Annotated in this window: 104 protein-coding genes and 5 pseudogenes (1 of these 109 only partly in view); 49 read left to right on the top strand and 60 right to left on the bottom strand. The window is 63.0% G+C overall.

Annotated features, from left to right (window positions below; all coding sequences use genetic code 11):
* Window positions 1-494: the 3' portion of a LysR family transcriptional regulator gene (locus AC1DRO_RS14350; protein WP_476951318.1), read on the top strand. 7 nt of this gene lie to the left of the window's left edge; 494 of the gene's 501 nt are visible here — the last part of the coding sequence; its start codon lies off the left edge, out of view; it ends in the stop codon at window positions 492-494.
* An 826-nt stretch (window positions 495-1,320) separates the two neighbouring features.
* The gene (locus tag AC1DRO_RS14345; protein WP_476951317.1) at window positions 1,321-1,503 is read left to right on the top strand and encodes a recombinase family protein; all 183 of its coding nucleotides are present in this window, start codon (window positions 1,321-1,323) and stop codon (window positions 1,501-1,503) included.
* Between the two features lie 168 nt (window positions 1,504-1,671).
* Here the strand turns inward: AC1DRO_RS14345 and AC1DRO_RS14340 are convergent, their stop codons facing one another.
* From AC1DRO_RS14340 to AC1DRO_RS14300, 9 genes are all read right to left on the bottom strand, one after another.
* A complete protein-coding gene (locus AC1DRO_RS14340; RefSeq protein WP_476951316.1) occupies window positions 1,672-2,100 on the bottom strand; it encodes a nuclear transport factor 2 family protein in 429 nt (142 codons plus the stop codon).
* Window positions 2,091-2,897 carry an MBL fold metallo-hydrolase gene (locus tag AC1DRO_RS14335; protein ID WP_476951315.1) on the bottom strand — a complete coding sequence of 269 codons (807 nt, stop codon included), beginning with the start codon at window positions 2,895-2,897 and terminating at the stop codon, window positions 2,091-2,093. The genes AC1DRO_RS14340 and AC1DRO_RS14335 overlap by 10 nt, the downstream gene beginning before the upstream one ends.
* A 115-nt stretch (window positions 2,898-3,012) precedes the next feature.
* A complete protein-coding gene (locus AC1DRO_RS14330) occupies window positions 3,013-3,507 on the bottom strand; it encodes a MarR family winged helix-turn-helix transcriptional regulator (RefSeq protein WP_476951314.1) in 495 nt (164 codons plus the stop codon).
* A gap of 319 nt (window positions 3,508-3,826) precedes the next feature.
* On the bottom strand, window positions 3,827-4,657 hold the full coding sequence (locus tag AC1DRO_RS14325; protein ID WP_476951313.1) for an SDR family oxidoreductase: 831 nt from the start codon (window positions 4,655-4,657) through the stop codon (window positions 3,827-3,829).
* Window positions 4,654-6,006: an MFS transporter gene (locus tag AC1DRO_RS14320; protein WP_476951312.1), complete on the bottom strand. Its 1,353-nt coding sequence runs from the start codon at window positions 6,004-6,006 to the stop codon at window positions 4,654-4,656. Before AC1DRO_RS14320 ends, AC1DRO_RS14325 begins: the two co-directional genes overlap by 4 nt.
* Window positions 6,007-6,081: 75 nt before the next feature.
* Window positions 6,082-7,083 carry an alcohol dehydrogenase catalytic domain-containing protein gene (locus AC1DRO_RS14315; RefSeq protein WP_476951311.1) on the bottom strand — a complete coding sequence of 334 codons (1,002 nt, stop codon included), beginning with the start codon at window positions 7,081-7,083 and terminating at the stop codon, window positions 6,082-6,084.
* A 251-nt stretch (window positions 7,084-7,334) separates the two neighbouring features.
* Window positions 7,335-7,877, bottom strand: a complete 543-nt coding sequence (locus AC1DRO_RS14310; protein WP_243178529.1) for a 2,4'-dihydroxyacetophenone dioxygenase family protein — start codon at window positions 7,875-7,877, stop codon at window positions 7,335-7,337.
* Window positions 7,878-8,060: 183 nt separating this feature from the next.
* Window positions 8,061-9,095: a LacI family DNA-binding transcriptional regulator gene (locus AC1DRO_RS14305; protein ID WP_476951310.1), complete on the bottom strand. Its 1,035-nt coding sequence runs from the start codon at window positions 9,093-9,095 to the stop codon at window positions 8,061-8,063.
* A 622-nt stretch (window positions 9,096-9,717) separates the two neighbouring features.
* Window positions 9,718-10,644: an alpha/beta hydrolase gene (locus tag AC1DRO_RS14300; protein WP_243178519.1), complete on the bottom strand. Its 927-nt coding sequence runs from the start codon at window positions 10,642-10,644 to the stop codon at window positions 9,718-9,720.
* Between the two features lie 86 nt (window positions 10,645-10,730).
* Between AC1DRO_RS14300 and AC1DRO_RS14295 the strand changes: the two genes are divergently transcribed.
* A complete protein-coding gene (locus AC1DRO_RS14295) occupies window positions 10,731-11,069 on the top strand; it encodes an ArsR/SmtB family transcription factor (protein WP_476951309.1) in 339 nt (112 codons plus the stop codon).
* Window positions 11,070-11,116: 47 nt separating this feature from the next.
* Window positions 11,117-11,446 carry a hypothetical protein gene (locus AC1DRO_RS14290; RefSeq protein ID WP_476951308.1) on the top strand — a complete coding sequence of 110 codons (330 nt, stop codon included), beginning with the start codon at window positions 11,117-11,119 and terminating at the stop codon, window positions 11,444-11,446.
* A gap of 1,673 nt (window positions 11,447-13,119) precedes the next feature.
* Here AC1DRO_RS14290 and bsaP read toward each other — a convergent pair.
* A complete protein-coding gene (gene bsaP, locus AC1DRO_RS14285; RefSeq protein ID WP_084476061.1) occupies window positions 13,120-13,380 on the bottom strand; it encodes a biotin synthase auxiliary protein BsaP in 261 nt (86 codons plus the stop codon).
* Window positions 13,377-14,402 (bottom strand): biotin synthase BioB, encoded by a 1,026-nt coding sequence (bioB, locus tag AC1DRO_RS14280; protein WP_476951307.1) that lies wholly within the window; start codon window positions 14,400-14,402, stop codon window positions 13,377-13,379. The genes bsaP and bioB overlap by 4 nt, the downstream gene beginning before the upstream one ends.
* A gap of 167 nt (window positions 14,403-14,569) precedes the next feature.
* Between bioB and AC1DRO_RS14275 the strand changes: the two are divergent.
* Together AC1DRO_RS14275 and AC1DRO_RS14270 are read left to right on the top strand one after the other, a co-directional pair.
* A pseudogene (locus AC1DRO_RS14275) lies at window positions 14,570-14,802 on the top strand (recombinase family protein); the annotation flags it as partial.
* Window positions 14,803-14,866: 64 nt separating this feature from the next.
* Window positions 14,867-15,340: a GNAT family N-acetyltransferase gene (locus AC1DRO_RS14270; protein ID WP_476951306.1), complete on the top strand. Its 474-nt coding sequence runs from the start codon at window positions 14,867-14,869 to the stop codon at window positions 15,338-15,340.
* 118 nt (window positions 15,341-15,458) lie between these two features.
* Here AC1DRO_RS14270 and AC1DRO_RS14265 read toward each other — a convergent pair whose 3' ends face one another.
* Together AC1DRO_RS14265 and AC1DRO_RS14260 are read right to left on the bottom strand one after the other, a co-directional pair.
* The gene (locus AC1DRO_RS14265) at window positions 15,459-15,656 is read right to left on the bottom strand and encodes an antibiotic biosynthesis monooxygenase family protein (protein WP_084476063.1); all 198 of its coding nucleotides are present in this window, start codon (window positions 15,654-15,656) and stop codon (window positions 15,459-15,461) included.
* A 183-nt stretch (window positions 15,657-15,839) separates the two neighbouring features.
* Window positions 15,840-16,394 carry a CGNR zinc finger domain-containing protein gene (locus AC1DRO_RS14260; RefSeq protein ID WP_476951305.1) on the bottom strand — a complete coding sequence of 185 codons (555 nt, stop codon included), beginning with the start codon at window positions 16,392-16,394 and terminating at the stop codon, window positions 15,840-15,842.
* A 97-nt stretch (window positions 16,395-16,491) separates the two neighbouring features.
* Here AC1DRO_RS14260 and AC1DRO_RS14255 point away from each other — a divergent pair, with 97 nt between their 5' ends.
* Window positions 16,492-17,163, top strand: coding sequence for a LysE family translocator (locus AC1DRO_RS14255; protein ID WP_476951304.1), 672 nt, complete (start codon window positions 16,492-16,494; stop codon window positions 17,161-17,163).
* 286 nt (window positions 17,164-17,449) lie between these two features.
* Here AC1DRO_RS14255 and AC1DRO_RS14250 read toward each other — a convergent pair whose 3' ends face one another.
* Entirely contained in the window at window positions 17,450-18,307 is an 858-nt protein-coding gene (locus AC1DRO_RS14250; RefSeq protein ID WP_476951303.1) for a PhzF family phenazine biosynthesis protein, read from the bottom strand.
* A gap of 77 nt (window positions 18,308-18,384) precedes the next feature.
* Window positions 18,385-19,173: an SDR family NAD(P)-dependent oxidoreductase gene (locus AC1DRO_RS14245; RefSeq protein WP_476951302.1), complete on the bottom strand. Its 789-nt coding sequence runs from the start codon at window positions 19,171-19,173 to the stop codon at window positions 18,385-18,387.
* Window positions 19,174-19,276: 103 nt separating this feature from the next.
* Here AC1DRO_RS14245 and AC1DRO_RS14240 point away from each other — a divergent pair, with 103 nt between their 5' ends.
* Window positions 19,277-19,903 carry a TetR/AcrR family transcriptional regulator gene (locus AC1DRO_RS14240; RefSeq protein WP_476951301.1) on the top strand — a complete coding sequence of 209 codons (627 nt, stop codon included), beginning with the start codon at window positions 19,277-19,279 and terminating at the stop codon, window positions 19,901-19,903.
* A gap of 323 nt (window positions 19,904-20,226) precedes the next feature.
* Here AC1DRO_RS14240 and AC1DRO_RS14235 read toward each other — a convergent pair whose 3' ends face one another.
* From AC1DRO_RS14235 to AC1DRO_RS14155, 17 genes are all read right to left on the bottom strand, one after another.
* Window positions 20,227-20,481 carry a hypothetical protein gene (locus tag AC1DRO_RS14235; protein WP_476951300.1) on the bottom strand — a complete coding sequence of 85 codons (255 nt, stop codon included), beginning with the start codon at window positions 20,479-20,481 and terminating at the stop codon, window positions 20,227-20,229.
* Between the two features lie 371 nt (window positions 20,482-20,852).
* A complete protein-coding gene (gene tcuA / locus AC1DRO_RS14230; protein WP_476951299.1) occupies window positions 20,853-22,346 on the bottom strand; it encodes an FAD-dependent tricarballylate dehydrogenase TcuA in 1,494 nt (497 codons plus the stop codon).
* A gap of 93 nt (window positions 22,347-22,439) precedes the next feature.
* Window positions 22,440-23,303: an amino acid ABC transporter permease gene (locus AC1DRO_RS14225; protein ID WP_476951298.1), complete on the bottom strand. Its 864-nt coding sequence runs from the start codon at window positions 23,301-23,303 to the stop codon at window positions 22,440-22,442.
* Window positions 23,300-23,944: an amino acid ABC transporter permease gene (locus AC1DRO_RS14220; protein ID WP_476951297.1), complete on the bottom strand. Its 645-nt coding sequence runs from the start codon at window positions 23,942-23,944 to the stop codon at window positions 23,300-23,302. Before AC1DRO_RS14220 ends, AC1DRO_RS14225 begins: the two co-directional genes overlap by 4 nt.
* Before the next feature lie 10 nt (window positions 23,945-23,954).
* Window positions 23,955-24,824: a glutamate ABC transporter substrate-binding protein gene (locus AC1DRO_RS14215; RefSeq protein ID WP_476951296.1), complete on the bottom strand. Its 870-nt coding sequence runs from the start codon at window positions 24,822-24,824 to the stop codon at window positions 23,955-23,957.
* 40 nt (window positions 24,825-24,864) lie between these two features.
* A complete protein-coding gene (locus AC1DRO_RS14210; protein ID WP_476951295.1) occupies window positions 24,865-25,614 on the bottom strand; it encodes an amino acid ABC transporter ATP-binding protein in 750 nt (249 codons plus the stop codon).
* Between the two features lie 238 nt (window positions 25,615-25,852).
* Window positions 25,853-26,515, bottom strand: a complete 663-nt coding sequence (locus tag AC1DRO_RS14205) for a GntR family transcriptional regulator (RefSeq protein WP_243178471.1) — start codon at window positions 26,513-26,515, stop codon at window positions 25,853-25,855.
* 416 nt (window positions 26,516-26,931) lie between these two features.
* Window positions 26,932-27,516, bottom strand: coding sequence for a flavin reductase family protein (locus tag AC1DRO_RS14200; RefSeq protein WP_476951294.1), 585 nt, complete (start codon window positions 27,514-27,516; stop codon window positions 26,932-26,934).
* A gap of 38 nt (window positions 27,517-27,554) precedes the next feature.
* On the bottom strand, window positions 27,555-28,328 hold the full coding sequence (locus tag AC1DRO_RS14195; RefSeq protein ID WP_476951293.1) for a 1,6-dihydroxycyclohexa-2,4-diene-1-carboxylate dehydrogenase: 774 nt from the start codon (window positions 28,326-28,328) through the stop codon (window positions 27,555-27,557).
* A 73-nt stretch (window positions 28,329-28,401) separates the two neighbouring features.
* Window positions 28,402-29,721 carry an MFS transporter gene (locus AC1DRO_RS14190; protein WP_476951292.1) on the bottom strand — a complete coding sequence of 440 codons (1,320 nt, stop codon included), beginning with the start codon at window positions 29,719-29,721 and terminating at the stop codon, window positions 28,402-28,404.
* Window positions 29,722-29,931: 210 nt separating this feature from the next.
* Window positions 29,932-30,780 (bottom strand): catechol 1,2-dioxygenase, encoded by an 849-nt coding sequence (gene catA, locus AC1DRO_RS14185; RefSeq protein WP_476850855.1) that lies wholly within the window; start codon window positions 30,778-30,780, stop codon window positions 29,932-29,934.
* 193 nt (window positions 30,781-30,973) lie between these two features.
* The gene (catC, locus tag AC1DRO_RS14180) at window positions 30,974-31,252 is read right to left on the bottom strand and encodes a muconolactone Delta-isomerase (protein ID WP_476951291.1); all 279 of its coding nucleotides are present in this window, start codon (window positions 31,250-31,252) and stop codon (window positions 30,974-30,976) included.
* A 67-nt stretch (window positions 31,253-31,319) separates the two neighbouring features.
* Complete coding sequence (locus AC1DRO_RS14175) at window positions 31,320-32,420, bottom strand: mandelate racemase/muconate lactonizing enzyme family protein (RefSeq protein WP_476951290.1); 1,101 nt, start codon at window positions 32,418-32,420, stop codon at window positions 31,320-31,322.
* Window positions 32,410-33,393 carry a LysR substrate-binding domain-containing protein gene (locus AC1DRO_RS14170; protein WP_476951289.1) on the bottom strand — a complete coding sequence of 328 codons (984 nt, stop codon included), beginning with the start codon at window positions 33,391-33,393 and terminating at the stop codon, window positions 32,410-32,412. Before AC1DRO_RS14170 ends, AC1DRO_RS14175 begins: the two co-directional genes overlap by 11 nt.
* Window positions 33,394-33,537: 144 nt before the next feature.
* On the bottom strand, window positions 33,538-33,732 hold the full coding sequence (locus AC1DRO_RS14165; protein ID WP_476951288.1) for a hypothetical protein: 195 nt from the start codon (window positions 33,730-33,732) through the stop codon (window positions 33,538-33,540).
* Between the two features lie 837 nt (window positions 33,733-34,569).
* Window positions 34,570-34,875, bottom strand: coding sequence for a recombinase family protein (locus AC1DRO_RS14160; protein WP_476951287.1), 306 nt, complete (start codon window positions 34,873-34,875; stop codon window positions 34,570-34,572).
* Between the two features lie 495 nt (window positions 34,876-35,370).
* On the bottom strand, window positions 35,371-36,195 hold the full coding sequence (locus AC1DRO_RS14155) for an alpha/beta fold hydrolase (protein WP_476951286.1): 825 nt from the start codon (window positions 36,193-36,195) through the stop codon (window positions 35,371-35,373).
* A 113-nt stretch (window positions 36,196-36,308) separates the two neighbouring features.
* Between AC1DRO_RS14155 and AC1DRO_RS14150 the strand changes: the two genes are divergently transcribed.
* The 13 genes and pseudogenes from AC1DRO_RS14150 to dprA all read left to right on the top strand — a co-directional run bounded on the left by AC1DRO_RS14150 (window position 36,309) and on the right by dprA (window position 47,506).
* The gene (locus AC1DRO_RS14150; protein ID WP_476951285.1) at window positions 36,309-37,205 is read left to right on the top strand and encodes a LysR family transcriptional regulator; all 897 of its coding nucleotides are present in this window, start codon (window positions 36,309-36,311) and stop codon (window positions 37,203-37,205) included.
* Window positions 37,206-37,623: 418 nt separating this feature from the next.
* On the top strand, window positions 37,624-38,031 hold the full coding sequence (locus tag AC1DRO_RS14145) for a YybH family protein (RefSeq protein WP_476951284.1): 408 nt from the start codon (window positions 37,624-37,626) through the stop codon (window positions 38,029-38,031).
* Window positions 38,032-38,266: 235 nt separating this feature from the next.
* Window positions 38,267-38,420 (top strand): annotated as a pseudogene (locus AC1DRO_RS14140) (ParB/RepB/Spo0J family partition protein); the annotation flags it as partial.
* A gap of 19 nt (window positions 38,421-38,439) precedes the next feature.
* A complete protein-coding gene (locus AC1DRO_RS14135; protein ID WP_414645509.1) occupies window positions 38,440-38,628 on the top strand; it encodes a hypothetical protein in 189 nt (62 codons plus the stop codon).
* A gap of 116 nt (window positions 38,629-38,744) precedes the next feature.
* Window positions 38,745-39,251 carry a MepB family protein gene (locus AC1DRO_RS14130; protein WP_476951283.1) on the top strand — a complete coding sequence of 169 codons (507 nt, stop codon included), beginning with the start codon at window positions 38,745-38,747 and terminating at the stop codon, window positions 39,249-39,251.
* Between the two features lie 78 nt (window positions 39,252-39,329).
* On the top strand, window positions 39,330-39,698 hold the full coding sequence (locus AC1DRO_RS14125; RefSeq protein ID WP_090582409.1) for a VOC family protein: 369 nt from the start codon (window positions 39,330-39,332) through the stop codon (window positions 39,696-39,698).
* A 121-nt stretch (window positions 39,699-39,819) separates the two neighbouring features.
* A complete protein-coding gene (locus AC1DRO_RS14120) occupies window positions 39,820-40,458 on the top strand; it encodes a DinB family protein (protein WP_476951282.1) in 639 nt (212 codons plus the stop codon).
* A gap of 274 nt (window positions 40,459-40,732) precedes the next feature.
* Window positions 40,733-41,305 (top strand): annotated as a pseudogene (locus AC1DRO_RS14115) (recombinase family protein).
* A 547-nt stretch (window positions 41,306-41,852) separates the two neighbouring features.
* A complete protein-coding gene (locus AC1DRO_RS14110) occupies window positions 41,853-43,046 on the top strand; it encodes an IS110 family RNA-guided transposase (RefSeq protein ID WP_476951281.1) in 1,194 nt (397 codons plus the stop codon).
* Between the two features lie 1,275 nt (window positions 43,047-44,321).
* Complete coding sequence (locus tag AC1DRO_RS14105) at window positions 44,322-44,843, top strand: HNH endonuclease (protein ID WP_476951280.1); 522 nt, start codon at window positions 44,322-44,324, stop codon at window positions 44,841-44,843.
* The gene (locus tag AC1DRO_RS14100; protein WP_476951279.1) at window positions 44,840-45,127 is read left to right on the top strand and encodes a hypothetical protein; all 288 of its coding nucleotides are present in this window, start codon (window positions 44,840-44,842) and stop codon (window positions 45,125-45,127) included. Before AC1DRO_RS14105 ends, AC1DRO_RS14100 begins: the two co-directional genes overlap by 4 nt.
* 713 nt (window positions 45,128-45,840) lie before the next feature.
* Window positions 45,841-46,269: a hypothetical protein gene (locus AC1DRO_RS14095; RefSeq protein WP_476951278.1), complete on the top strand. Its 429-nt coding sequence runs from the start codon at window positions 45,841-45,843 to the stop codon at window positions 46,267-46,269.
* Window positions 46,270-46,597: 328 nt separating this feature from the next.
* On the top strand, window positions 46,598-47,506 hold the full coding sequence (gene dprA, locus AC1DRO_RS14090) for a DNA-processing protein DprA (protein WP_476951277.1): 909 nt from the start codon (window positions 46,598-46,600) through the stop codon (window positions 47,504-47,506).
* 1,517 nt (window positions 47,507-49,023) lie between these two features.
* Here dprA and AC1DRO_RS14085 read toward each other — a convergent pair.
* Entirely contained in the window at window positions 49,024-49,320 is a 297-nt protein-coding gene (locus AC1DRO_RS14085) for a hypothetical protein (RefSeq protein WP_476951276.1), read from the bottom strand.
* On the opposite strand from AC1DRO_RS14085, the gene AC1DRO_RS14080 reads away from it, so the two are divergent.
* The 3 genes from AC1DRO_RS14080 (at window position 49,319) to AC1DRO_RS14070 (ending at window position 51,455) form a co-directional block, all read left to right on the top strand.
* Window positions 49,319-49,525: a ribbon-helix-helix protein, CopG family gene (locus AC1DRO_RS14080; protein ID WP_476951275.1), complete on the top strand. Its 207-nt coding sequence runs from the start codon at window positions 49,319-49,321 to the stop codon at window positions 49,523-49,525. The genes AC1DRO_RS14085 and AC1DRO_RS14080 overlap by 2 nt on opposite strands.
* Complete coding sequence (locus AC1DRO_RS14075) at window positions 49,522-49,782, top strand: hypothetical protein (protein ID WP_476951274.1); 261 nt, start codon at window positions 49,522-49,524, stop codon at window positions 49,780-49,782. Before AC1DRO_RS14080 ends, AC1DRO_RS14075 begins: the two co-directional genes overlap by 4 nt.
* 983 nt (window positions 49,783-50,765) lie before the next feature.
* Entirely contained in the window at window positions 50,766-51,455 is a 690-nt protein-coding gene (locus tag AC1DRO_RS14070) for a nucleoside/nucleotide kinase family protein (RefSeq protein WP_476951273.1), read from the top strand.
* Between the two features lie 363 nt (window positions 51,456-51,818).
* On the opposite strand, the gene AC1DRO_RS14065 is transcribed toward AC1DRO_RS14070, so the two are convergent.
* Both AC1DRO_RS14065 and AC1DRO_RS14060 read right to left on the bottom strand, forming a co-directional pair.
* Entirely contained in the window at window positions 51,819-53,105 is a 1,287-nt protein-coding gene (locus tag AC1DRO_RS14065; RefSeq protein WP_476951272.1) for an amidohydrolase, read from the bottom strand.
* 69 nt (window positions 53,106-53,174) lie between these two features.
* Window positions 53,175-53,525 carry a TRIC cation channel family protein gene (locus tag AC1DRO_RS14060; protein WP_476951271.1) on the bottom strand — a complete coding sequence of 117 codons (351 nt, stop codon included), beginning with the start codon at window positions 53,523-53,525 and terminating at the stop codon, window positions 53,175-53,177.
* A 255-nt stretch (window positions 53,526-53,780) separates the two neighbouring features.
* On the opposite strand from AC1DRO_RS14060, the gene AC1DRO_RS14055 reads away from it, so the two are divergent.
* The 3 genes from AC1DRO_RS14055 to AC1DRO_RS14045 all read left to right on the top strand — a co-directional run bounded on the left by AC1DRO_RS14055 (window position 53,781) and on the right by AC1DRO_RS14045 (window position 55,879).
* Window positions 53,781-54,056, top strand: coding sequence for a hypothetical protein (locus tag AC1DRO_RS14055; RefSeq protein ID WP_476951270.1), 276 nt, complete (start codon window positions 53,781-53,783; stop codon window positions 54,054-54,056).
* Window positions 54,057-54,332: 276 nt separating this feature from the next.
* The gene (locus tag AC1DRO_RS14050; RefSeq protein WP_476951269.1) at window positions 54,333-54,671 is read left to right on the top strand and encodes a family 43 glycosylhydrolase; all 339 of its coding nucleotides are present in this window, start codon (window positions 54,333-54,335) and stop codon (window positions 54,669-54,671) included.
* A complete protein-coding gene (locus tag AC1DRO_RS14045; RefSeq protein ID WP_476951268.1) occupies window positions 54,668-55,879 on the top strand; it encodes a family 43 glycosylhydrolase in 1,212 nt (403 codons plus the stop codon). Before AC1DRO_RS14050 ends, AC1DRO_RS14045 begins: the two co-directional genes overlap by 4 nt.
* Here AC1DRO_RS14045 and AC1DRO_RS14040 read toward each other — a convergent pair.
* The gene (locus AC1DRO_RS14040; protein ID WP_476951267.1) at window positions 55,845-56,645 is read right to left on the bottom strand and encodes an HAD hydrolase-like protein; all 801 of its coding nucleotides are present in this window, start codon (window positions 56,643-56,645) and stop codon (window positions 55,845-55,847) included. The genes AC1DRO_RS14045 and AC1DRO_RS14040 overlap by 35 nt on opposite strands.
* 75 nt (window positions 56,646-56,720) lie before the next feature.
* Here AC1DRO_RS14040 and AC1DRO_RS14035 point away from each other — a divergent pair, with 75 nt between their 5' ends.
* Window positions 56,721-57,188, top strand: coding sequence for an Lrp/AsnC family transcriptional regulator (locus tag AC1DRO_RS14035; RefSeq protein WP_476951266.1), 468 nt, complete (start codon window positions 56,721-56,723; stop codon window positions 57,186-57,188).
* A gap of 215 nt (window positions 57,189-57,403) precedes the next feature.
* Here AC1DRO_RS14035 and AC1DRO_RS14030 read toward each other — a convergent pair whose 3' ends face one another.
* Window positions 57,404-58,816 carry an aldehyde dehydrogenase family protein gene (locus tag AC1DRO_RS14030; protein WP_476951265.1) on the bottom strand — a complete coding sequence of 471 codons (1,413 nt, stop codon included), beginning with the start codon at window positions 58,814-58,816 and terminating at the stop codon, window positions 57,404-57,406.
* Window positions 58,809-59,861 (bottom strand): homoserine dehydrogenase, encoded by a 1,053-nt coding sequence (locus AC1DRO_RS14025; RefSeq protein WP_476951264.1) that lies wholly within the window; start codon window positions 59,859-59,861, stop codon window positions 58,809-58,811. Before AC1DRO_RS14025 ends, AC1DRO_RS14030 begins: the two co-directional genes overlap by 8 nt.
* A 301-nt stretch (window positions 59,862-60,162) precedes the next feature.
* On the opposite strand from AC1DRO_RS14025, the gene AC1DRO_RS14020 reads away from it, so the two are divergent.
* The 3 genes from AC1DRO_RS14020 (at window position 60,163) to AC1DRO_RS14010 (ending at window position 63,685) form a co-directional block, all read left to right on the top strand.
* Window positions 60,163-61,593 (top strand): amino acid permease, encoded by a 1,431-nt coding sequence (locus tag AC1DRO_RS14020; RefSeq protein ID WP_476951263.1) that lies wholly within the window; start codon window positions 60,163-60,165, stop codon window positions 61,591-61,593.
* Window positions 61,594-61,683: 90 nt separating this feature from the next.
* Window positions 61,684-62,847, top strand: coding sequence for an alanine racemase (gene alr / locus AC1DRO_RS14015; protein ID WP_476951262.1), 1,164 nt, complete (start codon window positions 61,684-61,686; stop codon window positions 62,845-62,847).
* A 37-nt stretch (window positions 62,848-62,884) separates the two neighbouring features.
* On the top strand, window positions 62,885-63,685 hold the full coding sequence (locus AC1DRO_RS14010; RefSeq protein WP_476951261.1) for an IclR family transcriptional regulator: 801 nt from the start codon (window positions 62,885-62,887) through the stop codon (window positions 63,683-63,685).
* Here AC1DRO_RS14010 and AC1DRO_RS14005 read toward each other — a convergent pair.
* Genes AC1DRO_RS14005 through AC1DRO_RS13995 form a run of 3 tightly spaced genes read right to left on the bottom strand, consistent with a single transcriptional unit; the run spans window position 63,682 to window position 65,688 of the window.
* On the bottom strand, window positions 63,682-64,458 hold the full coding sequence (locus AC1DRO_RS14005) for an IclR family transcriptional regulator (protein WP_476951260.1): 777 nt from the start codon (window positions 64,456-64,458) through the stop codon (window positions 63,682-63,684). The two genes, AC1DRO_RS14010 and AC1DRO_RS14005, sit on opposite strands and share 4 nt — an antisense overlap.
* 31 nt (window positions 64,459-64,489) lie before the next feature.
* Window positions 64,490-65,242 (bottom strand): cyclase family protein, encoded by a 753-nt coding sequence (locus tag AC1DRO_RS14000; RefSeq protein WP_476951259.1) that lies wholly within the window; start codon window positions 65,240-65,242, stop codon window positions 64,490-64,492.
* Complete coding sequence (locus tag AC1DRO_RS13995; RefSeq protein ID WP_476951258.1) at window positions 65,239-65,688, bottom strand: hypothetical protein; 450 nt, start codon at window positions 65,686-65,688, stop codon at window positions 65,239-65,241. The genes AC1DRO_RS14000 and AC1DRO_RS13995 overlap by 4 nt, the downstream gene beginning before the upstream one ends.
* A gap of 323 nt (window positions 65,689-66,011) precedes the next feature.
* Between AC1DRO_RS13995 and mmuM the strand changes: the two genes are divergently transcribed.
* Window positions 66,012-67,019 carry a homocysteine S-methyltransferase gene (mmuM, locus tag AC1DRO_RS13990; RefSeq protein ID WP_476951257.1) on the top strand — a complete coding sequence of 336 codons (1,008 nt, stop codon included), beginning with the start codon at window positions 66,012-66,014 and terminating at the stop codon, window positions 67,017-67,019.
* A 382-nt stretch (window positions 67,020-67,401) separates the two neighbouring features.
* On the opposite strand, the gene AC1DRO_RS13985 is transcribed toward mmuM, so the two are convergent.
* From AC1DRO_RS13985 to AC1DRO_RS13970, 4 genes are all read right to left on the bottom strand, one after another.
* Complete coding sequence (locus tag AC1DRO_RS13985; protein WP_476944998.1) at window positions 67,402-68,361, bottom strand: carbohydrate kinase family protein; 960 nt, start codon at window positions 68,359-68,361, stop codon at window positions 67,402-67,404.
* 120 nt (window positions 68,362-68,481) lie between these two features.
* Entirely contained in the window at window positions 68,482-69,276 is a 795-nt protein-coding gene (locus tag AC1DRO_RS13980; RefSeq protein WP_476951256.1) for an ATP-binding cassette domain-containing protein, read from the bottom strand.
* Window positions 69,273-70,319 carry an ABC transporter permease gene (locus AC1DRO_RS13975; RefSeq protein ID WP_028275204.1) on the bottom strand — a complete coding sequence of 349 codons (1,047 nt, stop codon included), beginning with the start codon at window positions 70,317-70,319 and terminating at the stop codon, window positions 69,273-69,275. Before AC1DRO_RS13975 ends, AC1DRO_RS13980 begins: the two co-directional genes overlap by 4 nt.
* Before the next feature lie 115 nt (window positions 70,320-70,434).
* A complete protein-coding gene (locus AC1DRO_RS13970; RefSeq protein ID WP_476951255.1) occupies window positions 70,435-71,553 on the bottom strand; it encodes a substrate-binding domain-containing protein in 1,119 nt (372 codons plus the stop codon).
* A gap of 165 nt (window positions 71,554-71,718) precedes the next feature.
* On the opposite strand from AC1DRO_RS13970, the gene AC1DRO_RS13965 reads away from it, so the two are divergent.
* From AC1DRO_RS13965 to AC1DRO_RS13950, 4 genes are all read left to right on the top strand, one after another.
* Window positions 71,719-72,717: a LacI family DNA-binding transcriptional regulator gene (locus AC1DRO_RS13965; protein ID WP_476951254.1), complete on the top strand. Its 999-nt coding sequence runs from the start codon at window positions 71,719-71,721 to the stop codon at window positions 72,715-72,717.
* Between the two features lie 54 nt (window positions 72,718-72,771).
* Window positions 72,772-73,065, top strand: a complete 294-nt coding sequence (locus tag AC1DRO_RS13960; RefSeq protein WP_028275207.1) for a putative quinol monooxygenase — start codon at window positions 72,772-72,774, stop codon at window positions 73,063-73,065.
* Window positions 73,066-73,351: 286 nt separating this feature from the next.
* A complete protein-coding gene (locus AC1DRO_RS13955; RefSeq protein ID WP_476951253.1) occupies window positions 73,352-75,976 on the top strand; it encodes a GH32 C-terminal domain-containing protein in 2,625 nt (874 codons plus the stop codon).
* A gap of 1,025 nt (window positions 75,977-77,001) precedes the next feature.
* Window positions 77,002-77,766 (top strand): DUF6994 family protein, encoded by a 765-nt coding sequence (locus tag AC1DRO_RS13950; RefSeq protein WP_476951252.1) that lies wholly within the window; start codon window positions 77,002-77,004, stop codon window positions 77,764-77,766.
* 353 nt (window positions 77,767-78,119) lie between these two features.
* Here AC1DRO_RS13950 and AC1DRO_RS13945 read toward each other — a convergent pair whose 3' ends face one another.
* Window positions 78,120-79,382, bottom strand: a complete 1,263-nt coding sequence (locus AC1DRO_RS13945; protein ID WP_476951251.1) for an MFS transporter — start codon at window positions 79,380-79,382, stop codon at window positions 78,120-78,122.
* A gap of 142 nt (window positions 79,383-79,524) precedes the next feature.
* Here AC1DRO_RS13945 and AC1DRO_RS13940 point away from each other — a divergent pair, with 142 nt between their 5' ends.
* From AC1DRO_RS13940 to AC1DRO_RS13930, 3 genes and pseudogenes are all read left to right on the top strand, one after another.
* Window positions 79,525-79,890, top strand: coding sequence for a ClpX C4-type zinc finger protein (locus tag AC1DRO_RS13940; RefSeq protein ID WP_476951250.1), 366 nt, complete (start codon window positions 79,525-79,527; stop codon window positions 79,888-79,890).
* A gap of 846 nt (window positions 79,891-80,736) precedes the next feature.
* Window positions 80,737-81,600, top strand: a complete 864-nt coding sequence (locus AC1DRO_RS13935) for a hypothetical protein (protein ID WP_476951249.1) — start codon at window positions 80,737-80,739, stop codon at window positions 81,598-81,600.
* 77 nt (window positions 81,601-81,677) lie between these two features.
* Window positions 81,678-81,977 (top strand): annotated as a pseudogene (locus AC1DRO_RS13930) (transposase); the annotation flags it as partial.
* Between the two features lie 145 nt (window positions 81,978-82,122).
* On the opposite strand, the gene AC1DRO_RS13925 reads toward AC1DRO_RS13930, so the two are convergent.
* Complete coding sequence (locus tag AC1DRO_RS13925) at window positions 82,123-82,413, bottom strand: hypothetical protein (RefSeq protein ID WP_243178729.1); 291 nt, start codon at window positions 82,411-82,413, stop codon at window positions 82,123-82,125.
* Between the two features lie 702 nt (window positions 82,414-83,115).
* On the opposite strand from AC1DRO_RS13925, the gene AC1DRO_RS13920 reads away from it, so the two are divergent.
* On the top strand, window positions 83,116-83,238 hold the full coding sequence (locus tag AC1DRO_RS13920; protein ID WP_476951248.1) for a hypothetical protein: 123 nt from the start codon (window positions 83,116-83,118) through the stop codon (window positions 83,236-83,238).
* A gap of 1,106 nt (window positions 83,239-84,344) precedes the next feature.
* Window positions 84,345-85,424, top strand: coding sequence for a TRAP transporter substrate-binding protein (locus AC1DRO_RS13915; protein ID WP_476951247.1), 1,080 nt, complete (start codon window positions 84,345-84,347; stop codon window positions 85,422-85,424).
* Window positions 85,425-85,973: 549 nt separating this feature from the next.
* Here AC1DRO_RS13915 and AC1DRO_RS13910 read toward each other — a convergent pair.
* From AC1DRO_RS13910 to AC1DRO_RS13900, 3 genes are all read right to left on the bottom strand, one after another.
* Complete coding sequence (locus tag AC1DRO_RS13910) at window positions 85,974-86,552, bottom strand: GNAT family N-acetyltransferase (RefSeq protein WP_476951246.1); 579 nt, start codon at window positions 86,550-86,552, stop codon at window positions 85,974-85,976.
* A gap of 523 nt (window positions 86,553-87,075) precedes the next feature.
* Window positions 87,076-88,440 carry an MFS transporter gene (locus AC1DRO_RS13905; RefSeq protein ID WP_476951245.1) on the bottom strand — a complete coding sequence of 455 codons (1,365 nt, stop codon included), beginning with the start codon at window positions 88,438-88,440 and terminating at the stop codon, window positions 87,076-87,078.
* 117 nt (window positions 88,441-88,557) lie between these two features.
* On the bottom strand, window positions 88,558-92,424 hold the full coding sequence (locus AC1DRO_RS13900) for a hydantoinase B/oxoprolinase family protein (protein WP_476951244.1): 3,867 nt from the start codon (window positions 92,422-92,424) through the stop codon (window positions 88,558-88,560).
* 498 nt (window positions 92,425-92,922) lie between these two features.
* Between AC1DRO_RS13900 and AC1DRO_RS13895 the strand changes: the two genes are divergently transcribed.
* Together AC1DRO_RS13895 and AC1DRO_RS13890 are read left to right on the top strand one after the other, a co-directional pair.
* The gene (locus tag AC1DRO_RS13895; protein ID WP_476951243.1) at window positions 92,923-93,120 is read left to right on the top strand and encodes a hypothetical protein; all 198 of its coding nucleotides are present in this window, start codon (window positions 92,923-92,925) and stop codon (window positions 93,118-93,120) included.
* Window positions 93,121-93,140: 20 nt separating this feature from the next.
* Window positions 93,141-93,968: an IclR family transcriptional regulator gene (locus AC1DRO_RS13890; RefSeq protein ID WP_476951242.1), complete on the top strand. Its 828-nt coding sequence runs from the start codon at window positions 93,141-93,143 to the stop codon at window positions 93,966-93,968.
* Between the two features lie 214 nt (window positions 93,969-94,182).
* Here the strand turns inward: AC1DRO_RS13890 and AC1DRO_RS13885 are convergent, their stop codons facing one another.
* Window positions 94,183-94,992 carry an IclR family transcriptional regulator gene (locus AC1DRO_RS13885; RefSeq protein WP_476951241.1) on the bottom strand — a complete coding sequence of 270 codons (810 nt, stop codon included), beginning with the start codon at window positions 94,990-94,992 and terminating at the stop codon, window positions 94,183-94,185.
* Window positions 94,993-95,609: 617 nt separating this feature from the next.
* Between AC1DRO_RS13885 and AC1DRO_RS13880 the strand changes: the two genes are divergently transcribed.
* Entirely contained in the window at window positions 95,610-96,389 is a 780-nt protein-coding gene (locus tag AC1DRO_RS13880; RefSeq protein ID WP_476951240.1) for an N-carbamoylsarcosine amidohydrolase, read from the top strand.
* A 677-nt stretch (window positions 96,390-97,066) separates the two neighbouring features.
* On the opposite strand, the gene AC1DRO_RS13875 is transcribed toward AC1DRO_RS13880, so the two are convergent.
* Complete coding sequence (locus AC1DRO_RS13875) at window positions 97,067-97,759, bottom strand: DUF4386 family protein (RefSeq protein WP_476951239.1); 693 nt, start codon at window positions 97,757-97,759, stop codon at window positions 97,067-97,069.
* Between the two features lie 764 nt (window positions 97,760-98,523).
* Window positions 98,524-98,874 carry a DUF3846 domain-containing protein gene (locus AC1DRO_RS13870; RefSeq protein ID WP_476951238.1) on the bottom strand — a complete coding sequence of 117 codons (351 nt, stop codon included), beginning with the start codon at window positions 98,872-98,874 and terminating at the stop codon, window positions 98,524-98,526.
* An 838-nt stretch (window positions 98,875-99,712) separates the two neighbouring features.
* On the opposite strand from AC1DRO_RS13870, the gene AC1DRO_RS13865 reads away from it, so the two are divergent.
* The 5 genes from AC1DRO_RS13865 to AC1DRO_RS13845 all read left to right on the top strand — a co-directional run bounded on the left by AC1DRO_RS13865 (window position 99,713) and on the right by AC1DRO_RS13845 (window position 104,378).
* A complete protein-coding gene (locus AC1DRO_RS13865) occupies window positions 99,713-100,114 on the top strand; it encodes an FtsX-like permease family protein (protein ID WP_476951237.1) in 402 nt (133 codons plus the stop codon).
* Window positions 100,114-100,776, top strand: a complete 663-nt coding sequence (locus AC1DRO_RS13860) for an ABC transporter ATP-binding protein (RefSeq protein ID WP_476951236.1) — start codon at window positions 100,114-100,116, stop codon at window positions 100,774-100,776. The genes AC1DRO_RS13865 and AC1DRO_RS13860 overlap by 1 nt, the downstream gene beginning before the upstream one ends.
* A gap of 196 nt (window positions 100,777-100,972) precedes the next feature.
* On the top strand, window positions 100,973-101,194 hold the full coding sequence (locus tag AC1DRO_RS13855) for a hypothetical protein (RefSeq protein ID WP_476951235.1): 222 nt from the start codon (window positions 100,973-100,975) through the stop codon (window positions 101,192-101,194).
* Between the two features lie 193 nt (window positions 101,195-101,387).
* Complete coding sequence (locus AC1DRO_RS13850; RefSeq protein ID WP_476951339.1) at window positions 101,388-103,802, top strand: HAD-IC family P-type ATPase; 2,415 nt, start codon at window positions 101,388-101,390, stop codon at window positions 103,800-103,802.
* 231 nt (window positions 103,803-104,033) lie between these two features.
* Entirely contained in the window at window positions 104,034-104,378 is a 345-nt protein-coding gene (locus AC1DRO_RS13845) for a DUF302 domain-containing protein (RefSeq protein WP_476951234.1), read from the top strand.
* 247 nt (window positions 104,379-104,625) lie between these two features.
* Here the strand turns inward: AC1DRO_RS13845 and AC1DRO_RS13840 are convergent, their stop codons facing one another.
* The 7 genes and pseudogenes from AC1DRO_RS13840 to aspA all read right to left on the bottom strand — a co-directional run.
* Window positions 104,626-105,399 carry an integrase core domain-containing protein gene (locus AC1DRO_RS13840; protein WP_476951233.1) on the bottom strand — a complete coding sequence of 258 codons (774 nt, stop codon included), beginning with the start codon at window positions 105,397-105,399 and terminating at the stop codon, window positions 104,626-104,628.
* 830 nt (window positions 105,400-106,229) lie between these two features.
* The gene (locus AC1DRO_RS13835; protein WP_459384572.1) at window positions 106,230-107,636 is read right to left on the bottom strand and encodes an FAD-binding oxidoreductase; all 1,407 of its coding nucleotides are present in this window, start codon (window positions 107,634-107,636) and stop codon (window positions 106,230-106,232) included.
* A gap of 75 nt (window positions 107,637-107,711) precedes the next feature.
* Window positions 107,712-110,978: a BTAD domain-containing putative transcriptional regulator gene (locus tag AC1DRO_RS13830; RefSeq protein WP_476951232.1), complete on the bottom strand. Its 3,267-nt coding sequence runs from the start codon at window positions 110,976-110,978 to the stop codon at window positions 107,712-107,714.
* A gap of 219 nt (window positions 110,979-111,197) precedes the next feature.
* Complete coding sequence (locus AC1DRO_RS13825) at window positions 111,198-111,686, bottom strand: DUF1003 domain-containing protein (protein ID WP_476951231.1); 489 nt, start codon at window positions 111,684-111,686, stop codon at window positions 111,198-111,200.
* A gap of 217 nt (window positions 111,687-111,903) precedes the next feature.
* The gene (locus AC1DRO_RS13820) at window positions 111,904-112,167 is read right to left on the bottom strand and encodes a winged helix-turn-helix domain-containing protein (RefSeq protein ID WP_476951338.1); all 264 of its coding nucleotides are present in this window, start codon (window positions 112,165-112,167) and stop codon (window positions 111,904-111,906) included.
* Between the two features lie 101 nt (window positions 112,168-112,268).
* Window positions 112,269-113,570, bottom strand: a complete 1,302-nt coding sequence (locus AC1DRO_RS13815) for a dicarboxylate/amino acid:cation symporter (RefSeq protein ID WP_476951230.1) — start codon at window positions 113,568-113,570, stop codon at window positions 112,269-112,271.
* 207 nt (window positions 113,571-113,777) lie between these two features.
* Window positions 113,778-113,991: pseudogene (gene aspA / locus AC1DRO_RS13810) on the bottom strand (aspartate ammonia-lyase); the annotation flags it as partial.

Genomic DNA, 113,991 nt, shown 5'->3' with positions numbered 1-113,991 from the left:
TCACCCGTGCCGCGGAGAGTCTGTACATTTCGCAGCAGGGCATCAGCCGGAGCATTGCTGAGCTGGAGCGGGACGTTGGAGTCGCCCTGCTGGAACGGACGACGCGCAACGTGGCACTCACGGAGGCAGGTGAAGAGTTCCTGCCTGCAACCCGACGTGCTCTCGTTGAGCTCGACGCCGGCGTGGAGGCCGCCCGGCGTGTGCAAAGGAGACAGCTGGGCGTGCTAAAGATGGGTTTCACTGTTTCCTCTGCGCTCGAACTCATGCCACCGATCGTCGATACGTTCCGGTCCCGCTATCCAGACTTGACCATCGAACTGGAGAGTTTCAACCTGAACGATCCTTCATGCGGCCTGCTATCCGGGGAGTCTGACGCCGCCTTCGTACGACTCCCCATCGACCTCCCGGATCTGCACATCGAGCACATCTTCGTTGAGTCCCGAGGGGCGGCTTACCACGTGGACCTTCTGTCCGCCGCGGCAGAGGGCGCCTGATGCTGCGGCTGACCGGAATTTCGTTCCGGAAGGCTCCTGGCCCAGAATACAGAACAGCCGCACCCGGCGTGGGTGCGGCTGGTGGCTGCGATGCTCTGAGTTGGCCAATTTGGCGTGTGTACATTGTGCACATTTTGGGCTGTGGATCGGGTCGTACTGGTCCCGGACTGGCCCGGATTCGTTATGTTTCCGGGAGTTGCCAGTGTTTGCAGGGGAGGGAATGCAGTTCGAGTCCCACCTCGGGCACGTGTTTTCCCTGTTCAGGGGCTTTTTGGTGTTTTTTCGTGTGCACATTGTGCACACTCTCGCCTCTGATCTGATGTTCCGGGTGTGTGGGGTCCCGGATAGACCTATTCGGTTGTGGGGAGTGGCTGACTACGGCGGACCGCGTACCGCCCCGCGGGGTCCCTTATGGGTGTTCATCCTCGTTCGTCCTTCCGTTGGGTTTCGCGTTCACCACTTCATGGTGGCCGGGGCCGCTTACAACATGACTTGCTGATTATTCTTTCGATCGGGCTCGTGTTGGGGCCGGTCCGGAATTTCCGCTCTGATGCCTGTTCATGCAGGGATGCAGAGGGAACGGCATGACCTGGCAACCGATCCGGAGCTGATCATGAGGTCGCTGAGCGTGGCCAGTCGGCGGGCGGGGCCGGCCTCGGGGGCGAGTTCTAGGAGTTGTCCCCACTCAAATTGCCATAATCACACGGGACATCACGTCTTGAAGATCGAAGGAATCGACGTCGTCCCGGGCCTCACCGTGTCTTGGAAATATGTCTCACCGTGAATCGTCTCAGACCGGGACACGACCGGGCCTACGGGCCCGGCGATGTTGACCATTATGGCCGCCTTCGCGCAGATGGAGCGCGACACGATGATCGAACTCACCAGGGCAGGCCTCGCTGCGGCCGCGGCCAACAACCGCCACGGCGGAAGGGCCCGCAAGGTGGAGGACGCTGCTGCTGCCCGGGCCAGGACCTCAAAGGTAAAGAGATCAGTGCCTCGGACATAGGAAATATCCTTGGAGTCTCCCTCGCTACTGTCTACCGGTACCTTCTCTAGGCGGGGCGGGGCGTCAGAGTATCTTCGCGCGCGAAGATGCGCTCATTGGTTTCATATGCGGGATTCGTGGGGGCTCCCTTCAGCCGGCCTTGAGGGTGAAACGAAAGTCGTCGCAGACTTATACCAACAGGCTTGCTTCGACGACTTTCGCGGTGTCGACGAATTGTTCGAAGCGGACGATGAGTCCGCCGCGGACGATGAAATGGTGGGCCACCCGGACGTTCAATGGGTTCCCCGTTGCCCGGTGCGTGGCGGTGTACCTGGCGAGGACCACTACGTTTTCACCTTCGACGATGTATGTGTCGTCGTGGGCTGCCCAGCCGTCCCAGTCCCGGCCGAGAATTTCCATGACATTTGAAGTGACCCCGTCGGGGGTGCGGTAGGTCCCTGCGAGGGGGAAGCCGGCCATCTCAGTCCATTCAACATCCGGGGCCATCGTGGCGCGGAGCGCTCCGAGGTCACCTGCTGCTGAAGCCAGATACTGCCGGCGGACGACATCGCGCGGGGCGGTTGAGCGGGCAAATTCGGTGATGTCACTCAGCCCCATGTCATTTCCCCCTTGGCGACCTTGGGTCCGATTTGCGCCGCGATCAACATCCCGGAGTTTGGGTAGGTTTCGATCAGGGCAGCCGTAACGGCCGCGGCATTCGCTGAGCGGGCGAGGATCCGTTCGAATTCCTGGAGGTAGGACCGTGTGTAGTCGATGGCTGTGGAATCGTTGGCCGTTCCCGGCAGCCGGTGGCCTGCGATGACGAGAGCCGGGTTCAAGGCCCGCATCTGGTCAAGGAGTTCGATCCAGGCCGAGCGCTGTTCGGGGGTGGCCGTGTCTGCGGTCCAGACGTGTTCTTCCTGGAAGACAAGGACTCCACCGACGACTGCATTCTGATCGACGTTGTAGAGGTAGTGCCTGTCAGGTAGCAGGTCAGAGCCGCCGCGGAGTTCGAAGCGGTACCCGTCGAGTTCGATCGCGTCTGCGCTCAGGGGCGCGATCGTTGCCAAGCGGGTCGGAAGGTTGGCACCCAGTGCTGCCCACGACTGGAGTTTGCCTTCGTAGGTTGTCTGGATGTGCTCGATGACGATCGGTGTCGCCAGGACTGTGGCATTTGGGAACGCATCGACGATGACTTCCAGGCCGAAGTAGTAGTCAGGGTCAGCGTGGCTGATGAAAACGGTGTCCAGTTCTTTACCGGAGTCCAGGATGGCCGCGACGAGACGATGACCGTCGGCCCGGGTGAAGCCGGCGTCCACGAGGAGGGCCTTTGTCGGGCCGGTGATCAATGTTGCTGACTTGTTGGGTGAACCTGCGGGAAAGTCGAGATCAAAGACCTCAAAATGCAGCGACATGCTGGTGAACCTTTCTCGGATGCCCGGAGTGTCCGAAGCGAGTCGCGCAGATGCGCTCACTCAAATCCAACAATAGCTGACTAGTCAGCTATTCCCAGGGGTGTAACCCGTTCGATCATGGCATGATCGGCAGGTGCTGTGCAGCGTTCTTGCTGATCTTCTTCACGGCCGCCGAGAAAACCTCGGCCTCTGAAGGTGAGAGCAGGTCGAGCATGTACCGCTCAATATTTTCCACGTGGCGGGTGCTTGCCCGGAGGAGGACGGCTTCGCCATGTGTGGTGAGGCGGATGAGCTGGACCCGGCCATCGACAGCAGAGCTCCCGCGTTCAATAAGGCCCAGCGCTGCCGCCCTCTGCACTAGTCGGGTGGCTCCGCCGGACGTCAATACCCGCGCCTGCGCGATGTCACGCACTGGAATTCCCTTGTTGCCGCCCCTTGCGGCCAGGAGGAGAAGTTCGAAGAGTGAATGACTGAGCCCAAACTCCTGTTCCAGGGCGCGGCCGAGGAGAAACTCCAGCCGGTTCGCCGTACCCAGTAGGCGCCCGAAGACCAAGATGCGATGATCGTTGGCAGCCTCTTGGCCTGATCCAAATTCCGTTGCATTGTTCACCGTCCAACACTAAGCGGAACCAATGGGGTGTCGCTGGCCAGGGAACCCCGTAGCCCGTTTTGCCACGCGCATGGGACCACCTGTGAGCACCTTCGTCTAATTCGTGGGGGAAGAATCAGGAACATCACCAATGTCTATATCCGCGATTTCCCCGGTGCGGGAAGTCCATGAGTAATTCGGGCCGCCGTTCCGGCGGCCCGACCCCTCGCAGGGCGTGCACCCCGGCACAAAAGCTGGCCCATCTGAAGGCCTGTCAGCGGGCCTGGTCGGAGGGTCGAATCGAGCCGGCGGTCCCGTGGTGGACAGCTTGGCGGCAGACTTAGCGGGAGAGCCATCCCCCGTCGACGTTAATGACGGTTCCCGATAGATAGGTGGAGGCCGCGGACGCGAGGTAGACCGCGGCGCCGCCGATTTCGTCGGGTTGTCCCCAGCGGCCTATAGGCATGCGGCTGCGCATGGCTTGGTACCTTGCGGGGTCTTCGCGGTGGGCTGCGGTGAGCTCCGTTTCCATGTATCCGGGCGCTATACCGTTGACTCTGATTCCATGGGGGGCCCACTCGTTGGCGAGGGCACGGGTCACTCCCAGGAGTCCGTGTTTGGATGCCGCGTAGGAGGGTACTTCGAGGCCTCCTTGGAAGGCATTGATGGAGAGGATGTTGATGATGCTGCCAGGCCGGTCCTCGTCGATCAGGGAGCGGGTGAACGCTTGGGAGAGCACGAAAGGTGTAGTCAGGTTCAAACCGATCACGGATTCCCAGTCTTCGAGGGTTGTCGTGAGCGCAGGTCCGCGCCGGATCAGCCCGGCGTTGTTGACGAGAATGTCGGGCCCTCTTCCGGTTTCCTTGGCCCAGGTGATGATTTCGGCGGCCTGGTCCTGCGAGAGATTGGCCAGGTTTTGCGACCGGATCCGGCACTTGACGCCCTGCGCTTCCAGTTCGTCCTTGAAGTCGTTCAGAGGCGAGAGGTCCAGCGCTATGACTTCTGCTCCGGCAAGTCCCAGGGCAGTGGCGACCGCACGGCCCAGTCCTCTGCCGGCGCCCGTGACGAGTGCGGTTTTGTTGTGTAGGGAGAAGGGGTTCGTCGCGAGGGGCTGTCCGGCCGCAGGGGTTGCGGTGTTTCCCGCTGCTGAACCGGGTCCGGCGGGATTCATTTCGTGGTCTCCGGTTCGAGTACGCGGTCGTGCCGCAGTGATGATTTGGCGGTTTCCTTTGCCACAAGTGCTGCAATAAAGGTGATCGTTGCCGCTATACCGAGGTAGATGCTGACACCGAGGGTGTTTCTCTGGTCCACGCTGCCGAGAATGGCGATGGAGATGAGGGGTGCCAGCCCGCCGGCGAAAACCGAAGCCAGCTGGTAGCCGAGGGAGGCGCCGCTGTAGCGGACGCTGGTGCCGAACAGTTCAGAGAAGAACGCTGCCTGGGGAGCGTACATGAACGTGGTGCAGACGAGGCCGACGACGATGGCAAGGATAATAAGTCCGTCGTTACGGGTGTCGATGAGCGGGAAAAAGACGAAGCCCCAAATACCCGTGCCTGCCGCTCCGGCCAGGTAAAGGGGCCGGCGGCCCACGCGGTCGGAGAAGGATCCGATGATCGGAGTAAGCACGAACTGGGCCACAGAGCCGATCAGCACGCCGGCGATAGCAACGTCCTTGCGCATTCCCAGATACGTGACCATGTAGGTGATGACGACAATGCTGAAAATGTAGTAGGCGATGTTTTCGGCCAAACGCATGCCCATGGCAATGGCAACCTCACGAGGGTATTTGCGCAGGACCTCGAAGATCGGGGCCTTGGACTTCTCGCGCATGGATGCGGCCTTCTTGGCTTCGGCAAAGACGGGCGACTCCTCGATACTCAGGCGAACCCAGAGCCCGACAAGCACCAGCAGGGCGCTCAGGAGGAAGGGGACGCGCCAGCCCCACGCCAAGAAATCGCTGTCTGACTGCACTGCGGCCAGCACCCACAGCACGACTGCGGCCATCAGGTTGCCCAGCGGTACGCCGGCCTGGACCCAGGAGGACCAGAATCCGCGGTGCCGGTCGTCTCCGTGTTCGGCCGCCATGAGAACAGCGCCGCCCCATTCACCGCCCACTGCGAAGCCTTGGAGCAACCGGCAGAAGACGAGAAGCATTGGAGCGGCAACTCCGATCATGGCGTAGGTGGGCAGCAGGCCGATGGCGAAAGTGGCCGCCCCCATGAGCACCAGGCTGATGACGAGCATCTTCTTGCGGCTTACACGATCTCCGAAGTGACCGAAGATGATGCCGCCCAGGGGCCGGGCGACGAAGCCGACAGCATAGGTGCCGAAGGCCAGCAGCACTCCGGTTGCCGGGTCCTGGCTGGGAAAAAATACCGCTCCGAAGACCAGCGCTGCGGCTGATCCGTAGAGGAAGAAGTCATACCATTCGATGGCCGTGCCGATAAGGCTGGCAAATACGACCTTGTGGATGGGTGTCCGTGCGGCGGTGACGGACGTCTGGGTGTGTGCGTTAACCATGGGGGTCTCCGTTGGATGTGTCACGATGCTTGATGATGGCGTCTGGTTTGGGGTCAGCGTTGACCTGCAGGCGCTTTAGGGAAGGAGCACGACCTTGACTGCTTCGGCGTCGGCCGCGGCTTGGAGTGCGCGAGTGCCTTCGGTCAGCGGGAATGTGGTCACCAGTGACGCCCACATGTCAGGCGCTGCCTCCAGCGCTGTCAGCGCGTTGCGGTAGTCGAGGGCGACTGAGCCGTAGCTCCCGATGAGTTGGATCTCGTTTCTGGCCAGCACATTGATGTCTACGGCCGGGATCGACGGGAACAGGCCGGCGACGACGATGGTTCCGCCCGGGCCGATATTTGCCACCGCAGATGACAATGCCTGGGCCGCGCCCGATGCTTCCAGCCACCCGTGCAGCCCTGCCGGGGTCACGTCCTCTGCCTGGATGGTTTCCAGACCAAGTAGCCGGGCCAGGGGCAGGCGATGCTCTTCGTCGCGTGCTGCGCCGAGGAGCGTAACCCGATGCCCGCGCTGGTTAAGGAGCAACGCGGCCATGAGGCCGATCGGCCCGGGACCGCTGACGATGACACGGGCCTGGGCCGGTATCGATTGCTCCAGGCGTGTCACCGCGCGCAGGGCCACGGACAGCGGCTCCGTGAGGGCGAGAACCGCAGCGGGCAGGTCATTGTTCACCGGCACGGCGCGGTATTCAGGGATGGAGAAGAGATCTGCGGCGGCTCCGTCAAAGGAGAGCCCCAGCACGGTTCGGTCCAGGCAAAGTTGACGAGTACCTCGACGGCACAGATCGCAGGATCCGCAGCCATCGATGGCAATGGGCACAATGCGTTGACCGATCCATTGGCTGTCCGTTCCCGCTCCGGTACCTACAACGACGCCGACCGCTTCATGACCCAGTGTCACCGGGCAATGGACCCATTCGTAACCCGTGTCCTGACGCCATGCATGCACATCGCTGCCGCAGAGGCCGCAGGCCAGTGTCTGGACCAGGAGCTCTCCGGGAGCCGGGTCGGGCTTGGGATGCTCCTGCACCCGCACGTCTTTCGGTGAGGTGCTTTGTTTTCTAAGGGCTTTCACGGTCAGCCCTGTACGAATTTGTTCATCGGTTCTTCTCCTTCGAAGTTCCGCAGTCAGTGGTAGCGGCTGGTCCGTCGGCGCCCGACAGCGCCGGGGCAGGTTGACAGCCTCATTGGTGTATCCGGATGCCGCCCGGCGCCGCTCCTGGCTGCAGTGGTCGCAGGAGCAGCACCGGACTCGGCCCCGGGTTGCGGCCGGTCAGTGTCGACTCCGGGGAATCGCGGTCCGGCCCCGAAGGGAGAGGAGGCCTCTTAGCGGATGAATTGATCGACGTAGTCGGCGCCAAGGCCTACTGCTTCGTAATGTGCCCTCGCCAGGGCAATCTTGGTGAAGACATCCTCAATGCCCGTCGGGTTGCCGTCGGGATCCACGTAGATGTAGGTGCCGGTGACGTGGAACAGCGTGGCCATTTCCTCCACCCCGTCAGGGACGACGAGCGTGTGGATATCGCCCGGTGTTTCGAAGGCGTACGTGCCTTCTTCGGCCCACCACTCGTGCTCCAGGTAGTGCCAGCGGCCCTTAAGGGTGACCGCGTGAACCGGCCCGGCGTGCCTGTGCCGGGAAAGGATCCCGGATTTGCGCACGCGCAGGATGTTCACGAAATATCCCTGGCTCGCCGACAGAATCAGCGGGCGGAAGGACACGTCCTTGGACTGGGGCACCCACAGGCGCTCGTCCGCGTCCAGGTCGAGAGCGCCGGGCACGATGACGTCATCGATGATGCCATAGGGCTGCTCGCCGCGGTAAGGAACGGCAGCCTCATCCATGGTTGCTTCAGCAGCATTCGCAGTCATTCTTCTCCTTCGAAGTTTAGGAACCGATGTGGATGTCACATCACTTGTGGAACTGAATCGATTAAGTTCGAACGTGGCCAAAACCAGGTTCCTGAATCGATTAAGTTAAGTATTCATGCCGTCGGTCCGGTGCGCAAGAGCTTTGGAGGATTTTTTGTTGTCCGGGTCACATTCGGGGGTGGCTTAGCCCGTTGTCTCCCTGACTTGAAGGACGTGGGGGAGCACTATGCGCTCGCGGGGCCCGTCATATCCCTGGATTCTGCGCAGCAGCAGTTCGAAGCCGCGCCGTCCCATCATTTCGCGGGGAACCGTCACTGTGGTCAGCTGCAGCGGGCCGGCGCTGGAGAAGCTCATGTCGTCGAATCCGGCGACCGCCAAATCCTCAGGCACCCGGAGCCCCCGTTCCCGGCAGACGTCGAGGACGCCCACCGCGATCATGTCGTTGCCGCACAACACGGCCTCAACCTGCTGCCCGGCGCTCAAGAGCGTCCGGGCCCGGGCGGCCCCGGATTCCCGGGTCAGCGCACCCCAAAGCCCGTCCTCGTTCACAACGGTCGCGCCCTCCATTGCCAGGCCTTCCCGGAAGCCCCGCTCACGGTCTCGGGAAACACTGGACGCGCCGGCGCCGCCGAGCACCGCGACCCTTTTTCGACCTGTCCCCGCCACATGTTGTGCCAGCTCCCGGGCCGCAGCCAGATTGTCGACTACCACCGAATCGGCAGCAGCTCCCTCGAGCACTCGGTGCAACTGTACGAAGGGAACACCGCGTCGGGTGAGGCTTTCAAGCAAGTCGCGGTCCTGATCGGCTACAGAAGTGAAGAGCAGGCCGGCCGAATTCCGGTCAAGCTGTGCCATTGCCGCTTCGGTCTGTCGCTCCCCATTAATGCCGACGTTGGAGACGAATACCTCGAAGCCCTCCAGAGTGGCCGCGGCGATCACTCCGCTGGCAAGATCAGGGTAAAACGGGTTTGCTATGTCGGCGAAAAGCAGGCCGACGGCATCTGTCCGCCCGCGGCGCAATTGCTGGGCTACCTTGTTGGGGCGGTACCCCAGGTCTTCCGCAGCAGCGAGGACACGATCACGTAAATCCTCACTAACCCCGGGCCGCCCGCTCATTGCATAGGACACTGCCGCGGATGAAACACCCACCCGCTGTGCAACGTCGCGGATGGTGACTCGCACACTCTTATCTGGGCCTGAACGCTCTTCCGTCACCATAAACGACAGCTTATCCGTTTAAGAAGATTCGAGCGTCGCGCTTTCTCCTTCGGCCGCGCTTAGCCATTTAGCCGTCTCTCATGAGGTGAGCGCCGATGCGGCTTTCCTCTCCACGGAAGCCGGCCACCTGCTAGCCCGTTGCCGAGTTAGGACTCCGCGTACAGCAACTCGTCGGCTGCCATCTCATCAAAGAATCCCCCTGCGGCAAGCCCTGGGCGCGGACCTCCTGGGCGACCGGTGGGCCCACAAACTCAGCCGCACCCTGGCGGCGGCGAGCACTCACTCGAGGAAGACGGCGGACTCTCGTGTCGCTGGCGGACGTGTTTCGTTTAATCCAAAGGACGCCTCTGCCGGCTCGCGGAAGTGGGGCTGGAGGTAACCGCTAGGACTTACTTTCGGGCTTCCTCCGACCCTCCGGATGGAAGCAGCAGGGGCTGGAAGGCCAGTAGTTGGTCAATCTTGGAGGCGTGGACATCGTGCTGCTATCCATTACTGCATGGGCAGGTGGGGCTCGTCGTCGCTCACGACGTCGAACACGTCAGCCCGACCCTTTATTGGATCGGGCTGACGATCTGGGGTTGCTCATCTTGCAGGGCGCCTCAACGGCGCCCGGTTGATGTCCCTACCGGGCGGGCAGCGCCTCGAGCAGGAACCGGGCCGCGTCGTCGAGGGCCTTGCGCCCCTCGGGGAGCCGGTCTTGGTGCATGTGCCAGACGTGGAACATCTCGGGCCAGACGTCCAGGCTCACTCGCACGCGATTCTCGGCCAGGTGCCCGGCGAGCCGGACTGCGTCGCTGAGCATGAGTTCATTCTCCCCGATTGTGACCAGGATCGGGGGCAGTCCGCGGACGTCGGCGAAGACCGGGGATGCGTCCGGGTCATTCGGCAGTGCCCCGCCTAGGAAGCTGCGTGCCAGCAGGTCCAGGACGGCCTTGCTGTTCAGCGGGTCGAGGCCTTCCCGGTTGGTCATCGACGCGCCTGTGTGCTCCAGGTTCGCCCAGGGTGACAGGGCAACCCCGGCTGCCGGCAGCGGCAACCCCAGATTGCGAGCCTTGATCATCACCGTGACTGTCATGGCGCCGCCGGCCGAATCACCTGCGACCATCAGACGCTTCGGGTCCTGACCCTGCTCCAGCAGCCAACGGTATGCGTCGACGGTGTCGTTGATCGGCGTGGGGAAGGGGTGTTCCGGAGCCAGCCGGTAGTGCGGCAGGAACACCCGGGCGTTTAGTCGGACTGCAAAGTTTCCGGCGAGGCCGTGGTAGCCCGCCGGGCTGCCGACGATGTAAGCACCGCCGTGGATGTAGAAAAGGGCCCGGTTGTCCTCCACGGTCTCGGGCGTCACCACGATCCCTGGGATCCCTCCCATGTCCACCTCTTCGATGGTGACCCCTTCCGGGGTGGGATGGGCGGCCAGCATCTCGTCGTATGCGGTGCGCAGTTCATCGAGGGTCGTGTCCGACGGTTCTCCGCGGAGCAGTGGGGGAAGGGCGGCCAGGCTGGAGCTCCAGTTGTGAACAGCGGTGGAAACTTCAGTGGTGATAGGCATGTTCGTTCCTTTCGAGGGGGTTGGTTTAAGTTTTAGCACGTTCATCGGGAAATTGCGATATGACGATTTTGAGGTAGCCTTATGGAGTGCCTACAGATGAGAACCCCGGAACCCAGCTCCAGCAGGATGAGCTGCTTGCAGCACTGCGCGCGCTCTCCAACCCACACCGCCTGGCGATCCTGCAGTGGCTCCGCGACCCCGTGAAGAATTTCGAAGAACAGAAAGTCGACGCCACACGCTACGGGGTGTGCGTCTCAAGCATCAGGAAGCGTTGCGAGGTCTCCCAGTCCACCGCCTCGCAGTTCATGGCTACCCTCGCAGACGCCGACCTCGTGCAGACCACCCGCATTGGACAGTGGACGTACTTCGCCCGCAACGAGGCGGGCATCGACCGGTTCCGGTCCTCCGTGGCCACGTCCCTCTAAGCCTTCCCAACCTCCTGTCGCGGGAAAAGTGAGTGAAGGCAAGAAGCTTGCCCGGCATCCCAGCCCAGGAATCCGGCATCGCGTCAGCGCAACTGAACTCCGCCCAGCAGATCGGCGTCGCCCTTGGCGTTGCAGTGCTCACCACAATCTCCGTAAGCATCACCGAATACAGGCTCCCCGACGCACTGACAGCGCTGTACACCTCACGCGCCTCTAGAGACGCTGCAGCAAACGCAACAGCCAGCGCTGCACTCACGAGTGGCTACACGACGGCGCTTTTCTTCGCGGCCATCCTTCTCGCGGCATCGGCGCTTATCACCGCGCTGATCATCAACGCCGGCCGCCAAAAGGAAACCACCCAAGCGGCCACTCCCTAGGCAAGCCCTAAAAGCAAACAGCCAGCTACGCAAACCTCCACCGGCGGGATGCGCAAGGAATAGGGCACGGCAGGGATCGGTATCACAAACGATCGATTACTGAGACCGTCGGGCGGTTTTCGGGGCGGGTCAGGACTGTCGAGGTAATGAGACGCGGCAAATTGTCCTCGCGGGAACGTTGCGGGTCTCCTTTCGCCGACGTAGCCTCGGCCAGGTGAACGGCGAAGGAAAGCCCATGTCGGCGTCGAACGGCCGAGCGAAGAGAAGCAGGGGCGCGGCTTTCCTGCCGATCGGATCGTTTTCGTTGCCGTTGCGATCGCAATGATATTTCTGGGAACCACGGCCTGGATGGCGTTCTTCACGATGGGCATCACGTTCCTCATCCTCGGGATGCAGAAGCCCGCAGACAACGATGAGCGTCCACCCAGCGAGTCTTCACGAGGCTGACCGCGACCGCATCATCGCGCTGAATACTTTTGTGTCCCTGTTTCTGGGGAAGGGACGGGGTCAGGCGGCCCGTGAACGCCGCCTCGGACCGCAGGCTCCCGGCACATAAGAAAGCCCCTCGACGGAGGGGCTTTCGCGGATGAAGCAGTGGGTTGGTGGTGTTGGTCAGCGGTGATGTGCGCCCCCTTCCCGGACTTCGTGTCCGTCTGACTGCATTCGATACCGAAAGACTTTAATAGCTGATCCGCGGATCGTCCAGCCGCAATGCGGCGTGTCATCCCGCACACGGGATCGCCGCCCAGCTTCGGTGCCCCCGGGCAGGAACCCTGCGCACCGGTGGTTCCGCAGCGGCCAGTGCCTGCCCAACGGTTCTTCGGGAGACCCGGTACTCCCGGACAAGGCAGCGGATGGATAAGCCCTTAACCCCGGCATCCCGGCGGATCCTCGCGAATAGCTCCACTCTCGACTCCATCACTGCCTTCCACCGTTGGGAAAAACTCTGATGGAATCAACCGTGGGGTGGGCGCAACTGAAACTGCGATTCATCAACCGGCGAGCCGCGAAGTGGGCCCAACTCAGACTGCAAAACCGATCCCCACTCAAACTGCCATAATCACCGCCGTCTAAGCAGCCCGGCTGGTGCCGAACCGGGAAAAGAGAAGGTGTGCACAATGTGCACACCCGCGGCTTCGGATCGGGTCGTATATCGGCCGGACTGGGCCGGATTGCGGAGGATTTCGGGGGAGTGGCGGAAATTCAAGTGCCGGAACCCGGTTCGAGTCCCACCTCGGGCACAGCAACCCCCTCGTCAGAGGGGTTTTTGCTTTAACGTGTGTACGTCGACCGGAGTGGGTCCCTCTGACGCTTGTCGCGGCTGGTGCCTGGCCGCCGCGGTGACCTGTTCGGTTATTTGGGTTGGGGGTTCAGAGCCCTGGCTGGTCAGTCCTACGCCTGCTGGGAAGTGGGGTCATCCGGGTCTCTTTTCTGGCTGGTTGTGCTGGGCGTGGTTGGTCCTGCACCTATTCATGTCGCGCGGTCCTGCTGACGACATGACCTGCAGGGATTTCTTGAAGATTTTTTCTCCGGACGCCTTGTTTACCGGCGGCGTGGGGGAGAGCTGGCCGCCTCGACCTCCCACAACGGAAGATCCGGGGACGCCGGGGCATAAGGGTGCCACAGGCATGCGCGATCCCGCCGGATCAGGCCCATCTGCGCCGAACCCTGCGTCATCGGACCAGAACCCCGTGGCGGGAGCACTCCGCGCTCCAGCCCGTCGGTGTGACCTGGACTTTCATCCGCCGCCCGCAGGCGGCGCAATAACGCGGGGGTTCCAGTACCAGGAGTTCCCGGCAGGGAAGGTGAGGGTCCGACGGCGGCCGGGAGCCGCCGTCGTCCGGCTCGCCGCAGTGGCCGCAAAAGTTAGGGGTGGAGTCGGTGGTTGAGCTCGCTGCATCGCCGGTGGTTGAGCTCGTCGAAGCCCGGTTCATAGTGTCTTCTGGAGTTCCTTGATGGGCATGTTCAGCTCGACCAGCAGGTTCAGGTCAGCGTCCGCCGGACGGCCCAAGGTGGTGAGGTAGTTGCCGACGATGACGGCGTTGATGCCGCCCATGAGGCCTTCGCGGGTGCCGAGGTCCCCGAGGGTCAGTTCCCGGCCGCCGGCGTAGCGCAGCACGGTGCGGGGCATCGCCAGGCGGAACGCGGCGATCGCCCGGAGGGCGTCCTTGCCGTCCATGATGCCCTGGTTTTCCAGCGGTGTCCCGGGCCGGGGGTTCAGGAAGTTCAGCGGGACCTCATGCGGTTCCAGGGCTGCCAGCTGGGCGGCGAGTTCTGCGCGCTGCTCGATGGATTCGCCCATACCAATGAGGGCACCGCAGCACAGTTCCATCCCGGCGGCCTTGACCATGTTGCAGGTCTCAAGCCGTTCTTCGTAGCTGTGGGTGGTGACTACCTCGGGGAAGTAGCTGCGTGCGGTTTCGAGGTTGTGGTTGTAGCGGTGCACGCCCCATTCTTTGAGCTGGTCGACCTGGCGCTGAGTGAGCATGCCCAGCGAGCAGGCGATGTTGATCTCCACTTCTTCGTTGATGCGGTCGATTGCGAATTTGATCTGGTTCATCAGTTTGATGTCGGGTCCGCGGACCGCCGCCACGATGCAGAACTCAGTGGCTCCGGTGGTGGCCGTTTCCTTGGCCGCCTTGACCAGTTCCGGGATGTCCAGCCACACGCCGCGTACGGGGGAGTCGAACAGGCCGGACTGGCTGCAGAAGTGGCAGTCCTCGGGACAGCCGCCGGTCTTGATGGAGACGATGCCCTCAACCTCCACGTCCTCGCCGCAATGCCTGAGCCTGACCTCATGGGCCAGCTGCAGCGCCGCCGGAAGGGCAACATCGGGCAGTCGCAAAACCTCCACCAGCTGCTCCTGCGTCAGCCCGCGTCCTTCCTCGAGGACCTGCCGGCGGGCGGTTTCGAGAGTCTCATACCCGGTGGTCGCCGGATCTTCCTGCATCGTCATTGATAGTCCTTTGCGCTGATTAGCTGCGGATATTCCTCCAAGCAGACGCTAGTTTTCCAATGGCGGCAGGATTTTGTCGGGTGTCTACAAGCAGGCGGCTGCCGGATTGGTCCCGATCGTATATTTCATAAGTCGGCGTGCACCCGTGGGTTTGTTCCGACCCCAGACAGCTTGAGGAGCTCTTGCGCTTCATTCGTGACGGTGACACCCTGGGCGTGCACAGCATGGACCGGCTCGCCCGGAACCTGGACGACCTGCGGTCCCTGGTGCAGAAGCTCACCCGGAAGGGTGTCAGGATCGAGTTTCTCAAGGAAAACCTGACTTTCACGGGGGAGGATTCGCCCCTGGCAAACCTGATGCTTTCGGCGTCGTGGGAGCCTTCGCCGAATTGGAACGTGCCCACAGCTACCGGGGCGGGATCCTGCGGGATTTCGTCGTCGAGTAGTTTCAGCTTCAATGAGTACATGCCGCCCGTCTGGTCTTTGCGCCCAAGCCTTCCCTCTGACGCTTCATGGATTGCCGAGCTCCGCGCTCAAGTCATGCGTCCCGATCTCGAGCGGCTCGGACGCTGGGATCCGGTGCACGTCAGAGAGCGCTTCGTCACGGGTTTTCACCCAGCGCACACGTTTGTTATCGAAGTTGAGGCCTCCGCGGTGGGTGTCATTGCTGTCCGCCCCGAATCGGATGAGAAATGGATTGAACACTTCTATCTAGCTCCGGAGTACCAAGGGCAGGGTCTGGGGGGCGCTGTGCTGCGCCATGTATTGATGGCGCAGCACGATCATCGGCCTTTCCGGCTAAATGTCCTCCAAGGCAGCCCGGCGAGACGTCTCTACGAACGCAACGGATTCGTCCACGAGCACGAGGATTCGATCGATGTCTTCCTCGTCGCCGAAACGGACCAGAAGTTTGTACCCGGGACAACCTGTTCCCTCTGAACGTTCGCCAAAGGCGACAGTAGCTGCGAGGCTCCCGGGTCCTGCTGGTAATCGTAAATCGCGACTTGGATGGCCGACTTGGAAGAAAGGGCGGACGGCCTTTGGCCACGGTTCGACCTCATAGAAGTCGTGCAGTAGGGCGCGGCAATCCGTCAACGAGTAGCAAATAGGTGCTCGGCGACTCGACCGAACGCGAGAACGAAAAATTCCGGAAGCCAGCCATCGAAGCGGTGATGGACCGCGCCTCGCTAAACGCCAGCTCGAAGGCATGTTCTTGACCGGGGCTGACAGGCAAAAGCGCGTGTTCGGTAATCACTGGGCGAGTCTCCGACACAGGAACCCCAGGCGCGCCTGCCCGTGCTCCGCAGGATTCCGAAACGGAACGGGAAGCCGGTATTTCTGCTGCGCTTCACCCGCCAGTGAAGTTAACGGTCACGCCACCATTTGTAGGGGACTTGGCTCGGCGGGGAGCGGCCCAACGGCGGCGTGGGGGACCGTCTTACAGCGCGTTGCGGTCTTGTTTCGCGCGGGCGCGGTGATTGCGGACGGTGTCACGGTTTGCGCAGCGCACGGAGCAGTAGCGCTGGCGACCGTTGCGCGTGACATCGACCACGACCGCCCTGCAGGGATCACCCGATGACATCCCGGCGGCGCACCGGCTGAGCCTATGTGCGCCGCGAGTGCTCAGGTGCAGTGCAGTTCCGACACTGATCACGGCGAGCAATACCTGTGGAAGAGCCTGGTCGAGGTCGCGGTAGTGAAGATGCCATCCTTCACCGTCGTGATCGGTGAGGCGCGGATAGGCGGCGGCAGCAGCCATCTGGGCGTTCAACAGAGCAGCCCTGTTCCGTGGATCGCGTTCATCGACGACTGAGAGCCACGCGTCAAGGACGGCGCGGGTTTGCTCATGATCGTCTCCGGCGGAGAGCCTGTAGTCCATCGTCATACCGAACTCCCGAGTCCGCTGCACGAGGCCGTCCCTATCGGCTGGCCAATCGTTGGCCAACGAGGCGGCAAGGAGTACCGCGTATTCACCGTAAGGGTTGAGATGCATAAGGGTATTACATCATTGTTGGGGTCATGATGATTTTTCCTTGGGCTGCCGATTCGCAGACGCGATATATGTATCCAGCGGGCAGGACGGTGCGCTCGTGATCGCGGCCACGGACCTCGGATCAGGGGTTTCGATGGCCGCGGCAAGCGGGATGGCTCTAACGGCACTGGGCATGGTGCTCACGCCGGGTCCGAACATGGTCTACCTGGTTTCGCGCAGTGTGAGTCAAGGGCCAGTGGCTGGAATGATTTCGCTCGCAGGTACCTGTGCTGGCTTCCTCGTCTACATGACGATGGCGAACCTCGGGCTCGCGTTGGTGTTCGTAGCGGTGCCGTGGCTCTACGCCGGAATGAAAGCCGCGGGAGTCCTCTACTTGGCCTACCTCGCGTGGCAGGCACTCAAGCCCGGCGGTCGCGGCGTCTTCGACGTTCGCGCCCTCTCTCGCGATTCGGCACGCAAGCTCTTCCGCATGGGCCTCCTCACGAACCTTCTGAACCCAAAAACAGCCGTGATGTACCTTGCGCTCATTCCGCAGTTCATCGATACGGGCCGTGGAGGAACAACTGTCCAGGGCTTTTCCCTCGGAGCGATCCAGATCGCGGTGAGCATACTCGTGAACGCACTGATCGTCCTCGGTGCCGGGTCGATCTCTGCATTCCTCTCCGGCCGGCCGAACTGGACGAAGTGGCAGCGGCGCGTCACCGGTTCGGCGCTCGGCCTGGTAGCGGTCCTCCTCGCGCGGGAAGTACCAGAAAAAGCAGGCGTATAGCGATTCTGAGGATGAGAGCTGGCCGGGACCGCGTGCCACACCGCCCCGGCGCGGCCGGCCTTAGCGTGTGCCCCGCCTATGGGGCTGTAGCCCTAGGCATCCGGATATTCGACCGGAGAATCCCGGCATGACTGACCGCTGCGCCCTCCGCCCACGAAATCACGCAGCATCCGAAGGTACTGTCGGCTGGTTACGAATGCCTAACCTCTCTGTCCCTGAAAGCGTCCGCTCAGGATTCCCCAAACGCGACAGCAGCACCGCACCGCGGTATGGAGTCCCGCACGGCTCAAGCGATTTCGACGGCTTCTCCGTGCACGATGATCCCGCCGGACGGAGGCATGTCGACGGTGAGCACGCTCGGGCGGCCGACATGGCTTCCCTGGCGCACCACCACGCGGCTTGGCGCTTCCACGAGTGAGAGCAGGCGCAGGTATCCGCCGAAGGCAGCGGCAGCCGAGCCGGTCGCCGGATCTTCGGTGATGGTGCCCACCGGGAAGATGTTGCGCGAGTCGAATTCGTCCGGCCCCATCCCGTAGAGCGTCGTGACGGTGCCGGCCCAGTTCTGGGCATCCATCAGAGTGCGCATGGGATCGGGGTCGAAAACGAACGAGTCAAAAGTCTTTCGTTCCGCGAAGACGAGAATGGGGTGCCAGTTTCCGGCAAAAGCGATCATCGGAGGGTACCCGGGGTGCAGCTCGTCCCGGTCCACGCCGAGCAACCCGAGCAGAGTGCTCAGGACGCCATCGGGGAACTCGGCCACTCGCGGCTCCACGCTCGTGAAGCTTGCCGTCACCGCTGCGACCTGGCCCGCAGTCTCGATAACGACGGGCCCCACCGGGGTCTCGAAAACAAAGGTCCCCGCGCCATCTCGCCCTGACAGCGCGACGGCCAAAGCAATTGTGGCATGGCCGCAAAACGGCACCTCGGCGATCGGGGAGAAGTACCGAACACGGTTCCGGCGGGGGTCTCCGTCAACCGTCGCCTCGGTGATAAAGACCGTTTCCGCATACCCGACGTCGGCCGCGATGGCCTGCATCCGGGCGTCGTCGAGGCGGGTTGCGTCCAGGACTACTCCCGCTGGATTTCCGCCGTCGGGGGTGGTGGTAAAGGCGGCGTAACGAAGTACGTCGGGTGTCTGATTCATTGCTACATCCTCGGTGGGTTGTGAAGATACGGGCGTGGCGAAGACCAACAGGGCGAAGCGAAATGCGGCTAGTAGCACTAGTCCCGTACGGCTCTGCCGGCCATGGCGAGGGAGATGTTTCGGGGGAGGCGCTGGGCGATGCCGGCCAGCAGGCGATTTCCCAAGCCTGAGACGACGCTTACGGGTGTAGTGCGGCGATCGAGAGCGCGCAGGGCAGTGTCGATGACCTCGCTGGCGCCCTGCAGCCGGCCGACCGCTGCGGCCTGGCTCCCGAGTACATCGAAGAACTCGGTGCGGGTAGCCCCCGGGCAGAGCGCGAGCACGCGAAGGCCGGATTCCTTCGTCTCATGTGCCACGGCTTCGGTGAAGCTCAGGACGAATGCCTTGGTTGCTCCGTAAACCGCCATCCCAGGTACCGGCTGAAAAGCTGCGGTACTGGCCACGTTGATGAGTGCGCCCCTCCCGGCGGCGAGCATCTCGGGAAGGAATGCCCGCGTGGTCTCAACGAGAGAGGCCACGTTGAGGGAGATCTCCGAGGCGATGACCGCGGGGTCTTCCTTGACCAAAGGGCCGCTCGTGGCGAAGCCCGCGTTGTTGATCAGGGTGTCGATGCGGATGGCCCGGCCGGCGAGCTCCTCGCGGAGTTCCGCTCCGGCTCCCGCACGGCTTAGGTCCTTCGAGAGCGTAGTCACTGAAATGCCGCCCGAGTCGCGCAGCTTCCGGGCGAGATCCTCAAGCCTGTCGGTCCGCCGTGCGACCAGCACAAGGTTGGCCCCGCGCGCTGCAAATCGTGCGGCAAACTCCGCGCCGAGCCCGGAGCTCGCTCCAGTGATGAGTGCCGTGGTTCCGCTGTAGCTCATGGTCATGTCGAATCCATTCCGTGTGGCGGCCACTCTATGTAGCCAATGCCTACATAGTAGACAGTGGCACCATTGTAGTCAATGACTACTTTGCGGCTATACTGATCACATGACCGATCAGCCCTACCATCACGGCAAGCTCCGCGAGGCGTTGCTCGCCCGTGCAAGGGAAGTCATCGAAGAAGCAGGAGTCGAGGGACTTTCCCTACGGCAGCTCGCGCGTGACCTGGGTGTGAGCCACGCGGCACCCGGCAAGCATTTCCGTGACAAGCAGGCGCTTCTCGATGCCCTCGCCCTTGACGGTTTCCGCAGCATGAATGCGAGGATCACAGGAGCGTCCGAAGCCGCCGGAGACCATCGGTCACGCTTTGTCCGGATCGCCAGGGCCTATGTGGACTTCGCGGTCGCCCATCCGGTCCTGTTGGCCGTGATGCACTCCACCAAGCACCATCCTGATGCCAGCGATGAACTGCGCAGCATCGGTGAAGACGGCATAACGGTCGCCAGGGCGATCATCGCTGAAGCCCAGGAGGCCGGGGAGCTCGCGCCAGGGGACCGCGAGTTGCTCGCTCTCGTCTGCTTCGTGAGCCTGCACGGAGCCGCTGTGCTGGCGGCGGGCAACCTCTTGGATGGAACTTCTATCGGCGCCCTGACGGTTGCCACAACAGACCTGTTGTGGGCGGGAATGGTCGCAGGTATTCCCGCACCCCAGGGAGCCTCGGGAATCGGCCCATGAGCCGCTCTCTTAGATGAACTCGGCGTCATAAACCCCCCGTTGAGCCCGAACCAGCCGTCAGGCATCCTTCGTTCAACGCAACGGATTCGAAAACAACGCTTATTGACGTTCTCCAGAAGGCCTCCCTGTGCGTTGAGGTTTGTCGGCCTGCGGTCCAGCGGGGCACCAGCAGTCGCGGCACGGAATGTCAGAAGTCCTCTGCACTCTGAACTGGTCATCGTGACGTTAGCCGAATGTCTGGTGGCCGGGTTCCATGATCCGGTTCAGCTGTTGTCGGGCCGCGCGTTGCAGCACCAGCACGGTCCTGGGATGAAGCTGTTCCGTCAGTTGGCTGCGCTGCGGTGGCTTCGGTAGATTCTTAGCCCGTCACTCTGGAGAAAGATGGCGCGTTCGTTGCCGCCCGCCAGATGGAGCCAAAGCACGCTGGCGTCAGCTGCCAGCATGTCGATGCGCCCGGTAGCGATGACTTCCCCGTGTTGGTGGATTTGCACGTAGTCTGCCCGTGAGAGCTTGGACCAGTTGGCAATGGGGGCGGGTTTCCGGTTTTCTGTATGAGATCCGGACGATCGGGGCGTCATGGCTTGTCCTTGGGTTGGGGCGACTGCGGTGTCGGAATCGTTTGAGCGTCGGGGGAGGTGGCAGGGCGGCGTTTCCGCCACCCTGCCTCCTCCTTATGGGCTCTCTTCCCACGCCCGACTATCGGGCTGCCTGTTGCGATGGAGTGCGGGAAGAGCGCCCATCTGTGCCGGGCATTGGGCCGGCAGTCGGTGGTGATGGTCCGCTCGGGAGACCCGTTTTGGTCCGGAACATCAGGGCAAATCTCCCGGGGAGCTTTCGCCGTCAAGAGCTGGCTCTCCCTCAGTCCCCGTCACTGCGACGAGCGTCGGAGCGAGTGAGGCCGGCGGTGGCCAGCCCGGGTTTTTGAGGAGAAGTGCAGTGGATCCGTGCCCTACGCCAGGACGCCCGCCCGCCGCCCAAAGACGCACCCGGCAGCAAGTCCGGTGCCTCCCGGGTAGTTGACGCTGAATAGTCCGCCGAGCATTTCACCTGCCACGAACAGGCCTTCGATGTGCTTGCCCTCTGCGTCCAGGACGCGGCCGTGGGTGTCGGATTTGATGCCACCGAAGGTGAACGTGATTCCGCAGGTGACGCCGTAGGCGTAGAAGGGGCCGGTTTCGATCGGGGCGGCCCAGTTGCTCTTGACCGGTTCGGTTGCGGCCTTCCGGCCATCCTTAACGTTGGGGTCGAACGGGGTGGAGCGCTCGATCGAGCTGTTGAAGTCCGTCACGGTTTTGGACAAGCTTTCCGGGTCTATGCCGATTTTGACGGCCAGGTCCTCGAGGGTGTCGGCGACCTCGACAGAGATGCCGGGCATCTCGTATTCTTCGCTGCGCAGCATGGGCCGAAGGCCGGCGTCGAAGATCTGGTACGCAACCGAGCCGGGCTGCTTGAGGATTTCCTTGCCGTACTTGGCGTAGGTGTAGTTCCGGAAGTCGGCACCTTCGTCCAGGAAACGCTTGCCGTCGGTGTTGACGATGATTCCAAACGGGTAGCTTTGCCGGGTGAGGCGGTTGGTGAGTTCGCGGTTGCTTTCGTTGGTGGCGGTAAAGGCATCCCACTGGACGCTGTGGCAGCTGCCCCAGTCTCCGCCCTTGGTGGCGCCGATCTCCAACGCTGCGGCGATCATGTCGCCGGTGTTATAGGGAGTGCCGCGTACCTTCGCGTTTTCCCAGCCTTCGCCCAAGTACTCCCGCCGCCGCTTCGGGTCCGCCTCGAAGCCTCCGGCGGCGAGGATCACGGATTCTGCCCTCAGGCGCAGCTCCCCTTCAGCGGTGTTGACGACGACGCCGGCTACACGGCCGTTCTCAACGATCAGGCTTTGTGCCGCGTGGCCGTACCTGATTTCGATGCCCAGCTCTGCAGCGACCCGGGTGTGGTCTTCGATCAGGCCTTCGCCGCCGCCCACGTTTCCCACGTGCAGGCCGCCCCAGAAGAGGTAGGACCCGTCGGCACGCTCGAAGGCCTGACGCTCGTACATCAGGCGGTACTTCAGGCCCAGGCTGTTGAGCCACCGAAGGGTGGACTGGCTCTCGGCAATGAGGACTTCCGTCAGTGCCGGGTCGTTCCGGCCTTCGGTGACCTTTTCCAGGTCAGACGCGTATTCCTCAGCGCTGTAGGGCGGAACGACGGTCCGGCTGTGCCGTTCGTCCGGTTCCACGAGCCCCTGGAGGTCATCCAGGCCGTTGTGGACGATGCGGGTGGCGCCGGCGGTGTAGAAGCTGTTGCCGCCGGCCATGTCTTTAGTGCCCTTTTCGAGCAGGATGACTTTTCGTCCGCGGACGGCAGCGGCGTGGGCCGCCGTGAATCCGGCATTTCCGCCGCCAACGACGATCACGTCGGCCTTGGTGAGGTTTCCCGCTGCAGGTTCGTTCTGATCAGCCATTGTTTTCCGTCTCCTTCATGTTGAATTCATAAGTATTCGACTGTATACACAGTCGCACAGGGGTGATTTGGGGGTAGAGGCGGCCCGGGGGTGTTAGCGGTGGGCCGGCACGGGGGCTGGCTCTGCCGCTGTCACGGGGAGCGGTTCCTGGGCGGCGAGGCGGTTTTGGCGGCGCTCCAGGGCCACGGCGAGGGCGCCGAGGGCGATGTTGACGACCAGGAATCCCAGCGCGGCAACAAACTGGGCCTGCAGCAGGGACCGGGTGTAGTACTGGCCGATGACGGTGGCGGACCTCAGCAGTTCCATGTAGCCGCCGAGCACAAAGGCCAGTGCTGTTCCCTTGAAGAGGATGATGAGCTGGCTCACGAGGGCAGGACTCATGGACCGCAGGGCCTGCGGGAGCAGGACCAGGCGCAGCGTCCCGACGTGGGAGAAACCCAGTGCGAGGGAGGCCTCGGCCTGACCGGGCGGCAGCGCGAGGATCCCGGAGCGCAGCAGGTCACCGATGACGGCCCCGCTGTACAGGGTCAGCGCGATGACCAGGAACCAGAAGTCCCCGAGTTTGAGGCCGTAGTTGGGCAGCACCAGGGACGTGAAGTAGAGCAGCAGGAGCAGGGGGATGCTGCTGAAGACGTCCGTGTAGACCCGGCAGGTCCGGCGCAGAGGTGCGTGTGTGGAGACGAGTCCGAAGGCCAGGAGGCATCCGGTGATCATGGACAGCACCATGCCGACGGCTGCGGCCGCAATGTTGTTCCACAGCCCCTGGCCGAGAAGCGCCCAGAGTCCGGGCTCGGCGAACGGGGCCCACGCCGCGGCGCTCAGCTCGCCTTTGTCGTAGAGGACGCGGAAGGCCAGATAGGCGCCGGCGATCACGATGAGGGCCGTGAGGATTTCCAGGAGCAGGTGGTGGCGTTTGGCGCGCGGACCGGCCGGGTCAAAAAGCGATACGGTACTCATCGGCTGAACGCCACCTTCTGATCGACTGCGGATACGAGCCGGCCGATGACCAGCCCGATGGCGAGGTAGCAGAGGGCGGCCCCGCCGAAGATAATGAATGGTTGTGCCTCATCCACCGCGATCTTGTCCGAAAGGAACGTCAGTTCGGATACCCCCACCAGGGCAGCGACCGAGGTGTTCTTGACCATGGTGATGAAGACGTTGCCAAGCGGTCTGGTCACCGTGGCGAAGGCCTGCGGGAGGACGATGAGCTTCAATGAGGCCATCGGCCCGAAGCCCAGGGCGCGTCCGGCTTCCAGCTCGCCGCGGTCCACGGTGTTCAGGCCCGCGCGCAGGGTTTCGGCAACGAACGGCGCGGTGTAGAGCACCAGGACGATGGCGGCCGAGGCGTAGAGCGAGAACTGGATGCCCAGGACCGGCAGTCCGAAGACAAACAGCACCATCTGCACGGGAAGCGGCACGTTCCGGAAAATCAGCACGTAGGCCGAGGAAACAGCCCGGGCCGTCCTGATGGGGCTGGTCCGCAGTGCGGCGAGCAGTGTCCCCAGGAGCACCGAACCGGCGGCACCCAGGAGAACGAGTCCCAGAGTCACCATCACGCCCTGGCCGAAAGCGCCGAGGTGATTGAGAAGGAATGACATCAGCGGATCCCTACAGCGTTACTTTGGGCGGGGTAACGTCGCCGGGCTTGACCTGGCCGATCGTGGCGTCGTAGGCCTTCTTCCAGTCCCCGTCCGCGATGGCCTTGGTCAGGAGCTGATCGAGGTAGTCATGAAATGCTGCATCGTCCTTGGCCACGCCGATGGCAAATTCCTCGGCGTCGGCCAAATGGCCGTCCGCAATGCGGTAGGCATCCGGATTCTGGGACTGGACACCGAGCAGGATCGCCTCGGTCGTGGTCACCGCGTCGACTCTCTTATCCTTCAGTGCCTGCGCGCATTCACTGTAGGTGCTGAACAGGACCACGTTGGCCGCGGGCACGGCCGCACCGATGAGCTGGGCCGCGCGGGCCCCGGTGGTGGAACACACGGTCTTTCCGACCAGGTCCTCGGGTTTGTTCACTGAGCTGTCGTCCTTGCGTACCAGCAGGGCCACGTTGCTCTCAAGGTAGGGTCCGGCGAAACTGACGACTTTCTTCCGTTCGTCCGTCACTGCATAGGAGGCGATCACGGCGTCGACCTTGTTCTGCTGCAGGAACGCCTCACGGTTTTTGGTGACCGCCTCAACGAACTCGACATTCTCCGCACTGCCGGTAAGGTCCCTGGCCAGGATTCTGGCCATCTCAATGTCCAGGCCTTCCATCTTGCCGGTGATCGGATTCTTCACGCCAAAGAGCGGCTGGTCGAATTTGACCCCGACGATCACTTTGCCGCGTTTCTGGATCTTGTCCATCGTGCTGTTGGCCGGGAAGCTCCGGGCCGGTTGGGTCTCGGCGGCCGGGGTGCTGCCGCCGCAGGCTGTGGTGCCCAGGACCAATGCGCCGGCGATGGCCAGGGCCGGCAGGAAGTGCTCGCGTTTCATGGTGACTCCTTAGGGTGGGTGCGTCGTTGCACAGGTGCTGTTAATGGACCGAGGAGAGGAAGGCTTTGGCCCGGTCGGAGGAAGGAGAGGTGAAAAACGTTTCAGGGTCGGCAATTTCCACGATGGCTCCGGAGGCCATGAACACGATCCGGTCCGCGAAGGCCCGCGCGAACGACATCTCGTGCGTCACGACGATCATCGTCGTGCCGCTCTGCGCGAGGCTCCGCATGGTTGCCAGAACCTCGCGGGTGGATTCCGGGTCGAGCGCCGACGTCGGTTCATCAAAGAGCAGGACCTTGGGTTCCATGGCCAGTGCGCGGGCGATGGCTGCGCGCTGTTTCTGGCCTCCGGAGAGCTGGGACGGCCGGCTGTGTGCCTTGTCGGCGATGCCGACCATGGCGAGCAGTTCGTGGGCCCGTGTCTCCGCCGCCTGTTTGTCCAGGCCGAGAATTTTCCGTGGGGCGACGGTGATGTTCTCCAGGATGGTTTTGTGGGAGAAGAGGTTGAAGGACTGAAAGACCATCCCCACCTCGGTACGGAACTTGTACAGATCCCTGCCCTCCACCGGCTGTTCGTGGCCGTCGATGAGAATGTGGCCCTCGTCGATGGCTTCGAGCCGGTTGATGCACCGGCACAGCGTCGATTTGCCCGACCCTGAGGGGCCGAGGATGACGACCACCTCGCCACGGCGCACCGACAGATCGATGCCGGTCAGGGCCTGCATGCTGCCAAAGCGCTTGCCGACTCCGCGGAACTCAACGACGGTGTCCGTCTCCGTGATGGCTGTCATGATCTATCTCCTTTGATGAATACGACTGTATACAGTGAAGTACAGTGTGGCATGGTGACCGCAATCACGGCAAGTCATTACGAGTCTTCGATGGGTGCGAACGCTTCGCCACCACCGCGGCAGTTACCAACGGCAGCGGTCTGCGCAACCGTGGCAGCACCGGGCTGATGCCCGGGAGAGGGCAGAAAAGCTGGCGCTTCGGGGCCCGGAGAGCTAGCCGGAGAGCCCGGCAGTGATCTTAGTGGGAGGCCGATTTCCGCAGCAGGTCGAGCCTGATCCGACGGGCTGTCTCCATGTGTTCGCGTGCGGTGTTCCGCGCAGCAGTTTCGTCGCCGGCGGTGATGGCCGCGACCAGCTTAGAATGCTCGGCCAGGGCCTCGTCCCAACGCTCTCCCACAGACAGAGTCGAGTGCGGCGTGCGGATCAGGTGGGTGGACAGCCGCTGCAGGAGATCCTGGAGCACGGGATTGTGCGCAGCCGCCCAGACGGCTGCGTGGAATTCCAGGTTCGTCGACGCCCGGGTGTTGTCATCCGGCTCCGAAAGTGCGCGGTCACGTTCCACTAGGCCTTCGAGCTGCATAATGTCAGTGATGTCGTGGGACAGGGCCGCCTGCCCGGCCGCCTCCTGTTCCAAAAGAATCCGCACGTCATAGACCTGGATGACTTCCTGGGGTGTTGCCTGATGGACCTGCAGTCCACGGGCGCCGCGGTCCAGAAGACGGTCGTGCTGGAGGCGGCGAAGAGCCTCGCGCACCGGCGTGCGGGAGACACCGAAGCGTTCCCCCAAGGTAACTTCCCGCAAGGGAGTGGCGGGAGCAATTGCACCGGCCAGGATTTCAGAGCGCAGCTGGGCGTAGATAGAATCCCCGTCGTGCCGCATCGTTTCAGAACCAGGTGACACAACGTTCCTTCCACAGTGGCGACTCGGAAGGGAGGCTTACGCCGCCACTCGGTCCCGCCAGTTCGCAGACCCGAAGCCATCGCCCGGACACCCATAGTATTCCAGTGGATACGCAAGTGTCCAAGATGTGTTGTCCTTTCCATCCGGATGGTGCATGAGTCGGAGTTGTTCGGCCGCCGCGGCTTGGTTCGGCGTCAGTAACTTTTCGCCGTCCGGGCGGAGCTCGCCCGTCGGTGATACGTGCCGGTAAAGGGTCTGGCGGGTGATGCCGAGTTCGGTGCAGAGATCGCCGACTTTGGTTCCGGGCTTGCCCAGGGAGGCCGTGGCGAGCCTGAGTTTGGCCGAGGTCATTTACTCGGGAGACTGAGTCGCATAGCCCGACATGTAGATCGCTGCCCCCTGCAGGGCCGGTCAGATTAGACAGATGTCCGGTCGTGAAACGGCCTGAAGGAGCTGGAGCCGGCGAACCAGTCCGATTCGGGAGCATCGCCGGAGTTATCCCGCCGGGCACCCTCGATCCGTCCTCCTGGGTTGTGGAACTCACCGCCGAACAACACGAGGGGTTCCCGCTTGGTGATGTCCAGTGCGATGACCTCGCCGACGACGATGATGTGGTCGCCGCCGTCGTAAATATTCCACGGCCGGCACTTAAGCGTCGCGGCGTTCCCCGTCAGCACCGGGACGTTGCCGTCCAGCGTCCATTCCGGTTCCGCGTCAAGGACTTTGCCAGCGAAGTGCAGGGCCACATCCTTTTGTTCTACCGACAGGATATTGATAGCGAACGGCGCAGCTTCCAGATACCGGGCGCCGCGCGAGGACCGGGTCAGTGTGACCTGGGCAAGCGGCGGGTCGAGGGATACCGCGGTGAAGGCGCTGACGGTGGCGCCGTGCGGAACGCCGTCGTCCGTCCGGGTGGTGACCACCGTGATACCGGTGGCGAACCTGCCAAAGGCGTGGCGCAATTCTCGTTCTTCGATGCATCCCATGGCTTCCTGAGTCATCGACTTCTCCTTTCTGCTGTTGTTCAGGCCGCGCTGAATTACCCAAGGTCCCCGCCGCCCACGGGCAGCACCGCGCCAGTGATGTAACTGGCGTCGTCAGAGGCCATGAACAAGATCGGAGCTGCCTGTTCTTCCAGCGTGCCGTACCGCTTGAAGAGGGTGCTTTCGGTGGTCTGGTCCACGATCTGCTGGTACCACGTCTCTTCCTGGGCGGACTGCGTGTTCGGGTTGCGCGGGACCTTCCGCGGCGGAGCTTCGGTGCCGCCGGGCGCGGTGGCCACTACCCGGATACCCTTTGGAGCGGCTTCGAACGCCAGCGACGCGGTCAGAGCGTTGACCCCGCCCTTGGACGACGCGTATGGAACGCGATTGATGCTTCGGGTGGCTATCGAGGAGACGTTCACGATGACCCCGGCCGTCCGTTCCACCATGTGCGGCAGCACTGCGCGGCAGCACCACAGCGTGGGGAAGAGGGAGCGCCGTACTTCGGCCTCGATCTCGTCCTCCTCGTAGTGCTCGTAGGGCTTGGCCCAGATCGTACCGCCGACATTGTTGATCAGGATGTCGATGCGTCCAAACTCTGCCACGGCGTAGGCCATCAGCTTCACGGCGCCCGCATAAGTTTCCAGATCGCAAAGGAAATATCGTGCAGGTGCATCACTGGCCGTCAGCTCCGCACACACTTCAATGACCAGCTCGGACCGGTCCGCCAGCACCAAGGTGCCTCCCTCGGCCGCAATCCTACGGGCGACGACGGCCCCAATCCCTTGGGCAGCGCCGGTCACCACAACAACCTTGTCGGTAAAACGCATTGCTGTGCGTCCTCTCATATTGGGATTTTTCAGCCGTTGAGGCCAGTTCGATATCTGCGTAGGTGCCCCGGCGTCAGCTGATGGCTTCACGTTCCCGTGGCGCCGGCTCCGTCGAAGCAATCTGGGCTTTAGCTGTCGAGCTTCGCACCATCAGGGTGGCCAGTCCGGCCAGGACCAGGGGTACCGCGAGTGCCATGAAGTAACCGGAGACGCCGAGTCCCGTGAGAATGAGCCCGCCGAGGGCGGAGCCCACGATGGAACCGAGGCGGCCAATTCCGATGCCCCAGCCGGTAGCCGTGGCACGAAGTTGAGTGGGGTAGGCGTTGGCGATCAGGTAGTTCAGGGCCAACTGCTGGCCGCCAATGCCGAAGCCTGCCAGCCCGATAAGCACGAAGACCAGCGCAAAGTTGGAGCCGGCCAGGGCCAGGCCCAGCGCGATGACGATCCCCGCCGCAAACATGACCAGCAGCAATTTTCTGGGGTTGACCTTGGGCAGGATGATGGACAGAGGGATGGCGAAGAGGATAAAGGCGCCGTTGACGGTCACGGTTCCCATCGCGGCCTGCGAGCCGGCCAGCCCCAACATCTTGAGCGCGGTTGGCATCCAGAGCAGCAGCAGGAACCACGCGATCCAATTGAGCAGGTAGGTGGCGAAGACTGCGATGGTGACCATCCGGTACTTAGCGGAGAAAAGTACGGCGACGGAGCTGCGCTCCTGCATTTTGTCGTTGGTTGCGAGCACGGCGTCCGGGCTGACTGGGCTCCCGGAAATTGAGGCCATGATCTGACGCGCCTGTGCGTCGGCTGCGGAGGTGCCCTTGGCCGCCAGGAAGATCGGCGATTCGGAGAGAATCTTGCTGCAGACCAAAACCATGGCAAGTGGCAGCACGCCGCCGGCCAGGAAGATGCCACGCCAGCCCATCACTGGCAGCCATGCCGCCGCCACAAGCCCACCGAGTAGCGCGCCACCGGGCAGGCCAAGCAACACCAATGTCATGAACGTGCCGCGGCGCGATTTGGGACTGTACTCGGCGGTCAGTGCCAGCAGCGCCGGGGTGGCCCCGCCCATGCCGAGGCCAATGAGGAAGCGCAGAATGACAATCTGCTCCAGGGATTGAGCAAAAGCACCGGCAAGGGAGAACACACCAAAAAGGGCCAGTGCGAGCAGGATGGTCTTCTTCCGACCGATCCTGTCCCCGAAGGTGCCAAGGGACATTGCGCCCACGCACATGCCAACGGTGCTGGCGGTGATCACCCAGGTCATGTCAGTGGCCTGCAGGCCGAAGTCTTCGGCGATTGCCGGTCCGATGAATGCAATCGACTGGGTGTCGAATCCGTCCAGCAGTGCGATCACGAAACAGAGGACGACGATGGACCATCGTTTGATTCCCATGGGCGTGTTGTCGATAACGTCTTGGACGTTATAGGCGAGTTTAGTCACCGGTAACTCACTTTCGTGTGATGTTCTGACCCGACTGATCCGGGGGCCGGGCGGCTGCGGCCACTTCATTTTGGGCACGCGGCATTACGGCAGGTGGTGGGGATGATATTGGGGTTGGGCCCGGGGCCGGGCGGTTCCGGCCCCGGCGCCGAAAAGGGGTGCTTAGCCCCGGGGGTCGAGCACGAAGTTATAGGTGACTTCGCGGCCCTTGCCGTCGGCGCGCTCGGTGGGGGCCAGGACGAGTTCGGGCTTCACGGCCGAGGCGATGTCGTCGGCGACATGCTCGTCGCCTTCGAAGTAGAGCTGGGTGGTGATGAGCTCGTGCTTCGGGGCCGAAACCTTCAGGTGCAGGTGGGCCGGCCGCCAGGCGTGCCAGCCGGCCGCGGCGATGAGGGCACCGCAGGCACCGTCGGTGGGGATCTGGTACGGCGCGGGCTGCATGGTGTTGATCTGGAAGTTGCCCTGAGCGTCGGCGATGATGGAGCCGCGGAGGTTCCATTCGGGCAACCCGGGGGCGAACTGGGAGTAGAAACCGAGGTCATCGGCGTGCCACAGTTCGATCAGTGCTCCGGCGAGCGGCTGGCCGGCGACGTTCGTGACCTGGCCCTGGAACAGCAACGGTGTGCCGGGTTCGTCGTCGCGCATCGGCAGGGTGGCCGGGGTGTTGAGCGTGGGGGCGTTCGGGATGTAGTACGGTCCCTCGATGCTGCCCTTGGAACCGTGGCGACTGGAGTTGGCGACCTCCTCGACGGAGTGCTCCACCCATACGTCCAGGAACAGCGGCCACTCCCCGTCCTCGCCGACCTGGATGAGCCAGGCCTTGAAAGCGTTGTATTCGTCGTAGGTGACCTTCTCGTCCAGGACGGTGTCGTTGATCGCCTTGATGACGCGGCCGGCAAGCGTGCTGACCCGCTCCTGGCTGGTGCCGGCCGCGAGGTGCTTGTTCTCCCGGAAGCGGGCGGTTGCCCCTGCGCCCGAGGAAGCTGCTGTGGCTTCGGTTTCCATTGTCATGGTGACTCCCTTGTCAAAAAAGAAGGATGGTAAAAACGGTCGGCGGTTCCGGACTGGCAAATTTCGCTCAGTGCCGTGCCGCACATCACATCCGGTGTTGATTCAACGGTAGGCCCGTAATTGGTCGAGGGGAAATACCTATTTCCGGCCCATTGAAAGCTTTTGGGTATGAATGTTCGAGTGAGGGGCCGGGCTATTCGACAGCGGACGGGTGCTTGGCCAGCGGCGTCACCTTGATGTCCATGTAGGGGAAGAGCGGCAGTTCGGAGAGCAGGGTGTGCAACTCGTCGTTGTCCGCGACGTCGAACACCGAGTAGTTGGAGTATTCGCCCACGACCCGCCACAAATGCGCCCAGCGTCCGTCGCGCTGCAGCTGCTGGGAATACTCCCGCTCTTCCACCTTGATGGCGTCGGCGCGTTCCTTGGGCATGTCCAGCGGAATATTGACGTCCATGCGGACCAGATACAGCATGTGGTTCTCCTTGCGTGGTGGGGAGCGGTGTGCCGGCGTTCTGAAGCAGGATGCGGGCCGGGCCGGGCTAGTCCTGCCGGTATTTCTGCAGCTTGTCGGCGTCGATGGCCGCGCCGACGCCGGGGACCTCGCGGACCCGGATGGCACCGTCCATGATTTTTAGCGGCTCCGCGAGCAGGTCATCCGTCATGTCCAGGTAGTTGGAGAGCTCCCCGGCCCGCCGGGAGCTGGCCTCGAACGCCGCACCAAAGGTGACCGTGGCGAGGCTGCCGATCTGGGTGTCGATCTGGTTGCCCATCGTGACGTCCACGCCGAGGCCCACGCAGAGGCCGAGGATCTGCTGGGCTTCGGTGAAACCGCTGCGCGCAGTCTTAATGCAGATCGCGGTGCTGCCGCCGGAAAGCAATTCGCGGGAGACATCGCCCAGGGTGGGGACACTTTCGTCGCCCACGATCGGGATGCTCGAGCTCTGCACCAGCCGGCGCCGGCCCATCGCCTCGCCGGCATCGCACGGCTCCTCCAGCATGGACAGGCCCAGGCCCTCGGTCCTGCGCAGGACCTCCATGGCCTCGTTCGCCGTCCAGCCACGGTTGGCGTCGAGGTAGATCTCGGCGTCCTCGCCAAGGCCCTCCCGCAAAACATGGCAGGCCTCGACGTCGAGGGAGAGGGGCCGCCGCCCGGTCTTGAGCTTGAAGGTGTTGATGCCGTACGTTTCACGGAACCGCAGCGCTTCTTCCAGAAGCTCGGCGGCGGGCTTGAAGCCCAACATGTGCGAGACCCGCATGCTGTCGGTGAAGCCGCCCAGCAGTTTGTGCACCGGGGTGCCCAGCGAGATCCCGATGACATCCCAGAGCGCGATGTCCAGGGCCCCCTTGGCCGTGGGGTTGTTGACCGTGCGCCGGAGCAGCTGCTGGACCTTGGAGCGGTCCAGCGGGTCCAGCCCGATGAGTTGCGGGGCAAAGACCTTGGTCACCACCGAGACGATCGAATCCTGGGTTTCGCCGTAGGTGTAGGGCCGCGGCGGGGTGTCCGCGATACCGCAGATGCCGGTGTCCGTGTAGATCCGGACCAGCACGTGTTCCGCGGAAGTCACCTCGCCGCTGGCGAACTTCAGCGGCCGCGCGTAAGGAATGGCGTAGGGAATGGCCTCTATGCGGTCAATTTTCACGGGGTGGTTCCTTTGTTGCGGATGCGGGTTGTGACTGTGGCGGGGACTGGGCCGGCGACTCCGCGGGGCGAAGCGGGGGCTGTTGCTGGCCAGGGCCCGATGTGGGAGGTAAATCGAAGAGCTGCAGGAAGCTGCGCAGCAGGGGTGTCTCAGCGTCGCGGATCCAGGCAACGGCGAGGTCGACCGGCGGCGGGTTATGCAACGGTCGGAAGACGACACCCTGAAAGGAAAACATCCGGGAAGTCATCGGCACTAGGGCGATCCCCATCCCCGCCGCGACGAGCGAGAGCAGGGTGGAGGTTTCCCTGGCCTCCTGGACGAGCCGCGGCTGGAACCCGGCTTTGCGGCAGGCGTCCACGACGATGCTGGTTACCGCGGAGTAGCTCGGATAACCGACGAAGTCCTGGCCGGCGAGCTCCGCCAGTTCCAGGGTGCCCTTTTCCGCCAGCGGCGAATCTGCCGGGAGTGCCGCGACCAGCTGATCCTGTTCGAGGAGTTTGAGGGCCACAGTTCCGGAGCGGACTGGGGGTCGGAGGACGGCGACGTCGAGCCTTCCGTCCTCGAGTGCGGACTCCATCTGCGGCGTCAGCATTTCGCCCTGAACGGTGATGCGGAGCCCGGGAAAAGTGCGTCGGGCGGCCTGGACGATGCTGGGCATCAGCCGGTAGGTGGCTGTTCCGGTGAAGCCGACGCGGAGGACGCCAGTGGCACCTGCGCCGACCTGCCGGACGTCCTCCTCCAGAGCTTCCAGTTCCTGCATCAGCAGCCGTCCTCGATCCAACAGGACCTGTCCGGCTGGGGTGAGATCCACCTTGCGCGTAGTGCGCAACAGCAAGGGTGTGCCGAGCTGTTCCTCCAGCTGCCGGATCTGTTGGGACAACGGCGGCTGGGCCATGTGCAGCCGCTGGGCTGCGCGGCCGAAGTGACGTTCCTCGGCCACTGCAATGAAGTACTTGAGGTGGCGCGTCTCCATTAGAAGCTCCCGGGCAGCTCGAAGCAGGCGATATGCCGTACTCCGACCAGCTTAGGAGGGCGGATTAGTTAGGGGAAATACCTATTTCGGAGCTATTGGGACGTTTCGCATACCAATCTCCGCCTGTGGGCGGCCAAGCGCGGATCAGGCAGGCCAGCGGCAAGGAGGGTTACATTGTTCGAAAGGCAAGCTGGCCAAGATGTAGGCCCAGCCGAAGTGCTTGAAGACATAGCCGCCCGGCGATGCCGCGGTGACGACCCGGTAGATGAAGTCTGCAAGGAAGATCACGCTGAAAACGGCGTTCATCACCGTGATCACGGTGTCGAGCGATTTGCCCACTTGTTGCCTCACATGAAAACCTCCGAGCGACAGCTGTCACGCGCGGGCAGCAACCATAACCCACGCTCCGGGCACCGCTTCGGCTGGTGACCGCACTCACCGACCCACTGTTGAAATCAGGCGGACTGGTACTTGGACCAACGTGGACGGGATCGCTTGATTATGCGGGCGTGCACCAGTCACGCGCCAAATAGCACCACCAAATAGCTCTGTCATTCACACGGCTGAGCAAGGCAGGCCCGGGCTCGCCCCCGCACCCCGGGTCCGGCAACCACCACCGCCCCCGCCGCCGGGGTTCCGTTGTTTCGTGTGGCTCGGTTAATCCGCGATCAGCGTCTGAAGGGGCGCTGCCCGTCGTGCAGTGGTGCGCCGACGGGATCATGAACGGCTTGAAGGGAGGTGACCTTGTGATTGGAGAGTCGAGTACTAAGAAGTCCCGCGCCCCTTCGATTGGGGGGCTGCTGGCGGCTGCGAAGCTTGGAGCTGGCCGCTTTGGGGTGTGTACAAAGTACACAATTTCGGCTTCGGATCGGGCCGTACCAGTCCCGGATTGGGCCGGATTCCGCATGTTTCCGCGGGAGTCTAGTGTTTGCAGGGGAGGGAATGCAGTTCGAGTCCCACCTCGGGCACGTGTTTTCCCTGTTCAGGGGCTTGTGGGCCGCTGACTGTGTACAAATCTCCTTTATGGGCCCCTGCGGGGGCCCATTTTGGTTGGTGGTGTCTGGTCTGGCGGCTCCTTCTCTTGGCTTGGACAGCAGTGTTGCTGCGTACTCCTTCATGGCCGGTAGCGCTTGGAACTGCATGACTTGCTGAGACTTGGGGATCAAATCCTCTTGTTCATCCCTGTCGCCAGCCGGAACCCGTGGGATACACGTCCTCGTGGCCTCGATGATGTTCTCGAGCATCGGGTAGGGGCCAGTAGAACCCATCGAGTTTGGTGACGACCAGGGCGCCGGCGGCCCGGACAGCCGCCAGGGCTTCGTTCAGTCCCGGCCGTTGCTTGTTCCTTCCGGTCGCGCCGTGGTCACCATTGATCAGGCCCTTGCGGTCGCCCAGACCCGTAAGCGCCTTGCGCGGCGTTGCCAGGTCCTGTTCGTTGGTGCAGACCCGGGCGTAGCCGCTGATCTGCGCGGGCGGGTGCAACTGTCGCGATTGTCCAACCTGAGCGGGACAGTTTTGCGGCCGGGGTACACGCGATTCCAGGATTCCGGTATCTGTATCGGATTTTCTCGCAGCGGCAGTGCGGGCGGATGGTGTCGCGGTGGGGGACCGGCTTGCGGGCGGCAGATTCAGCTGGAGGAGGCAGGCTGGTCAGGGCGACCCAAGTCGGCCCGGAGCGCGCGGATGATCGAGGCGAGGATTCCGGACGCGAGAAGTCCTGACCCAGCGGACCGGCGGAATTTCCCCCCAGCGGTGGCAAGCGCCGAAGCGCGGACCGGGCTTCGGCACTCATGTGCTCTAGTTGCCAGTGGACCTCGTCGTCGACCGTCTGGGACCGATAGGCGCCGCCAGTCCGGCCGCTTTCGCGGCATACGCGGCTGCCCCCAAGGCGTGCGCGCCCATGATGCTTCTATAGGCGTTAAATCCTGATTTTGGTGAGTATGGCAGTTTGATTCAGGACGGTACCCCGGACCCCCTTTAACCGGCCGCATTTGCGGACTGCCTAAATATCGCGTCGATTTCCTTAGCCAGTTCCCCGGCGTGGTTGAGGAAGCCCATGTGGCCGCCCGTTACCGTCCGGCGGTTGACTCCCGCATGGGAAGCTACCCACTCGGCGGCCTCCACGAAGAATGGCGCTGTCTGCTCGGCACTGAGTACGGCCAGCGGCACGCTCATTCCTGACAATGCCACCGGCTCGGGCCGCCAGGACGCGAATGCTCCGAACTCCGCTTCCAGCAGGACCCTGGCGTTTGTCCGGAGTCCGTCGAGAAACTCTGGCGGCAACAACGGGGCGGCATCTCCTGCCGCGAACTGGACGAAGGCCTCGGCACCGCCGGCAAGTCCGCCGGCCTCCACGCCTGCCGCAATCACCGGCTGCACGGTGGCCATTGCGTCGTCGGGATTGGACAGAATGCCCAGCAGCGCCGGCTCGTGCAGCACGGCTCCGGTAAAACGCCCGGGGGCCTTCAGGGCAGCGGCCAGCGCTATCAACGCCCCGGTGCTGTTGCCGAACATGACGCATGGCACGGTCCCGAGCGTTTCCAACAGGGCAACAACGTCGCCGGCATGCTGGTCCACTGACGTTTCCGCCCAGTCCGGTTGCTGTGAACTGCGTCCGTTGTTCCGACGGTCATAGGCGATGACTGCGTGGTTTTGGGCCAACACCTGGGCCAGTTCGGCGTATTGCCGGGCGTCGCCTCCAGCGCCGGGGACCAGAAGCACCGGCGTCCCATGACCGGTCACTTCAACGTGAAACGTGGTGCCGTTGGCCTCCACCAGAGCGGCCCCGTCAATTGTGCTCATTGCCTTCACCTTTCCGAGAGCGGTATACCTTTCCCTTTCATTGGACGCCCGTGCGGGACCTGCCGTCCAAGACCGCTATGGACTCGGACGATCACAAATTCTTATGATGGGCCATGGAGATCCGCCAACTCCGGCGATTCCTTGTCCTGGCTGAGGAACTGCACTTTGGCAAAGCCGCTGCCCGGCTCCACATCGCCCAGCCTGCACTGAGCCAGGAGCTCAAAGCCTTGGAAAGAGCCTTGGGACTCCGCCTCTTGGACCGGACCCACAATCACGTTGCGCTCACGGACGCGGGTCGGCGTCTCCGGGAGGAAGCTGTCCAAATCATTCAGGCCCACGACGCCGCAGCGGCAGCCATGGACGAACTACGCAGTCCTCCGAGCGGCACGCTCAAACTGGGTGTGGCTGTTGGGGTGGCGTACCCGCTTCTGGCGGAACTGCTCAGCGGTCTGGGTCCAGGCGAAACTGCACCGGAGGTAGACGTCAAACCTGCGGCAGCAAGGGAAGGAGTCCAAAAACTTCTTGAGGGCGAGTTTGACGCTGTTTTCATTCACGCCGTGCCACCCTCCGACGAACGGCTCGGTGTGCTGACCCTAGAAACCGAGCCGATGGGGGTTGCCCTTCCATCCGGCAGCCGGCTGGCAAAGCTGGCAGCAATCAGTCCCCTGGATCTGAATGGCCAGGCTCTGATCTGGTTACAGCGCGACGGCGACCCGGATGTTCGCGAGCGGGTACTGGGTTTGCTGGTGGATGAAGGGATGATTCCGGGCCCGCACCGCTGGTCGCCGAGCATAGCCACCACCATGAGCCTGGTGGCTGCCGGCCTTGGCGTGTCGTTCAAAACGCCGCATCAGGTGGTACCAGGTGATCCTCCCGGCGTCGTGTGGCGCCCGTTTGTTGGGGTGTCTCTCCCCATGCCGACCGTACTGGTCTGGCTCCGGAACGGCGCCTCGCCATTGACCACCCAGTTGGTCGCTCACGCCCGGTGGTACGTCGCGGAAAAATTGTAAGGCGTCGCTGCGGTGGGCCCGTTGGTTGCCCCCAGCAACCAGACGTAAACGGATCCTAATGTTCAGCCAGTCAACAATGCCGGTCCAACGTTTCCTGCGTCCCCATGGGGCGAATCTAGGCGCCTTTGCCATCAATGGACACGAAATCACGCATCTTGGCTGCATACGGCTGCGGTGAAGGAGGTTGCTTGTGTCAGGCATTTGTGGGCTGGCGTGGTCGCTGTGCGGAGTTGTCGCTAGCTTCCTAGGCGCGGCCTGTGCCAGCGCTTCTGCATTCCTGATCGGTCTCGGCGCCAGGAAATCGTACGTAGACATCATTCGTGAACGGTGCCACGATGGCCGAATACAGGGCCTGGCGCGCCGCGCCGGCGCAGATGCGAGGCTGGAGGAACCAATGTCGGGGTCCGATCTAGATCGTGTGGTTGAGCAGTACCACCGAGCGCTCGATGCGTTCGTCAGGGGAGACCCGGAGCTGCAGAAGAAGCTGTTTTCGAGGCGGGACGACGTCTCACTGGCCAATCCGCTCGGCCTGCCGGCTCGGGGCTGGAGTGCAGTTGAGCAGACGATGGAGCGGGCGGTTTCTCAACTGAGGGAGGGCGAGYCCATCAACTTCGAGCGAATCTCGGGGTACGTCGGGACGGAACTCGCATACACTGTCGAAATTGAACGTGCCCGGGCCAAGGTTGGCGGATCCGATGAAGTATCCCCGATTTCTCTTCGCGTGACGACGATTTTCCGCCTGGAGGACGGACAGTGGAAAGTTCTCCATCGTCACGCAGATCCGATCACTTCCCCGCGGCCAATCGAGTCCATCGTCCAGGTTTAGGTCCGGGATCCGTGCCGCACCGGACAGGTCCGGTCGGCGTCCCGCCACTCGTGTTCCACGTCTAAGGAACTGGGACGGATCCGCTCTGCTGCGTCCGCGGCCAGGAGGGAATCATCGTCATGGTCGCAGAGCGGATCAGCCGAACCTCCGGTCGGCCGCCGCCCGATTCGAATGACGCTGCGGTAGCAATGTTGCTACTCCAGCCGGCCGAGGTTGAAAAGTGCAGAGAAGCTCTGTGGTCCGCCGTGAATTCGTGAAGTCGCTGCTGGCGACGAAGCAGCCGCCCAAGGGTTGGCAGCACTTCACCGTCCACGCCATCACCCATCACCCCGAAACGGCCAGCGGGTACGAGGGAACCGTCGCCGCCGAGATGGCCGGAGCCAAGACGGGGGGAGAGACCGGACCCGGATGGCCCACGACCCCGGAACACGGGACTACGTCACCAAACGCACCCAAGAAGGCCGCAGCTACCGCGAAATCCGCAGATCCCTCAAGCGCTACATCGCCCGAACGCTCTACCGCCAGCTCAACGCCCTTTATGCCACCGCAGAACCGGCCCGATCCCAGGTTGCCGGGGCAGACCCTTACCCGGAATAGGAGCACCGGTTGAGCATGCCGGGCTTCGGTTTGATTACGGTTCAGGTGGTGTCCGGTAAAGGATCGTCAACCGGACAGGTTTCAGGCCCGGATTCTTGAGCGATTACAGTTTGAGAGTGAATTTCCACGCATTCAAACGCTTCATCGATCTTGCGCCTGCTCCTGCCGATGCACAGCCTGTCATCCAGGTTGAAGAACAGAACAGCGACTACGAATCTGGGGTTGCACGCATCGGGAAGGAGCAGTGGCGAATCCGCACCGCCCGGATCACACCGACGAAGCCGGGCGCCTTCGTCGCGGTCTGGAAGCGCGACGAAGGCGGATCGACCAGGCCCTTCACGGCTGACGAGTCGATGTCTGGACTGCTCGTCTTCGCAGAGGAGCAGGAACGGTTCGGGGTCTTCCAATTCACCACGGCGCACCTGATCTCGCTCGGATGCGTCAGCTCCGAGCTGCATCCTGGCAAGCGCGGTTTCCGCGTCTATCCCGCATGGTGCACCGACCTGAATCCTCAAGCGTCACGCACTCAGGGCGCGCAGGGGGCTGCGTTCTCCGAGCTTTCTCCGAGTAACGCGTCGCGGACCGTGACTGAAAACGATCGTGCCCTTCAACGGCGCCCGTAAGCCGGTGGTTCAGCGGACGCCCTGGTGACCGCAGGGATTCTTCACCGGGCAGGGGTCCGGCTCAGTAGAGTGGAACGCATGAGTCTTGAATGGGAACAAGTAATTGTCGATTCGGCACGACCGGCCGAGCTTGGACTTTGGTGGGCCAAAGCTTTGGGTTGGGTCGTGACTTTGGAAGCTGACGATGAGTTCGAAATTCGTTCTGCACCGGACCGGTTGCCAGGGTTGGTCTTCGTGCCGGTGGCAGATTCGAAGGTAACAAAGAATCGTCTTCACCTCGATTTTCGGCCGGACGATCCAGCGGCCGAGGTCGAGCGGATGGTCGCTCTGGGTGCCCGCAGGGTCGATGTTGGTCAAGGCGAGCGGCCGTGGACTGTACTTGAGGATCCAGAAGGCAACGAGTTCTGCGTTCTGGGAGCCCGAAAGAAGGCCAGTACCGACAGTTGAAAGTTCGGACAGACCACGGGGCGCCCGTCAGCGGATCCCTTGGCGGGCACTTGGTCGTGGACAGCCAGCGGATGCTCCGAAGTACGAACATCGACCGCGCGTAGGCGTCTAACGGCATCTCGTGGAGTATAGGCTACATGCCATGATGACCAACGAGCGCCTCAAGCCCCTGCTCGATCAGTACGACTGGGCGACGGAACGACTTCTCACTCGCCTCGCCGGGCCCACCAGCAACTCGGGTGATGACAGCGACGTCGACGTACCGGTACTGACGGACGCCGAGTACCTCTGGGAACCGGTCGACGCGTGTTGGTCGGTACGGAGGCGCGCCGATGGGCCCGGACCGGGCGCCATCAAGCTCATCGGCGCGGGTGAGTGGGGGCGAGACGGCGCCCCCGAAAGTCCGTGGCCTCCGCCCCTCACGACGATCGCCTGGCGGCTTGACCACATCTCCGAAACGCTGTTGGGCCGAGCCAACCACCTCGGGGGCGACCGAACGTTCGATCGAGCGACGTACGAATCACGACCAGATGCAGCCGGCGCTATCGAGAGGTTCCGTCAGGCCGCAGCCGACTGGCGCCGGGTACTACTCAGTGTCGATGAGTCCGACTATGACCGGACCGGGCTAAGCAGCTACCCATACGGCAGCGATGCCGAGGAGACGTTTCCGTCGATCGTGTGGTGGGAGAACCAGGAGATCCTGCACCACGGAGCCGAGATCGCGCTGCTCCGCGACCTCTACGTTCACCACGCTCAGTAGCGACGAGCACGCACCGCGGACAGCTCAGCTGGCGGAGTCTCTACGAAGTCGGCAATTCCATGAATGTGTCCCGCGTCATAATTTAACGTCATCTCGTGCACGAGATGATAAAGAGGATTACGTCCGCATCGGTGCATAGTGCCCGCAAGCCGGTCGATCACCGTGCCCAGGAAACGTGCCGCACGTCCCTTGCAGTTACTGGCCTAGGCCATGTACGTAAGACCCGCACGATCAAATGCACGGTGACGGGGGGATTACTGCAACCCTGTTCCTCATGACTGGAATGAAGATCGGTTATGCCAGAGTCTCGACAAACGACCAAGACCTTACCGGACAACGAAACGCTCTCCTTGCCCTTGGTGTTGAAGAGAAGCAGATCTTCGTCGATCACGGACTGACGGGATCTAACCGGGTTCGCCCTGGACTCCGTGAAGCGATGGCGGCATGCCGAGCCGGCGATACGCTGGTGGTGACCAAGCTGGACCGTTTGGCGCGTTCCCTTTCCGATGCCCGGGGTATAGCTGACGAGCTGACGGCCAAAGGGGTAGTCCTCAGTCTCGGCGGCAGCACCCACGATCGGACTGACCCCGTAGGCCGGCTGCTGTTCAACGTCCTGAACGGTGGCGGAGTTTGAGGCAGATCTGATCCGGGCGCGCACGCGCGAGGGCATGGCGGTCGCAAAAGCGAAGGGGCGACTGAAGGCAAGCAGCCAAAATTGTCCAAGACGCAGCGGAAGCATCTCCTGACACTGCACGACGCCGGCGAGCATACGCAGGCCGAACTGGCCGAACTGTTCCGGGTATCCCGGACGACGGTGTACCGCGAGCTCCAAAGGCGCATCAGGTGAAGACCGATGCGGCGCCCCCTGCTAAGAGTGCCACTTAGCGCTGCAAAAAGACCGCCATTCCCAGGACGCCCGCGCCAAGGGGCGCACCGCCGAGGACGCCGCGCGTCTCGCTGGCTGGAGCCGCACAACGTCTACCGCCACCAGCAAGCCCGTGCTGCAAGCGAGAGCACAACAACCTCGCCCGGAAACCACGCGCTGCCTGGAGACTCCGGTTTCCGGCCCTCGCCCAGCTAGCGCCCAGGTCTACTGCACGGACCTCGCTTCGCTCGGGCTGTAGAAGCGCTTTTCTGTTTTTGCTGCGGTCCTTATGTTGTTGCCGGGTAGTTTTCCGCGGCCGTTGTAGGGTCGTGGCTACCCGGGGGAGGCGGGTATGGCTTTGTTGCTGTGGCCGGACGTCCCGTGTCGTGACGGCTCCGTAGGATTGGCCGCCCGCGCTCCCCGCGATGACTCGACCGCTCATTGAGAGACGCGACTTGAATCGCCAGATAAGGACACGACGGCGCGGTTATCTGCCGGGTTCCAACCATCCGACAGACTGGAGGCTGTTTTGGCGAAATTGTGGGCCGGCATCGACGCCGGCAAAGCCCACCACCACTGCGTCGTGATCGACGCCGACGGAAACCGTCTGCTCTCGCAGAAAATCCCCAACGACGAACCGGCCCTGCTCGAACTCATCGCCAACGTCCTGAAACTCGGGGACGGGGACGAGGTGGTCTGGGCGACGGACCTGAACCACGGCGGACCGGCGCTGCTGATCGCGATGCTCGTCGGCCACGGCCAGAACATCCCGTACATCCCGGGCCGGATCGTCCACCACGCCTCCAAGCTCTACCGCGGCGACGGCAAGACAGATGCCAAAGACGCTGCTGTGATCGCCGATCAGGCCAGGATGCGCCGGGACCTGCAGCCGCTGCGGGCAGGGGATGAGATCAGCACCGGGCTGCGGCTCCTGACCGCACGCCGGGCGGACAAATCCGCGGACCGGGTCAGGGCGATCAACCGGCTGCAGGCCCAGCTGCTCGAATACTTCCCCGCGCTGGAACGGGCCTTTGACTACAGCCGTTCCAAAGCCGCCCTGTTCCTGCTCACCCGACACCGGACCCCGGACGGGATCCGCCGTGCCGGCCAGGCGCGGATCCATGCCTGGCTGAAGAAGCACGGCGCCCGTTCCTCTGCCGCTGTCGCCGCAGCGGCAGTGGAAGCGGCGAAATCCCAGCACACCACCGTCCCCGCCCAGCACATGGGCGAGCAGATCGTCGCCGCCCTTGCCCGGGAAATCCTCTCCCTGAACGAGGAACTGGCCAGCCTCGATGCGCTGATCGGTGAGAAGGTCACCGAACACCGGCACGCACAGGTGCTGCTGAGCATGCCCGGATTCGCGCCCGTCCTGGCCGCCGAGTTCCTTGGCGCCACCGGCGGAGACCTCACAGTCTTCGAGTCCGCGGACCGCTTCGCCGGACTCGCCCCCGCCCCCAGGGACTCCGGCAGGATCACCGGCAACCACCACCGCCCCCGCCGCTACGACCGCAGGCTCCTGCGCGTCTTCTACCTCTCCGGGCTCTCGGCGCTGAAAAGCTGCCCGGCCTCCCGGGCCTACTACGACCGCAAACGCGCCGAAGGCAAAACCCACATCCAGGCCATGCTCTCCCTGGCCCGGCGCCGACTGAATGTCCTCTGGGCCATGCTCCGCGACGGAACCACCTACACCCCGGTCCCCGCGCTTGCACCGATAATCGCCTGACTAGGCAAAGGCGAGGACGCGGCGCAAGTACGAGTGATGTGCTGCGCCTTGGTCGCGGTTAGGCGGCGGACTGACTCCAGCGCCACCGCCTACCGAGTCGTCCTCAGTCCTCGACGATGGACATAGGCAAGCCGCCCCATGAACGGAAGGGGCGATGCTGTCCAGCTGCCATCCATCCGCGGATGCCTGGAACGTAGCGGTCTGCGGCACCGAGTAGCCCGACGGGACGTTGCTGGGCCCATTCGCCGCCGAGGCCTGGTGTTCTTCGGTCAATTCCTTGAAATGGACGCTTGCCGTCGGCCGGGTCACCTCCACAGTCTCCACGGTGATCGTCGTCGAAAAGTCCGTGTACCAGAAGCCCATTGACTTGAACCCGGCCTTTGACCGGGCCACCACCGGAAGGTCCCGCGCGCGCTTGGCTAGGTAGGCCGCCGTCCCCTGCCCTTCGGCCAGGCGTGGAGTCGGGGGATTGTCGAGGACGGTGTCGTTTCGGTCTCGACAGCAGTCTGGATGATGGCCGTGAGCTCGGCGGACGACGGGCTGGGCACAGCTGCTGCGGAGGATTCGACCGGGAGCGGCCCGGCAGCAGGCTGGCACCCGTAAAGGGCCAACCCAAGCAGGACCGCTATGGCGGCCGACGTGCGGCGGTAAGTCATGATGCTCCCCCTGGTCATCGATGGTCCCTCAGCCTGCCCTGCCGGCTCCACACGGTCAACGAGGCTCGCCATGTCCCGATCCAGGATCGCGCGGGATAAGCCCACCTGAGAATGTCAATCTGTTTTGAGCCCGCTTGGCGTTTAATAGCAGCCTGATTCGGGACCACCTTGTGTCGGGGGCGTTGTCCTACGGCCCGGTACCCGCGTGGGAGTGCCGCTCACTCCGAGCGCCCTCATCCGCCGTCTCGCCGCCGTCGGGGTCAACATAGCGCCAGCCCCGCGCGACGGCATTCACATCCCTCGCCCAGCAACTCCGTGGTGCTCTCCGACCTGACCGGCATCCATATAGGGACTACTGGCGACGCGTCGTGGCCGCCGGCAACGCCTACTACGCCGGGCTCCTGCGCGGCAGCCCCGAGGACGCTCAAGACTGCGGGGCCAAGGCAAGCCAACACAGTTGCCTGGATATTGCCGCTTCAACTGGGCTATTCATCGTCTGCGGCATCACGACATCGTAGGCTGGCTGGCTGGCTTCGGCTGTGCGGTGTCTTTGTGGTCCATGGCTGGCCGTCGAACGTCCCGCAGCCTCAGCAGGCGTACGTTGCCGTCATTCGTCCTCTTGCGTCGTCAGACTCGACGGCCGGACCTGCTCTGCGCCGAAGTCGACGTCATCACAGCCCCGATCACGCTCATCGCCGGGGCCGTCGCCGGGGGAACCTCCGACAACATCCGGCAGTGCATCTCCGGCAAGGGCGGATGCGCCGGAGCCGTCCTCGAAGGCGCCCTGCTTGTCGCTGGCGGAACTTTCGGCCTCGGCGCGATGAGCAGAATTGCCGCCAAGTCGGCAGACGAGGTGGTCGACAGTCTCAGTGTCGTGTCCAGCGTTGGGCGGCGGCCCACTGCGGCGGTCCGGCAGGCCGCGGACGAAGCTGCTACGGACGCGAACGGTGTCTTACGATGCCAAGCCTGCGACACTATGATGATCCCTCGCTCGGGTGCAACAAACTCGCGGGAGTTCGACCACATATTCCCGCTCTCCCGCGGTGGCGGCCGCGACATCGACAACATCTGGGACCTCTGTCGAACGTGCAACCGTCAGAAGGGCGCGCAAACCCTCGACGAATGGAATGGATACCCGTGACGATTCCGACATCGCAGCCCGAACTCCCATACGAGACGAAGTTGTATGTGTGCATCCACGTCTTCGATCGGATCCGGCCGGTGCTGTATGTGACTCGCCCGGACGGTGATTGGTGCGCACTTTGCGGTGGCGATCATCCAGACGACGCGAGCTCTTTCCGTGTCGTCGGGATCGGACACGTTATCGATTACGACCCGTCGGTGGCGGAGGTGCTTGATCTTCGCCCGAATCAAGAAGCCGAGCGTGAAGCGGTTGGGGAGCCATGGCTGCGGTCCGACTTCTAGGACGCCTGCTCTTCGTCGCGCTCAACGGTCGTGCTCTTCGAGTACGACCATTGCCAGCGTTGAGTTGATCGACGGAGATCTATCGTCTCGTCACCAACGCTTGCCTGACCGTCCTCCTCGAGACCCGGTATTCCCGGGCAAGAGTCCGGATCGAGAAGCCCTTGACCCTGGCATCCCGGCGGATCCTCGCGAATAGCTCCACGCTTGACTCCATCACTGCCTTCCACCGTCGGGAAAAACACTCTGATGGAATCAACGGTGGGGTGGGCTCAACTGAAACTGCGATTCATCAACCGGCGAGCAGCGAAGTGGGCCCAACTCAGACTGCAGAACCGGTCCCAACTCAAACTGCCATAATCACCCACCCTGCGGCGAATCTGCCCGGGTAAGGGTTCCGGAACTAGACCAAAAAGGGCCTCGCTGCGCTCGGACAGCACAAGCATTCTTCTATTCTTTTTTGCTGCTGTCCGTTGGATCATACGTGCCCGCTCCACCGACTCAACCGTCCTGCGGACGGCCGCGCACCGGATGCCTTGGGTCGGCGCTGCGCTTATTTCCTCCCACAACGCATCCGGTGCTTGCCCTTCGGGTTGCCCCGGTTCCGTCGGGCACAGCTACGCGATGCTCCGCCAGCAGGCAAAAAACATGGTGGGGGAGAGGGAAGCCGGTACTTTCGGAGCCCGCCCCGCCCGAGCGAAACGGAGCATCACCTCATGAGCACAGAAACCATGACCCGCACGGCCACGGCCGACACCGCGGAACCGGTGACCGCCCCGGTCCTTCCCGCCGACGACCGGGCCGGGGACGGGTACGACTGGATGGATACCCTCGACGGCACCGCCTGGTCCGTGCTGCCGAACTGGGGCAGCGAGGGCTGGGACGCCGGATCCTGGCCCTACATCATCTTCGCCGTCGCCCGTACCCGCGATCGGAACGGGGAACTGTTCGGCTACGGCACTTACGTCGAGGGCGACACCGCCATGCACTGGTTCCGGTCCCAGGACGCCTGCTTCGAAGCGATCACTGCCGAGGCCTTCTTCCACTGGGCCTCAGGCCAGTCCGACGGCCCGGACAACCTCCCAGCCGCCGCCGCCGAACTGCCGGCCAAGGACCGGAAGCCTTACCCCGGCTGGACGGACTAGAAACACCCCCGGGTGTCCCGGCCGCCACTGGCCCGGACACCCGCCAACATCCGTTGACAACATCATTGAGATTCCTCCGGATCGTACGTGCCCGCTCCACCGGCTCAACCGTCCTGCGGACGGCTGCGCAGCCGATGCCTTGTGTCGGCGCTTCGCATATTTCCTCCCACAAGCCATCCACTGCTGGCCCTGCGGGTTGCCCCGGCTCCGTCGGGCACAGCTAAGCGCTGCTCCGCCAGCAGGCAAAAACAACCGGGGGAGAGGGAAAGCTGGCCGGTCACCAAAGCCGCCCCACCCGCCGGATCCTCAGCAAAGGACGAGAGAAACCATGAACGATCGCATTGCACGCGCAGCCCTGACCCGACTCTTCGAACCCGGCGATCGTGTCGGTCGGACCCTCGCGGGCAGGCTCGGCGCGTACGCCGCGTTGAGGCTTGCCACCGGCGCCCAGCCCGTACACGCCATTCCGGAGGCCATAGTCGAAGAACTGTCAGAAGGGTTGAGACGGTGGGCTCCGCGGGTTCCGGAGGTCGACCCGGAGAAGGACCTGGCCACCATCGAACGCCTGGGCAGCGGGTTCCTCATCCGAGGAGATGAACGCTGGCCGGAAGGCTTGGACGATCTGCCCGACGCCCCGTACGAACTGTGGTACCAGGGCAACATCGACAACGGCATCCCAGCGCCTTCGAAGTGTGTCGCCCTGACCGGATCCCGGGACACGACCAGCTACGGCGCCTCCGTTACGGGAGATATGGCATACGGGTTGGCCCAACGCGGAATCTGCGTGATCTCAGGGCTGGCCTACGGCATCGATGCGCACGCGCACCGGGCCGCTTTAGCCGGAAGCCAGGGAGAAGGACTGGCAACCTTCGCGGTACTGGCCGGAGGCCTTGACCGTGACTACCCGTCAGGTAACACTGACCTTGCGGCCGCGATCCGCGGCAACGGCCTGACGCTCTCAGAGCTCCCGCCCGGTTCCGCCCCGACCCGGCACAGGTTCCTGCAGAGAAACCGCATCATCGCCGCCCTCGCAGGCGTTACCTGTGTCGTGGAAGCCCGCTGGCGCTCAGGGGCGCTGAACACCGCACACCACGCCGAAACCATTGCCCGGCCTGTCGCGGCCGTCCCCGGGAGCGTAAAAAGCGCCAACTCGGAAGGATGCCACCGGCTCCTGAAAGAAGGCGCGGCGGTGCTGGTGTCCGATGCGGCCGAACTGGCCGAACTTCTCGCAGACTAGTCCCTAGGCGCTGGTCACAACGCCTTCAAGAGTCTGCTCCGGAAAAGCTGCGCACTTTTCGGCCGAGCTAGACGAAGGACCCTTGCCAACGCATCCGAAATGGCAATTCGCTCTATTGGCCACAGCTTCGGCTGGTATTCGACACGGTGGGACAGGAATGCAGTAGCGGAGCAGGCATTTATTCAGAATAATTATTGTATAAATCGATTTTGAAATGATGTCAGAAGAATTATCCGAATTCCAGTCACATTGTTTTGCTGTTGCGACTCAGTATTTTTGAAATTACTAAGTAATAACGATTTCCGAGTGCGTTTGGTTAGCTTCCTGAGTCTGAGCTTGAATATCTACGTACAATCCGAAAAAATTGGGGCAAGTTATTTTGTTGAAACATATTAAAATCGGTCTTATGGCCGTTTCGCTGTCAACCCTGATGGTTGCTGGTACAGTCGCTCCTTCATACGCCGATGCGCCTGCTGAAACCTCTGCGAACCGGGTAAGTGCTCCCACGGGTGCGGCGGCAGAGCGGCAGAGCGGCAGGTCTTGGCTGAGCTACGGCAGAAGATTGCTTCTGCGGCGCACGCCGGCGACAGCGCTGCCAAGAGCTCGTTGGATGCTCTTGACCTTCTCAGGAAAGACAAGAAATCAGAACTAGCCAGAATCATCCTGGGTGAAGGAGTCATTGAAGCCTCTCAGCGTCCTGGCAGCGGCGTCGAGGTCCTGCGAAGCGGCGACTGCCTGTCACCCGCTAAGGGAGTGAGTGCGATGGCTGCAGTTCAGGCCACGTACAACGTGACTGCCAACTGCGACGCAGACTTCACTTTCGCCGGAGTCAGTGTGACCAAGGTCCGCCTGACCGGCTCGTATGTCACGGGAAGCGGTGTGGTGCTGGGCACCAACAATGCGAGTGCATACGTCATGTACTCCTACGAACCCGGGACAAGCGCCTCCTTCAGCAACTTCAGCCACTACGTTTCTGGCGGGAGGGGCTATTTTCAGACTACAGTCATAGTGACTCGGACTATCTTTGGCTGGAACCACTCCACTAGGTCCGGGAATCTCCGGCTCGTAACAAGCGGCCCCGGAGTAGTCTCCTGCGGATGCGTGTGATTTACCGTTATGAACCCTCTAGTCCCAACGTTTTCGGAAGCGGTGCTTTCTTTCGGGCCGCTCGTCCTACTCCTCCTCGCTGCCTTGGGAATAGTTTATTACTATGCCTCCAAGGCATACCGAAATGTGAGGTCTAAGGCTCTCCTTTCGGGTGCTCATGGAAAGAGTGCATTGAAAGACGACCAAAATCTGAAATAGTCCGCTTTCGGTTCAATAATTCCAAATCCGGCAAGGACCCACCGTCCAATGGGTGGGATCCTTGCCGGATTTCTGCATGGGCTCAGGCGATCACTGAGTTCGCCGCGATTCCGCTCAACCTTCCCTAGCCCGAGAATCCTCGACACTCTTCGCTGACGGCAGTCGCTTAGTTGGGGCTCTCATCTTTTGCGGCGGGGCAGACAGGGATAGCGCTATGTTCCGGTGGCTGGGGCGCGTTTGCGGAAGGTTCCGGCGATGGAGAGTTTGCTCGAGTATTGGATGGACCCGTAGCGGAAGAGGTGCACGGCGAGCCGGAGGATGAGGAATCCGATGATGAAGAGTTCGGCGATGACGATGGTTGCCTCGAGCGGGCTGAGGGTGCCGAAGCCGTTGCGGAGCATGGCGGTGACGGGGGCGGAGAGCGGGAAGTAGGTGAAGATCTGCACGATAAGGGCGCGCGGGTCCGAGACGTGATGGCGTGATCGTCCCCAGTATTTCCCAGAACGCATGGCTATGAATCTGCGTGTTCCTGAAGAGCTGGACCGGCGCCTGGACCAGCTGGCTGCCGAGGAACACACCTCCAAGTCTGCGTTGCTGCTTCAGGGTGCATTGCTTGTGCTCCAGCGTCACCGGCGCAGCCGTCACATCGGCGAGGGTCTGGAGTTCGTCATGAGCCATGACGCGGAGCTCCTGAACCGCCTTGAGGATGCATGACCGCGTACTTCGAAATCGAGGATGCACTGCAGATTTTAGACCGGTACGGGATCCATATCCGCGACATCGGACTCCTGGCCGCGGCATTGGCCCGGCCGGCAGCAACGGTCTTGGGCGGAAGCCCATCCGCAGTTGCCGATGAAGGCAGCTGCCTTACTGGAGTCGGTGGCGCGGTTCCATCCTCGGATCGACGGCAACAAACAAAGGGCGTGAACGCTGATGGTTCTGATGCTCTGGATCAACGGCTACCGGCATGACTTCAGCACGGATGCGGCATTTGATCTCGTCGTGGGGTGGCCGCCGGCGATGTCTCGCTTGAAGTCAGCGCCGGGCTTATTGCCACGCATCTCGTCCGGCGCTAGCTGGACGCCGGGTCCGTGGGCTTTGCCGGTTGGCTGCTTTCCTGACCCGTCATGTGAATCTGTGCCGGCTGGGTCATGAGGTGGCTGAAGGGAGGTGGCAGCGATCATGAAGATCCGGGAAGCTGGGCAATCGTCTGGCTCTTTTGCGGCGTCCCGTCGACCTCGGATTTTGAAACCCCAGAACTGCCTCAAGCTGAGCAGAATCTGCCAGGACAAAGAAGGACCGCATGCCTTTGTTGCGGGGTGCGGTCGTTGGACTGAGAGCTTCGAAGCGGCCAATTTGCGGTGTGTACAAAGTACACGCTTTGGACTTCGGATCGGGCCGTATGTGGGTCGGATCGGGCGGGATTCCGCATGTTTCCGGGAGTTCCCAGTGTTTGCAGGGGCAGGAATGCAGTTCGAGTCCCACCTCGGGCACGTGTTTTCCCTGTTCAGGGGCTTGTGGGCCGCTGAACGTGTACAAATCTTTTCTGGGCCCCTGCGGGGGCCCATTTTTGTTGGTGGCCGTTGCGGTCTGGCGGCTCCTTCCCTGGACTTGGACAGCGGTGCTGCATGCTCCTTCATGGGCGGGAGCGCTTGGAACTGCATGACCTGCTGCGACTTGGGATCACTCGGGCCTCCCGTCTTGCTGTTGGTGTCGGACCTGGTCGGCCTTGTACCTATTCGTGTCCCGGAGTTGTGGTGACGGCATGACCTGAGGGAAGTTTCTGGGAGATTTTCTGGTCCTCGATTCGTTCCATATTCTTGGGCCGGGGAGAGGTGGACGGGTGTTTGTCCGGCAAAGGTTGTGTGGACATTGTCCACGCCGATGTAACGTGATGCCGTAGAACACCGGTGACCTCCTGCCTGGTCCAGGCGAGAGCCGGAAAGGAGAAGCGATGAACACCCCTCCATACCTGCGCTGGGACGAATCAGGCCAGCAGCAGCTCCTCGCCCGGGCCGAAGCGCTGCTCCAGCGGCAAAGACGGTGCCTGCTCGGAATCGCCGGGGCGCCCGGTGCCGGAAAATCCACCATCTCCGAATGGCTGCTGGAGCACCTGCACACCGACCATCCCCGGCAGGTCGCCCTGGTCCCCATGGACGGATATCACCTGGCGCAGTCGCTGCTCGAGTCCCGCGGGCTGGAGCACCGCAAAGGCGCTCCGGACACCTTCGACGGTGCCGGGTACGTCGCGTTGCTCCGCCGGCTGCGCACAGAGACCTCGCGGGAGACCTTCGCACCGGTGTTCCGCCGTGAAGTCAACGACGCGATCGCCGGGGCCATCGCCGTCCCGCCAGAAACACGCCTGATCATCACCGAGGGCAACTACCTGCTTCTTGACGAGGCCCCATGGAACGAGGTCGCAGCCCTCCTGGATGAAACCTGGTTCGTGGAACTCGAACAGGGCGAACGCCAGCGCCGGCTCACCGCCCGGCACCTGAAGTTCGACAACGACGCCGCCATCGCCGAATGGCGCGCAACCGGCAATGACGAACGCAATGCCCGCCTGGTAGCACCAGGAAGTCTCCGGAGCACACTCGTCATCAAGCACACACCCGCAACCGTCTCGGCGCCCGGCCGCGAGTAAGCGGCCAGAAACCCAGCCGCGGCTTCAGCGGGACTGCGGCGTTACTCACTGCCTGGAACACAGAATGCCCCCGAGTTTCTTTGATGAGTGCCCACCCTAACGTGCCTTCGTAGCCCCTTCTGAGCGGCGGCTTGTCATAGTCTCGGGTATCGGCGGCGTAGGCAGACTCTCAGGCTGCGGTAGTGACAGACTTCCGGTGTTGTGAACGCATTCCTCCCGTCTTGCGAAATGCAGGCAAGCCGCAGTTCTGTGCACGGGTTGGTGCTGGTGTTTTGGGTCTTGCTGTCAGGGCCGACGGGGGATTGGACGGTTTATTGAATACGCAACATCTGCCACGGACGCGGCTGTCCCGTCCTCGTCTGATTAGGAGGCCGCCGCGTTGGCCGGTGGTGAATTATCCGGGCCCAGCCAGGCCATGGCTGCGGTGACGAGGGCTTCGGTGCCGGTCTGCAGGGTCGGCTGGAGGACGGGTAGGAACATCGGCGAGTGGTTGGCCGGAACGTCCTCCAGCACCCGGCCGTCCCGTACGGCAGCCCTGTAGGTCTGCGGGTCCGTTCCGCCGATGCCCCAGTAGGTGTAGGGGATGTTGCCGGTCCGCGGAATATCGCCAAAGTCCTCGCTGGCGGTCTGGAGCTCGAGGCTGCCGGCCCGGTCACCGAAGTAGGTGCTGAAGGCCCCGGCCACGCGCGTGGTTGTTGCCTCGTCGTTGACGGTGAGCGGAAAACTGTCGAAGGTTTCGAAGTCCGGTTCTTTGGGGGAGCCGCTGGCGGCGCACTCGGCTTGGACGGCACGTCGGACAGAGTCGAGAATCCGCTGCCGGGTGGCGTCGGTGTAGGTGCGCAGGTTCAGTTCCATGACCGCGTGGTCGGGGATGATGTTGCTCTTGGTCCCGGCGTGAAGGCTCCCGACGGTGAGGACGGCAGGTTCGGTGGGCGGGGTTTCGCGGGAAATGATTGCCTGCAGGCGAAGGACGATCATGGCGGCTAGCACGACAGGATCAATAGTGTTCTGCGGCATTGAGCCGTGGCCGCCGCGGCCGTGGACTGTGATGCGGAGGCTGTCGGCGCTGGATAAGACCGGGCCGGACCGGGTGGCGACGTGGCCCGAGACTCCGGGCAGCACGTGCTGGGCGAGTGCGACGTCGGGCGGGGGGATGCGATCAAGGAGAGCGTCGGCGAGCATGCCGCGGGCGCCGTCGCCGGTTTCCTCGGCTGGCTGGAACAGGGCAACGAGCGTGCCTCGCCACTTGTCCTGGTGCTCGGCGAGCAGTCTGGAGGCGCCCAGCAGGCATGCGACGTGAACGTCGTGTCCGCAGGCGTGCATGACGGGCACACGGTCCCCGCCCTGGTCCTGGGCTGTGATGGTGCTTGCGTAGTCCGCGCCGGTCCGTTCCTGCAGGGGCAGCGCGTCCATGTCGGCCCGGAGTAAAACCGTTGGCCCGTTGCCGTTTTGCAGCACCGCAGTGACTCCTGTTCCCCCGATCCCGGTCTCCGTTTGGAAGCCGTAGGAATCCATGCTGCGCGCCACGTTGGCGGCGGTGCGGTGTTCTTGGTGTGAGAGCTCAGGGTTTTGGTGGAGGTCCTTGTAGAAGTCCTCCTGTTCCGGGCGGATTGACTCGTAGTGTTGCAATATCTGTTCGGTCGCGGCCACAAGGTCTCCTTTCCTCCGGCTCGAGCGTCCTGCCCTGCCCCCCAACCTACGCCGGGCCGGTCCGACCTGCTAGGTCTTGCCCGGTCGCGCGCCGTGCCGGGACCGGGCAGCGTGGGGAACCCGCCACCGCAACTGCAGGGAGAGCACCCGCAGGGTGAAGACCACGGCCGCGACGCAGAGTTCTGTCACGGCGTTGAACAGGCTCAGCTGCCACAGGGCAGTGATCAGGGCCGCTCCCAGTAGGGCCGGGACGGCGTAGATGTCCCGGGGGTTGAAGAGCTGCGGGCCCCGGTTGGCGACGACGTCACGCAGCAACCCCCCGCCGACCCCTGTGGTGACGCCCAGCAGGGCGGCCGAAACGGGGTTGATGCCCGCGTCCAGGGCCGTGACTGCCTGAGCGGCGGCTCCGTCTTTGGCCATCAGTCTCCTCGCTCCCGAAGTTGACCTAAAGCGGTTGGGATTTCGTATGCCCGAGGACAGACCAAATAGGTGGAAGCTTTACATAAGATCCGCTATCAACTCTCGCCCTGCAGAGTGGCCCATGGCCGATAGCGGAGGTGCCATCCCGGCGCCGTGATGCTGGACTCCTTGGCTGCTTCGGGGGAATAGCGGGGGCTGCGGCGGTCTTGTTCTAACCGGGGCGTCGACAACCGGCTGCCTCGTGAAAGGACCTCATTGCCCACTCCCTTTATCCCGTTCACCGTGCGCGCTACTGTCCGCGACGACCACAAGCGCTCTTTCCGCACGGACATAGAACGTCTTACCGGCGGTCATCGCGGGTGGGCGCCGCTGGATGTCGTCAAATCCACCGACACCCAGGCGCTGCTGCGAGGAGCGATCGCTCAAAGCGTTCACACCGCTACGGACGCGAGCCTCGCCCGCTACCTCCAGGATCGCTTTGTCGCTGATAACGATATTTATTTGGATCTCACCGTCTGCATCGGACGCTAGCAGACGCCCACGCAAGCCCCGGACCACGCTGGTCCGGGGCGTTTCCATGTGATCGAAAGGCAGCCGGGCACATACCGTCGCGCCCCTTGAAGGCATCGTGGCCAATTAGTGCAACGCTCTGGACCATGCAGCGGCAGCGCTGAATGACGTGGCGTCCCCGGCTGTGATGCGGGTGTGAGGCAGGGAAGGTGTTCCAACCAGTGAAAGTCCAGGTGGGACTGCAAGCCGGGACATCCTAGGGTTGAAATTCCTCTACTCCCGCAGACCGGGTAGTCAATGCCAGCAACGGACGGAGCCCCATTGGTTGACATTGCAGTCGAGCAGGTTCGGCAAGTAACATCTCCTGCAGCCATCACACCGGTTATTCCGGGTTTCCACCCTGACCCCACAATCTGTCGGGTCGGCTTCGACTATTTCCTGGCAACGTCGAGCTTTGAGTACTTCCCCGGAGCGCCGATCTTCCACAGCCGGGACCTCGTAACTTGGGATCAGATCGGGAACATCCTCACCCGGCGGAGCCAGTTCGCTGTTGGGGACGGCGTCCTTCAGGCGGGATCTTCGGCTCAACGCTCAGGCATCACAACGGTGAATTCTGGTTCGTCACCACGAACATGAGCGACTTCGGTGGCGGTCATTTGCTGTTGCGGTCCAAGGAGGCTGCCGGCCCGTGGAGCGACCCAGTACAGATACCGGGAACGCTGGGCATCGACCCGGATATCGCGTGGGACAGCGACGGAAGTTGTTACCTCACCTGGGTGGGGTTCGGCCCCGGCGAGAATGAGTCCGGTATCGTCCAGGCGCGGCTGGATCCCGACGCTGGCCGCCTCTTGGAATCTCCCAGGAAGGTGTGGCAGGGAACAGGGTTGGCCTACCCGGAGGGGCCGCACCTGTATGAGGCGGGCGGCTGCTGGTATCTGGTTTTGGCCGAAGGCGGCACGGAACGCGGTCATGCCGTCTCTGTCAGCCGTGGCAGCAGTCCCGCAGGTCTTTTCGAACCGCATCCGAACAACCCCATCCTCAGTCATCGCAGCATGGCGGCGCCCGTCCAGAGTGTCGGCCACGCGGACCTGGTCGAAACGGTCGATGGTGATTGGGCCGCGGTTTACCTCGGTGTTCGTCCCCGAGGCGTTGTTCCCGGCTTTCACGTCCTGGGTCGAGAAACTTATGTTGCGGGTATCTCCTGGGACCAGGGTTGGCCGCGGTTCGATGAGGACCGTTATCAGGTTCCCGTCGTCGGGTCTTCGTTTATTGACGATTTCTCTTCAGACAGCCTTCACCCGCGGTGGATTTCACCCGGCCAGGACCCGGCTTCGTTTACGGCCGAAACCCCCGAAGGTCTCCTTATCAGGCAGAGCCAGACTGGCAGCGTTCCCATCTTGGCAACCAGGGTCCTCGGACACGTTTGGGATGCACGCGCGTCAGTTCTACTCTCGGGTGACGAGGCGGTCAGGTTCCTCCTGAGGATGGACGACTTCCATTGGTATGGCATCGAAGCCTCCGGACGCCAAATCCGGGTCGTGGCCCAGATCGGCCCCCTTCAACAGGTGGTAGCGACAGCGGAAATCGACCCAGCCCCTGGACCATTTCAGCTGGAAATCGCATGCAACGACTCACCCTTGGCGGGCCAACCGGGCATAAATACTGGGCCGGACGAAGTCACATTGGGCTTTCGAGAGCACGGCGAGCTGACGACGCTCGCGCGGATGGACGGCCGGTATCTGTCCACAGAGGTCGCCGGCGGGTTCACCGGCCGCGTTGTCGGACTGGCGGCAACCAGCGGCAGCATTGTCATCGAACGGTTCGAATACAACCATCACGATTAGCGCCGCTCGAGTTCGTCCATCCCTGAGAGTCTCCGGCCCCATTTAAGGCACGATTGCGCTCTCCCAGCCAGTGCGACCGCCGGCGGTTCTCCAGGATCAGTGGCAGAAGGGCCGCAGGGGAGGCAGCAACGGCGGCGGCCTGCGAGGCTTCCTCGGCCTCCCCGTATCCCCAGAGTGCGAATATTGTGGGGATTCCGTGTATAGCTGCTCCCGCGACGTCGTAGCTTCGGTCTCCGACCATTGCGGGACTGGAGATGTCTACGCCTGTGGAATGGAGCCGAAGCAGTAATTCGGCGATGACGTCTGCCTTGCTCGCTCTTCCCTCGCTATCTGACGCTCCGCATACGGTGATGAAGTGGCAATCAATTCCGAACATTCGTGCCAGTCGTATTGCTTGATCTTCAACCTTGGATGTGGCTACGGCCATCGGAATGCCGGCCGAATGTAGGCGTTCGAGTAGATCGATGATCCCGTCGTAGGGGCTGGACTGTTCGGCGCCATGATCGGCGTACGCTTTGCGATAATGTTGGAGGGCCTTTTGGGCCGTCTTTTCGTCCAGTTGTGAGACTGATCTGAAGGACTCGATCATGGGCGGACCAACGAATCGGCGCAGTATGTCCATGCTGGGGACCGGCGCGCCCACAGCTGCCAATGCCTGTGCAGCACTTGTTGTAACGCCCGGTGCCGAATCCAGGAGCGTGCCGTCCATGTCGAACAAGATGCAGCTAATGCCAGTGAGAGACGGCCGGGCTTGATGAAGTGTCATTTTTTCGAGGCTTTCGGTCTTGAAGTTGTTTCCGTACCGGTTGGGTCCGGGGGATTATTGCTGTGAAGGGCAGGCATGGATCGAGTGAGTCTTGATCAGATTGATCAGAGGATTCTTGCGGAGCTTACGAAGAACGCTCGCATGAGCCATGCAGAGCTGGCGACCAAAGTCCTCCTTTCGAGGAACGCTGTGCGCCAGCGGATCGAGCGGATGGAACGGCAAGGGTATATCCAGGGGTACACGATTGTTGCCGGCCCTCCGGGCCAGGGCCCGGTGTCCGCCTTCCTGATGGTTTACAGGAAGGACCGGGTGCGGGGGGCGGACGTCATCTCCGTGTTGCGGTCGATTCCCGAGGTGGTTCTGTGCGATGTCGTGAGCGGTGACTTTGATCTTCTGGTGAGGGTCGAGGCCCGGTCGCTGGAGAGGGTTCAGGAGATCTGGGAGCAGATCGCTGCTATTCCCGGCGTCGCGGACACGGTGACGGCCATGACGCTTTCCAGTTTCATCAGGCGGGGCGCCGGAGGTGCCCGCGCCACGGAGTGAAAGTGATCAGACTCCGGTCATGTTTGGATTTCTGACAGGCAGCACGGCGGAGTCCAGCAGTGACCGAGCTGCGTCCCGAGCCAAGAGGTTCTTTCTGGTGACGATGTCCAGAATGGTTGATCCGTCCTGGAGGGCTTCCGTGGTGCGCAGTTTTGTGCCGGCTGCTCCGAGGAACTGGAGGGGCGCAGTCCGTCGGCCGCGCCCCTCCAGTTCGATCAGTTCTTGATGCAGATGACTTTGGGCTGGGTCATCTCCTCATACGCGAAATGGACGCCCTCCCTGCCCATGCTCCCGTACTTAGCCCCGCCGAATGGCATGCCGTCGAACCGGTAATCAGAGGAATCATTGATCATGACGCCGCCTGCTTCGAGCTGGCGGGCCGCATCCATGGCCCTGGCCAGGGAGTCGGTGAATATGCCCGCATGAAGACTGAACTCGATGGCATTGGCGACGTCGATGGCCTCTTCGAAGGTGTTGAATTTACGAAGCATGACCACAGGGCCGAAGACCTCATCCCTCCACAGGCTGCTGTCCGCCGGGACGGCTTCCAGGACGGTCGGCTGAAGCACATTGCCGTCCGTGACGTTGCCTGAGAGCAGGACGGCGCCGGCGCCGAGGGCCACGTCCAGTTTGGACTGGAGCTCCTGCAATGCTGTGGGGCTGATCATGGGTCCGACATCCGTCTGTTCATCCGATGGATCTCCGGCAACCAACCGCGCCGTTGCCTCCAGGAAGCGCTGGCGGAACGCGCCGTACACGGGGGCGGCCACGAGGATCCGCTGCACCCCCACGCAGTTCTGGCCGGCGGCCCAAAACGCTCCGGAGACGCAGGATTCCACGGCTTTCTCGATGTGGGCATCGTCCAGGACGATCACGGGTGCGTTTCCGCCGAGATCCATGGAAAGCTTCTTCAGGCCTGCCGTGCGGGCGATACTCTCCCCAGTGGAGAACCCCCCGGTGAAGGACACCATTCGTACGTCCCGGGACCGAATGATTTTTTCGGCCACTTCCCGGTCGCCGTGAACAATCGTGAGGGCTTCCGGCGGGAGGCCGGAGCTCACGAGGGCGTCCGTGAGCAGCTGGGCTGACAGGGGAGTCAGCGCAGAGGGTTTGAGGATCACGGCGTTTCCTCCGGCGATTGCCGGGCCGATCTTGTGTGCCACCAGGTTGAGGGGGTCGTTGAAAGGAGTGATCGCGGCAATGATGCCTAGTGGTTCGCGGGAGTACCATCCTGTGCGGTCCTCTGAGCCCTCGTAGGAGTCAAAGGGTATGACTTCACCGGCGTTCCGGCGTGCTTCGGCAGCCGAGAGGCGGAGCGTGTTGACCGCGCGCAGTACTTCCTTCCGCGCCTGGCGGATCGTTTTACCGGCCTCGGACACAATTGTTTGCGCGAACTCCTCGTTGCGCTGCTCGATCTCCGTTGCGGCGCCGTCCAGTATCTTCCCGCGTGCGTTGCGGGACAGAGCCCGTGCCTTCCGGGCGCCGACGCGGGCCGTTTCGATCACGGCATTGCCGGCGGTGGCTTCGGTCAGCGAAACCGCGCCGACCACTCTGCCGTCGTAGGGGCTCATCACGTCGCGGAACTGCGGCAGCGCCGTTTCCGTCGAGCACAGCGTTGATTCAGACATTTGCGGCTACTTCCATGCTGGCTGCGTGCATTGCGATGATGTCAGAGAGCAGGGCGTAGGCGGTCTCCACACGGCCGGCTCCCGGTCCGGAGACGGTTACGGGGCCCAGAAGGTCGGTGTCGAAGGACACGGCATTGGTTGCGCCGGAAACTCCGGCCAGCCCATGGCCGAGGGGGAGCGCTACGGGGGAGACGCCTGCGGTCACTGACCCGTCCGGGTTCCGCCGCGCTGAACCCACGAGCTTCCAGCGGCGTCCCTCGCGGGTTGCCTTCTGGATATTCTCCGGCGTCACTGTCGAAATCCCCTCCCGCTGAACGTCCTTTAGTTCGATGCCTGCGTCGAGCAGCTCGTTGGCGAGGATCAGTACCTTGAGCTGAACGTCGTATCCCTCGATGTCTGCTGCGGGATTGGCTTCGGCGTAGCCGAGTTCCTTTGCCTCGCTGATGGCCTCTTCGAAGCCCAGTCCGGATTCCATCCGCCCGAGCACATAGTTGCTGGTGCCGTTGAGGATGCCTTCGAACCCGTTCAGCTTCAGCCCCGCGAACATTTTCTTGGCCAGGCGGATGACAGGAGTGCCGCTCATGACGGCACCCTCGAATTCGAAGTGCACGCCGTTCTGTTCGGCCAAGGCGGTCAGTTCGGCGCCGCGGAGGGCAACCGGGCCCTTGTTCGTCGTGCAAACGCTCTTGCCGGATTCGAGGCCCCAGCGTACGTGCGAAACTGCTGGCTCGCCGTCGTCGGGATTCGTGAACGTGGCCTCGCAGATGATGTCGGCGGTGCAGTCACGAATAACTAATTCGTTATTGGTGTCCGCGGACCCGCCATGGGCGGCGAAGGTTTCGCTTCCACCGTCCAAATTGAGTGCGATGCCGAGGTCGATCCCCTCGGGCTGGACCAGCGAGCCGAGACGCAGGTCGGTAATGGCCACGACACGCAGGCCGAAGCCCAGCTCGGAACGAAGTGTGTCACCGCGTGTTGCGACCAGTTCGGCCAGCGTCCTGTTGACGCCCCCGAAGCCGATCAGCGCAATGTCATAGGTGGTCATGGTGCTCCTTAAGTCAGATACATCGGTCCTCCAATGCTCACCGCATTCCATGTCCGTCAGTGCATGTCATTGTGACCGAACAACCGGGCGAACTGACCATCTGTGTGCCGATTCGGCAGCAGAGTCACGAGGTAACTTAGGTGCAACATAAGCATGTTGAAATGTTTTTAATGACCCAAAAGCCGTTTTCGTGTTACTTTCATCACTACCGCCACTGCACAGCCCGAGGCGCCCTGCCCCCAAGCCGGGGCGATGTGTCGCATCTTTCGCATCAGACCTATCCACTCACCTGGGAGAAACCATGGAACCGTCATCACCTGTCCAGCTAGACACACAGCCCACGTTTCCCCCGTCGACCGACACTGGGCTCCGGCGGTCCATGGGGGCACGCCATCTGGTCATGATCGCCATGGGCGGGGTGATCGGCTCAGGGCTGTTCCTGAGCTCGGGCTACACCATTTCCCAGGCCGGACCGCTCGGCGCGGTCATCGCCTATCTGGTCGGCGCCTTCGTTGTGTACCTGGTTATGGCCTGCCTCGGCGAGCTTGCCATCGCGTATCCGGTCTCAGGCGCCTTCCACATTTACGCGGCGAGGTCGATCGGGCCGGCCACAGGGTTCGCCACGGCCTGGCTGTACTGGCTCTGCTGGGCAGTGGCCATCGGATCGGAGTTCACTGCCTCCGGTCTCCTCATGCAGCGCTGGTTCCCGGATGTTGACGTCTGGGTCTGGTGCGTCATCTTCGCCTCGATCCTCTTCGGATTCAATGCAGTTTCCTCGAAGTTTTTCGGCGAGTCCGAGTTCTGGTTTGCCATCGTTAAAGTCGGCGCCATCGTGGTCCTCATCGTTCTTGGTGGCGCGGCGTTGTTCGGCATCCACCCGCTCAGTGAGGGAGGCAGCCACCCGTTCATGTTTGAGAATTTCAACACCTCCAGCGGTCTCTTCCCCAACGGTTTCAGCGGCGTCCTAGTCACTGCACTTGCAGTGTTTTACGCCTTCTCCGGCTCGGAACTCATCGGTGTGGCAGCGGGGGAAACAGCTGACCCCGCCACCAGCATCCCCAAAGCGATGCGCAGCACAGTCATCCGCCTGCTGATCTTCTTCGTCGGAGCAATCGCTGTCATCGCAGCTACCATCCCGTTTGATCAGGTAGGCCTGGATGAAAGCCCGTTCGTGACTGTCTTCTCATCCATAGGCATTCCTTTTGCCGCCGACATCATGAACTTCGTCATCATCACCGCCCTCCTCTCCGCTGGAAACAGCGGCCTCTTCTCCTGCGCACGGATGCTCTACTCCCTTGCCGATGAGGGGCACGCCCCCCGGGCGCTGAAGAAACTGACCCGGGGCGGTATCCCCCTAATCGCGCTTTCAGTCAGCATGCTCGGAGGCCTTGCGTCGCTCATCAGCAGCGTCGTTGCGCCCGAAACGGTCTACCTGGCTCTCGTTTCAGTGGCAGGTTTCGCCGTCGTCGGGGTCTGGATGTCCATCACGGCCTCGCACTTTTTCCACCGGAGGTCCTTCGTCAGGAACGGCGGCGATGTCGCCGCCCTTGCCTACAAAGCCCCGCTGTTCCCGCTGGTGCCCATCCTGGCCTTTTCGCTCTGCCTAATTTCGCTCATCGGCATCGCTTATGACCCCAACCAAGTAGCAGCCCTCTATTTCGGAGTTACCTTTGTTGGCGCCTGCTACGCCTTCTTCTACTTCAAGTACGGACGCAAGGCGCGCGCAAACTAACTGTCCTAATGCCGCCATCAACCATCGCCTACCCAGCTACTCGGCCGGGGACTTTCGTCCCCGGCCGAGAAGCCGTCCAACGGATAAACCATGAATTCACAAGACCTGAGGCAACGCGTACGCAGTTCGGGCCTCGACGCCGGCAGCTGGCTGGAGATTGACGCAGCAGCTTTCGAGTCAAACGTCCGGAACCTCCTGTCTATGATCGATAACCGGGCGCTCCTGTGCGCAGTGGTCAAGTCCCATGCATACGGACACGGAGCTGACCTTTTACTCCCTTCCCTTGTTCGTCTAGGCGTTCCCTTCGTCGGAGTAGGAAGTAACGAGGAGGCAGGCATTGCACGCCGCTGCGGTTTTGCGGGCCGGATTTTGCGTGTCCGTGCCGCGGCTCCGCAGGAGATCAAGGCCGGCATGCGTCACGGAGTCGAAGAACTTGTTGCCGACCCGCAGAGCGCCTGGGAGATGCACAAGATCGCTGCCGAGGCCGGGACGGCGATCCGCATTCACCTCGATATCAACGCTTCCGGGATCAGCAGGCACAGCCTCGACGTCTCGTCCACGCTTGGGCGGGCATCTGCGGTAGGGATCGTGAGCCACCCTGGGCTCATACTGGCCGGGATCATGACTCATTTTCCCAAGGACGATACCGGCCATATCGAAACGGCTCTACTTCGTTTCCGCAGTCAGGCGTTGACGCTGCTCCAACTGACCGGAACGCGCCGGGAGGACGTGCTGCTCCACTGTGCCAACTCCTACGCCGCGCTGCACGTCCGCGGCTCGTGGCTGGACATGGTCCGTGCCGGGGCAGTCCTCTACGGCGATTCGGAACCTACAACAGGGCACTTCCAACGGTGTTTGGCCTTCAAAGCCCGGACCGCTTCCATTAATAGCTATGCAGCAGGTACCAAAGTCGGCTACGGGCTAACCCACACCTTGGACCGGGACTCAAGGCTGGCATCAGTGACAGCGGGTTACGGAGATGGTTACCGGCGGGCACTGGCCAGCCAAGGCAGCGTGCTTGTCCGCGGCCGACGCGCTGCCATAGTCGACAACGTTTCGATGAATTCCATGGTTGTCGACGTCACCGACGTGGCGGGAGTTTCCCCTGGAGACGAAGTCGTGCTGTTCGGGCGGCAGGGACGCGCAGAAATCGCTCCGGCAGAACTGGAAGCAGCGAATTCAGCGATACTCGCTGACCTCTACACTGTGTGGGCGCAAGGAAACCGCGTCCTGGTCAACAATGAAGACATGTGAGAATAGGCGTAGTCATCGGGCGGAAGGAGCACGGAGCATGGATTCTTCCTCGGAAGCGTCGTCCATGGCCCAAGGACTTCGAATAGTTCGGTTGGTCGCAGACAGGGAGAAGCGGGGCAGGCGGCTTCTCGGCGTTTCCCAGCTCGCATCCGAGCTGGATATGGAACAAAGCCGCGTCTCACGGCTGACGCAGGAATTGTGTGAGCTGGGACTGCTGGAGCGAGTCGAACGCGGCCCCTTCCGAACCGGTCCACGTTTTTTCAGCCTGGCCGCAGCGCTGAATACCGGCTGGGTCCGCGAATCAAAAACCGAACTTGAGGCGTTAGTGGCTTCTTTCGGCCTTAGATCCAGAGTTTCCGTCCGTGATGGCTTCCGGGTCGTTCTCCTGCGGGCCTCCAGTAACGATGCGGTACCCGGCAGCTTCGTGAAACCCGGCATGGTGACGCCCGTGTGGTGCACCGGCTCCGGACGGGCCTTGCTGTGGGACGACCAACAGCCAGCCGTGGAAGTCCTTCTCCAGGATGTCAACTTTATCGGCGTAGGCGGTCCGGGGGCGGCCCATTCGCCGCAAGAAGTCGCCGAACTGATGGACCGGGACAGGGCACGGGGCTTCATTGTCGCGGAGGAAGAATTCGAGCACGGAATCTACGAACTGGCCGTTCCGGTCCGCAACGCTGAAGGATCGATTCTGGCCGCGCTCAGCGTCCTCGGCAGCCGGGCCGAGATCAAACCCAGCACCAGTGACATTGCAAAGGCCCTTACGGCAGCAGCCGAGCGGCTGGGGTCCTTTGAGGGCCATCCCCGGGGCAACGCAGTCCGGAAGGGCCTTGCCAGCTAGGGCCGGTTCTGCGGCGCCGCGTGACCCAACGTTGACTCAAGCCACTTTCCCCAGGACACGAGAGCCGTAGCGCATAGCTCCAGGCGCGGCTCCAAGCGTGTCTTGGCGCCGACGACCTGAAGCGCTGCCACCACATCGCCCTTGAAGTCGCGAATCGGAACGGCCAGGGAGTAAAGTCCTGGTTCGGCTTCCTCGTCGACAACGGAGTACCCCCGTGCCCGCGCCCCGCGCAGTCGTGACAGGAAGTCCTCGACGTCAAGCGGTGTATTGGGGCCATGGCGCACGAAGGGAACGCCGGAGAAAATGGTTCGGACTTCGGCGTCCGAGGCTTCCCACAGCAGGGCCTGGCCGGCATCGCTACAATACGCCGGGTAGGGCCGGCCCAGCCACGAACCGACCATGTTGCTACTTGCCGGAACACGCTCACCGATGGTGACAGTACTGTTTCCGCTCATAACTCCAAGGAAGCATCCTTCGTTAGTTTCACCGGCCAAGCCTTCCAGGGCGGTTACGCCGTCGGTCTGCAGCCGTTGCTCTGTCAACAGCTGTGCGTCTGTCAGGAGCGACCAGTTCATTGTGTAGGACCGGTGGTCTCCGCGTGCCAGAAACCCCTCCTGCTCGGCGGTCCGCAGGCTGCGCGAAACCTGGCTGCGGTCCCTGCCCAGATCGGCTGCTATATCAGCGACCGTTCCGCCAGACAGGCCTTCTGCGTTGCGGGAGCCCACCGCGAGGACAGCCATGATTCCCCGGCCCATGCTGGACGTCTTAGACATGGATCCGATTCTAGTCAGTGGAGACCGTGTCTTAGTGGATGGCGAAGACACGGGCTGGAAAGCCGCTGCCGTGCAGGGGTTTCGGCCAGCTTGCAATGAGGATCGCGCCGGCTTCTGGAAGTCCGTCCAGATTCGCCATCAGCTCGATCTGCCACCGGTTCCGCGCCAGGACATAGGTCTCCAAGCTGAAATCCTGGCGGGACGTAGCCAGTCCCGGGTCTGTGTCTGTCTGCTCATGGCCGACGGCTGTTACCGACCGCTCCTCGATCAGGAAGGAGAGGACTTCCTGGGACCAGCCAGGCGTGTGGCTGGCCCCCTTATCGTCCCTGTTTGCCATGGCGTCGGCGTCGGGCCAACGATGGCTCCACCCTGTCCGCAACGCCACAAAGGCCCCGGGGGCGATGGCACCGTTGCGGCGCTCCCATGCCTGGACGTCCTCCATCGTGGGAGTGGCGTCCGCATTTGCGGTGACCCGCGCGGTGATGTCGAGGATGGCCAGTGGAAGGACCATGTCCTCCACAGGAATCTGGTCCAAGGTCCGTCCCCCGCGGATGAAATGCGAGGGAGGGTCAACGTGCGTACCCCATTGGCCGATGATCGAATAGCGGTGAGCGGTGAAACCGTCGCCTTTCTCCAGGTCAAAGACCGCCTCCCTGATTTCGTCGGGGAAGGCCGGGAAATGCGGCTGGCCGGGGTGGAAGGCGTGCGTCAGATCGGTGAATGACCTGCCCGCCAGCAACGCCTGCAGACCGTCCCAAAGTCCGGCCGTGGTGGCTTCAATCATGATGCGGCCTCGCTCTCAAAGAGTGCGGGAAGGGCTGTGCTGGAGACGCTGACCGGGCCTGTCAGTTCGATGACCGGTACCTCCCAGGGATGGATATCCACGATGTGCTGCAGGAAGCGTTCCACGGCGGCGTCAGAGAGCGCCGCATCGAAATACGTCGTGAAGACCAAGGTAGGCGAAATTGTCCGCTGCCCCACCTGCCCCAACGTAGGGTTAGCGCCTTCAGTGCAGGTGAAACCCTCGAAGCCCAGGCCGGATTCGAATACATGCCTGTAGTTGCCAAAATCCCCTAAGTCAGGGGATTCCGACGAAGCCCGGAGCAGGGCCGCGATGCCGGCCTCATCTTTGAATGCTTCTGCGTCGCCCCTGGCGAGCCGCGAGAAAGTTTCCGAAGCTATGGGCCAATGCACGCGCAGCTTGCGGACTGATTTCATTGCAATTTTCAAGGGAAGCCTCTTCCTGGGCAGTTCGCAAATGGTGTCTGAAGGCTATGGTGGCATAGAGTGATGTGCATTACAAGCATGAATAAATGCTTATTACGCACACTATTGGAGGAGGGCGCGTTCTCTCGGCACATCCGCCAGACTCTGGGCGTGACTGAGCCGCGGAACACCGGTCAGAGCACGCGGCTGCTGACCGTCATCTGCAAGCCACGGGCTGCACTGCGCCTTTTGGCACTGCACGCTGTGCTACCGTGCATTGCCGGGCCGCGAGGCGCCGCAACTGCCCGGCAGGAAAGAACAAACCGAAATGCTTGGAGCCGTGAACGATGCCCAGTAACACCTTGCTTTCCCGCACTCTCGACGCCGGAGCGAACCTGACCGTGGACGGTGCACTCGCCACCGAGCTTGAAGCGCACGGCTGCAATCTGGAAGACCCTTTGTGGTCGGCTAAAGTCCTTCTGGAGCAACCGGAACTGGTCAAGCGCGTACACCACGATTACTTCCGCGCCGGAGCCACTGTCGCCATCACGGCGAGCTATCAAGCCACACCCCTGGGATTTGCGCGCCGCGGCATCGGCGAGGAAGCGGCCTTGGAACGGGTGGCATTGAGTGTGCGCCTGGCCGACGAGGCACGCCGCGAGTACCTGGCGGAAAAACCGGATGCGGGCCCCCTGCTGGTTGCAGGATCGGTCGGGCCCTACGGCGCGTACCTTGCCGATGGATCGGAATACCGAGGCGACTATGTCCTCAGCCAAAACGAGTTTTTGGAGTTCCACCGGCCTCGAATCGCAGCGCTGGTGGCGGCCGGAGCGGACTTTCTTGCCTGTGAGACGCTGCCTTCATTGCCGGAGGCCGAGGCCCTGCTGGCACTCATGAAAGAGTTTGACGTCGAAGCCTGGCTCTCCTTCACGTTACGGGATGGCGGCCACCTCAGCGACGGTACGCCGCTGGCCCAGGCGGCAAAGCTCTTTTCGGCGGAGCCGCTCGTGGCGGCTATCGGCGTGAACTGCGTGCCGCTGGAGCTGGTCTCCCCATCGCTGGAGGCCCTGGGCAGAGCCACTGATACGCCCCTGATCGCATATCCGAATTCGGGCGAAAGCTATGACGCAGTCACCAAAACGTGGGGTCCGGCCGCGGCGAGCACTTCAGGCCCCGATAGCAAACAGCCCGCAAGCCTTGCGGAGGGAACGCCAATCTGGCGTGAACTTGGTGCACGGCTCGTGGGTGGGTGCTGTCGAACGACCCCACAGGATATTGCCGCCGTGACGGCGCTGTCAGAAACTCACAAACCTGGATATCGACCGGTTGGTGCTGCTGGCGCAAAAAACTTCTGACGCGTCACGAACTTGGCCTATACGCAGTTAACCTAAGTGGCAATGTCCCCTATTGAGTAGCGATGTATCGGGATCTGTGCAGCAGCACCGCCGTTTTTGCGTTTCGGTGAGCTGCCTAAGCGGAACAGTTTGGCCGGCGGGGCATAAGCGAATCCGGAATCCCGGCGTCGGTAGAGGATTTTCCGGTCTGGGGGCGGGCGAGGGTGGCGCTGAAGGAGCGGTATCCGGGACGCGTTGGGTCTTGGATCTGCAGCCCAAACGCCGTGTCCTTTACGTAGTTCGCGGACACGGATCACGAAACGCGGCGCGCCGCCTCAGATAGGCGGCAACCATCCTATTTGGTGAACGGTCTTGTGTGACAACCGTCATTTGATTAGGTGGTTCAGGAACCCCCGTATTGGGCACCGGAATGGGCTTCGATTGCGATGTTGAGTTCTTCCAGGGTCGGGGGGTTTGCTCCCGGGCGCTGCACGGTGATGGCCGCTGCTGCAGCTGCGGTGTGTCCAAGCTGCTCCAAGACAGCTGGGGCGAAGCCTTCGGTTCCTCGGGTGAGAAAGCCCAGGATCAGGGCGGACATGTAGGAGTCCCCGGCGCCGATGGTGTCGGCAACTTTGGACTTCACGGCGGGAATGCTGATGTTAGCGGCGGGGGTGGTGAATTGTGAGCCGTCGGCGCCTTTGGTGATGACGGTAAGTCCGGCGCCCAGACCGAGGATGTGTGCTGCGGTTTCGTCCAGGCTTTTTTGGGGGTACAGCCAGCGGGCGTCTTCGTCGCTGAGTTTGACGACGTCGGTTAGGGGCACGAGCTCTTCGAAGGTGGCCAAAGCTTCCCTGTGGCTGCCGAGCAGCGCTGGACGGATATTCGGGTCATAGGTGACCATGCAGTGTGTGCGGGCTTGTTCGAGCAGGGATTTCACGGCGCCCGCGCCGGGATTAAGGAAAGTGGCGATGGATCCGGTGTGCAGGATTTTTGGGAAGAAGGCGGGGGCTGTCGGGGCAAGATCCCAGGAGATGTCGAAGTCGTACTTGGCGGAGCCGTCGGGTTCAAGGGTTGCTGTGGCCGATGCCGTTTTGGTGAGGGATTTTGATCCGGGCAGAAGTATGACGCCTGCGCTGCTGAGGTGGTTTTCGATGGAAATCCCACGCGCGTCCGAGGCGATGGCTGTGAGCAGACCTGTGGTGACGGCGAGGCGGCCAAGTCCGTAGGCGACGTTGGCCGGTGAGCCGCCGGGGTGTTCCACCGTGTCGTGCGACGTGGTGACCACGTCGATCAGCGCTTCGCCTATGACCATGACGTCGAGCATCTGGTGAGCGTCGTTCCGGGCTGTTGTGAGGTAATCCATGGTCTGTCTCTCGTGGGATGGTGATGATGGGAACTCCCGGTATGGATCCGCCCGCGGACCTGGGGGAGGTCCGCGGACGGAGAAGGGGCTCCGGTAGAGCGGGCGGGTACTAGCCGGACCTCAGGCGGTGGCTGCGCCGGTCATGATCGCCACTGCGTCGGTCATGGTGTGTGATTGCGGAGTGATGGTGGCAGCGCACTTGCCCAGGCGCTGGATGTGGATCCTATCCGCTACGTCAAAGACGTGGGGCATGTTGTGGCTGATCAAGATGACCGGCAGGCCGCGGTCGCGAAGGTCCCGGACCAGCTGGAGCACCTGGTTCGATTCCCGGACGCCAAGTGCCGCCGTCGGTTCATCCAGCACAACGACCTTTGAACCGAACGCTGCGGCGCGGGCCACGGCGACAGCCTGGCGCTGGCCGCCGGAGAGGTTCTCCACCGGCACCGTCACGTCCTGCAGGGTGGAGATGCCCAGCCGGGTCAGCTCATCCTTGGCCTTGGTGCGCATGCCTTTGGTGTCGAGCATCCGGAACACGCTTCCGAGGAGCCCCGCGCGCCTTTCCTCACGGCCCAGGAACAGGTTGGAGGCGACGTCCAGCGCCGGTGAGACCGCCAGGTTCTGGTACACGGTTTCGATGCCGTGGACCCTGGCGTCCTGCGGCCGCTTGAAGTGCACCTGCTGTCCCGATACAAAGAGTTCTCCTGTGTCGGGAACTTCGGCGCCGGTGAGGCACTTGATCAGGGTTGATTTGCCTGCACCGTTGTCGCCAATGATCGCCAGGACTTCGCCCGGGTACAGGTCCAGGCTGACGCCGTCCAGTCCCACGACACGGCCGAAAGTCTTGACGAGGTTCCGGGCCTGCAGGATGGGCTCGCGCGTGGCGACGTGGGAGGCTTCAAATTCAGTCATGGTCATGACTTGACCTTTCGGATCCACTGATCGACGGACACAGCAACAATGATGAGGACGCCCACGGCGAGCGTCTGGTAGAGCACGTCCAGCCCGGCGAGCGAGAGGCCGTTGCGGAAGACCCCGACGATCAGGGCGCCGAGGAGGGTTCCCCAGACGGAGCCGCGGCCGCCGAAGAGGCTGGTTCCGCCGATGACGACGGCTGTGATGGAGTCCAGGTTCAGGTCCACGCCGCCGTTGGGGCTGGCTGCGTTGGTGCGTCCGATCTGGATCCAGGCGCCGACGGCCAGGACGGCGCCGGCTGCGAGGTAGACGCTCATGAGGACACGGTTTACCGGGATGCCGGCCAGGCGGGCGGCTTCCTTGTCATCTCCGACGGCGTAGACGTGCCGGCCCCAGGCCGTCTTGCCCAGGATGAAGGCGACCGCGATGTAGAGCAGGAGCATCATGACGACGCCCGTGGAGATCCTGACCGGGCCCACCGGGAAGGTGGTTCCTGTCCAGGTCAGCAGGGGCGGCATGGCCGAGCCGCGCACTGTCGCTCCGTTGGAGTAGAGCAGTGTCAGGGCGATGAAGATGTTGAGCGTGCCCAGGGTGACGATGAACGGCGGGAGCCGGAACCTGGTGACCAGGAATCCGTTCAGGGCTCCGGCGGCGAGTCCGACCACCAGGCCTGCGAGCAGGGCGAGAGGCGCGGGTATTCCGTTGTTGACGGCGAGCTGGGCCATGACCATGGACGACAGGATCATCACGGCCCCGACGGAAAGGTCGATGCCTGCCGTAAGGATGATGAGGGTCTGGGCGATGGCCAGGGTGCCGACGACGGAGACCTGCTGGGTTATCAGGGAGAGGTTTTCAACCCGCAGGAACCTCTCATTGAGGAGGCTGAACACCACCACCGCGATGAGAAGCACGAGGGCGGGGCTGACGGCGGGGTAACGGTGGAGGATATTGCGTATCCGGCTAAGCGGTGTCTGGCGGTCGAGGAATTCCTCGGCCAGGTCGGCCTGCCCGGCGCTGGGCGGTCCGGCGGTCTGTTGCTGGGTCACGATTGGTCCTGATCTTCGGTGATGGTTGCTAGGGCGGAGCTAGCTCGGTAGATGAAGTGCGGGGAGGCCGATAGCGGACTCCGGCCTCCCCGTCCCCTTAGTGAAGCTGGGTGGGTTACTTTCCCCAGCAGATGTCGGAGGCCTCGGTGGTGGTGATGCTCTTGACGCCGTCGACCGGCTTGTCCGTGACAAGCTCGACGCCGGTGTTGTAGAAGTCAAGCCCCGGTGAGTTGGCCGGCTTCTGGCCGGTCTTGGCGAGGTCAGCGATGGCCTTCACTCCCAGTTCGGCCATCTTGACCGGGTATTGCTGGGCCGTGGCACCGATGACTCCGGACTTGACGTTGTTGACGCCGGGGCATCCACCGTCCACCGAAACGACCAGGACGTCCTTTTCCTTGCCGGCAGACTTCAGGGCCTCGAAAGCGCCGGCCGCGGCGGGTTCGTTGATCGTGTAGACGACGTTGATGTTCGGGTTCTTGGACAGGAGGGTTTCCATGGCGGTGCGGCCGCCGTCTTCGGCGCCCTGCGAGGCCTGGCTGCCGACGATCTCGTATTCGCCGCCCTTGCCGCCGGTGTACTTTCCGGTCTTGGCCTCGTCACCGTTCTTCTTCTTGTCCGCGGTGTCGATGCCGAGTCCCGTGAGGAAGCCCTGGTCCCGGTTGTAGTCCACGGAGACAACCTTGTCGTCAAAAAGATCGACGAGGGCAATGGTCGCTTTCTTCCCCTCCAGCTGGGCTGCGGTCCACTTGCCGATCAGCTCACCCGCGGCGAAGTTGTCGGTCGCGAACGTGATGTCGGCGGCGTCGGCCGGGTCCGGAGGTGTGTCCAGGGCGATGACGAACAGGCCGGCATCCTTGGCCTTCTTCAGGGCATCCACTACAGACGGGCCGTTGGGGGTGATCAGGATGCCCTTGTCGCCCTTGGAGATCGCGTTCTCGATGGCCTGGATCTGGGTGTCCTCGTCGCCGTCAGCCTTGCCGGCAGCCAGCTTCAGGTCCACGCCCTCGGCCGCGGCGGCCTTCTTCGCCCCGTCTTCCATGGCGACGAAGAACGGGTTGGTCGTGGTCTTAACGATCAGCGAGACGCCGACCTTTTCACCGGACGCGGCTCCCGTTGATGAGGCGGACGGGGAACTTCCACCACATGCTGAAAGACTGAGCGCTCCCAGAGTCAGGACTGCTCCTGCAGCGAAGAGGCGGGTGGCCGTTGAACGGGGTGCTTTGGAACTCAACATTGAATCTCCTGATGTTTGAGGCCCTCACTGGCCTCGACAACGATGTCATGTACGATGTAATCAGCATCACACTAGAGAGTCAATAGATGCAACTTAGAAGGAGCGATATATTTGACAACGATGTCCGATCGTAGCCAGCCGACCCTTTCCGCCAGTCGTCCGACAATGCGCCACGTGGCTGCCCTTGCCGGCGTCGGAATAAAGACCGTCTCCCGCGTGATCAACGACGAACCTGGCGTGTCGGACGCCACCCGGGAAAAGGTGCTCAGCGCTTCACGGCAACTCAACTACCAGCTGGACATGGCCGCCGGCAGCCTGCGCCGCGCGGGCAGAAGGACGCTCTCGGTCGGGCTGTTGCTGCCGAGTGTTTCCAACCCGTTCAGCGGCGAGATCAACCGGGCCATAGAAGATGCTCTTGGGGCCAGGGGAATCGCGGTCTTTGCGGCGAGCCTGGATGATGACCCCCAGCGGGAGCAGGACATCGTGGCGGCATTTCTTGGGCGGCGTGTCGACGGGCTCATCCTCACGCCCATCGCCAGGAGCCAGGCGTATGTGATCCCGGAGCATTCCCGTGACCTGCCTTTGATCTTCATTGACCGTGAACCGGTAGGAGTGGAAGCAGATGCCGTCGTGACCGACAACGCCGCAGGCTCCGCGAGGGCAGCTGCTCACCTGATCAGCCGCGGCCACGCCAGGCTCGCCTATCTGGGGGACCGCACCGACATCCAGACCGCCCGGGAACGCCGGCGGGGGTTCATTGAGGAGATCGGCCGGCAGGGAATTCCCACTTCCACGATTCCCGTTCGTGAAAACCTGCACGATGAGGAATCGGCCAGATTGGCCGTGTTGGAACTTCTCACCGCTGCCGAACCACCGACGGCGATTTTCTCCAGCCAGAACCTCATCACTTTCGGCGCCATGCGCGCTCTGAGAGAGCTCGGGCTGAGCAAACGCGTGGCCTTAATCGGATTCGATGACTTCACGCTTGCCGACATGATGGATCCCGGCGTGACAGTCATCGCCCAGCACCCCGAGCGAATCGGGAAGCTGGCAGCAGAGCGGCTCCTGGCCAGGATCGATGGCGACCAGCAGCCCCCGCATACCTATGTTGTCCCGTCTGAGCTCATACAACGAGGCTCCGGGGAACTCCGCCCTCCGGCCTGACAGGGGTGGCCTCCTGAACTATATTTCGAACCCATCGACCTGAAAGGGATCATGATGACCAAGACCCTGTATGCCGAGTTCACCGTCAAGCCCGGCAGCGAAGCCCGCGTTGCTGAAATGATGCTCGAACTGACCCGGCATGTGCGCCGTGAACCGGGCAACGAGCTGTTCCTTCCCTGCACCCGGGAAGAGAACCCCCGGGAGTACTTTGTCTTCGAGGTCTACCGCGATGAAGCCGCGTTCCAGGAACACATCGGCGCCGATTACGGCGCCAGATTCAACGAGGAACTGGCCCGCCATATCGAAGGCGACGCCTCGGAACTGACCTGGCTTCTGCCGCTGGAATAGCCCTCAGCCAATCCCAGCCGATCCACGGTCGGCGGGAGCTGCTGCGTCCAGGACCCACGGAGACGGCTGAACGGAGCCGCCTGCCGGAAATAACCCTTCCAGCCCTACCGCTGGGAGGGAATTTTCTGCTGCCCGCCCATCGCCTCGCCCGGCTCAGCCGCGCGGCGGGCGGCCTCATTCCCGCGCCGCCAAAACCGTTGACTTGTCTGACGGACATCACTTAGTGTCCTTCGCACTGACAACGTTGTCTACCGACGACGCGCGCAACGAAGGGCGAATCAAACGAATGAAGAACACGACCACCCGCAGGACGCATGCCGTTTCTGCACTGACGCTCGCGGGACTGACGCTGGCCGCGGCACTGGCAGGTTCCCTGCCGGCGTCGGCCGCGACGGGCCCCGGGGACGAACCCTACCGGCCGGCCATTCACTACACGCCGGCAAAGAACTGGATGAACGACCCCAACGGGCTCGTCTTCTACAAGGGCGTCTACCACATGTACTACCAGCACAACCCCTCCGGTAACACCTGGGGGAACATGTCCTGGGGCCACGCCGCGTCGAAGGACCTTGTTCACTGGCAGGAGCAGCCGCTGGCGATCTCCACCGATGCAGAGCAGGACATCTTTTCCGGCAGCGTCGTCGTGGACAAGGACAACACGACCGGTTTCGGTACGAAAGAGAACCCACCGCTGATCGCGATCTTCACCAGCGCCTACAAGGACGCCTCGCCCCACCGCGGCCTGCAGGCGCAGTCCCTGGCCTACAGCCTCGATGACGGCCAGACCTGGACCAAGTACTCCGGCAATCCTGTACTGAACCGAAACTCCGCCAACTTCCGTGACCCGAAGGTCTCCTGGTACAACAAACCCGGCGGCGGAGGCTACTGGCTCATGACCGCCGTCGAAGCCACGGATCACAAGGTCGTCCTGTACAAGTCCGCCAACCTCAAGGACTGGACCCCACTGAGTGAATTCGGACCAGCCAATGCCACCGGCGGGCAGTGGGAATGCCCCGACCTGTTTCCCCTCGCCGTGGACGGCGACCCGAAGAACGTTAAATGGGTCATGGTCGTCAACATCAACCCCGGAGGCGTGGCCGGCGGCTCCGCTGGCCAGTACTTCGTGGGCAACTTCGACGGCACCACCTTCACCTCCGAAACCACCAAACCCGTGGCCACGCCCCCTCCCGGGACGGTCCTGGCCGGATTCAACGACGGAACTTACAACGGCTGGACCGTCAACAACGAGCCAGGAAACTGGAAGAACGGCCCATTCGGCAGCACTCCGGCAAACGGAGTCCTTCCCGGCCAGAGCCCCGTGACCGGCTTTGACGGCAGTGGCCTGATCAACTCCTTCAACGACGGCGACTGGCCGCTCGGGTCCATGCAGTCACCTAACTTCACCGTGACCGACGACTACCTGAACTTCCTCGTGGGCGGTGGCAAGCACCCCCGCGTCTCCGACAAGCTGGACAACACCCCGCCCGAAGGGGAGCTCAAGTTTGACGGCTTCGAGGTTCCCGCCGGGACATCGCTGGCCGACACCGGCTGGACTGGGACCGGCGACCTCACCCCCAACTTCCAGCCCTCCACCAGCGGCGGGGACTTCTACCTCGGGGCCAAACGGATCAACACCTTCGAGACCGGCACCGCACCGGGCGATGACCGGCAGGGCACCCTGACATCACCGGAATTCCCCATCACCAAGAATTTCATGAGCATGCTGGTCGGCGGCGGCAACCGCTCCGCGGACTCCGGACAGATCCTGGCCGCCCAGTTGCTCGTCAACGGCAAGGTGGTCCGCTCCCTCGCAGGAGACAATTCCGGAATCCTGAACTGGAAAGGCTGGGATGTCGCCGAGTTCGCGGGACAGAATGCACAGTTGCGTGTAGTTGACCAGGCCACCAGCGGGTGGGGACACCTGACCCTTGACCACGTCATGCTGACTGACGGCCCGGCCGTTCCCCGGTCTGACGAGGAATCGGTAAACCTCGTGGTCAACGGACAAGTGGTCCGCACGGCCACCGGAAACGACAGTGAAAAGCTCGACTGGGCATCATGGAATGTCAAAGAATTCGTTGGCCAACAAGCACATATCAAAGTGGTCGACAATAACCGATTCGGTTGGGGCCACATTCTCGCGGACGACTTCATGCTCTCCTCGAAACCGGCACAGTCGGCCCTGGAGACCTATGACTGGCTGGACTACGGACGCGACTACTACGCCTCCGTGTCCTTCGCCAACATGCCCGAAAACAAACGGGTCATGCTGGGCTGGATGAACAACTGGGACTACGCCAACAACATCCCCACCAACCCGTGGCGCAGCGCCATGGCCCTGCCCCGCGAAGTGAAATTGACCCAGACCCCGGAAGGGCCCCGGCTCACCCAAAGCGCCGTCAAGCAGGTCGACAAGCTGGCCCAAGAGCCAAGCTACTCAACGACGAAGGGCATCCCGATCGAGGAGGGAACAACCCCGCTGCCCGCGGCCGCCTCCGGTCAGGTCCAACGAGTCGACATCACCTTCGCGCCGGGCACGGCCAAGAAATCCGGCATCACCGTGCTGGGCGATGGAGCCGCGTCCACCGTCATCGGCTACGACGCCACGACCGGGAAGCTCTTCGTTGACCGCACTAACTCCGGCAACACCGCGTTCCACCCGGCCTTCGCTTCCATCGAGGACGCCCCCGTCACCCTGGACAAGAAGGGCTACGTCACCCTTCGGGTCTTCCTCGACCGCTCCTCAGTTGAAGTGTTCGCCCAGGATGGTCTGCGGACCATCACCGACCAGGTATTCCCCAACGCCGGAGCCGACAAGATGGCCCTCTTCGCAGAAGGCGGTACCGCCCAGCTCAAATCACTCACCGTGACACCGCTTGAAAAGGCAATGTTCCTGGCTGAAAAGAAGTGACCCAACCCGCCGCCTGACGGGCTCCCCAAGGAGCCGGAACTGAAGGGATTGCGCCCCGTATTGCACCGGGCTCAATCCCTTCAGTTCGTCCATACCCCGGCGGCCGAAACATCTCAGTGCTGACCTGGCTCCAGCAGGTCAGCTGACACAACAGAAGGCTGGGGGGCGCCAGTCCTCCCCGTAGGAGACCAATCCCCGAAGAATCTACGCGTGGTTTCTGGTAGCACGGCTACCGAAAGATTGCCGAGCGCCGCTGCAACTGCTGCCGTCAACATCTGAGGTTCGACTGGTGATGCGAGAGGGTCGCGGAACTGCTGTGCTTTGACGGCTGGCGAGGCATCGGCTGGTTCATGGTCATAACAATGCTGGGGCGCCTTGCGGGTTGCTATAGATGAGAAGTGTTTCGCTGAGCGCCTGATCCAGGGGAGTGGCGGTGACGCCGAGCCTTTTCGTGATTTGCTGCTGTCGACGAGGAGTGGAAGGTGTGAGATTCCGGCCGCAAGAGCACAACGGAGGACGGCGGGAGGTCCCGCCGTCCTCCGCAAAATGTGGCAGTCAGCGCCGTCCGGTTAGGACTCCGCACCCGTTTTTCCAGGGGCGAGACCGTAGAAGGGCGTGAACCGACCTCTGGCTCCGGGGGAAATGTTGGAACGGACGATCGAAGCGCTCTCGGTGCTGCCAAATGGTATCTGTTGGATTGCGGATGTTTCCGGGGGGATCGCCCCGCTCCCGGCCGGCGCGGGGACCGGGTGATGCCTCTTTGTCCGGCCAAAGGTGGCGTGCACACTGTACACACCCGTGTACGTGTGATGCCGATGGCTCATCGGCGACCCCTCTCGTTGCCTATTTCTACCGACACAGGTTCATGCACCGCCATCAATGGCGTAGGCGTGGATGTTGTCCGGAGCCTGGCGGTCCGGTTCGGCCAGCGACGTGTGCTGAAGTAGCAAGTGCCTGCGACGACTGCGGTTGTTTCAGCTGTAGGTTCCGCGGTTCGCAATAGGCTCGCACATATACTCCCTTCCATGCGCGTCTTCGACATCAACTTCAACTACAAGGTCGACACCCCTCCAGGAAAGGACCCGGACTCCCATAGTCCGGTGCTCAAGGCTGACCATCAGCTGCTCTGGACCAAGGAGCTATGCGACGGGGAACTGTTCAAAGTGCAGGTCCCGGCAGAGCCAAAGGAGCGTCGTAAAAACTACCTAATGTTCGAGCAGACCCCGTACAAAAGGTTCACGTTCGGCAGTGACGCCATCACGAACTCCTACACCAAGTGGGGGAAGCCGAGGAACTTGGTCGAGGCTAAGGCCGAGTTGAGCGAGGAGCAGAAGCGCCGCTATTTCAACCCGCCGTACACGATCGGCAGTGCCATGATCTGGCCCGTCAGGAAAATACACCAGCCCACCCTAAACACCGCCAGAGGAATGCGACTACGGATCGCGGACCGGATGGACCTGACCCTGGAATGCATCCGGCGCCACTACGCCGAGGAGCCAGGCAGTCCCCTCGCCGATGTCACCACTAACTACGCGGACTTCTTCAAAGTCTTCTGCACATTCACGCAGTTCGTGGAGTTCTTCCACCTCCAGGACCTCGTGACGCCGGAGGGAAAGATCGACTTCTTCCTAGAGGAGGACGAGAACTTCAAGCGCCCCGGCGTCCCGACCACGAAGGACGAATACGTCAAGGTTCGGGAGGCCTCGCTGAAGTTCATAACGCTGCGGGGCAACCGGATGGCCGACTGGGTCGAGAAGAACCACCCCGACATCAAGGTCGTCCGGCAATGAACAACGTTTACACCAGCCCCTGACGACTTGTGAGGAAAAGGCGCCTAACCCTCCGGACACTCAGGCGATCCCACTAACGGGACGGTGCGGCAGCTCGACGTTGCATCGTGTTTAGACCCTCGCCCAATCGTGTTGCGGAAGCCGGAAAAAGACCATGTGGATCGCAGCGGTAAAAGGCGTGGTTTCCGCAGCGCTTTATGGCCGACGGACGCAGCCAAGCGGATCGGTGATCGTGTCAAGTATTTCTGGCCCCGTAAGGACGGTTGAAGCTGGCCCCACCTTACGAAGATGATGACCGTCGAAAACGAGCAGCGCTGACCGTGCGCGCCCTTGGGTTTTGTTCGGGTGTGGGACTACGGTGCCGCAGCCGGTACCACTTCCGGATTGTCTTGTGAGTGGACGTCGAGTGCCTCGGGAAATTCCGTCCAGGACCGAATTGGTGAGAGAAGGATGGGGATGGCGGATGCGGCGGCAACCAGCGCCCAGAGCCAGAGCATGGGAATGACGCCGGTTGCCAGTGCCAGGACTCCGCCGCCGATACTGGCCACGGGCATGATCCCAAGGGTGAAGAGCCGGTAGGTGGACATGACTCGCCCCATGAGATGGTGCGGAACGAGCCGGGGAATGATGCCGGCCCCCGCCAGGCCGGACAGAATGACGAAGAAGGACCAGCCAAATCCCGAGATACCAACCCACACGACCGGAGCCAGTCCCAGAAAAGGTGCGACAGGGACGATGATGACGAATCCGGCGCTGGCCAGGCTCGCGGCGATCTTGGTTTTCCCGACGCCGAGACGTCGTGTGATGGGAGTGGCTGTCATGGAAGCGAGCAGCCCCCCTGCTGCTGACAGTGCGCCCAGGATTACGAATTGATCCATGGGGATGTTCAGGATTTGCAGGGCGAAAATGACTTTGGCGGCGGCGCCGAACATGCTTGCGGCATTGACCAGGGCAACGGAGATCATCAAGGAGCGAATCAAGGGATGGCTCAAGGTGTAGCCGAGGCCATCGCGTGCTTCGGACCAGAACTTGTCCGGGGTCTTTGCTCGGGAGGGGCGATCTTGTGGGAGTCTGCCGGTCATGACCGCTGAGAACAAGTAGGCTGCGCCGGCAATGAGGAGCATGGCCGGAGCGGACACTACTTTGACAATCGGACCCACAATCCCCGGTGTGGCTATGGCCAGGCCGCTCTGCACGGACTGCATTTTTGCGTAGCCGTCACCCAGCTCGCTTCCCCTCAGCAGCAGCGGCATCATGGCGGACTGTGCCGTCGTGAAAACGACGTCAGCCACGCTGACGACGGCAGCGACTGCAAAGAGGTGCCAGATGCTGAGCGCTCCAAGGACATAAGCAATCGGCACCGAGGCAACTGCGGCGGCACGGACAACGTTGGCCAGAACCAACGTGGATTTCTTGGACCACCTGTCCACGAGAACACCGGCCGGCACTCCGAGCAGCAAGAATGCCGCCATGCCCAGCGCGTTCAGAACACTCGTCTGGAACGCCCCTGCGCCAAGGACGGCAACAGCGATAACCGGCAACATCGACCGGAGCACATCGTCGCCGATTCCGTCCCCAATGCTTGCTGTGAACAGCTTTCGGAAAGCCTCAGGCATGACGAATCCAACCCGCTCGTCCGACGCCTCTTCGGGTGCCCGTATTCTTGATGAAAGCCATGAGTCGTAAGGTCATACCTGACTATAGTCAGGCTTAACCTGACATTCATGGTAGGAACTCGCCTGTCTGGAGAACGTATCTATGCCTAATATCTGCCCTCGCGATTTCTGCACCTTCTGCGGGTTGACGCCGCCTTCCGGAACCCGGCTCATAGCCGGGCCTGGAGTCACCATTTGCGAACTGTGCGTTGCCGAGGCAGGGAAGATCCTGCACGACACCAGCGCCGAGGGGCCGTCCAAGTCGATGGGGCCGGTCTGGGACCAAATGTCAGACGCGGAAATACTGCAGCATCTGCCCGAAATTTCCCGGGTAAGCCTCAAGGTCGAAGAGCAGCTTCGCATCTGGGTCCGCGCTGCCCGAGAACGAAAGATCACTTGGTCCCAAATTGGAGCGGCCCTGGATATCACTCGTCAGTCGGCCTGGGAGAGATTCAAGGAACATCTATGATCGCCCGACGTCAGAGTGTCGTCGTCCGCTGCAAGGCTGGCCTGTGGGTCGTGGACGATGGTCCTGATCGAGAGTACTTGCAGTGTATTGGCCGCGCCGGCGAGGAAGAACAGGCCGAAGACGACTGGAACTACGGGGATAAGAGCCGCCGACGCGAGAGCTGCTCCCATAAAGAAGGCACGCGCCCGCGAGCTGAGTATCAGCTAGTCCGGGGAGCGCAGCCAAGGACGAAAGAATCGATGCGGCCAGCCGCCCGGCGGCATAGGTTGCCAGGACCGCACCCTAGAGGGCCGGGCTCATGGAGAGGTCCTTGAGTAAGAACTGAGCAACGCCGCGGTGAACAAGATGGCCATCGCAAGCATCCACACAGAGGCTCCGACTCCACCCCCAGACTGCAGAAGCCTGCGCACCCCTGACCGGCCGCCGCGGGAAGCCGTCACCGGCCCCTGGGCAGCTAGCTCTTCCGGGATGGCACGCAACCGGGCCAGGTGGATTACCGCCGCCAAAGCGACAGAGGAAACGGCGTCCGCGACAAGAGCCCGCTGGACCGAACCGGCCGCGATGAATACACCCGCGGCAACCGGATCGGCGATAGCTCCCAGGTTCCGGAAAAGGGCCAGCCGGGCATAGACCCTGGAGACTTCCAAGTTTTCCGGTTTCACTGCCGGGGCCAATGTGAGCATCGATGGGTTTTCTAGAGCGAGTACCCGCTACTCGTGACAGAGAGAGCAACCGTGTTCTATGATGCAGGCGCCGGAAAGATCCGGCGCCTGAAGGATCCGGTCTCACCGCGCCTGGCTTCACAGCCCCAATAAACACCGGTGACACATTTTCCGGGGAGAGACCATGAAAAAAACCCTGCTCGCGTTCGCCACAGCAATCGCACTGATGTTCGCCGCCCCGATGGCCGCAACAGCCACCACAGTGAGCAATAACAGCAATAACAGCAATAACAGCAACAACAGCAACAACAGCAATAACAGCAACAAGAACAAAAACAACAACAACGACAACAAGAACAAAAACAAGAACAACAAGAACAAAAACAAGAACAACAAGAAGGCCCCGGCCCCGGTCTGCCAGCCCGGCACGCCGTCACCTTCCAGCCAGTACCCGGGCGTACCCGTGGTGGCAACCAGTTTCGAATCCCGAACACTGGAGGGGTTTATTGCCAGCACGTCGGGGACCGGGACGGCCTCTGTCACCTCCGACCAGCACCATTCAGGGGGCTGCGCGGCCTTCCTGCACGTCACGGATGACTCAGGCTCGGTGGCCAAGATGTCAGCAACCCTGCCGGCGGGCTCCTCGGGCGCCTACGCCGACGGCTGGTTCAATATCACGACGGCGGGCAACGTAGGAAACAACGTCCCGTATTTCCGGTTCTTCAATGGTGGCACCCGTGTGGCCGATGTTTTCCGCGACAACGGCAACGGCCAGCTGTGGCTGCGAGTAGCGTCCCCTTCGGGCATTTACGGATACACCAACCTTGGACTGGCGGTACAGCTCGGCTCCTGGCACAAGGTGGTGATGCGCGTGGTGGCCAACGGTGCCGCCTCCACCGTTCAGGTCTGGTTCGACGCCAGCCTCCTCTACTCCAGCCACCAGGTGGGCACAGGCTTCACGACGCTGACCCGGGTGCAGCTGGGGGCGGAGCACCCCCGGCAGGTGGGCGACAGCTATGTCGACGATGTCATTATCAAAGCTTCATAACGCCGTTGCCATACGCGGGCTGGCTACTGGCGCATGTGATTGAGATCCCGCCCGGCAGAAGCTCGAATCTGACCAGCAAGGAACAGCTGCGGGCCCTGCTGCGCACCAACTCCCTGGCCGACGCCGCCTCGGCGAAAGAGGAACTCAAGGCCCTCGTTGAGGCCGCGGGGCGGCCGGAGACGAACAAGCTCTATCGCACGGTCTGCCGGTGGTGGAAGGAGATCGAAGTCCTCATCGTCACCGGCGCCACCACCGGCAAGGTCGAATCTAACAACACCGGAATCAAGCACATCAAACGCACTGCTCGCGGCTACCGCAACGCAGGGAACTACAAATCGATTATTCTCATGAGAAGTGCCGTCCGGACGGCGGCATGACACTCATCCGGGAATCAATTTCCCCATGAACCTTGAAGAGCCGTGAAAGGCCGGCGCTTCGGTCGTGGTCGTCATAGCCATCATTTGTAAGGCATGACCGGCCGAAGGTGCCAGTCGACGCGCCTGTCCGCGTGCCGCTGAGCCTCTACGTCCGCGGCATGAGGGTGAAGAACGACTTCGGATCGTCGGAGCCAAGAAGGTCGCGGTGGAAGGAGATGGCATCGACCGGGAAGGAGTTCACGAATAGGACGGCCACTGACGCGGAATGCACGACGGTGTACCGGGTTACTGATTCGAGCCATGACATCAGTCCGGTGTAGTCCTCAACTAGGAGTCCGTCGCCCAGGAGGCCGCGCTTCGCGAGTAACTCCTCGACTGCGTGCCACTCCCAATCCATGAGCTCATTGATCGCTGCTTCCACTGTTGGAGTGCTCATATCTCGATGGTGGCACCGGCTATCGACAATGAGAGGAACTTGCGCCGCGCGTGTCGTCATGTCGGCCGATCCATGCCTCAGCCTGCTGCCTTTTGGTCCTTCGGCGGTCTTCCCGGGACGACCCGACGGGCCACTGGTGCGACCACACTGACTGCTGGGATGTCGTCCATACTGGCTTTGTGCCGGCGGATTGCCCGCCGGTGGGATTCGATGCGGATCTCGGCGATCTTGGGGGACACGGGGTCAATCGCACTTTCGCCGAGCGTCAATCCGCCTCAGGCTCCTCGGACTCGTTCTCTGGACGAAACTTCTTTAACCAATTCCGTAAGTCTGGACGCCACCTCTGCGACGGGACAATGGGGATACGCCCGAGCAGGTAGCCAGCACTCTTAAGACAGGTAGTCCCCACTCTGGGGCTGGCAGGTTCGCTCGGTTGGGCTCAGACCGCTGTGCCGGCAGACCCGGTCAGTTGGCGGCATATCGCCACGCCGCAGTCAGGGCATTGCCCCGAAAGTTCACGGCAACCGGCCACGTCCATCAGATCCGGATGACGTGCCGCCAATGAAAGTCACGTTCCACAATCGCGGAACCCGGTCCGGATGCTGCGGAAGCCCGACCCTGCTCTTTCTGGGTGAGGGCGAGGGCGCCGGAAACGCATCCTTCAGCGGTATCTCCTACCGCCGGTTGAACGAAGGATCAAACATGAAAAAGGCAATCTTCGCATTCATCAGCGCCTCCGTACTGTTGATGGCAGCACCGCTGGCAGCATCCGCCTCGTCCATTGCCACACCGGCCGGAACTGCGCAACACGGCAGCCCCGCGTAGATTAGTACACCAGCCATCCTCGGCCACGAAAAGAGCTTGCGCTAAACAGAGCAACTCTCGAGACTCCATACAAGGCAGTTTTGGGCGGGACCGATATTCGAAGTCGAGGTAACCATGGATATGAAACCGGAAGTCGGCGAACCCGATGGGGGACCCTGGCAAGCCGAGTCACTGGAAGGCTTCGTGCGGCGGTTACTGCCCGCGGCAGGACAACGTCTGAACCGCCCCTGGATTGTAGCGGTAGATGGAAGGAGCGGGGCAGGCAAGACCACCCTGGTCGATCGACTGTTAGCTTGGGTGCCGGACTCAGATGTCGTTCACACGGACGATGTAGCGTGGCATCTCTCGTTTTTTGACTGGGCCGATGAACTCCGTGACGGTGTCCTCGAACCCCTGCTCCAAGGCGAGGCAGTCCATTACCGTCCGCCGGGGTGGGTGGCCCGAGAACGTCCAGGTGCCATAGCTCTACCCGCCGGGCGTTCTGTGGTGTGGGTGGAAGGGAGCGGATCATCACGCCATGCTCTCTCCGACATAGTCGACGCTTCAATCTGGGTGCAGTGCGACAACTTTGAAGCCCGCCGTCGCCTCCTGGAACGAGATGGCCACGAAGAAGAAGACCTGCACAGGGAGTGGGAAGAACAAGAAATTCCCTTCCTACTTGAAGACCGGCCGTGGGAGCGCGCTACAGTGATCGTGGCCGGAAGGCCGGCCCTAGAGTACGATCCGAATACCCAAGTAGTAACCGCTCAGCCGGCACCACCATGCGAGGAGATCACCTAACCCACGGATTTGCCGTCTCCGCCAGCCACTGTGGGTGGCGGGGTCAGGCGCCTCGGCTGTAGGTCCTCAGCATGCTGGGATGTGGGGCCGTACGTGATGTGTAGATAGTCCACACCGTTAAACGGGCCCCGAACTGTCCTCGGTTGGGCCAGCACAGCGGAAGATTCGCTGCGCAACAGGACGGCGGTCCGGCGTTGCCGTCCCCTATTGCTTCGCTGCGGCGTTGGGCGTAGCTTGCGGACACGCACGTTTCCTGCTGTGCTGCGTCACCAGTCTCCCGTCCCAAAGTCTGCATCGCTGGTTCATCGTCCGGAAGGCGGGTGGTTATGAAAAATCCGTTCAACTTCATGACTTCTGTAGGGTTCGGATTAGCAGCACTTCTGACCACCGCGGGATGCAGCTCGACGACGGCCAGCCCGCCGCTGGCGGCAGAACAGAGCAAGACCCTGCGGATAGCCACCGATGATGAGCCCGGCCGCCCGGCCGCCGCCCAAATTGAGGAATTCGCCCGCAACGTGAAGGAACACTCCGGGGGCAAGGTCCTGATCGAACCGGTGTGGAAAGCCGTGGGTGAGGACAAGGACGACCCGGATCAAGCAGTGGCACGCGCAGTGGTTACCGGTGATTTCGATATGGGACTCGTCCCTGCCCGGGCCTGGGACACCGAAGGGGTGAGTTCCTTTTCGGCACTTCACGCGCCATTCCTCGTGACATCCAATGCCCTGATGGCGAAGGTCTCCGCCCCGGCAGTCGCGGACGAAATGCTTGCAGGGCTGGACAAGGTCGGTGTGTCCGGTCTTGCCCTGTTCCCAGAAGGCACGCGAATGCTCTTCTCCTTCTTCGAACCGATACTGACGCCGGCTGATCTTGCCGGGAAAACCGTACGGGCTCCCCGGTCCGACACGACTTACGATCTGCTGAAGTCGATGGGTGCCACTCCGGACGATCTTGTGGGCGAACAGTTCTATGACGGTATGGCCGCGGGAACGGTGGTGGCGGCGGAATCGTCGTTCGCGTTGGCCGGGTCGCTCCCGAAGGCCACGACCGCGACCGGCAACATGATCCTCTACTCCAAGTTAAACTCCCTTGTCATCAACACGATGTCTTTTCAAGCCTTGAGCGAGGATCAGCGGCAGGCCCTGAAAGACGCGGCGGCAGCCACCCGCACGTGGGCCGTGGAAACAATGACCGACACGGCGGACGATGCGGCGAAATTCTGCAAAGACGGAGGAACTGTGGTCGTAGCGACGGTGGCCGAGGTTGCCGCCTTCAAAGCTGCCGGTGCCCCTGTCTACACGAAACTCGAGGCGGACCCGGATACCAAAGCCCGCATAGCCAAGATAAAGGATCTGGCCGCGGCCGAACCTGCGCCTCGATCCATTGCCCCGTGCAGCGCCGGCGGCTAGCGGGCGGCCACTTGGTCCGGAGTCGAAGGGTCTGGGTTCTTGGACGTCGAGAGATAGGTTTCCGGTCACCTACCGAACCCTGGCCGGACACAACAAGATCGCACCGGAAGCTAAATTTCGACATGTTCGCGTCTCGTGCAGCGTACGAACGACCGCGGTTGCACGAAGGCACGAAGGCCGGCCAAGCGACCGCGAAAGCCAAGGCAGACTCGGCGGCCGCCCGCCGGCCATGACCCCCATGAACGCTCGAGACGGCCCGAGTTCCCCGGAGTCGCGCAAGGCTGAGATCCGGGTCGGGCAAACTCTCGAGGTTCAGGAGTCCCCATCCTCTTCCGCAGCGCCGTCCCTTCGGTTCCATGCGGCGAAAAGAGCTGGCCGGCCCCAAAAGACAGTCGATTCAACCTGGGCGATGGGCAGGGGGGTGCTTTCGGTCTCAGTCCGGCCCTCTCCGCTGTGATGGTCGCGCTGGTCGGGCCTGGTTGAATCGCCTCAGAGTCGATCGCGGACCTCGCTGCGGTGTCTTATGTCCGGCCGGCTGATATGGGCGGGTCACTGGGGACGAAGGCGGGAATCGTCAGCCTCCCATTCATCTCGGGTGATCGCGTACTCGACGTCGCCGTGCTCCTCGCCCGGAACGGACACCGGCCAGTCGGCGACGAAGGCCCGCACAAGGCGCATCCCGGATTTCTCCATCACCCTTCGGGAGGCCGTGTTGACTGCCATGGTCGAGGCTACAACCCGTTGCACCCCGAACTCGGTGAACCCCTTGGCGATCAGCGCCCGCGATCCCTCCGTCGCGTGCCCCCTTCCCCAAGCCGCGTGGCGCAACCGGTAGCCCAGTTCCGGCTGATCTTGTGGATCGTCGGGGCCGGGCCGGAAGTGGAACCAGCCGAGGAATTCCCCGGTCGTCTTCTCGATCGCGGCCCAGAACCCGTAGCCGGGAAAGCGCTGGTAGTAGTCGAGGAATGCCGGTAGGAAGTCGCCTTCTATCTCGCCCCGGGGGGTGGGGATACCGCCGGTGATGTACCGCATCACCCGCGGATCGCTGTCCAGTTCCACGAGTAGCTCCGCATCGTCGGGGGTGAACTGCCGGAGCAGAAGTCGTTCAGTCTCCAGGAAGGTGAGCATGCAGACATTCTCGCACCGGGGGAAGACCCGTCACACCGATCGGGCAGGTCGGATTACCGTCGCTGGGCACGCTCCGAGGAACCGGAGTGCTGCCACTCGTGCGCCGTCACCCACTATCTGGAGGCCCTGGTCCGCGGGGAGGTATACAGGACGGCCTCTCAATGCCCCACGGCCGGCGGCCGGATTACCATCGACATTTCCGGTTCCACCACCTCCGTCCAAGTGCTGCCCAAGAGCATGGCGCTGCACCGCGGGCACCGGCCCTGGATAACCGAACTGGTGGAACAGGCCAGGCTGCGCAAAGAACCTTAGCGGGACGAGCAGGCCCGACAGCCTCCTGGGCAACTCGGCATGTCACCTCCTGCTCACCTCAGGCGGGAAGGTGGGCAGCCGCAACCGGGCCTTGCCGTCGCGGTCCACTCGATAAGGGCTACGGATTAATGTCATCTGCACGGCGGGAGCTCTCTGGTGTTCAGGGAGTTCCCGCCGTGCGGATGGTGTTTGTGGTGCGGGTTCGTCCCTGTCAGTCCTGGCGGACCTTGCTGGGGTCGACGTTCCGGGCGGCGAAGATGAGCAGGCCGGAGGCCAGGACGGGGAGGACGCCCCACCATAGGGTGGCGTTGATCCAGCCGGCGCCGGCGGCGAGGGTGGCGGTAATCAGCAGGCCACCGATGATCGCTCCGACTTGGCCGGAGGCGTTGATGATGGAGCTTCCGGTTGCCCGGGTGTGGACGGGGAAACTTTCGCCGGTGAAGAACAGCAGGGCGGAGAAGGGGCCGATGAGGAAGAACAGCCCGGCGCTGTACAGCCCGATGATGAGCGGGAAGTTCCCGTTCGGTGCCTGGAGCATGGTGAAGAAGGAGGCGGCACACAGGATCCAGCCGATTCCGATCGCGTTGCGGCGCCCGATCCGGTCGCCGAGCCAGCCGTGGAACAGGTAGCCGGCGAAGGCCGTGGCATTGGAGATGATGAGTACCAGCAGCGCGTTGTCGAACTCGATGTTCTTGCCGTCCGGTGCGGTAAGCAGCGACGTGCCGAGGATCGCGAAGGCAAGGACGCCGAGCCAGTTCAGGAGGAAGGCTCCGCCGATCGTCAGGGTGGACCGCAGCGACTCCCCACGGAAGACCGAGACGAGCGGACTGGCCTTCTCCGAGACGTCGATTCCGTATTTCTCCCCGAGCTGCTGCGCCTCTTCCACCCTGCCGTCCTTGATCATCTTGTCGATCTGGTGACGGTGGGCGAATTGGGGGCTCTCCTTGAGCCAGCGTCCGGCGATGACGATGAAGACGGCGGGGATGGCGGCCACGGCGAAGCAGAGCGCCCACCCGCCGATGGGGAACAGCAGGTAGACGGACCCGGCAGCCAGGACGGAGCCGACCGGCCAGCCGGATTGGACGAGTGAGTAGATGAGACCGCGGCGGCGGGCCTTGGCGGGATCGCTGTTGTGGGCAAACATCTCGTTGAGGTAGGCCGCGTTGATGGCCTGTTCGGCGTAGCCGAGGCCGGCCAGTGAACGCACGAGGACCAAGAAGACGAGTCCCAGGCCGGCAGCGATGCCCACAACCCAGCCGACAGTGGCGGTCAGCAGTGAGGCGACGGCGGCACCGACGACGGCGATCAGGATGCCCTTGCGGCGGCCGATCCGGTCGACGATGGGGCCGATCCCGAAGGCCACGAGTGCAGTGCCGGCGGTCACCCAGGTATTGATCCCCGTAGACTGTGCCGCGCTCAAGCCGAGGTCTGCGGCCAGCACCGGCAGGAGGTTGCCGAACAGGACGAAGTCATAGACGGCGAAGGTCCAGGCGAAGAAGCAAATCCAGGTGGCCAGCCGGACGTCCTTGGGCGTGACATCAGACTCGACAAATTGAAAGGTTGGGGCAGTGGTCATTACGGTTCCTAATTCACGGGGATGGTGGGGATGTGATCAGTAGGGAACGAAGGGGGCGGCCTGGAGACCAGCGTCAATAACTGGCTCCAGGCCGCCCCTTTTACTGCGTTTACTGGCTTAGGTTGCGGAACTGAGCTCGGCGACCAAAACCTCGCGGCGTTCGGCGGTTGACCTCAGATCGACCGTGAGTTGGCCGTTGACCTCCTTGATGACCACACCGTAGTCACGGGCGGCCGCCTCGGCGGTCGTGAAGCCGTCCAGCACGTCCTCGAGGACCTTCAGCGGGTCCCGCTTGTGCGGGTCGCCGAAGCCACCACCGCTGGGCACGGTGATCTGCAGGGAGTCACCGGCCAGCAGTTGACGTCCGGTGACCTTGGACGGCCAGGACTCCTCGCCCGCCCGGCCGACGTTCTTCACGAGCGAGCCGTTGAGGCCGTCATGGCCGCCGAAGGCTCCCCATGGAACGTCCGACTCGTGGCGTTCACCCTCGCAGGTGATCGCGGTGTCGGTCAGGAAGGTGTTCTCCCGGACGATGCCGATGCCGCCGCGGAATTCACCGGCGGCCGCCGGCTCGGAGCGCAGTTCGTAGCGGTCGGTGCGCATCGGGAACCGCCACTCGAGCTCCTCGATGGGGTTGTTGCGGGTGTTGGCGATGAGGTTGTCTACGGAGTCCGGCCCGTCGCTGGTTGCGCGGGCGCCGTAGGAGCCTTCGTTGACCTCGAGGTAGACCCAGTACTCGCCCTGTTTCTCGTCCCATCCTGAGTACGAGATGAAGTGGATGTGGGCGGAGTTGCCGGCGGTGACGCGCTCGGGGATGACGGGGGCGAGGGCCCGCAGGGCCAGGTCGACGGCCCGCTGTACCTGGGAGAACCGCGAGAAGGTTGCGGCCGGGTACGTGGGGTTGAAGATGGTGCCCTCCGGGGCGATCACCTTCAGCGGCTTGAGCATGCCCTCGTTCTGGGGCACGAACACCGGGAAGGCGACCTCGTCCAGGAATATCATCCGGGTGATGAACGTGAATGCCGAGACCGTCGTGCCCTCGAAAGCGCAGTTGTAGGCAGTCGGCACCTGTTCGGAGGATCCGGTGAGGTCGTAGGTAATCTCGTCACCCTCGATGATCACCTTCACGACGATCGGTAGCTTCTTGCCGTAGTTGCGGCCGTCGTCGTCCAGGTAGCCGACCTCGGTCTCGTAGACGCCGTCGGGGATCTTGGCGATCTCCTGGCGCAGCATCCGCTCCGAGTAGTCGATCCAGCTCTGGCCGGCTTCGCGGACCGCGCCGAAGCCGTACCGCTCGATGAGGGCGATGTAGCGGGACTTGGCCAGCTCGCAGGCGGCGATCATCGCCTGGAAGTCGCCCTCGTTGGAGGTGGGTGTCCGGGTGTTGTTGAGGATGTGCCGGATCAGCGATTCCTGGCGGACGCCCTTCTCGGAAATCTTCACTGCCCGGAAGATGGTGCCTTCGGACTGGATGTCCTGGATATCCACCATCAGTCCGGAGTACGCACCGCCGTTGTCGATCAGCTGGCCCGAGGCGCCGGCGAAGCCGACGAGTTCCCCGTCGTGGAAGATCGGTTCGATGATCGCGACGTCGGGGGAGTGCGTGGCGCCGAGGTACGGATCGTTGTGCAGGATGATGTCACCGTCGTGGATGTCGTCGCCGAGGACCGAGATCACACCCTTGACGATCTTGGGCATCGAGCCCATGAACATTGGCGTGGAGTCGGACTCGGCCAGCACGTTGCCGTCCTTGTCGAAGAGCCCTGCACCGAGGTCCTCGGACTCACGGATGATCGAGGAGTAGGCCATGCGGAAGAGCACCGATGCCATTTCCTTGGCTGCGGAGTTCAGGGCGCCGCCGATCACGCGCATCAGGATCGGGGTGGCCAGTTTCTCGGCGCTCTGGGTGGCGGCCGGGCAGTCGATGACGAGGTTGCCGGCTGCATCCACCGCTCCGGAGAATCCCGGAGGAATAACTGTGGTGGAGTCGTACTGCTCGATGATGGCGGGGCCGGTGAAGGTGATTCCCACGCCCATCCTGTCGCGGTCGTAGAAGCCGGTGTCCAGGGTGACCGGCTTGCCATCCTGTTCGAAGGTCACCGGGCGGGTTTCGACCAGGGCGTCCTCGAGGGAACCGGACTTGATCGCTTCCGGCGTGGGCAGGTCATCCATCAGGGCGCTGGCCTCCACGCGGATGTTGATGACTTCCACGGTGCCGTTCTTGAAGCGGTGCCCGTACTCCTCGAAGTGGGCGTCGTGGAAGGCTGCCTCGGCCTTTTCCAGCCAGACCTGGTTAACCGGTCCGGCGGGCGCAGTGAAGCGGATCTCGTACCCCTGGCCCTCGTAGCGCGCGTCGGCGAGCCATTCGAGCTTGCGCCGTCCGGCCGGTATGTCCTCGGCATCGAGTTGGGCGTTGGCGTCGCGCTCCAGTTGCTCATAGGAGCCCTGGATGGCGGCGGGGTCTGCGCTGGCGAACGTGAACCGCCTGGTCGCGACGAACTCATACTTCTCGTCGGTAGCCAGCAGGCCGGTCGCGGCCATGATGCCCGGGTGGGCCGGGATCAGCACCTTCGGGACTTCCAGCTCCGCGGCGATCTCGCAGGCGAACAGTGCGCCGGCGCCGCCTGCCGCGACGAGGGTGAAGTCACGTGGATCGTAGCCGCGGCGGACGGAGTTCTGCTCGATCGCCTGGGTCATGCCGAACTTCTGGATCTGCAGCGCGCCGAGGGCGGCCTGGTCCACGGACATGTTGAGTTTTTCCGCCAGACCTTCCATGGCCTTTCGGGCGCCATCGAGATCCAGATCCATGCCTGAGCCTGCCAGGACGCGGTCAGGGCGCATGCGTCCCAGCAGCATCTGGGCGTCAGTTGATGTCGGCTCCGTCCCGCCGCGGCCGTAGCAAACCGGGCCCGGGACGGCGCCGGCAGACTGCGGACCGACGCGGAAGACCCCGCCGGCGTCGACGTAGGCGATGGAGCCGCCGCCTGCGCCGATGGTGTCGATGTCCACCATCGGGACCATGGCCTGGTGGTCGCCGATCTTGGTGTCCAGCAGGTGGCGCATGCGCAGTTCACCCTGGTAGGCCACACCGATGTCCGCTGAGGTCCCCCCAATGTCCAGGGTGACCACGTTCTCGAAGCCGGACTGACGACCGGCCCACATGCCGCCGATCAGGCCGCCGACCGGTCCGGACATCATCAGTGTGACGGGCCGCTTCGCGGCCTCCTTGATCGGGACCATACCGCCGGAGGACTGCATCAGCAGGATCTCCCGCTTGTAACCCAATCCTTCTGCCTGCTCCTGCAGGCGGTAGAGGTAACGGGAGACCCGGGGCCCGACATAGGCATTCAGCGCCGTGGTGGAAAACCGCTCATACTCCCGGTACAGGGGCACGATCTCGCTGGAAAGGGACAGGTAAGCCTCAGGGAACTCCTCCGCGACAATCTCCCCGATCCGCTGCTCATGGGCGGGATTCAGATAGGAGTGCAGCAGGCAGACGGCGATGGCCTCGACGCCGGCCGCCTTCAGCTCGCGTACGCGCTCACGGACCTCGTCCTCGTCCAGGGGAACCAAAACGTCGCCGTTCGGTGCGGTGATGCGCTCCTTGACGGTGAGCCGGTGACGGCGCTTGATCAGAGGCTTTGTCTGCCAGGGCAGATCCTGCTGAAGGGAGAAGTTATGCGGCTTCTTGTGCCGGGCGATGTGCAGGATGTCCCGGAAACCCTCGGTGGTGATCATCCCGACCTCCGCACCGGTGTGCGTCAGCGCGGTATTCGTAGCCACCGTGGTGCCGTGCACCAGCTGGTCGATCTCCGAAAGCGAGACCCCGGCCTTTTCGCAGAGCTTTATGATGCCGTTGATCACGGCCTCAGACGGGTCGTGCGGGGTGGAGGGAACCTTTTCCACAACGGCGATGCGCTGGTCGTCGTCCGAGAAATACAAGTCGGTGAATGTACCGCCGACGTCTACTCCGATGCGCTTCATAAGGGGGTCCTTTCGAAAGTTTGGTTCAGGACTGGGTTGAGGGGGAAAGACGGGGGCCTCTCGGCCGGGCCCGAATTCACCCGGGATTGGAGCTAGTCCGCTGGGCCGGGGGTCCGGTCCCGCAATCCGATGTGCCGTAGCTCACATCGTTGCTTAGAAAGCAATTTAGTTCCTTTGCGAACAACACGCAATGTTTTTGACGTTCATTTCTTGGGACTTCCCCTTTTGCGTCAGGGGACGTGCGCCTCCCTAAGAGTTGGAGAGCAGCTTGCGGAAGGATTCTGCAAGGCTCTGCCAAGCAGGGTGGGGAGGGGGCGCGGTCGGTTTTTGGACTGCTGAGAAAAAAGGGTTACATGTTGCAGAACTAGCGGCTACGGCACCCGGCCGGCCGTCATCCACGTCGACATGGCCAACGCCTGAACCCGCCCGGGCCACCAGTTCTCCTCCTCGATGTGAACCTGCCGTCCGACATGGGCCTGTGGTCCCAAAAGATCCCGGTTGAGACCCTGGACGATCGCCAAGGGCTTCCGCCCGATCATGGTCAAGGAGGCCGTGGGCGACCGCGTGCCAGGAGTCGTGGCGTGGAACCTGTTCGATATGGACTCCAAGTTCGGCGACGTGGAGCCGCTGGAGACTTGTCCTCCGACGAGAGGTTGGGTGGGCACGCCGTACGATGGCTACGGTGACTGCGCGTAGCGCCTGGAGAGGGAGAACCCATGCTTGACCCACAAACAACCACTGACAAACCGCAAGGGGCGGCAGCATCGCTGCTCAACGGTCTTACCGTGCTCGAAGCCTTCTCCGTCGCCAAGCGTTCCCTCTTGGGCGTCACGGAGATCTCCGAGCTCGTTGGCCTGCACAAGAGCACGGTCTCCCGGATGCTTAGCGGCCTGGACGAAGCCGGCTACGTGCAGCGCGACGAGGAAACAGGGCGATACCGCCTCGGGCTCGGGATGATCGGCCTGGCCGGACCACTGCTGGCCGAGCTTAGCGTCCGCCGTGCCGCCCTGCCCCACCTCGAAGAACTCACACAAGCCACAGGCGAGACGGCCGCGATCGCCGTTTGGAACGGTAGCAACGCGATTGTCGTGGAACAAACGGCTTCCACTCACCAGGTCAAGCACAGCGCGGCGATCGGCACGCGCTACAACAAGTTCGCCAGTTCCTCAGTCCGCGTGTTCCTCGCCGAACTGCCGCCCGAGGAGACCGACCGTCTGCTTGCCGACCGTACGGTCCTGCGGGAGGGCTACCTCGGTCTCGAAGACCCGGCCCACGAACAGCTCGTCGGCTTGCGTGACGACGGATTCGCCGTCAACGACGGCGAGACCACTTACGAGGAATACGGCGTGTCCGCTCCTGTGCGGGACTACCGGGGCGAAGTCGTCGGCTGCATCACAGCCAGCGCGCCCCGATCCCGAGTGCAGTACATGCAGAGTCAGTCGATCCTGCGCGAAGCCGTGCTAGAGGCCGCGGCGCGGGTGTCTACACGGTTGGGCCACCTGCCGGGGAAACAGATCCAGGCCGCTGACGGCGCTGTTGGCTGATCCGAGCAGGAGCCGATGGGCCTGCGAGCCGTGATCCTCGGTGGTTTGCCAGAGCCGGGACCGACGGAGCCTCAAGCAGGGCCACCCCCTCGAAGTTGGCAGCTGCTCCCTCTCGGATGACCCTTTCCGAGTGCGACAGCGCGGTCAAGCGTCTCGATCTGAATGCGGTCGAATACACGATGTTGCTGACGTTTCGCCTAGCCGCGTGGATGAATCACCCCGGAAGCGAGGCCGCCCAGCCCAAGCGGATGGATACTTCCGAGGCAGCCTGTTGTACGGCCTGAACCAGGGTGTCCCCGGTGGCGTGCTTGTGCACGCGGGAACGGGGCGCGGATGCGGTGATGCACCCAACCACCTTGCCCCGGTAATCCCGAACCGGAGCGGAGACGCCAAACTCCTCCTCGGTGGTCGAACCGTCGTTGACGGCGTATGCCTGACGGGCGACTTCCTGCAGGTGGGCGGTGTGGTCCAACGGCAAACCATCTCCTGCCGTGCGTAGTATCTGCCCGGATTCGATCAGTTCGGTGGCGAGGGCCGGCGCCAGCTCCGCCAGGAAGACCCGCACCGAGGAGCTGGCGAATTTGTTGTACCGGGTTCCGATGGTGGCAGTGTGTTTGACCTGATTCGGGCTGGCAACCTGCTCCACGACGATGGCCTCGTGACCATTCCAGACCGAGATAGCGCTGGTCTCTTGGGTGCTTTCGGTTAACTTCTCCAAGTACGGAACCGCAGCACGGCGGACATCCAGATCCGCCAGCAAAGGGGCGGACAACGCAAGGAGGCCCAGCCCGAGCCGATACCGTCCCGTCTCCTCATCCCGCTGGACATATCCAGCTTCCGTTAGACCGCTAAGAATGCGCGAGACCGTGCTCTTGTGGAGGCCAACACGCTGAGCAACCTCAGTCACGCCAAGAACCGGACTTTGAACGGAAAAGGCTTCCAGGACAGCAAGACCGTTCAACAGTGACGCCGCAGCTCCTTGGACCTGCCCGTTGTCCTGCCTCGGCCTGCCTGCCACCTTCATCCTTTCGCGCTACGTGACTATCCCGCCACTCTTTGGGGCCATCATATGCCGCAATCTGTACCCGCCTCACTGTGGTTGTCAGTTCCATACTGCGGACGTGAGATTAACGAACAGAAGGCCCGCCTTGGCGGGCCTTCAAAGTGTTCCGCTCAAACTACATCCGAGCTTCGGCCGGCTTCCCTGCTTTTGCCTTGTCCCGAAGGGATCGGCTGCTTTGCTAGCAACATAGTCACAACAGGAGCAACGCACGTAGGCCTACTTTGCGCTCTATCCACCCGGCATACCTGACCTGGCGGGCCGACGATGTTGCTCGTGGAGCAATGCGAGCCTCGATAGAGAAACCGGCGGATAGCGTCATCGCGTGGCACGAATGTTTTTGCCGGGAAAACTGCGGACGTCTCAGCCCGTGTTGCTGGGGTGGGCGGGCCGCGAACCGGACCCTTGCCGGGGTGCCGGAGTGACGCACTCGCCGATGCTCGCCCTATCGAGAAGTTGGTCCGGTGGAGATGCAGACTCCGGGCACCTCTGGTGGTGCGCCGGTTCGTGCGCTACAGTATCCAGTACAGCAACCTCGTTGCTAGCTTAGAAACACAACAGCCGAGAGAGTGGAGAGAACCATGACAACAGAGACAGCGACGTCCAACGACATCGAAGCCCGTCTTGCAGCAGTGCTGGAGGAGGCGTTCGAAGCAGGCACGGGCATCTACAACGAGCGAGGCTTCAAGCGTCGGATCGGCTACGGCAACCGCCCCGCCGTCATCCACATCGACCTCGCGAACGCCTGGACCCGTCCGGGCCACCCGTTCAGCTGCCCGGGCATGGAGACCATCATCCCGAACGTCCAGCGGATCAACGAGGCCGCGCGCGCCAAGGGCGTCCCGGTCTTCTACACCACGAACGTGTATCGCAACCGCGACGCCACCTCCGGCACGAACGACATGGGCCTGTGGTACTCGAAGATCCCCACGGAGACCCTTCCAGCGGATTCCTACTGGGCGCAGATCGACGACCGCATTGCGCCCGCGCCCGGCGAGGTCGTGATCGAGAAGAATCGCGCCTCGGCGTTCCCGGGGACGAACCTCGAGCTCTTCCTGACCTCCAACCGCATCGACACCCTGATCGTGACCGGTGCGACCGCGGCCGGGTGCGTGCGCCACACCGTCGAGGACGCGATCGCCAAGGGCTTCCGCCCGATCATCCCCCGGGAGACCATCGGCGACCGCGTCCCGGGCGTCGTGCAGTGGAACCTCTACGACATCGACAACAAGTTCGGTGACGTGGAGTCCACGGATTCGGTGGTGGAGTACCTGAACCGCCTCCCGCAATTCGAGGACACGGTCCCGAAGACCCTCTCGGATCCCCAGCCCGAGGTGGCGACCCCCGCGGATCCGGCCTGAGCCGCACCACACTCTCGGAACCCCGCGGCCCGGCATCCCCAGCCCGACCCGACGACAGCCGGCACCCCTCAGCGGGCGCCGGCTGTCGTCGGGTCGGGCCGGGCTGCGGTGATCAGTGCGTTTCTGGAACACCCCTGTTCAGGGGCTTGTGAGCCGCTTATTGTGTACAAATCTCCTTTATGGGCCCCTTCGGGGCCCATTTTTGTTGGTGGTCGTTGCGGTCTGGCGGCTCCTTCTTTTGACGTGGACAGCGGTGTTGCTGTGTACTCCTTCATGGCCGGGAGTGCTTGGAAACTGCATGACTTGCTGAGACTTGGGATCGAATCTTCGTGGTTATCCGCCGTGGCCGCGGGAAGGCGTGAGCGCCCGTGCTGGGTTGCTGAACGTTAGCGGGCGGGCATATTCGGGGCCCGAGGCGGACCTCACTGGTGAGGTCGGCGCGGCTGAAGGCGGGTCAGCCGATCCGCTGGGCCAGGGCTCGATAATCCCCCCGGACCGCGCACATGGGTGATACGCCATCGGTGATACCGACATATTCGCAACGTCATAGATGTGGCATGAGGTCGTTCTCCGGTGTTCATCGTCTCGATCCATCCGAACGGATGGAGCCGACGCGGATTCTCAACACAATTACCTGGACCGCTTGGGCAAGTCCGACCTCCACGAACCTTAAGCCGTCAGCGCGTGCCGGCCGCATGGACGGCCGCGGCTGGCTGGCCCTGCCGTGACTGGCTCCACGCAATCCAGCCACCCGATGCAGCCATGAGCAAGGCACCGGCCGGTTGCGTCGGAAGGCTGCTGCCCGTGGTCGCCTGCCCCAGCACGACGCCGAGGAGGTAGAACAGTACGGCGCCGGCAATCCATAGGGCCCCGGCCCAGCGGGGGAGCGTCCGGGATTGCCAGACCGCGACTCCAAGCAAGACGTTGCCAAGGAACGCGAGCAGGAGCCCGAGCAGGAACGAGACCGTCATGGCGGATGGAAACTCCAGAAGCATGACGTCCCGGTTCCCTTCCAGATACGCCTTCCCGATCGCGGGGGTGGCGAAAGTGGAGAGGACAGCGGGGACCATTAGCAAGGCAGTTCCCGCGACGGTGATGACTGTTGCTGCCAGTGCCAGGCGGCCGACGCGGCTGTTGGCCAGGCAGCAGCCCAGCGCGAACACCCCGAAGATCGCGAGGATGGTGCCTCCGTAGCTGCCGAGCAAGTGGCTGAATTGATACGAGCCCGAGCTGACGAACCTTGCCCAGGCGTCTGGATCCTTTTGCTGGTCCGGCTGAGGCTCAAGCGTGGCCCAGGCGGTGATCAGGCCGTAAAGAGGTAACGTCCACAACCCCGCCCGGATCCAGTGGGTGATGTTCTGTGCGTTCATGGACCGCCTCCTTCCTCGACCACGTGCCCGCCGCCTGCCCGGAAACGGGGCGACGCCTGCCCCAGCGTAGTTCCGGGGCCGCGTCCCGGGCTAGGGTGCGTTGATTCACGGGACGGTCCGCGGAACTGCAAAGCTGCGGTGCATCCCGGTCCGGCGCGCACTGAGCCGAGAGCAGATGGCCGGCTGGCGGGGACTCTACCCAGTCCTTCGAATCGGGCAGCGAATCGTGCCTGCACGGTATCTGCGCGCGCTCCGCTGACCGTAGGCTCCATCCGTGTAGATCGCGCCACGACTTCCTGGTCGTTTAGATCGAAGTCGAGGTCAAGGTCCCGTGGTGTTCCAAGTGGCCGCCAGGTTGAAGCGACTCGGGCTGTGGGCAGGGTTTATGCAATGGGCATCCGGTCTACGGGGTCAGTTGTTTCAGGGCGAGACCGGTCAGTACCGCGATGTCTCTGATGGGTACCTGGAATGTTCGGAACGGACCCAGTGGGCGAGCCAAAACGACCTGGATCGCGCGGATCAGGGCAACGGTAGTTCTGCCTTGGGCCAAATTTGAGCTCACGGTGGCAAAGCCTGATGCGGTTGCCGTCGCAGGGGTCCGCGTATGTTCTGTGCCCTTGAAGGATCGTTGATCCTCTTCAGTTGATGATTTCGCCTCGCTCGTCCGCGCGGAGTGCTGCCAGGTCAGCGTGGCCGCAGAAATTTGGCGCGGTATAGCCCGTGAGGCCTTCAAAGGGCTTCGCAGGGCGGATTTTCCCTTTTGGCTAGGCAGCCAGTGCGGTGTCGAAGAGGCGGTCGGCGAGGAGGAGCAGGTGTGCGGGTGGATCTGTTTCCTCTCCGTTTCTTCCATGTCCGAGGAAGACGGCGGTGCCGCTGACGGTCTCCTCGAGATATAAGCCTGCTTCGCGGAGCAGCACTTCGGCGCGGAGGTTCAGGGGCAGGGGGATAAAGTCTGCCTCGTCATTCAGATAGACGTGCCAATCATTGAAAGTGATTACGCCGACATTTCCTTCAACCAAGGATTGTAGTGCGACCAGGCGCGCGTCGATCTTTTCGACGCGAATGGGCTGGCTGAGGCGGCATGGGATAATCAGGGCGACGCGTGTCGGGCGCAAGACTTGTCCTTTCTGTGTCTGAACGATTGGAATTTTCGAGTGGCTCGAACCGCTGTCCAAGGGGAAAACAATCCGTGCCCGCTCGAAGCGTTGCGGAGCGACCGGTATGGTGCACTGTGTGAATAGAGCTGTGAGGCGCGAAATTGAATTGACACATTAGTGTCTTGGGGTTCCACAGCGTCAGTGGGTCCCGTAGCTGCGCTTGCGAAGCCGCTGTTCGCATCGGTTGGGCTCGGCACGTCGCCGCACGCCACGTGGTTACCGTCGTCGTCCAACTGGGCATTTTCGACTGTTCATGGCCGTCTCGCGGCCATTTGCGACTGCGCCGCGCCGCTGCGGGTGGGGACATCGGCTGGGCTGGCGCGGGCAGCTGGTCGCGGCTAGGAGTCTCGGGTCCGGCTGCCCGCATTCCATATCAACGCATAGGGGCCGTTGCCCATGCRGTGTTGTACCGGCACTCGTTTGTGACGGCGGGCCCACTTGCGGTGGTGGACCATCAGGTGCGACACATCACCTTTGGTTTTTGCGCGGCTTTGCGAACAGAGTTTCGCTGGTTTCGGCCTTTGCTCTTTTTTCGGCTCTCTTTTCGAGAATCGACTTTCCCGATTTTTTGACACTAACATTCTTCGGAGACTTTCCTGACAATGGAATCACGCCTTTCTAAACGCTACCTACCTATCACCATACCCACTTATATTATTAAAGCCAGTCCTCGGGGTTAGGGAAGGCTCTGGCACTGACCTGGGCGCGAAAAGAGAACCGGAGATTTTATAGTCCGAACCGCGAAATAGCCCCTATTCGTGTCGCGGATGCGTCCCCCGGCTTTGAAGCCGAGACCATGACCCTGAGCACGATCCAGGTCTTCCTGTACGCGATCTCCGCGCTTGTGGTGGGCGCCTTCTTCACTGTGTGGACGATTCAGCGCAAGCATGAAATTTCAGTCTTGAGGGCCATCGGCGCCTCGACCGGCTACCTCCTGCGGGATGGACTGGCCCAGGGCGCCATTCTGTTGGCCGGATTCACCGCGCTTGGCGTGGCCGCCGGCCTGGGGCTGGGCGCCGCCATGCCGGACGCCATGCCATTCGCCCTCGAGGCCGCACCGATCGCCCTCGCCACGGCACTCACCATTGGTCTGGGCCTGATCGGTGCCGCCGTGGCCGTGGTGCGCATTTCCCGGCAGCCGCCGCAAGCCTTGCTGACACACCGCAAACCACCGGCCTGTCCATCCGCCACGCGGTGATGGAACTCGGCGACGGCGACACCCGGGTGAGAGCCCTGGATGACGTCAGCCTCGATGTTGCCCCAGGCGAGTTCCTTGCCATAGTGGGGCCATCCGGTTCCGGTAAATCCTCTCTACTGGCTGTCGCCGGTGCGCTGGCCGCTCCCGATTCCGGAACGGTTACTATCAACGGTCAGGACCTTTCCCAGCTAAGCCAAGGTAAACGCGCAGCTTTTCGGCTCTCAAACATTGGCTTTGTCTTCCAGTCCGGCAACCTCGTCCCGGCCCTGACGGCCTCGGACCAGCTCCGCCTGGTGAACCGCCTGTCAGGCGGGCCGAAAGCGTTCGATCCCATGGCGCTGCTGGAATCCGTCGGCATGGACCACCGTGCGGGGAACCGCCCCGGGCAGCTTCCCGGCGGTGAAAGGCAGCGCGTTGGCATCGCCCGCGCACTGGTCACCGGGGCGAAACTCCTGCTCGTGGATGAACCGACGGCGGCCCTAGACCGGGCCCGCAGCCGCGAAGTCGTGGAACTGATCGCCCAGCAAAGCCGCGAACACGGCGTCGCAACCGTCATGGTCACCCACGACCACGACGTCCTGGACCCTGCGACCGCGTGCTTGAAATGGTGGACGGCCGATTGGCCGCCACAGCCCCGGTCGCCTAGAAGGCCCCTGTTATGAGCGAGGGGGTCTGCCCGGCATGCCGCCTCGCTCGTCGCAGGCTTGCTAAGTAAGCAAGCCAGCGTTAAAGGATCACCTCAATGCCCAGAATCAGCGCCGCCACCGTCGCGGAACACCGTGCCACACAGCAACGGGCACTGCTGGACGCCGCGCACGAGCTGCCCCGGGTGCCGAACTCGACGAGCAAGCCACCCGGATGCACCGCCAGCTTCAGGAACCGCTCATCGAGACGCTCACAGAACTCGGGGTAGCGGACGCCGAGTCGCTGGCAGAGATGATCAACTCCGTCATCCACGCCGGTACCCGCATGCTCGAATCCGGGCAAACGCTGGAACAAGTCCACTCCCACCTCAGGATTCTGCTCGGACCTTTCGTGACCGAGCACCGATCGGCCGAGGCGGCTACAACGGGAGCCTGAGCGTCTTCTCCGTCCAGGTTGGTGCCGCCCTCCCACTTCACATCTTTGTAGCGGCGGATACCATCGGAGGGTGAAGGCATACCGCCGGCGCAAGAGACAAGCCTTTCTGCATCGGCGTGCGTCCCCGGCAGCCAAACGCCGGAAGGCCGCCGCCAAGCGCCAGGCGGCCGCCAAGGGGCTGTCGCAGGGGGAGGTGGCTACGCGGGTCGAGCGCGGGCTTACCAACCGCGTGCCGGACACCACTAGCCGGAGCCTGTGGCAGATATTCCGGGCCAACGTCTTCACGCTCTTCAACGCAATCGTCGGCACGAGCTTCCTGCTGCTGTTGTTCCTGGGGCAATGGCGGGATGCCCTGTTCGGCCTCGCCGCTGTCAGCAATGCCGTGATCGGCGTCGTCGAGGAATACAGGGCGAAAAAGTCCTTGGACCGGCTGGCTGTCCTCAACGCCCCGCTTGCGCGGGTCTTGCGCGAGGGTCAGATCCACGAAATCGCCACGGCCGACGTCGTAAAAGATGACCTCCTGGTGTTGCGGGCCGGGGATCAGGTCACTGCCGACGCTGCCGTACTGGAGTCGTCCGGCCTCGAGGTGGACGAATCGCTTCTCACGGGCGAAGCAGACCCGGTGGGTAAGGATGCGGGGACGGAAGTACTCTCCGGATCGATCGTCGTGGCCGGCCACGGCAACGCCCAGGTTGTCCGGGTCGGAGCGGCGTCGTTCGCGAGCCGGCTGACGGCAGATGCGCGACGCTTCTCACTGGTGAACTCCGAGATCCGCAACAGCCTCAACCGTGTAATGCGCTGGATCGCCTGGATCCTGCTGCCCGTTGCCCTCATCGTGCTCAACGGCGAGATCCAGGCGCGCGGCGGCTGGCAGACCGCCATTTCCACCGGTGCCTGGACCCCCGCACTCGTGGGACTTATTGCCAGCATGATCGCGATCGTCCCGCTGGGACTAGTGCTGCTGACGAGCGTGGCCTTCGCCGTGGGCGGACTCCGGCTGGCTAAACACAACGTACTGATCCAGGAACTCGCCGCTGTCGAGGGACTGGCACGCGTAGACGTACTGTGCATGGACAAGACCGGAACCCTCACAGAAGGAGGACTGGTCTTCGACGCGGTTCACCCGCTGGCGCCGCAACCGGGATGGGAGCAGGCCCTCGCATGGTTTGGCGCCGAACCCGAGGCAAACGCCACGGCACGCTGCCTGAGCACGGCCTTTGAGGATGATGGCGGCCTTCAACCCGTCCGGACCGTGCCGTTCTCCTCCGCCCGGAAGTGGAGCGGAGTCAGCTTCAACGGGAGCGCCCGCGGTGCGCGCACCTGGATTCTCGGAGCACCGGAAATGATGCTTGTGCAGGGCGACGACGCAGCCGCACGTCTGAAGCCGTCGATCTCGGCGCCCGACGGCGCAGTACCGCGCCAGAGCGACGTCTTGCGTCAGGCCGGCGAACTGGCCGCATCAGGGCTGCGGACCCTGCTCCTGGCCGACGCGGATCAGTTGCCAGCCAATGGGAAGGTGGAGCAGCTGCCGGGGTCGCTCCACCCTGTGGCGCTGCTGACCTTCCGGGAACAGCCGCGCTCCGATGCCCGGGAGACCCTCAAGTTCTTCCGGACCGAAGGGGTCGGGTTGAAGATCATTTCCGGCGACGATCCCCGCACCGTTGCCGCCATTGCCCGCAGGGTTGGCCTGGAGGTCACGGAGGGCTTCGATGCACGCTCACTGCCGGAGGACCCGCTGCATCTGGAGGAGGTGATGGAATCAAACATGGTGTTTGGCCGAGTGACGCCGGCCCAGAAGAGGGCGATGGTCGAGGCGCTCCAGCGCAGGGGACATACTGTGGCCATGACCGGCGACGGCGTCAACGACGCCCTCGCGCTCAAGACGGCCGACCTTGGCATCGCCATGGACTCCGCGGCGCCCGCCACCAAGGCAGTCGCGCGCCTGGTATTGCTCGACGGCCGCTTCGACCGGCTTCCCGGAGTCCTCGCTGAGGGCCGGCAGGTCATCGCCAATATTGAGCGGGTCTCCAGCCTCTTCCTCAGCAAAACGGTCTATGCGACCGCCATCGCGGTGACCTTCGGGCTCCTACAGTGGACGTTTCCGTTTCTTCCCCGCCAGCTATCCTTCACGGACGGCCTGACGATCGGAATCCCGGCCTTCTTCTTGGCGCTCATGCCGAACCCGCGCCGCTATCAGCCCGGATTCCTGCGCCGGTCCCTATGGTTCTCCGTCCCTGCCGGACTGATCGTCACGGCTTCCCTGCTCACACTGAACGCATTCGCGCCGCTGGCCGGCACGGCAACGTCCGAACAAGTCAGCAGCGCCTCTGTGCTGACGCTGTCCATGGTCGGACTGTGGATCCTTTCGGCTGTGTCGCGCCCCCTCAACGCGGCGCGCCTGGCCGTGGTGTTGGCCATGAGCGCCTCCCTGCTGGTCTCGCTCAACCTCCCGCTCGTGCAGGAATTCTTCCTGCTTTCCCGGCCACCCGGCGGGTTGTTGCTCGCGGCCGTGGCGTGCGGGGCCGCCGGGGGCCTCGGAGTCGAGGTCCTGGCGCGGGTCCACGCCCGGGCCTTCCCGCAACAAGGTCCGGTGGTGAAGAGCGGTTAAATGGGCTCATCAATTATTAGCGTTATGTCCTCAACCGAAGGGGCTGGAAGCCCTGCAAACATAGGTGTGGTCCAGACATCTTTTGCCGGGGAACCATGGGAGCCCCAGCGACCCAGACTGGCCTGTTCAATCCGGGCACTTGGAGGGCCTGTATTTTCCGGGGATAAGGGGGAATTCGGCGCCGCGTTCACAGGCGGGGGCGGTGGTGCAGGAGGGTTGCACACAGCACCGATGCGAGGAATATCTCAGGAGGCACTCCTCGGCCAGGGCTTCGGGGTAATCTCTGAAATCGATGTCCGCTCAACCTTCGAGACCAAGCTCGGGGAGGAGAACGGACAGGCCTTGGGCGGCTACCTCATCCCGGGCGTCTGCAATCCCGCCCTGGCCCAACGCGCGCTCACCGCGGAACCGGACATGGGGCTGCTCCTTCCCTGCAAGGTCGTCATCCGGCGCGGCCGCGACGCCAACGCGACCGTCATCCAGACGATCGACCCGCAGACGATGGTCCGGCTCACTACACCCCGGCCATCGCCCTGGTCGTCGCTGAAGCCGATGACCGCCTCCGGGCCGCGCTGAAAGAGCTCCAAACCGCGTGATGGCCGGCCGGCCTCCGGACCGGATGCTCCTTGGAAGCGGAACGGTCGCCGCCGCCACCCCGCGCGCATCGGAGTCCGGCTGGCCGCCCCGGCATTCCCCTCGTTGCAGGCTGCGGTCATTGGTCTGAGGTCTTTGATCCGTCCAATTCGGGGGAGTGCACAATGTGCACACTTTGGGCTTGGGACCGGGTTGTGTGATGTCTCGGGACATGGGTGACGGTTCTGTATCAGGACATCGGTGACATTTCGTGTATCAGGACATCGGTGACGGTTGGGGATTTTTTCGCCGTGAATCCGGGGGGCTTGCCGTTTCCGACTGTTTTTGTCCCGGTCTGTGGACGGGGGTAGGACGTGATGTGGGTGCCCTGGTCATCGAAGAACTGGATTGTCTCGGGGTCCCAGAGCGCGTGGATGCACTGCCGGGCGTAGGGTTTGCCGATCATGTAGACCACGCTGTTGATCGTGACTCTGCCGTTGGGGTAGGCGATGCGGGTGGCCTGGCCGCTGCCGTGGGTGCTGTCCTGGGTGAGGGTCGGGACGGGTTTCGGGTGGGGTGGCTCGGCGACCGGTGTGACGGCCCATGCTTGTTGCGGGGTGATCCGTCCGGGCAGGCCCTGGTGGGGGCGTTCGGTGTTGTAGAGCTGATCGAACGCGTCGACCTGTTCCTGAAGCTGTTCAAGGCTCCCGGCGAGGGGTTGTTTGTCCAAGAAACGGAACAGGGTCCGGTGGAAGCGTTCGTTCTTGCCCTGTGTGGTTGGTTTGTACGGTTTCCCGGTGATCGCCTCGATCCCCAGGGAGGTAACGTACGTGAGGAGTTGGCCTTGGCGGCCTCGCCGTGAAGGGTTCAACGCGGCCCCATTGTCCGTGAGCAGTTTCTGGGGCACCCCGTGCGCGGTGATGCCCTTCTTCACCACCGCGATCGCGGCCTCGGATGTTTCCCCGGCGGCGACGTGGGAGGCGACCGCGAAGCGGGAGTGGTCATCGATGAGCTGGAAGATCACGCATTTACGGCCGCCGGTGAGGACGTACTCGGGTCGCGTCCAGCTGCCACAGACAGTTCGGGGCCGGGTAAACGAACCGGCGGTACAGAACGATGTCACAGCACCACGCGGCGGATCATCCGGCCACTGCGAGATCGCTAAACGGACACGAGGATCAACAGACTCAACTCCACTCATCCACCAATCAGATCGGCAGAAGTGTCACCACCAAGAACCTCGGAACTGTCACCATTGACCTGACAAAGAACTGTCACCTATGTCCTGCGACATAACACTTGGGACCGGGTTGTACCTAGGTCGGATCGGCCCGGATTCCGAATGTTTCCGCGGAAGCCCAGTATTTGCGGGGGAGGGAATGCAGTTCGAGTCCCACCTCGGGCACGGCATTCCCCCTCGCCAGAGGGGGTTATTGCTTTAACGTATGTACATTAATCCTGCCCGGGTCCCTCTGATGCTGTCCGTGGCTGGTGCCTGGCGCCGCGGTGGCCTGTGAAGTTGTGTGGGGGACGGGGTTAGGTCCCTGGCTGGTGGGCCCTCCGCCTGATGTGGGGTCATTCGGGTCTCCTTCCTGGCTTGTTCTGAGGGTCGTAGTTGGCCTTGTACCTATTCATGCCGTGGGGTTGTTGTGACGACATGACCTTCGGGGATTTTTTGAAGATGTTTTTCTCCCGAATCCTTGTTTACCGGTGGCTTGGGGGAAGGCTGGAACACCGCAGCAACTGACCGGCGTTGCCGGTCAGTTGCCGGGGGATCGAGGTGCCTCGGGCGCCGGCTGTCAGGTTGCTTCCCGATCCTCGCTCGATCATCCACTCCTCACGCAGGCAGTGCTGTCACACCGTGGGGGCGATGTTCTGGTTTAACCGGAATAGATTGGTGGGGTCGTATTCGTTTTTCAGTTCCACGAGCCGCCGGTAAGTATCCGCCGGGTACGAAGCCCGGACGAGCGCCGTATTCGCTTCACCTGTGAAATTCACGTAGGCCGTCACATCCGGACCGAGCGCGGACGTCACGCCCCGTGCCCATTCGACGACATCCGCGAAGCCTTCCGCCGTCGGCGTGCGCGCAACAACATTGACGATGAATTCCTGGTCGCGGAGTGCGAAGGCCGTTGCTTCGGCCGGAACCCGGCCGACCGCGCCACCAAGGTGGTGCAGGTGAATCTGCGTCATGGCGCTGGGCAATGCCGCAAACGAGTCCAGCAGCACGCGCACGGACGCGTCGTCGGCGGCGCGCAGAAATGCCGAGCGGAAATAGTTGTGCACGCCCCGCGGGTACAGCGGATCGAGCGCCTGCTGCCACCCCGCGTACGGGTTGGCCGCGAAGACATCGGCGATGACCGTGCCCAATGACCGGAAGGGCGCGGTGGCGGCCTCGCCGGCATCGAGATCGCCGGACCAGCACCCTCCCACAGCGATGACCGGCTTGCCGTGCACTGATTCAGGCAGGAACGGGACCGGTGGCGCCATGGTCATGTTGACCAGCGTGGTCAGCTCATCGGGGGCCGCCGCGCAGGCCGCCCGATAGCCGCGCAACACCTGCTCCGCCTCTTCTGCGGGGTAGAAAACCAGGCCGGAAAGGACGATGGGCCCCACTTCGTGCAATTGATACTCGAAGGACGTCACCACACCGAAATTGCCGCCGCCGCCGCGCAGCCCCCAGAACAAATCGGGGTGCTCATCGGCACTGGCGTGAATAAACTGCCCGTCAGCAGTGACGACGTCGGCGCCGACCAGGTTGTCGCTGGCCAGCCCGTGCTTGCGCACGAGCCAGCCGATGCCGCCGCCGGTGGTGAAGCCGGCGATGCCGGTCGAGGACACCAGGCCACCTGTCACCGCTAGCCCGAATTGCTGGGTCTCTGCATCCACGTCCTTCCAGGTACACCCTGCCTGTGCCGCCACCCGGCGTCGGGCAGGGTCCACCTGGACCCCCTTCATCAGCGAAAGGTCCAGCACGATACCGTCGTCGACGGTGGAAAATCCGGGGATCGAATGGCCACCGCCGCGAACCGACAACGGCAACCCCTCGCTGCGCGCGAAATCGACCGTGCGGATCACATCTGCCACACCCGCACAGCGTGCGATGAGCGTCGGGCGCCGGTCGTGGGCCCCGTTCCAGATGCTTCGTTCGTGGTCGTAGTCAGCGTCCCCTGGCCGGACGACCGTGCCGCGCAGCCCGGCGGCGAACTCGGCGATGGTGGCCTCTCCGATGCGGGTCGGCCTAGTCTGCGTCGTTGTCACGATGCGTTCCTCCTGATTGCTGTTTGTTTGTCAGATCCATTTGTCAGATCCAGGAATCACGCTAGTGAACCGTACTCAACGAGCACTCAACGCCGTCTCAACATCATCATCCGAGTCCCGCCTACGCAGTGCGGCCAGCCGCTGACCGGCGATGAGGCATCTCGTTCGGTCGAAAATCGCCCCAGCCCTGTCAATTTCGCGGGCCGCCCGATGCGGGTCGCCGAGCTCGTTGGAAAGCTCTGCCACCATCAACCGTTGCCAGCCAGTGTGTCGCCGCCAGGGGGCGACCTTTTCCGCTGCCTGCCTGTACATTTCCCGCGCTGCCCGGACCTCCCCGGAGATCAGTTCGGCGGCACCGAGAATGGTCAGCGTGGCGCCCATCCCCACCTGATCTCCCGCGGACTCGAACCCTGAAAGGCAACGCCGAGCGTCCGTCAGGCCGCGGTCGATATCACCACCCATGGCGCGGAGCAGGGCGATATTAATCTCGGTCAGCAGCTCGCCGCGTCGGTCGCCCAAGCCGAGCCGAAGCTCCCGCGCCAAGGAAAGAGCCTCATCGGCCGCGCTGTGGTCGCCACAGTCGCGCAGAATGCAGCCAAGTTGGTGAAGTGTCTGCGCCCTCGCCAGGTCATCACCTAACTCGGCGAAATGTTCGGCTGCATCCGTGATGACGGATATCGCAGACGGCGTGTCTCGCGAAAGCCTGGCCGCGTAGCCGATCGCGGACAGCACGTAGCCTTTGGCTTGGATAACGCCAACCCGCCGGCCCAGCAGCAGGGTCTCCTCGACGCAGGGGACCAACCGACCGGCGATCGGGACCAGTTGCAGGCTGGGAGTGATCACCGGCAGGAAGGGTGGGGTGCTGGTCTCAGACTGTGCGAGTTCGCTCAGGCAGGTGTTTAGGTGACGGGCGGCGAGTGGTCCGTCCTCCCGGGACAACGCGCACTGGCCGAGCAGCCAACTGCTGGCAGCGCAATGTTCGGGTCTGCCACCCTCGAATGCCTCGGTGTGCACGTCGGCTGCCAGCTGTTCGGCCTCGTCCAAGTCGAAAGTGCTCCAGGCGAGCGAGGTCTCAATGAGCCGGGCCATCGCCACCTCGTCGGGGTTGCCGATCTCCCGCATGATTGCCAGGGCCTCCGCGCCGAGCGCCCGATGCCGGTCGCCGCGGCCCTGCCGGCTGTCCAGCCCGGTCAGGCCGATCAGAGCAGCCGCGCGAGGCCGGGTCGAGTCGGGAGCCACCGCCAAGGCACGCTCCACCCAACGTGCTCCCTCGACCGCGTGACCGCGGAGGAACCAGAACCGCCACAGGCTGGCCGCGAGCCGGAGCGCGGTCTCGGGCTCGCGGGCGCACGACCAGCGCAACGCAGCGCGCAGGTTGTCGTGCTCACGGTCGAGCAACTTCGGCTGTTCGATGACCACCCCGGTGGCCCGTTCGGGATTGTGGGATTCGGCGACGGCAAGGAAGTAGGCGCAATGCGCAGCCGCCAGTTGAGCCGCCTCACCTGCATGATCGAGATTCTCTTGGCCAAACTGGCGGACCGTCTCCAATTGCCGGTATCGGGTCCCGGCGCCCCTCCTTTCGGTGACCACCAAAGACTTGTCCACCAGCTTGGCCAACAGGTCGAGCAGTTCGATCTGCTGGAGGGGCGCGTCAGCGCAGACTGCTGCCACAGCGTCGAGGGTGAAACCACCCGCGAACACAGACAGCCGGCGCAGCAGAACCTGCTCCGGTTTGGTGAGCAGTTCGTGGCTCCATTCCAAGGTGCCACGCAGCGTCTGGTGCCGCGTGACGCCGCTGGTTCCCCCGCCGAGCATGGACAAAGCATCGCCCAATCCCTGGACGATCTCGGCGGGTTCGAGTACGGCGGTTCTGGCCGCGGCCAATTCCAGGGCCAGCGGCATCCCGTCGAGCCGTCGGCACAACTCTGTCACCCCCTGCGCGTTGTCGGCGTCGAGCGCGAAACCCGGCCGGACCTGCGCTGCCCGCTCAACGAAAAGCCGGACAGAGGGCAGACGGCCCAGCACGGCCAGGTCGGGAGCGTCGGTCCGCAGGGGCGAGGGCAGGGGCAATGACGGCACCCGGTAGGTGTACTCCCCGGCGGCATGGAGTGGCTCCCGGCTGGTGGCGAGCACTCTAACCCCAGGGGATCCGTCCAGTAGCGCGACGACGAGATGCGCACAGGCCGCGAGCAGGTGTTCGCAGTTGTCCAGCACGAGGAGCAGCGAGCGTCGCCGCAGTTGGTCGACCAGCGCTTGGACGCGGCTTGGTGCCGCGCCGGAATCCAACCCGAGGACCTCGGCTACGGCATCGGCCACCAGCAGCGACTCCCCAACGGCCGCGAAGTCGACGAACCAGACTCCGTCCACGTACTCAGGACGAACTCGCTTCGCGGCCTCCAAAGCCAGTCTGGTCTTGCCGCTGCCGCCAGCCCCGGTGAGGGTGAGCAGGCGAGCATGGCCCATCAGCCGCTCGACGTCAACGAGTTCACGCTCGCGCCCGATGAAGCTTGTCAACGGGGATGGCAGATAACCGATGGCATCGTCTTTGGCGGTCACGCCGGCGGGCCGGTGGAGGCGCTCCTCGGGCGGCGAGCCGGTCAACAGCTCGCGAAACAGTCCCGTCGTCCGGGTGTCCGGGTCGGTCCCGAACGCGTCGAGGAGTTCGTCGACCAGCCGCTCATATCGTGCCAAGGCTTCCGACCGCCGGCCCATCCCAGCCAGCACCACCATCTGCGCGCGCACGGCCCCCTCGTGGACGGGATCGGATTCGAGCGCACGGGTGAGGATGACCAACGCTTCCTCCGGTGCGCGCCGCGCTACCGTGGACGCCAGTTTCACCAGTACCTCGAGATGGATTTCCCGGAGCTCATCGCGGCGTGTCGTCAGCCAATCCGCATCCGGCAGCTCCGGCAGAAGATCACCACTGTACAAGTCGGCCGCATCGCGCAGGCTTGCCTCGACGCCTGCAGCCAACGCTGCCACGGCCGAACGCTTGAACTGCAGGACATCGACATCGACCGGGCCAGTGTCATCCAGCACGACCACTTCACCGCGGATGACGAGGAGCCCGTCGCTGCCGGTTCCAGCGCTAGCGAGCGCACGGCGGGCGACGTACAGGGTCTGATGCAGATTCCGTGCGGCGGCCACCGGCTCCATGTCAGGCCACAGACGGTCCAGTACCTGCTCGCGACGGCCACGCTGACCACGCGCCAGCGCCAGCATTGCCACCACGGCCTTCGCCTTCTGCAGCCGCCAGTGGTTGTTCTCGACGGCGTTCCCGTTGACGTACACGATGAACGAGCCGAGAAGCTGGATGCGCAACCCGCTTTGGGTAGGCTTCATGGTTCCTCAGTATCCGCTCGCCAACCGGCGTTGTCGAACAACGAAATTTCCCACACGCGCCCTGCCTTGGCTCACTCTGTGAGCGGCCCATCAGTAGCAAGCAAACCACCAGAACCACAGCAGCCAATCGCCCCCGTCCGGCTCGATTCCGACAACCACCGCCGCCGGCACACTGCCGTGGGAAGTCGCCAAAAACCTCGGCGTCTCTGTACCTACCCTCTACCCGTGCGTCCCGGCAACGGACGCGGGCAAGGTTCTGAGTTGCTGAAGTTCGCGGAGAATCTCCAACTGCTGGCAGTTAATGTCCATCAGGAGATCGATCTCTTCCTTGGACTTCAGGTTCGTAGTGTAGTCATGCTGGGCCATGGCCCCGGCGATGGCATCCTGGCGTTTGGCGGCGATGAGCAGAATTGCTCCTTGCAGACCGGCCAGCATGGACAGAAAGAGGTTAAGAAGTATGTAGGGGTACGGATCCCAGGCATGGGTCGCCAGCGCCCAGGTGTTTATGGCGGCCCAGACCAGCATGAAGGCGATGAAACCTCCCACGAAAGGCCAGCTCCCCATCCCGTTTCGCATGAGGTCCGCGGCCTGCTGCCCGCGGGTGAGGGAAGCCTTGTGCTTGTCGTGCCAGGTGTTCGGTTCTCCGGTCATCCTCCACCCTAACCAGACCTGGCGGCTGGGACGTGCTTCTCCGTTGGTCTGCGCCATGAGTCCTAACCCTCCGGTGCCGTCGGATCTCCCGGCACCTGCCTGGCGCCGCGATTGCGGCACCGTGATCTAAGCCCGGCATGCTGCACGATCTTTCGGTCCTGAAACTGCGAGCTTGGTTAGGGGAGAGGACATGAGATTCCGGCCGTAAAGACACGGCGGACGACGGCGGGAGGTCCCGCCGTCGTCCGCAAGAGTTGCAGTCAGCGCTGTCCGGCTAGGAGGCGGGGTCCGTTTTTCCAGGGGCGAGGCCGTAGAAGGGCGTGAACCGACCCCTGGCTCCGGGGGAAATGTTGGAACGGACGATCAAAGCGCTCTCCAGCGCTGCCAAATGGTATCTGACTGCGCCTCGCGAGGACGCGATGCCGTCGCTGATGTCAGCGACTTTGCTTGCCCCATGGTTTGCCAGGTAGTCGATGATTTGTGATTTGATCGGTGCGTTTCTCGCTCTTTTCGTCCGCTCAATGCGGTGTACGTCCATCGGGCTCTGGACTTCAAAGTCGGCTGTCATTGGCGATGGCCTTTCATCCGGTGTGAGGGTAGGTTCGCTGGTTGAAAATTGGTTAGCCGAGCGGGATCCGGTCAGTGCCTCGAAACGAGCTCAGGCTCCCTGCTGTCTTCAGTGACTTCCGCGTCTTGGGAGGCTTCCGCGCGTGACGCTTCGAGGAGGGACGTGGACTTGTCGTGGTTCCGGCCGATCACCGCCGTGGCGATGGCATTTCCCAGGATGTTGGTGGCGGTGCGCCCCATGTCCAGGAGCTGGTCGATCACCAGCAGGACACCAATTCCGGCGGCGGGGATGCCGAAGGCAGGGACCACGGCGGCTACGACGACGAGTGACCCGCGTGGCACGCCGGCCATGCCCTTACTGCTGAGCAGGAGCATTGCGGTCATCGCGATCTGCTGGCCAAGGTCCATGTCGATGCCGTAGGCGTTGATCAGGAAGACCGACGCGAAGGTCATGTACATCATGGAACCGTCCACGTTGAACGAGTAACCCAGGGGCAGCACGAAACCGGTGGTGCGCTTTTCGATGCCGAACTTGGTCAGGCCTTCAATGAGCTTGGGCAGGGCGGCTTCACTGCTGGAGGTGGCGAACGCGATGACCATGGGTTCGCGCACTATCCGGACCAGTCGGAAGGCCGCCCGTCCGAGGAAGGCGACGGCGACGCCGACCATGATGACCCACAGGGCCGAGAGAGACACATAGAACCCGCCGATGAACGACGCGTAGGTGGCAAACGCATCGAGACCTTGGGAGGTGAAGGCCGCTGCGATGCCGGCGAAAACGCCGACGGGCGCCGCCAGCATCACATACCCGGTGACCTTCAGCATGACGCCCATCAGTTCGTCGATGGCATCGGCGATGGAGGAGCGGCCCTTCTTCCGAAGGTTCAGCAGGGCGATGCCGAAGAGGGCGCCGAATACGAGGATCTGAAGGGGGTTGTTTTCGGTCAGTGCGGCGAAGACGCTCGTGGGAATGATGTGGGTGATGAACGCCTGGTAATCGAGGGGCTTCGTTTCCATCCCCGCGTCGCCTCCCGGCATTAGGTGGAGCCCGTTACCGACGTTGAGTACATGGGCCGTGATGAAGCCAAATGCGCCCACCAGGACGGAGGCGGACAGGAACCAGATCATTGAGCGGCCAAAGAGCTTGCCCACGCCGGCGGATTTGGCCGCTCCTGCGATGCCGGAGACGAGGGTGGCGAAGATCAGCGGGGCAATGATCATTTTGATGAGGTTCAGGAACATGTGCGTCACGGTGTCGAGGACCGCCACGACGGATTCGCGTGTGTCTACCGGCAGCAGCCAGTGGAAGAGCAGACCGCTGAGGATTCCGAACAGGAGCGCTGCCAGGATCCACATCGTTGATTTGTTTTTCATAGTCAGTCCTTGGGTAGAGGCCGGGTTGGTGGCCCGGTGCTGGAACGGTCCTCGTCATCGAGTTCCGTTTTCTCTGTAGTCGATCGGGTTTTTGGGCACGACGGCGTGCCCCTTGCTCCCTGGTCGGGCGGGGTCGTCGGTCTGCGGGTGGGCCCACTACCGCAGGGTTCCCTAACCGAGCTTGCGAGGTTAGGGAGCGGTTGGGGATTATTTGGTGAGGTTGGCCAGGCGGTGCGGGCTGAGGAGCTCGGTGAGCTGCTCGTCGGTGAGCAGGCCGTGTTCGAGCACTAGTTCCGCGACGCCCTTGCCGGTGGCGAGGGCTTCCTGGGCGATGGCCGTGGCTGTGGCGTAGCCGAGTTGCGGGTTCAGGGCGGTGACGAGGCCGATGGATTGTTCCACGGTGAGGCGGAGGTATTCGGTG

It is taken from the genome of Arthrobacter sp. P4_F11 (genome assembly GCF_056401395.1).
Note: the sequence above shows the minus strand (reverse complement) of the source record. Positions and strands in the feature narration are given on the sequence as shown.

Coding starts and splice junctions, on each gene's coding strand:
- AC1DRO_RS14310 (WP_243178529.1), bottom strand. CDS start 7,877: ATGACTGCGAATGCTGCTGAAGCAACCATGGATGAGGCTGCCGTTCCT.
- AC1DRO_RS13925 (WP_243178729.1), bottom strand. CDS start 82,413: ATGAGCACTCCAACAGTGGAAGCAGCGATCAATGAGCTCATGGATTGG.
- AC1DRO_RS13985 (WP_476944998.1), bottom strand. CDS start 68,361: ATGGATTACCTCACAACAGCCCGGAACGACGCTCACCAGATGCTCGAC.
- AC1DRO_RS14345 (WP_476951317.1), top strand. CDS start 1,321: ATGTTGACCATTATGGCCGCCTTCGCGCAGATGGAGCGCGACACGATG.
- AC1DRO_RS14340 (WP_476951316.1), bottom strand. CDS start 2,100: ATGGGGCTGAGTGACATCACCGAATTTGCCCGCTCAACCGCCCCGCGC.
- AC1DRO_RS13920 (WP_476951248.1), top strand. CDS start 83,116: ATGAAAAAGGCAATCTTCGCATTCATCAGCGCCTCCGTACTGTTGATG.
- AC1DRO_RS14250 (WP_476951303.1), bottom strand. CDS start 18,307: ATGAATCAGACACCCGACGTACTTCGTTACGCCGCCTTTACCACCACC.
- AC1DRO_RS13980 (WP_476951256.1), bottom strand. CDS start 69,276: ATGACCATGACTGAATTTGAAGCCTCCCACGTCGCCACGCGCGAGCCC.
- AC1DRO_RS13820 (WP_476951338.1), bottom strand. CDS start 112,167: ATGGACGTACACCGCATTGAGCGGACGAAAAGAGCGAGAAACGCACCG.
- AC1DRO_RS13940 (WP_476951250.1), top strand. CDS start 79,525: ATGCCTAATATCTGCCCTCGCGATTTCTGCACCTTCTGCGGGTTGACG.
- AC1DRO_RS14135 (WP_414645509.1), top strand. CDS start 38,440: ATGGCCCACGACCCCGGAACACGGGACTACGTCACCAAACGCACCCAA.
- AC1DRO_RS14225 (WP_476951298.1), bottom strand. CDS start 23,303: ATGAGTACCGTATCGCTTTTTGACCCGGCCGGTCCGCGCGCCAAACGC.
- AC1DRO_RS14335 (WP_476951315.1), bottom strand. CDS start 2,897: ATGTCGCTGCATTTTGAGGTCTTTGATCTCGACTTTCCCGCAGGTTCA.
- AC1DRO_RS13855 (WP_476951235.1), top strand. CDS start 100,973: ATGCACCGCCAGCTTCAGGAACCGCTCATCGAGACGCTCACAGAACTC.
- AC1DRO_RS13815 (WP_476951230.1), bottom strand. CDS start 113,570: ATGAAAAACAAATCAACGATGTGGATCCTGGCAGCGCTCCTGTTCGGA.
- dprA (WP_476951277.1), top strand. CDS start 46,598: ATGAACGATCGCATTGCACGCGCAGCCCTGACCCGACTCTTCGAACCC.
- AC1DRO_RS13865 (WP_476951237.1), top strand. CDS start 99,713: ATGACCCTGAGCACGATCCAGGTCTTCCTGTACGCGATCTCCGCGCTT.
- AC1DRO_RS14210 (WP_476951295.1), bottom strand. CDS start 25,614: ATGACAGCCATCACGGAGACGGACACCGTCGTTGAGTTCCGCGGAGTC.
- AC1DRO_RS14075 (WP_476951274.1), top strand. CDS start 49,522: ATGACCGCGTACTTCGAAATCGAGGATGCACTGCAGATTTTAGACCGG.
- AC1DRO_RS14190 (WP_476951292.1), bottom strand. CDS start 29,721: ATGGGAATCAAACGATGGTCCATCGTCGTCCTCTGTTTCGTGATCGCA.
- AC1DRO_RS14080 (WP_476951275.1), top strand. CDS start 49,319: ATGGCTATGAATCTGCGTGTTCCTGAAGAGCTGGACCGGCGCCTGGAC.
- AC1DRO_RS14085 (WP_476951276.1), bottom strand. CDS start 49,320: ATGCGTTCTGGGAAATACTGGGGACGATCACGCCATCACGTCTCGGAC.
- AC1DRO_RS14095 (WP_476951278.1), top strand. CDS start 45,841: ATGAGCACAGAAACCATGACCCGCACGGCCACGGCCGACACCGCGGAA.
- bioB (WP_476951307.1), bottom strand. CDS start 14,402: ATGACGATGCAGGAAGATCCGGCGACCACCGGGTATGAGACTCTCGAA.
- bsaP (WP_084476061.1), bottom strand. CDS start 13,380: ATGAACCGGGCTTCGACGAGCTCAACCACCGGCGATGCAGCGAGCTCA.
- AC1DRO_RS13905 (WP_476951245.1), bottom strand. CDS start 88,440: ATGACCACTGCCCCAACCTTTCAATTTGTCGAGTCTGATGTCACGCCC.
- AC1DRO_RS14195 (WP_476951293.1), bottom strand. CDS start 28,328: ATGCGTTTTACCGACAAGGTTGTTGTGGTGACCGGCGCTGCCCAAGGG.
- AC1DRO_RS13875 (WP_476951239.1), bottom strand. CDS start 97,759: ATGAACGCACAGAACATCACCCACTGGATCCGGGCGGGGTTGTGGACG.
- AC1DRO_RS13885 (WP_476951241.1), bottom strand. CDS start 94,992: ATGAAGGTGGCAGGCAGGCCGAGGCAGGACAACGGGCAGGTCCAAGGA.
- AC1DRO_RS13960 (WP_028275207.1), top strand. CDS start 72,772: ATGACCAAGACCCTGTATGCCGAGTTCACCGTCAAGCCCGGCAGCGAA.
- AC1DRO_RS13825 (WP_476951231.1), bottom strand. CDS start 111,686: ATGGCGCAGACCAACGGAGAAGCACGTCCCAGCCGCCAGGTCTGGTTA.
- AC1DRO_RS14020 (WP_476951263.1), top strand. CDS start 60,163: ATGGAACCGTCATCACCTGTCCAGCTAGACACACAGCCCACGTTTCCC.
- AC1DRO_RS14270 (WP_476951306.1), top strand. CDS start 14,867: ATGCCGCCCGTCTGGTCTTTGCGCCCAAGCCTTCCCTCTGACGCTTCA.
- AC1DRO_RS13945 (WP_476951251.1), bottom strand. CDS start 79,382: ATGCCTGAGGCTTTCCGAAAGCTGTTCACAGCAAGCATTGGGGACGGA.
- AC1DRO_RS14000 (WP_476951259.1), bottom strand. CDS start 65,242: ATGATTGAAGCCACCACGGCCGGACTTTGGGACGGTCTGCAGGCGTTG.
- AC1DRO_RS14325 (WP_476951313.1), bottom strand. CDS start 4,657: ATGAATCCCGCCGGACCCGGTTCAGCAGCGGGAAACACCGCAACCCCT.
- AC1DRO_RS14040 (WP_476951267.1), bottom strand. CDS start 56,645: ATGACACTTCATCAAGCCCGGCCGTCTCTCACTGGCATTAGCTGCATC.
- AC1DRO_RS14155 (WP_476951286.1), bottom strand. CDS start 36,195: ATGAGCACAATTGACGGGGCCGCTCTGGTGGAGGCCAACGGCACCACG.
- AC1DRO_RS13845 (WP_476951234.1), top strand. CDS start 104,034: ATGCGAGGAATATCTCAGGAGGCACTCCTCGGCCAGGGCTTCGGGGTA.
- AC1DRO_RS13830 (WP_476951232.1), bottom strand. CDS start 110,978: ATGAAGCCTACCCAAAGCGGGTTGCGCATCCAGCTTCTCGGCTCGTTC.
- alr (WP_476951262.1), top strand. CDS start 61,684: ATGAATTCACAAGACCTGAGGCAACGCGTACGCAGTTCGGGCCTCGAC.
- AC1DRO_RS13915 (WP_476951247.1), top strand. CDS start 84,345: ATGAAAAATCCGTTCAACTTCATGACTTCTGTAGGGTTCGGATTAGCA.
- AC1DRO_RS14320 (WP_476951312.1), bottom strand. CDS start 6,006: ATGGTTAACGCACACACCCAGACGTCCGTCACCGCCGCACGGACACCC.
- AC1DRO_RS14215 (WP_476951296.1), bottom strand. CDS start 24,824: ATGAAACGCGAGCACTTCCTGCCGGCCCTGGCCATCGCCGGCGCATTG.
- AC1DRO_RS14070 (WP_476951273.1), top strand. CDS start 50,766: ATGAACACCCCTCCATACCTGCGCTGGGACGAATCAGGCCAGCAGCAG.
- AC1DRO_RS13950 (WP_476951252.1), top strand. CDS start 77,002: ATGCGCGTCTTCGACATCAACTTCAACTACAAGGTCGACACCCCTCCA.
- AC1DRO_RS14240 (WP_476951301.1), top strand. CDS start 19,277: ATGACCGATCAGCCCTACCATCACGGCAAGCTCCGCGAGGCGTTGCTC.
- AC1DRO_RS14050 (WP_476951269.1), top strand. CDS start 54,333: ATGCCAGCAACGGACGGAGCCCCATTGGTTGACATTGCAGTCGAGCAG.
- catC (WP_476951291.1), bottom strand. CDS start 31,252: ATGCTGTATCTGGTCCGCATGGACGTCAATATTCCGCTGGACATGCCC.
- AC1DRO_RS14170 (WP_476951289.1), bottom strand. CDS start 33,393: ATGGAGACGCGCCACCTCAAGTACTTCATTGCAGTGGCCGAGGAACGT.
- AC1DRO_RS13965 (WP_476951254.1), top strand. CDS start 71,719: ATGCGCCACGTGGCTGCCCTTGCCGGCGTCGGAATAAAGACCGTCTCC.
- AC1DRO_RS14220 (WP_476951297.1), bottom strand. CDS start 23,944: ATGTCATTCCTTCTCAATCACCTCGGCGCTTTCGGCCAGGGCGTGATG.
- AC1DRO_RS14030 (WP_476951265.1), bottom strand. CDS start 58,816: ATGTCTGAATCAACGCTGTGCTCGACGGAAACGGCGCTGCCGCAGTTC.
- AC1DRO_RS14200 (WP_476951294.1), bottom strand. CDS start 27,516: ATGACTCAGGAAGCCATGGGATGCATCGAAGAACGAGAATTGCGCCAC.
- AC1DRO_RS13880 (WP_476951240.1), top strand. CDS start 95,610: ATGACAACAGAGACAGCGACGTCCAACGACATCGAAGCCCGTCTTGCA.
- AC1DRO_RS14125 (WP_090582409.1), top strand. CDS start 39,330: ATGAGTCTTGAATGGGAACAAGTAATTGTCGATTCGGCACGACCGGCC.
- AC1DRO_RS13935 (WP_476951249.1), top strand. CDS start 80,737: ATGAAAAAAACCCTGCTCGCGTTCGCCACAGCAATCGCACTGATGTTC.
- AC1DRO_RS13910 (WP_476951246.1), bottom strand. CDS start 86,552: ATGCTCACCTTCCTGGAGACTGAACGACTTCTGCTCCGGCAGTTCACC.
- AC1DRO_RS14300 (WP_243178519.1), bottom strand. CDS start 10,644: ATGCCTATCACCACTGAAGTTTCCACCGCTGTTCACAACTGGAGCTCC.
- AC1DRO_RS14060 (WP_476951271.1), bottom strand. CDS start 53,525: ATGGCCAAAGACGGAGCCGCCGCTCAGGCAGTCACGGCCCTGGACGCG.
- catA (WP_476850855.1), bottom strand. CDS start 30,780: ATGACAATGGAAACCGAAGCCACAGCAGCTTCCTCGGGCGCAGGGGCA.
- AC1DRO_RS14005 (WP_476951260.1), bottom strand. CDS start 64,458: ATGTCTAAGACGTCCAGCATGGGCCGGGGAATCATGGCTGTCCTCGCG.
- mmuM (WP_476951257.1), top strand. CDS start 66,012: ATGCCCAGTAACACCTTGCTTTCCCGCACTCTCGACGCCGGAGCGAAC.
- AC1DRO_RS13900 (WP_476951244.1), bottom strand. CDS start 92,424: ATGAAGCGCATCGGAGTAGACGTCGGCGGTACATTCACCGACTTGTAT.
- AC1DRO_RS13955 (WP_476951253.1), top strand. CDS start 73,352: ATGAAGAACACGACCACCCGCAGGACGCATGCCGTTTCTGCACTGACG.
- AC1DRO_RS14035 (WP_476951266.1), top strand. CDS start 56,721: ATGGATCGAGTGAGTCTTGATCAGATTGATCAGAGGATTCTTGCGGAG.
- AC1DRO_RS13860 (WP_476951236.1), top strand. CDS start 100,114: ATGGAACTCGGCGACGGCGACACCCGGGTGAGAGCCCTGGATGACGTC.
- tcuA (WP_476951299.1), bottom strand. CDS start 22,346: ATGGCTGATCAGAACGAACCTGCAGCGGGAAACCTCACCAAGGCCGAC.
- AC1DRO_RS13970 (WP_476951255.1), bottom strand. CDS start 71,553: ATGTTGAGTTCCAAAGCACCCCGTTCAACGGCCACCCGCCTCTTCGCT.
- AC1DRO_RS13890 (WP_476951242.1), top strand. CDS start 93,141: ATGCTTGACCCACAAACAACCACTGACAAACCGCAAGGGGCGGCAGCA.
- AC1DRO_RS14150 (WP_476951285.1), top strand. CDS start 36,309: ATGGAGATCCGCCAACTCCGGCGATTCCTTGTCCTGGCTGAGGAACTG.
- AC1DRO_RS14025 (WP_476951264.1), bottom strand. CDS start 59,861: ATGACCACCTATGACATTGCGCTGATCGGCTTCGGGGGCGTCAACAGG.
- AC1DRO_RS14045 (WP_476951268.1), top strand. CDS start 54,668: ATGAGCGACTTCGGTGGCGGTCATTTGCTGTTGCGGTCCAAGGAGGCT.
- AC1DRO_RS14235 (WP_476951300.1), bottom strand. CDS start 20,481: ATGACGCCCCGATCGTCCGGATCTCATACAGAAAACCGGAAACCCGCC.
- AC1DRO_RS14305 (WP_476951310.1), bottom strand. CDS start 9,095: ATGGTGACGGAAGAGCGTTCAGGCCCAGATAAGAGTGTGCGAGTCACC.
- AC1DRO_RS14245 (WP_476951302.1), bottom strand. CDS start 19,173: ATGACCATGAGCTACAGCGGAACCACGGCACTCATCACTGGAGCGAGC.
- AC1DRO_RS14010 (WP_476951261.1), top strand. CDS start 62,885: ATGGATTCTTCCTCGGAAGCGTCGTCCATGGCCCAAGGACTTCGAATA.
- AC1DRO_RS14260 (WP_476951305.1), bottom strand. CDS start 16,394: ATGCATCTCAACCCTTACGGTGAATACGCGGTACTCCTTGCCGCCTCG.